This is a genomic window from Streptomyces sp. NPDC047049, from assembly GCF_040643995.1.
Lineage (GTDB): Bacteria > Actinomycetota > Actinomycetes > Streptomycetales > Streptomycetaceae > Streptomyces > Streptomyces mooreae.
The window spans coordinates 413,752-528,581 of the sequence record NZ_JBEYVM010000001.1 but is presented as its reverse complement, the minus strand read 5'-3'; the positions used below and the strand labels follow the sequence as shown (position 1 = coordinate 528,581).

At 69.5% G+C, this 114,830-nt stretch carries 101 protein-coding genes, 2 tRNA genes, 1 pseudogene and 1 riboswitch (2 of these 105 only partly in view); of the genes and pseudogenes, 46 read left to right on the top strand and 58 right to left on the bottom strand.

Annotation, left to right across the window (positions count from 1 at the left end; all coding sequences use genetic code 11):
- The 15 genes from ABZ851_RS02485 to asnB form a co-directional block, all read right to left on the bottom strand.
- Window positions 1-335, bottom strand: partial view of a LysE family translocator gene (locus tag ABZ851_RS02485; protein WP_361120978.1) — the 5' portion only. 271 nt of this gene lie to the left of the window's left edge; the window shows 335 of its 606 coding nt (coding positions 1-335); its start codon is at window positions 333-335; its stop codon lies off the left edge, out of view.
- A gap of 94 nt (window positions 336-429) precedes the next feature.
- Window positions 430-1,389 carry an ornithine carbamoyltransferase gene (locus tag ABZ851_RS02480; RefSeq protein ID WP_361120975.1) on the bottom strand — a complete coding sequence of 320 codons (960 nt, stop codon included), beginning with the start codon at window positions 1,387-1,389 and terminating at the stop codon, window positions 430-432.
- Between the two features lie 86 nt (window positions 1,390-1,475).
- Window positions 1,476-1,658: a (2Fe-2S)-binding protein gene (locus ABZ851_RS02475; RefSeq protein ID WP_361120972.1), complete on the bottom strand. Its 183-nt coding sequence runs from the start codon at window positions 1,656-1,658 to the stop codon at window positions 1,476-1,478.
- Window positions 1,655-3,019 (bottom strand): aminotransferase class III-fold pyridoxal phosphate-dependent enzyme, encoded by a 1,365-nt coding sequence (locus ABZ851_RS02470; RefSeq protein ID WP_361120969.1) that lies wholly within the window; start codon window positions 3,017-3,019, stop codon window positions 1,655-1,657. The genes ABZ851_RS02475 and ABZ851_RS02470 overlap by 4 nt, the downstream gene beginning before the upstream one ends.
- Window positions 3,007-4,011: a hypothetical protein gene (locus ABZ851_RS02465; RefSeq protein WP_361120966.1), complete on the bottom strand. Its 1,005-nt coding sequence runs from the start codon at window positions 4,009-4,011 to the stop codon at window positions 3,007-3,009. Before ABZ851_RS02465 ends, ABZ851_RS02470 begins: the two co-directional genes overlap by 13 nt.
- Window positions 3,995-4,831, bottom strand: a complete 837-nt coding sequence (locus tag ABZ851_RS02460; RefSeq protein ID WP_361120963.1) for a hypothetical protein — start codon at window positions 4,829-4,831, stop codon at window positions 3,995-3,997. The genes ABZ851_RS02465 and ABZ851_RS02460 overlap by 17 nt, the downstream gene beginning before the upstream one ends.
- Window positions 4,828-5,571 (bottom strand): alpha/beta hydrolase, encoded by a 744-nt coding sequence (locus tag ABZ851_RS02455; protein WP_361120960.1) that lies wholly within the window; start codon window positions 5,569-5,571, stop codon window positions 4,828-4,830. Before ABZ851_RS02455 ends, ABZ851_RS02460 begins: the two co-directional genes overlap by 4 nt.
- Entirely contained in the window at window positions 5,568-6,248 is a 681-nt protein-coding gene (locus ABZ851_RS02450; RefSeq protein WP_361120957.1) for a hypothetical protein, read from the bottom strand. The genes ABZ851_RS02455 and ABZ851_RS02450 overlap by 4 nt, the downstream gene beginning before the upstream one ends.
- On the bottom strand, window positions 6,248-6,925 hold the full coding sequence (locus ABZ851_RS02445) for a hypothetical protein (RefSeq protein ID WP_088798808.1): 678 nt from the start codon (window positions 6,923-6,925) through the stop codon (window positions 6,248-6,250). The genes ABZ851_RS02450 and ABZ851_RS02445 overlap by 1 nt, the downstream gene beginning before the upstream one ends.
- Window positions 6,926-6,994: 69 nt before the next feature.
- Window positions 6,995-8,110 (bottom strand): hypothetical protein, encoded by a 1,116-nt coding sequence (locus tag ABZ851_RS02440; protein ID WP_336047513.1) that lies wholly within the window; start codon window positions 8,108-8,110, stop codon window positions 6,995-6,997.
- A gap of 18 nt (window positions 8,111-8,128) precedes the next feature.
- Entirely contained in the window at window positions 8,129-9,166 is a 1,038-nt protein-coding gene (locus ABZ851_RS02435) for a diiron oxygenase (protein WP_361120953.1), read from the bottom strand.
- A gap of 121 nt (window positions 9,167-9,287) precedes the next feature.
- Window positions 9,288-9,578 (bottom strand): PqqD family protein, encoded by a 291-nt coding sequence (locus ABZ851_RS02430; protein WP_361120950.1) that lies wholly within the window; start codon window positions 9,576-9,578, stop codon window positions 9,288-9,290.
- Window positions 9,578-10,360 (bottom strand): nucleotidyltransferase domain-containing protein, encoded by a 783-nt coding sequence (locus ABZ851_RS02425; RefSeq protein ID WP_361120947.1) that lies wholly within the window; start codon window positions 10,358-10,360, stop codon window positions 9,578-9,580. Before ABZ851_RS02425 ends, ABZ851_RS02430 begins: the two co-directional genes overlap by 1 nt.
- A complete protein-coding gene (locus tag ABZ851_RS02420) occupies window positions 10,357-11,154 on the bottom strand; it encodes a CPBP family glutamic-type intramembrane protease (RefSeq protein ID WP_361120943.1) in 798 nt (265 codons plus the stop codon). The genes ABZ851_RS02425 and ABZ851_RS02420 overlap by 4 nt, the downstream gene beginning before the upstream one ends.
- Window positions 11,151-13,349, bottom strand: coding sequence for an asparagine synthase (glutamine-hydrolyzing) (gene asnB / locus ABZ851_RS02415; RefSeq protein WP_361120940.1), 2,199 nt, complete (start codon window positions 13,347-13,349; stop codon window positions 11,151-11,153). Before asnB ends, ABZ851_RS02420 begins: the two co-directional genes overlap by 4 nt.
- 805 nt (window positions 13,350-14,154) lie before the next feature.
- Between asnB and ABZ851_RS02410 the strand changes: the two genes are divergently transcribed.
- The 8 genes from ABZ851_RS02410 to ABZ851_RS02375 all read left to right on the top strand — a co-directional run bounded on the left by ABZ851_RS02410 (window position 14,155) and on the right by ABZ851_RS02375 (window position 22,556).
- Window positions 14,155-14,865: an HAD family phosphatase gene (locus tag ABZ851_RS02410; protein WP_361120937.1), complete on the top strand. Its 711-nt coding sequence runs from the start codon at window positions 14,155-14,157 to the stop codon at window positions 14,863-14,865.
- Between the two features lie 171 nt (window positions 14,866-15,036).
- Window positions 15,037-15,729, top strand: coding sequence for a 2OG-Fe dioxygenase family protein (locus ABZ851_RS02405; protein WP_361120934.1), 693 nt, complete (start codon window positions 15,037-15,039; stop codon window positions 15,727-15,729).
- A gap of 53 nt (window positions 15,730-15,782) precedes the next feature.
- Window positions 15,783-16,853: an iron-containing redox enzyme family protein gene (locus ABZ851_RS02400; RefSeq protein ID WP_361120931.1), complete on the top strand. Its 1,071-nt coding sequence runs from the start codon at window positions 15,783-15,785 to the stop codon at window positions 16,851-16,853.
- A 10-nt stretch (window positions 16,854-16,863) separates the two neighbouring features.
- The gene (gene dapF / locus ABZ851_RS02395) at window positions 16,864-17,817 is read left to right on the top strand and encodes a diaminopimelate epimerase (protein ID WP_361120928.1); all 954 of its coding nucleotides are present in this window, start codon (window positions 16,864-16,866) and stop codon (window positions 17,815-17,817) included.
- On the top strand, window positions 17,814-18,923 hold the full coding sequence (locus tag ABZ851_RS02390; protein ID WP_361120925.1) for a pyridoxal phosphate-dependent aminotransferase: 1,110 nt from the start codon (window positions 17,814-17,816) through the stop codon (window positions 18,921-18,923). The genes dapF and ABZ851_RS02390 overlap by 4 nt, the downstream gene beginning before the upstream one ends.
- A complete protein-coding gene (locus ABZ851_RS02385; protein ID WP_361120922.1) occupies window positions 18,920-19,681 on the top strand; it encodes a PIG-L deacetylase family protein in 762 nt (253 codons plus the stop codon). The genes ABZ851_RS02390 and ABZ851_RS02385 overlap by 4 nt, the downstream gene beginning before the upstream one ends.
- Before the next feature lie 41 nt (window positions 19,682-19,722).
- Window positions 19,723-21,030, top strand: a complete 1,308-nt coding sequence (locus ABZ851_RS02380; RefSeq protein WP_361120919.1) for an ATP-grasp domain-containing protein — start codon at window positions 19,723-19,725, stop codon at window positions 21,028-21,030.
- Window positions 21,027-22,556: an MFS transporter gene (locus tag ABZ851_RS02375; protein ID WP_361120916.1), complete on the top strand. Its 1,530-nt coding sequence runs from the start codon at window positions 21,027-21,029 to the stop codon at window positions 22,554-22,556. Before ABZ851_RS02380 ends, ABZ851_RS02375 begins: the two co-directional genes overlap by 4 nt.
- A gap of 8 nt (window positions 22,557-22,564) precedes the next feature.
- Here ABZ851_RS02375 and ABZ851_RS02370 read toward each other — a convergent pair whose 3' ends face one another.
- Together ABZ851_RS02370 and ABZ851_RS02365 are read right to left on the bottom strand one after the other, a co-directional pair.
- The gene (locus tag ABZ851_RS02370) at window positions 22,565-24,706 is read right to left on the bottom strand and encodes an N-6 DNA methylase (protein ID WP_361120913.1); all 2,142 of its coding nucleotides are present in this window, start codon (window positions 24,704-24,706) and stop codon (window positions 22,565-22,567) included.
- 130 nt (window positions 24,707-24,836) lie between these two features.
- Window positions 24,837-25,496 carry a hypothetical protein gene (locus ABZ851_RS02365; RefSeq protein WP_361120910.1) on the bottom strand — a complete coding sequence of 220 codons (660 nt, stop codon included), beginning with the start codon at window positions 25,494-25,496 and terminating at the stop codon, window positions 24,837-24,839.
- A gap of 639 nt (window positions 25,497-26,135) precedes the next feature.
- On the opposite strand from ABZ851_RS02365, the gene ABZ851_RS02360 reads away from it, so the two are divergent.
- Window positions 26,136-26,708, top strand: coding sequence for a Uma2 family endonuclease (locus tag ABZ851_RS02360; protein WP_361120907.1), 573 nt, complete (start codon window positions 26,136-26,138; stop codon window positions 26,706-26,708).
- Between the two features lie 287 nt (window positions 26,709-26,995).
- Here ABZ851_RS02360 and ABZ851_RS02355 read toward each other — a convergent pair.
- A tRNA-Ala gene (locus ABZ851_RS02355) sits at window positions 26,996-27,068 on the bottom strand.
- Window positions 27,069-27,195: 127 nt separating this feature from the next.
- On the opposite strand from ABZ851_RS02355, the gene ABZ851_RS02350 reads away from it, so the two are divergent.
- Window positions 27,196-27,744, top strand: coding sequence for a DNA-binding protein (locus ABZ851_RS02350; protein ID WP_086718572.1), 549 nt, complete (start codon window positions 27,196-27,198; stop codon window positions 27,742-27,744).
- 48 nt (window positions 27,745-27,792) lie between these two features.
- Window positions 27,793-29,295 (top strand): protein kinase, encoded by a 1,503-nt coding sequence (locus tag ABZ851_RS02345; protein ID WP_361120904.1) that lies wholly within the window; start codon window positions 27,793-27,795, stop codon window positions 29,293-29,295.
- A gap of 53 nt (window positions 29,296-29,348) precedes the next feature.
- On the opposite strand, the gene ABZ851_RS02340 is transcribed toward ABZ851_RS02345, so the two are convergent.
- From ABZ851_RS02340 to dnaA, 11 genes are all read right to left on the bottom strand, one after another.
- The gene (locus ABZ851_RS02340) at window positions 29,349-30,851 is read right to left on the bottom strand and encodes a hypothetical protein (RefSeq protein ID WP_361120901.1); all 1,503 of its coding nucleotides are present in this window, start codon (window positions 30,849-30,851) and stop codon (window positions 29,349-29,351) included.
- Window positions 30,852-31,374: 523 nt separating this feature from the next.
- Window positions 31,375-31,509, bottom strand: a complete 135-nt coding sequence (locus ABZ851_RS02335) for a DLW-39 family protein (protein WP_003958712.1) — start codon at window positions 31,507-31,509, stop codon at window positions 31,375-31,377.
- Window positions 31,510-31,699: 190 nt separating this feature from the next.
- A tRNA-Ile gene (locus tag ABZ851_RS02330) sits at window positions 31,700-31,773 on the bottom strand.
- Between the two features lie 88 nt (window positions 31,774-31,861).
- Window positions 31,862-32,542: a DUF3566 domain-containing protein gene (locus tag ABZ851_RS02325; RefSeq protein WP_361120898.1), complete on the bottom strand. Its 681-nt coding sequence runs from the start codon at window positions 32,540-32,542 to the stop codon at window positions 31,862-31,864.
- 15 nt (window positions 32,543-32,557) lie between these two features.
- Window positions 32,558-35,182, bottom strand: coding sequence for a DNA gyrase subunit A (gyrA, locus tag ABZ851_RS02320; protein WP_361120895.1), 2,625 nt, complete (start codon window positions 35,180-35,182; stop codon window positions 32,558-32,560).
- A gap of 50 nt (window positions 35,183-35,232) precedes the next feature.
- On the bottom strand, window positions 35,233-37,287 hold the full coding sequence (gene gyrB, locus ABZ851_RS02315) for a DNA topoisomerase (ATP-hydrolyzing) subunit B (protein ID WP_093492227.1): 2,055 nt from the start codon (window positions 37,285-37,287) through the stop codon (window positions 35,233-35,235).
- A 298-nt stretch (window positions 37,288-37,585) separates the two neighbouring features.
- Window positions 37,586-38,122, bottom strand: a complete 537-nt coding sequence (locus ABZ851_RS02310) for a DciA family protein (RefSeq protein WP_361120892.1) — start codon at window positions 38,120-38,122, stop codon at window positions 37,586-37,588.
- The gene (gene recF / locus ABZ851_RS02305; RefSeq protein WP_361120889.1) at window positions 38,119-39,291 is read right to left on the bottom strand and encodes a DNA replication/repair protein RecF; all 1,173 of its coding nucleotides are present in this window, start codon (window positions 39,289-39,291) and stop codon (window positions 38,119-38,121) included. Before recF ends, ABZ851_RS02310 begins: the two co-directional genes overlap by 4 nt.
- A 68-nt stretch (window positions 39,292-39,359) precedes the next feature.
- On the bottom strand, window positions 39,360-40,238 hold the full coding sequence (gene gnd, locus ABZ851_RS02300; RefSeq protein WP_361120886.1) for a phosphogluconate dehydrogenase (NAD(+)-dependent, decarboxylating): 879 nt from the start codon (window positions 40,236-40,238) through the stop codon (window positions 39,360-39,362).
- 181 nt (window positions 40,239-40,419) lie between these two features.
- Window positions 40,420-41,550 (bottom strand): DNA polymerase III subunit beta, encoded by a 1,131-nt coding sequence (gene dnaN, locus ABZ851_RS02295; protein ID WP_088798837.1) that lies wholly within the window; start codon window positions 41,548-41,550, stop codon window positions 40,420-40,422.
- 1,002 nt (window positions 41,551-42,552) lie between these two features.
- Window positions 42,553-44,502: a chromosomal replication initiator protein DnaA gene (gene dnaA, locus ABZ851_RS02290; protein WP_361120882.1), complete on the bottom strand. Its 1,950-nt coding sequence runs from the start codon at window positions 44,500-44,502 to the stop codon at window positions 42,553-42,555.
- A gap of 379 nt (window positions 44,503-44,881) precedes the next feature.
- Between dnaA and rpmH the strand changes: the two genes are divergently transcribed.
- The 9 genes from rpmH to ABZ851_RS02245 all read left to right on the top strand — a co-directional run bounded on the left by rpmH (window position 44,882) and on the right by ABZ851_RS02245 (window position 51,741).
- On the top strand, window positions 44,882-45,019 hold the full coding sequence (gene rpmH, locus ABZ851_RS02285) for a 50S ribosomal protein L34 (RefSeq protein WP_003949374.1): 138 nt from the start codon (window positions 44,882-44,884) through the stop codon (window positions 45,017-45,019).
- A gap of 24 nt (window positions 45,020-45,043) precedes the next feature.
- Window positions 45,044-45,502, top strand: coding sequence for a ribonuclease P protein component (rnpA, locus tag ABZ851_RS02280; protein WP_361120879.1), 459 nt, complete (start codon window positions 45,044-45,046; stop codon window positions 45,500-45,502).
- On the top strand, window positions 45,499-45,816 hold the full coding sequence (yidD, locus tag ABZ851_RS02275) for a membrane protein insertion efficiency factor YidD (RefSeq protein WP_006604423.1): 318 nt from the start codon (window positions 45,499-45,501) through the stop codon (window positions 45,814-45,816). The genes rnpA and yidD overlap by 4 nt, the downstream gene beginning before the upstream one ends.
- A 3-nt stretch (window positions 45,817-45,819) precedes the next feature.
- On the top strand, window positions 45,820-46,962 hold the full coding sequence (gene yidC, locus ABZ851_RS02270; protein WP_361120876.1) for a membrane protein insertase YidC: 1,143 nt from the start codon (window positions 45,820-45,822) through the stop codon (window positions 46,960-46,962).
- Between the two features lie 14 nt (window positions 46,963-46,976).
- The gene (locus tag ABZ851_RS02265) at window positions 46,977-47,483 is read left to right on the top strand and encodes a R3H domain-containing nucleic acid-binding protein (protein ID WP_361120873.1); all 507 of its coding nucleotides are present in this window, start codon (window positions 46,977-46,979) and stop codon (window positions 47,481-47,483) included.
- Between the two features lie 136 nt (window positions 47,484-47,619).
- The gene (rsmG, locus tag ABZ851_RS02260) at window positions 47,620-48,345 is read left to right on the top strand and encodes a 16S rRNA (guanine(527)-N(7))-methyltransferase RsmG (RefSeq protein WP_088798842.1); all 726 of its coding nucleotides are present in this window, start codon (window positions 47,620-47,622) and stop codon (window positions 48,343-48,345) included.
- Window positions 48,346-48,650: 305 nt separating this feature from the next.
- On the top strand, window positions 48,651-49,721 hold the full coding sequence (locus tag ABZ851_RS02255) for an AAA family ATPase (RefSeq protein WP_336047841.1): 1,071 nt from the start codon (window positions 48,651-48,653) through the stop codon (window positions 49,719-49,721).
- Window positions 49,718-50,815, top strand: coding sequence for a ParB/RepB/Spo0J family partition protein (locus tag ABZ851_RS02250; protein ID WP_361120869.1), 1,098 nt, complete (start codon window positions 49,718-49,720; stop codon window positions 50,813-50,815). The genes ABZ851_RS02255 and ABZ851_RS02250 overlap by 4 nt, the downstream gene beginning before the upstream one ends.
- 308 nt (window positions 50,816-51,123) lie before the next feature.
- On the top strand, window positions 51,124-51,741 hold the full coding sequence (locus tag ABZ851_RS02245; protein WP_088798845.1) for a GNAT family N-acetyltransferase: 618 nt from the start codon (window positions 51,124-51,126) through the stop codon (window positions 51,739-51,741).
- Between the two features lie 83 nt (window positions 51,742-51,824).
- On the opposite strand, the gene trxA is transcribed toward ABZ851_RS02245, so the two are convergent.
- The 8 genes from trxA to ABZ851_RS02205 form a co-directional block, all read right to left on the bottom strand.
- The gene (gene trxA / locus ABZ851_RS02240; RefSeq protein WP_030615259.1) at window positions 51,825-52,151 is read right to left on the bottom strand and encodes a thioredoxin; all 327 of its coding nucleotides are present in this window, start codon (window positions 52,149-52,151) and stop codon (window positions 51,825-51,827) included.
- Between the two features lie 48 nt (window positions 52,152-52,199).
- Entirely contained in the window at window positions 52,200-53,171 is a 972-nt protein-coding gene (trxB, locus tag ABZ851_RS02235; RefSeq protein WP_336047542.1) for a thioredoxin-disulfide reductase, read from the bottom strand.
- A gap of 114 nt (window positions 53,172-53,285) precedes the next feature.
- Complete coding sequence (locus tag ABZ851_RS02230; RefSeq protein WP_361121785.1) at window positions 53,286-54,221, bottom strand: zf-HC2 domain-containing protein; 936 nt, start codon at window positions 54,219-54,221, stop codon at window positions 53,286-53,288.
- A 5-nt stretch (window positions 54,222-54,226) separates the two neighbouring features.
- On the bottom strand, window positions 54,227-54,910 hold the full coding sequence (sigM, locus tag ABZ851_RS02225) for an RNA polymerase sigma factor SigM (RefSeq protein ID WP_361120864.1): 684 nt from the start codon (window positions 54,908-54,910) through the stop codon (window positions 54,227-54,229).
- A 337-nt stretch (window positions 54,911-55,247) separates the two neighbouring features.
- Entirely contained in the window at window positions 55,248-55,514 is a 267-nt protein-coding gene (locus ABZ851_RS02220; RefSeq protein ID WP_361120861.1) for a hypothetical protein, read from the bottom strand.
- A gap of 270 nt (window positions 55,515-55,784) precedes the next feature.
- Window positions 55,785-57,497 (bottom strand): serine/threonine protein kinase, encoded by a 1,713-nt coding sequence (locus tag ABZ851_RS02215; RefSeq protein WP_361121782.1) that lies wholly within the window; start codon window positions 57,495-57,497, stop codon window positions 55,785-55,787.
- A gap of 107 nt (window positions 57,498-57,604) precedes the next feature.
- The gene (murJ, locus tag ABZ851_RS02210; RefSeq protein WP_361120858.1) at window positions 57,605-59,839 is read right to left on the bottom strand and encodes a murein biosynthesis integral membrane protein MurJ; all 2,235 of its coding nucleotides are present in this window, start codon (window positions 59,837-59,839) and stop codon (window positions 57,605-57,607) included.
- 46 nt (window positions 59,840-59,885) lie between these two features.
- A complete protein-coding gene (locus tag ABZ851_RS02205) occupies window positions 59,886-62,123 on the bottom strand; it encodes a DUF6049 family protein (RefSeq protein WP_361121779.1) in 2,238 nt (745 codons plus the stop codon).
- Window positions 62,124-62,414: 291 nt separating this feature from the next.
- Between ABZ851_RS02205 and ABZ851_RS02200 the strand changes: the two genes are divergently transcribed.
- Window positions 62,415-63,890, top strand: coding sequence for a CCA tRNA nucleotidyltransferase (locus ABZ851_RS02200; protein ID WP_361120855.1), 1,476 nt, complete (start codon window positions 62,415-62,417; stop codon window positions 63,888-63,890).
- A gap of 106 nt (window positions 63,891-63,996) precedes the next feature.
- On the opposite strand, the gene ABZ851_RS02195 is transcribed toward ABZ851_RS02200, so the two are convergent.
- The 4 genes from ABZ851_RS02195 to ABZ851_RS02180 form a co-directional block, all read right to left on the bottom strand.
- Window positions 63,997-64,581 carry a hypothetical protein gene (locus ABZ851_RS02195; protein WP_361120853.1) on the bottom strand — a complete coding sequence of 195 codons (585 nt, stop codon included), beginning with the start codon at window positions 64,579-64,581 and terminating at the stop codon, window positions 63,997-63,999.
- A gap of 112 nt (window positions 64,582-64,693) precedes the next feature.
- Window positions 64,694-65,953, bottom strand: a complete 1,260-nt coding sequence (locus ABZ851_RS02190) for an MFS transporter (protein WP_361120850.1) — start codon at window positions 65,951-65,953, stop codon at window positions 64,694-64,696.
- 78 nt (window positions 65,954-66,031) lie between these two features.
- A complete protein-coding gene (locus ABZ851_RS02185) occupies window positions 66,032-67,114 on the bottom strand; it encodes an inositol-3-phosphate synthase (protein WP_361120847.1) in 1,083 nt (360 codons plus the stop codon).
- Between the two features lie 46 nt (window positions 67,115-67,160).
- On the bottom strand, window positions 67,161-67,838 hold the full coding sequence (locus tag ABZ851_RS02180; RefSeq protein ID WP_336047550.1) for a PadR family transcriptional regulator: 678 nt from the start codon (window positions 67,836-67,838) through the stop codon (window positions 67,161-67,163).
- A 361-nt stretch (window positions 67,839-68,199) separates the two neighbouring features.
- Here ABZ851_RS02180 and ABZ851_RS02175 point away from each other — a divergent pair, with 361 nt between their 5' ends.
- Window positions 68,200-70,860 (top strand): transglycosylase domain-containing protein, encoded by a 2,661-nt coding sequence (locus tag ABZ851_RS02175; RefSeq protein ID WP_361120844.1) that lies wholly within the window; start codon window positions 68,200-68,202, stop codon window positions 70,858-70,860.
- A gap of 121 nt (window positions 70,861-70,981) precedes the next feature.
- Window positions 70,982-72,463 (top strand): glycosyltransferase 87 family protein, encoded by a 1,482-nt coding sequence (locus ABZ851_RS02170; RefSeq protein WP_361120841.1) that lies wholly within the window; start codon window positions 70,982-70,984, stop codon window positions 72,461-72,463.
- Between the two features lie 99 nt (window positions 72,464-72,562).
- On the opposite strand, the gene ABZ851_RS02165 is transcribed toward ABZ851_RS02170, so the two are convergent.
- The 3 genes from ABZ851_RS02165 to ABZ851_RS02155 all read right to left on the bottom strand — a co-directional run bounded on the left by ABZ851_RS02165 (window position 72,563) and on the right by ABZ851_RS02155 (window position 75,217).
- On the bottom strand, window positions 72,563-73,594 hold the full coding sequence (locus tag ABZ851_RS02165; RefSeq protein ID WP_088798856.1) for an alanine racemase: 1,032 nt from the start codon (window positions 73,592-73,594) through the stop codon (window positions 72,563-72,565).
- Window positions 73,595-73,658: 64 nt separating this feature from the next.
- The gene (locus ABZ851_RS02160; RefSeq protein WP_361120838.1) at window positions 73,659-74,777 is read right to left on the bottom strand and encodes a peptidoglycan bridge formation glycyltransferase FemA/FemB family protein; all 1,119 of its coding nucleotides are present in this window, start codon (window positions 74,775-74,777) and stop codon (window positions 73,659-73,661) included.
- 122 nt (window positions 74,778-74,899) lie between these two features.
- Entirely contained in the window at window positions 74,900-75,217 is a 318-nt protein-coding gene (locus tag ABZ851_RS02155) for a hypothetical protein (protein WP_088798858.1), read from the bottom strand.
- 228 nt (window positions 75,218-75,445) lie between these two features.
- Here ABZ851_RS02155 and rpsF point away from each other — a divergent pair, with 228 nt between their 5' ends.
- The 4 genes from rpsF (at window position 75,446) to rplI (ending at window position 77,222) form a co-directional block, all read left to right on the top strand.
- On the top strand, window positions 75,446-75,736 hold the full coding sequence (gene rpsF / locus ABZ851_RS02150; RefSeq protein ID WP_006604399.1) for a 30S ribosomal protein S6: 291 nt from the start codon (window positions 75,446-75,448) through the stop codon (window positions 75,734-75,736).
- 82 nt (window positions 75,737-75,818) lie between these two features.
- Window positions 75,819-76,409 (top strand): single-stranded DNA-binding protein, encoded by a 591-nt coding sequence (locus ABZ851_RS02145; RefSeq protein ID WP_088798859.1) that lies wholly within the window; start codon window positions 75,819-75,821, stop codon window positions 76,407-76,409.
- Between the two features lie 111 nt (window positions 76,410-76,520).
- Window positions 76,521-76,757, top strand: coding sequence for a 30S ribosomal protein S18 (rpsR, locus tag ABZ851_RS02140; protein WP_003978893.1), 237 nt, complete (start codon window positions 76,521-76,523; stop codon window positions 76,755-76,757).
- A gap of 18 nt (window positions 76,758-76,775) precedes the next feature.
- The gene (rplI, locus tag ABZ851_RS02135; protein ID WP_088798860.1) at window positions 76,776-77,222 is read left to right on the top strand and encodes a 50S ribosomal protein L9; all 447 of its coding nucleotides are present in this window, start codon (window positions 76,776-76,778) and stop codon (window positions 77,220-77,222) included.
- Window positions 77,223-77,305: 83 nt separating this feature from the next.
- On the opposite strand, the gene ABZ851_RS02130 is transcribed toward rplI, so the two are convergent.
- Both ABZ851_RS02130 and ABZ851_RS02125 read right to left on the bottom strand, forming a co-directional pair.
- Window positions 77,306-78,130, bottom strand: coding sequence for a trypsin-like serine protease (locus tag ABZ851_RS02130; RefSeq protein WP_361120832.1), 825 nt, complete (start codon window positions 78,128-78,130; stop codon window positions 77,306-77,308).
- Window positions 78,131-78,219: 89 nt separating this feature from the next.
- Complete coding sequence (locus tag ABZ851_RS02125; protein WP_361120829.1) at window positions 78,220-79,557, bottom strand: MATE family efflux transporter; 1,338 nt, start codon at window positions 79,555-79,557, stop codon at window positions 78,220-78,222.
- A 476-nt stretch (window positions 79,558-80,033) separates the two neighbouring features.
- Here ABZ851_RS02125 and dnaB point away from each other — a divergent pair, with 476 nt between their 5' ends.
- On the top strand, window positions 80,034-81,491 hold the full coding sequence (dnaB, locus tag ABZ851_RS02120; RefSeq protein WP_206739846.1) for a replicative DNA helicase: 1,458 nt from the start codon (window positions 80,034-80,036) through the stop codon (window positions 81,489-81,491).
- A 55-nt stretch (window positions 81,492-81,546) separates the two neighbouring features.
- Here dnaB and ABZ851_RS02115 read toward each other — a convergent pair whose 3' ends face one another.
- A complete protein-coding gene (locus tag ABZ851_RS02115; protein WP_361120827.1) occupies window positions 81,547-82,512 on the bottom strand; it encodes an NADP-dependent oxidoreductase in 966 nt (321 codons plus the stop codon).
- 145 nt (window positions 82,513-82,657) lie between these two features.
- Here ABZ851_RS02115 and ABZ851_RS02110 point away from each other — a divergent pair, with 145 nt between their 5' ends.
- The 5 genes and pseudogenes from ABZ851_RS02110 to ABZ851_RS02090 all read left to right on the top strand — a co-directional run bounded on the left by ABZ851_RS02110 (window position 82,658) and on the right by ABZ851_RS02090 (window position 87,823).
- A complete protein-coding gene (locus ABZ851_RS02110; RefSeq protein ID WP_361120824.1) occupies window positions 82,658-83,632 on the top strand; it encodes a helix-turn-helix domain-containing protein in 975 nt (324 codons plus the stop codon).
- 244 nt (window positions 83,633-83,876) lie between these two features.
- Window positions 83,877-85,325 carry a serine hydrolase domain-containing protein gene (locus tag ABZ851_RS02105; RefSeq protein WP_361120822.1) on the top strand — a complete coding sequence of 483 codons (1,449 nt, stop codon included), beginning with the start codon at window positions 83,877-83,879 and terminating at the stop codon, window positions 85,323-85,325.
- A 92-nt stretch (window positions 85,326-85,417) separates the two neighbouring features.
- Window positions 85,418-86,563, top strand: coding sequence for an aminotransferase class V-fold PLP-dependent enzyme (locus tag ABZ851_RS02100; RefSeq protein ID WP_361120819.1), 1,146 nt, complete (start codon window positions 85,418-85,420; stop codon window positions 86,561-86,563).
- 504 nt (window positions 86,564-87,067) lie between these two features.
- Window positions 87,068-87,247: pseudogene (locus ABZ851_RS02095) on the top strand (helix-turn-helix domain-containing protein); the annotation flags it as partial.
- 18 nt (window positions 87,248-87,265) lie between these two features.
- The gene (locus ABZ851_RS02090) at window positions 87,266-87,823 is read left to right on the top strand and encodes a TetR/AcrR family transcriptional regulator (protein WP_361121776.1); all 558 of its coding nucleotides are present in this window, start codon (window positions 87,266-87,268) and stop codon (window positions 87,821-87,823) included.
- A 33-nt stretch (window positions 87,824-87,856) separates the two neighbouring features.
- On the opposite strand, the gene ABZ851_RS02085 is transcribed toward ABZ851_RS02090, so the two are convergent.
- Both ABZ851_RS02085 and ABZ851_RS02080 read right to left on the bottom strand, forming a co-directional pair.
- On the bottom strand, window positions 87,857-88,309 hold the full coding sequence (locus ABZ851_RS02085; protein ID WP_361120816.1) for a GNAT family N-acetyltransferase: 453 nt from the start codon (window positions 88,307-88,309) through the stop codon (window positions 87,857-87,859).
- Window positions 88,310-88,449: 140 nt separating this feature from the next.
- Window positions 88,450-88,980 (bottom strand): MarR family transcriptional regulator, encoded by a 531-nt coding sequence (locus tag ABZ851_RS02080; protein ID WP_361120813.1) that lies wholly within the window; start codon window positions 88,978-88,980, stop codon window positions 88,450-88,452.
- Between the two features lie 145 nt (window positions 88,981-89,125).
- Between ABZ851_RS02080 and ABZ851_RS02075 the strand changes: the two genes are divergently transcribed.
- The 5 genes from ABZ851_RS02075 to ABZ851_RS02055 all read left to right on the top strand — a co-directional run bounded on the left by ABZ851_RS02075 (window position 89,126) and on the right by ABZ851_RS02055 (window position 95,413).
- Window positions 89,126-90,346 (top strand): MFS transporter, encoded by a 1,221-nt coding sequence (locus tag ABZ851_RS02075; RefSeq protein ID WP_361120810.1) that lies wholly within the window; start codon window positions 89,126-89,128, stop codon window positions 90,344-90,346.
- A gap of 151 nt (window positions 90,347-90,497) precedes the next feature.
- The gene (locus ABZ851_RS02070) at window positions 90,498-90,944 is read left to right on the top strand and encodes a heme-binding protein (protein ID WP_361120807.1); all 447 of its coding nucleotides are present in this window, start codon (window positions 90,498-90,500) and stop codon (window positions 90,942-90,944) included.
- Window positions 90,945-91,259: 315 nt separating this feature from the next.
- Window positions 91,260-91,895, top strand: a complete 636-nt coding sequence (locus ABZ851_RS02065) for an HAD-IB family phosphatase (protein WP_336047569.1) — start codon at window positions 91,260-91,262, stop codon at window positions 91,893-91,895.
- A gap of 451 nt (window positions 91,896-92,346) precedes the next feature.
- Window positions 92,347-94,425 carry a globin domain-containing protein gene (locus ABZ851_RS02060; RefSeq protein WP_361120802.1) on the top strand — a complete coding sequence of 693 codons (2,079 nt, stop codon included), beginning with the start codon at window positions 92,347-92,349 and terminating at the stop codon, window positions 94,423-94,425.
- Between the two features lie 49 nt (window positions 94,426-94,474).
- The gene (locus tag ABZ851_RS02055) at window positions 94,475-95,413 is read left to right on the top strand and encodes a pyridoxamine 5'-phosphate oxidase family protein (RefSeq protein WP_361120801.1); all 939 of its coding nucleotides are present in this window, start codon (window positions 94,475-94,477) and stop codon (window positions 95,411-95,413) included.
- A 37-nt stretch (window positions 95,414-95,450) separates the two neighbouring features.
- On the opposite strand, the gene ABZ851_RS02050 is transcribed toward ABZ851_RS02055, so the two are convergent.
- From ABZ851_RS02050 to ABZ851_RS02030, 5 genes are all read right to left on the bottom strand, one after another.
- Complete coding sequence (locus ABZ851_RS02050) at window positions 95,451-95,930, bottom strand: NUDIX hydrolase (protein ID WP_088798878.1); 480 nt, start codon at window positions 95,928-95,930, stop codon at window positions 95,451-95,453.
- 48 nt (window positions 95,931-95,978) lie between these two features.
- Window positions 95,979-96,875 (bottom strand): LysR family transcriptional regulator, encoded by an 897-nt coding sequence (locus ABZ851_RS02045; RefSeq protein WP_361120797.1) that lies wholly within the window; start codon window positions 96,873-96,875, stop codon window positions 95,979-95,981.
- 307 nt (window positions 96,876-97,182) lie between these two features.
- Window positions 97,183-98,310 carry a cystathionine gamma-lyase gene (locus tag ABZ851_RS02040; protein WP_361120795.1) on the bottom strand — a complete coding sequence of 376 codons (1,128 nt, stop codon included), beginning with the start codon at window positions 98,308-98,310 and terminating at the stop codon, window positions 97,183-97,185.
- A complete protein-coding gene (locus ABZ851_RS02035; protein WP_361120792.1) occupies window positions 98,307-98,945 on the bottom strand; it encodes a low molecular weight protein-tyrosine-phosphatase in 639 nt (212 codons plus the stop codon). The genes ABZ851_RS02040 and ABZ851_RS02035 overlap by 4 nt, the downstream gene beginning before the upstream one ends.
- A 3-nt stretch (window positions 98,946-98,948) precedes the next feature.
- Complete coding sequence (locus ABZ851_RS02030) at window positions 98,949-99,326, bottom strand: phage holin family protein (protein WP_361120789.1); 378 nt, start codon at window positions 99,324-99,326, stop codon at window positions 98,949-98,951.
- 48 nt (window positions 99,327-99,374) lie between these two features.
- Between ABZ851_RS02030 and ABZ851_RS02025 the strand changes: the two genes are divergently transcribed.
- From ABZ851_RS02025 to ABZ851_RS02015, 3 genes are all read left to right on the top strand, one after another.
- Window positions 99,375-99,692, top strand: coding sequence for a cupin domain-containing protein (locus ABZ851_RS02025; protein WP_311622940.1), 318 nt, complete (start codon window positions 99,375-99,377; stop codon window positions 99,690-99,692).
- 222 nt (window positions 99,693-99,914) lie between these two features.
- Entirely contained in the window at window positions 99,915-100,139 is a 225-nt protein-coding gene (locus ABZ851_RS02020; RefSeq protein WP_129295284.1) for a DUF5326 family protein, read from the top strand.
- Window positions 100,140-100,881: 742 nt separating this feature from the next.
- A complete protein-coding gene (locus ABZ851_RS02015; protein WP_328385666.1) occupies window positions 100,882-101,304 on the top strand; it encodes an SsgA family sporulation/cell division regulator in 423 nt (140 codons plus the stop codon).
- A 202-nt stretch (window positions 101,305-101,506) separates the two neighbouring features.
- On the opposite strand, the gene ABZ851_RS02010 is transcribed toward ABZ851_RS02015, so the two are convergent.
- Window positions 101,507-102,913 (bottom strand): YibE/F family protein, encoded by a 1,407-nt coding sequence (locus tag ABZ851_RS02010; protein WP_361120783.1) that lies wholly within the window; start codon window positions 102,911-102,913, stop codon window positions 101,507-101,509.
- Window positions 102,914-102,982: 69 nt separating this feature from the next.
- Window positions 102,983-103,139, top strand: a riboswitch (TPP riboswitch).
- Here ABZ851_RS02010 and thiC point away from each other — a divergent pair.
- A complete protein-coding gene (gene thiC, locus ABZ851_RS02005) occupies window positions 103,133-104,917 on the top strand; it encodes a phosphomethylpyrimidine synthase ThiC (RefSeq protein ID WP_361120780.1) in 1,785 nt (594 codons plus the stop codon). Its footprint overlaps the riboswitch before it by 7 nt.
- A 175-nt stretch (window positions 104,918-105,092) precedes the next feature.
- Here the strand turns inward: thiC and ABZ851_RS02000 are convergent, their stop codons facing one another.
- The 3 genes from ABZ851_RS02000 to ABZ851_RS01990 all read right to left on the bottom strand — a co-directional run bounded on the left by ABZ851_RS02000 (window position 105,093) and on the right by ABZ851_RS01990 (window position 108,686).
- Window positions 105,093-105,977 (bottom strand): hypothetical protein, encoded by an 885-nt coding sequence (locus ABZ851_RS02000; protein WP_361120777.1) that lies wholly within the window; start codon window positions 105,975-105,977, stop codon window positions 105,093-105,095.
- A gap of 229 nt (window positions 105,978-106,206) precedes the next feature.
- Window positions 106,207-107,334, bottom strand: a complete 1,128-nt coding sequence (locus ABZ851_RS01995; protein ID WP_361121773.1) for a metallophosphoesterase — start codon at window positions 107,332-107,334, stop codon at window positions 106,207-106,209.
- Between the two features lie 251 nt (window positions 107,335-107,585).
- Window positions 107,586-108,686: a LacI family DNA-binding transcriptional regulator gene (locus tag ABZ851_RS01990; RefSeq protein WP_088798889.1), complete on the bottom strand. Its 1,101-nt coding sequence runs from the start codon at window positions 108,684-108,686 to the stop codon at window positions 107,586-107,588.
- A 406-nt stretch (window positions 108,687-109,092) separates the two neighbouring features.
- Between ABZ851_RS01990 and hisC the strand changes: the two genes are divergently transcribed.
- The 4 genes from hisC to cydD all read left to right on the top strand — a co-directional run.
- Window positions 109,093-110,172, top strand: a complete 1,080-nt coding sequence (hisC, locus tag ABZ851_RS01985) for a histidinol-phosphate transaminase (RefSeq protein WP_361120774.1) — start codon at window positions 109,093-109,095, stop codon at window positions 110,170-110,172.
- A 326-nt stretch (window positions 110,173-110,498) separates the two neighbouring features.
- Window positions 110,499-112,007 (top strand): cytochrome ubiquinol oxidase subunit I, encoded by a 1,509-nt coding sequence (locus ABZ851_RS01980; RefSeq protein ID WP_311622931.1) that lies wholly within the window; start codon window positions 110,499-110,501, stop codon window positions 112,005-112,007.
- Window positions 112,008-112,016: 9 nt separating this feature from the next.
- A complete protein-coding gene (cydB, locus tag ABZ851_RS01975) occupies window positions 112,017-113,018 on the top strand; it encodes a cytochrome d ubiquinol oxidase subunit II (protein WP_361120769.1) in 1,002 nt (333 codons plus the stop codon).
- A 39-nt stretch (window positions 113,019-113,057) separates the two neighbouring features.
- Window positions 113,058-114,830 carry the beginning of a thiol reductant ABC exporter subunit CydD gene (gene cydD, locus ABZ851_RS01970; RefSeq protein WP_361120766.1) on the top strand. 1,998 nt of this gene lie beyond the right edge of the window, so the window shows 1,773 of its 3,771 coding nt (coding positions 1-1,773); the start codon lies at window positions 113,058-113,060; its stop codon lies beyond the right edge, outside the window.

Here is a 114,830-nt window from a genome sequence, read left to right as displayed (position 1 = left end):
ACCGCCCCTTGACGCCAGTTCAGCTGGGTGGGGGTGTCCACGTCGCCGAGCGGTCTGCGGGCCGAGGCGATGGCGCGGATGCCCAGGAAGACCAGGTAGGCGGCTCCGGCGATCTTGATGGCGGTGAAGAGGGCGGGCGAGGCGGCCAGCACGGCCGAGAGCCCCGCCACCGACGCCACCGCCCAGGCGACCAGCCCGGTGCACACCCCCGCGGCGGTCTGCACGGCGGCCCTGGCACCGCCGTGCAGTGCGTTTCTGATGACCACCAGAGTGTCCGCGCCGGGGGACACGACGATCAGTCCGGCCACGGCGATGTATCCGATGAAGTTGGTCATCCGGGAGGTTCTTCCTGTTCTCTGTGCTCACGTGCGGTGGTACTCGGGGCGGCCGGCGCCGGGTGGCGGGCGCCGGCCGGGTGGCGGGCGCCGGTCAGAGCCGGTCCGCCAGCCATTCCAGCGTGGACATGGCGCTGGTGAGCTTCATCCGGGCCTGCCCCCAGGCCACGGACCGGTCGCCGTCGAGCACGCTGCCGGCCACCTCCTCGCCGCGGTGGGCGGGCAGGTCGTGCAGGAAACGCGCCTGCGGCCAGCGGTCCATCAGGGCCTCGTCGACGTAGAACGGCAGGAACTTCTCCCGCCAGTCGGCGTCCGGCTTGGCGGTTCCCGTGGTCTGCCAGCGGGTGGTGTAGACGAAGTCGGCCTCGTCGGGGAGTTCACCGGTCGAGTGCACCTGGGTGAGCGTGGTGCCGTGCTGGGCCGCCCGCTTGGCCGCGGACTCCAGGGCCGCGGCCGGCAGACCGTACCCCTCGGGGGTGGCGAAGGTGACGTGGCAGCCGGAGAAGTGGGCGATGCCCTGCGCGAGGGCGGTGGCGGTGTTGTTGCCCTCGCCGAGGTAGACGATGCGCGCGCCGTCCACCCCGCCCCGGCACATGCTGATCGTCGCCAGGTCGCAGATCCCCTGCGTCGGGTGCTCCTCCGCCGCCATCGCGTTGACCACCGGGATGCCGCCGTGCCGGGAGATCTCACGCAGCTCGTCCAGCGGGCCGGCCGTCCTGGCGACCAGCAGGTCCAGCATGCTGCCCAGGATGCGGCCGGTGTCGGTGATCGACTCGCCGGTGTTGGTCTGCAGGTCGTTCGGGCCGAAGGTGACCGGGGAGGCGCCCAGGCGGAGGGCGGCGGTGGTGAACGCCGTACGGGTGCGGGTGGAGGTCTTGGTGAAGAGGATGCCCGCCACCCGGCCGCTCAGCGGGCTGCGGTGCGCGCCGATGTCCCGGTAGAAGTCGGCACCGCGGCGGACCAGTTGGTGCACATCGTCCCGGGACAGCTCGCCCAGGGAGAACACGCCCTGTTCCGGGGTCACGGGCGGCAGTCCCGTCATGAGTTCAGTCATCGGTGCTCTTCCTTCGGAGGGTGGTGTCCGGCGGGACCGGGGGTGCCCCGGTGAAGCGGTGCGGGGCGCGGGCTGCGGGGCGCGGGTCAGGGCGCGGCGTACGCCAGAAGTTCCTCGACGTCCTCGGCGCAGTCGCCGCAGCCGGTGTTGGCCGAGGTCTCCTCGCGCACGGCCGCCAGGTCGCGGCAGCCCCGGCCGGCCGCGGCGAGGATCTCGCTCTCCCTGACATGGGCGCACATGCAGATCAGGGGGTCGGCGTCGTCGGTCATGGCGTGCCGTTCCCCGGGCCGTCAGCGGTCTCCCGGTCCAGCGCGGCGAAGGCCAGATCCAGGATCTCGGCGAGCAGGTCGAGCTCGGCCTCGCCGGTCACCAGCGGCGGGTGGATGTTGAGGACGTCCGGTGCCATCCCGGTCGAGGCCACGAGCAGGCCGCAGTCGGGGTGGACGTGAGCGCCCAGCTCCCGGATGCGGGCGGCGTGGTGGCCGCTCAGCACGATCCGCGCGGTGGCTCCCATGGCATCGGTCCGGCTGATGAGCCGGGGGTGCCGGTCCGCGAGCTGCCGCAGCCGGGTGCGCAGACCGTCCTCCAGGGCCAGGACGTCCTTGTCCACGTCCTTCCACGCCTCCCAGCGGTCCAGCACGGTCTCCGTCACGGCGAGCGCGTGCGGGATCCCGACGAAGGTGGAGGAGTGGCTGCCCGGCGGGTAGTGCTCGGGGTCGGCCAGCGGTTCGCGGGCCCATACGGCGCTCAGCGCGGCCGCGCCGTTGGTGAGCGCCTTGCTCGTCACGATGACGTCCGGCCGGACGCCCGCGCGCTGGAATCCCCAGCGGGGGCCGACCCGGTGCATGCCCGTGAAGATCTCGTCGGCGATGATCACGGCGCCCTGGGCACGGGCGTGGTCGACGGCCGCGCGCAGCAGCGCGGGGTCGGGCATCACCATGCCGCCCACGTTCTGCACGGATTCGAAGACGAAGGCGGAGACCTTGCGGCCGTGGTGGCGGCCGCCGACCCCGCTGAGCTCCGAGCCCCAGCGGGCCACGGCCTGCGTGCAGCCGCCGGAGCAGCCGCCGGCGGGCCCGGCGTGCGGGCAGCGCAGGCAGTCGGGGCTGGGCAGCCGTACGACCTCCAGGCCCCAGGCGGCGAGCAGTTCGCGGTAGCGCGGGCTGCTGCTGAGCATGCTGGTCACCCCGGAGCGGCCGTGGAAGGCGCCCTCGAAGACCACGACCGTGCCGGGCCCGTTGTTGCTGAAGGCGATGCGCAGCGCGGTCTCCATGCCCTGGGCGCCGCCCAGGTCCAGCTCGACCCGGCCCGGCGCCCCGACGGCCTCGGAGCACAGCCGCTCGATGCGCTCCAGGACGCTCAGGCGCAGCTCCGACTCGCAGAACGACGGGAGGGCCGGCAGCTCCATGCAGCGGTTCAGCGCCTCGCGCAGCAGCTCGTTGTCGTATCCCCAGGAGAGGGTTCCGTTGGCAGCCTCGGCGTCCAGATACCGCCGTCCGTCGGCCGCTGTGAGGAAACAGCCCTGGCCGCCGACGAAACGGGGGACCTGCGCGGAGCGGTAGATCAGGTTGCCCGCGCCCGCGAAGGGCGGTATCTGCGTGCGCTGCGCGCCGGTGTTCACGACAGGCACCGTTCGGCCTCCTTCGCGGTCGGGTTCTCGCCGGGTGCGGCGGGCTCCCAGGCGGCTGCCGACGACGTGGGCAGCAGGGGTGCCACGCCCGGTTCGTTGCAGTCGATCCAGCCGGTGACCACCGACAGCACGTCCCAGCGGGCGCTGCCGTACGGGAGCGGGGTGCGGGCCAGCTCCGCCAGCCAGGCGCCGATGTGCTCGGGGGCGGCGGCGGTCGTGGCGAGTTCGGCCCAGGCGTCGGTGCCGCGCTCCAGGCGGCGCAGCGACAGGGCCAGGTCCAGGTCGTGCTGCGGGATGGCGGCCTCCAGCTGGGGCAGCAGGTCGTGCGCGGGGCCGCTGCCGGGCTCGGGCGGCTGCCCGGGGCCATCACAGGTCAGCGCCTCGCGGCACCACTGCCAGCCGGTCTGGTAGGAGAACAGCTGCAGCTCGCGGACGACGTCGGCCGGGTCGTCCGCGGTGTGCATGAAGTTGAACAGGCCGTTCACCCGCCCGATGCGGGTCCGCAGATCGCGGCCGCGCGCGGCCTCGGGGTCCGCGCTGCCCTTGGCTGCCGTCAGCCGGACGCTGGCGGGCATCCACGCGGGGCGCCGGGCGTCGCCGAGCAGCACCAGGAGGGAGGGGCCCGAGCCGAGCAGGTGGTCGACGACCGCGATGCGCTGCTGCGAGGCGGCGTTGAACTGGTAGCGCCACAACTCCCGGGTCAGCAGCGGATCGAAGCGCACCGGGGTCGCCGCCAGCGGGAACCAGCCCTCCTCGTACAGCACGTCCAGGAGCTGCCGGCAGCGCCGCCCGGCGACCGCGTCGGGCTTGAGCGCGACGAACGTCACGCCCCGGGAGCGTTCCAGCGCCCCCATCGCGGCGAAGGAGTCCAGTCCCTCGCGGGCGTAGGTGTCGTAGCGGTACAGCTCGCGCTTGTCGGGGTCGGCCGTCAGCGCGTCGAGCGCGTCGGCCGCGACCGCCGAGCGGCAGACCGCGTCAGTCGTCAGTGTCATCGAGTCTCTTTCCTCCGAGCGGGGTGACCTCCCCGTCGACCAGCACCACCCGGCTGCCGTCGGCGTGGCGTGCGCCGTCCACGGCCAGGCGCCCGGCGGCGAAGGCGCGCACCGTCCACTCCAGGCAGGGGCGGTCGCTCCGTTGTTTCTGGAGCAGTTCCTGCTGCCAGGCGTCCTCGGCGGTGGGGCGGCGGTCGCCGACCGGCACCGGGGGCCCCGTGCACAGCACGGCGCCGCCGTCGTGGGTCCCGTCGACGAGGAAGCAGGACGTCCGGGTCGCGCGGTGGCCCCGGCTCATGGCGAGCCGGACCGGGTCCTTGCCGGTCAGCGCCCGGCTGCCGTCGTCCGCCAGCACGCTCAGGTCGCCCGGATGCTGGTTGATCATCCGGTGGGCGTAGCGGTCCAGCAGCGCCCCCTCGATCCAGCGGTGGTAGGCCAGGACCACCAGGTCCAGCGGGCCGTTGTCCGCCTCCCAGCCCGCCATACGGGAGTTGAGCCCGTCGTGCCAGGAGCGGGCCCGTTCGCGGTAGCGGTGCAGGGCGTCCGGGCCGTCGGCGGCCGCCTGCGACGCCGAGCCGCAGTGCGCGTCGAAGTCGCCGGTCCACGCCTCCACGCCGGCCTCACGCGCCACGTCCAGCGCCGCGACCCGCGTTCCGTGGGAGGCGACCAGGCAGACCTGGAAGCGGTCCGGCGCGGTGTGCTGCAGCGACAGCAGCGTGCGCAGGTTCCCGCCGGTCGCCGAGGCCAGCACGCCGATCCGCAGCGGGCGTCCGGGCCCGGACGGGCCGAGCACCCGCGCCCGGCGCGCCGCCCCGGTCATGACGCGCTCCCCTCGGCGGCCGCCGGGTCACCGGCCAGCAGCGCCAGTACCGCGGCGCAGCCGTCCCGTTCCGGGTTGACCAGGTGCATGTGGCGGGCGCCGGGAACGGTGTGGTGGTCCACGGCGAGTCCGCCGTCCCGCCACCCCTTGAGCTGATACTCCGTCAGCTCGCTGGGTACCGCCTGGTCACAGGCCGCCTCGACGACGGTCAGCGACGCCAGGTCGGCCCGCGAGGGCCGGGGGGTCGCCTCGTCGGCGGTGCCGCCGGCCGCCAGGTGTCCGGCGAGGAAGTGGCCGACGGCCGGCCCGCCGGTCCCGGTCGCGAGGGTGTGCGCCAGGTCCACGACGGGTGCCAGCAGCACCGCGCGCCGCCCGGCGCCCCGCCCGGCGACGGCGGACAGCGCCAGGTGCGCCCCGGCGGAGTGCCCTACCAGCGTGGCGTCCCGCCAGGGCGCACCGGCGGCGTCCAGCCGCTCCAGCGCCCGGGCGGCGTCCTCGGCGGCCGCCGGCCACTGTCCGCCGTCCCAGGCCGGGCGGTACTCCACCGCGGCGGTGGCGCACCCGCGCCGCACCAGCGCCACGGCCAGCGGCTCCAGGTCGCGGGCGATGCGGTCGTGCCGCCAGAACCCGCCGTGGAAGATCACGGCCGCGCCGCTGACCGGCCCCCGCACGGGGGTGTACAGGTCGATCCGCTGCCACGGCGAGTCGCCGTAGCGCAGCACGCCTTCCTGGACGGTCACAGGACGCCCATCGCCCGCAGGCGCCCGGCCCAGTGCTCGAACCGCTCGTCGGACATGCGGACCTCGCGGCGCCGCTGTGCGCTCTCCTCGGCGGCGCCCAGCCGGTACCACACCTGGCCGTCGGACCGGCGGATCATGAAGGCCCGGTCCTTGCGCGCGGGGCTCTGGATCATCAGCGAGATCGTCTCGGGCTCGGTGATGGTGGTGTGCAGCTGCTCGTGGTCGAGCGTGATGCAGCGGCCCTCGGGCTCCTCACGCACGAAGTACGGCCAGAAGCGGTTGACGTCGGCCGTCTCGTCCAGCGGCTGGTCGGTGGCGTAGAGGGTGTGCCGGTAGGCGCCGCGCAGGATGTAGGCGGTGAAGCTGTAACGGTGGTTGTGCACCCGCTCGTACTGGTCGGTGTTGGCCAGCCGCAGCCTGATGCGCAGGCCCTTCTCCTGGTCGTCCCAGAGGACGATCTTGTCGTCCAGGGCGTGGCACTCACACTTCTCGCGGAGCTCCGGGGTGCGCCGGACCCGCTCGACGAGGGTGCCCAGCAGCTCGGGGTCGTCACCGAGGCGGCGGGCGATCCGCTCGGTGACCTCGGCGGCGGACTCGATGTCGTCCCAGCGCACCGTCGGCAGGGATTCCATCAGGGAGACCGCGGCCTGGGTGCGGTCGGCCGTCGCGCTGGTCATCACAGGACCTCCATTCCCCGCAGCCGGGCGGTGAGTTCGTCGTAGTACGCCTTGCTGATGCGCTTGCTGCCCTTGCGGGCGGCCTTCTCCTTGTCCTCGCCGAAGCGCCACCACACCCGGCCGGTCTCCCGCTCGGTGATCAGCGAGCGCTCCTTCTCCGCGGGGCCGCGCAGGAAGAGGGAGACGGTGTTGGGGGTGGTGTAGGTGGTGTGGATCTCGGAGTGGTGCAGCGTGTAGCAGTTGCCGGCGACCTCGTTGGTCACGAACCGGGGGATCACCCGCAGGTCGGAGTCCTGGGCGTCGAAGTCGTCCTGGGCGTCCTCCGGGATCCCCTCGGGGCGGCCCACCAGCTGGTGGCGGACGTGGCGGTAGTGGCCGCGCAGGATGAGGGAGGTGAAGGTGAAACGGTGGTCGTGCGGGCGGTCCCGGTGGTCCTCGGTGGAGACGTGCACCCGGATACGGAATCCGCGGTCCAGTGCGTCGTAGACCACCAGCTTGTCCAGCAGCCGGTGGTGTTCGCACTTGTCGAAAAGATCCTCCTCCTCACGGGCGCGCTCCAGCAGATGCGTCATGGTCTGCTTGTCCTCGGCGAGGGCCGTGAGGATCTCGTGGGTCTGGGCCCGCGCCTTGTGCAGGTCCGACCAGTCGACGGTCAGCCGGTCCAGTTCATCAAGCATCGCTTTCTCCTGTGTTCGCCGTGAGGGTGCTGTGCCGAGGGAGCGCCGGCGCCCGGCCTGGCAGGGCGCTCACTGCTGCGCGGACAGGGCCGCGGGCCGCAGCCCCGGCCCCTCCGCCTGGGTTCCGAAGGCGCGGTGCGCCGTACCGCCGACCAGCTGCCACAGCGGATCGGCGGTCACTCCCTGCCCCTGGGCGTTGCGGGTCTGCCGGGCCAGGGGCTGCGAGCCGGCCGCGACGATGCCGCCGTCCTGGTACCAGAGCCCGTTGTCGTCGGTCTGGTGCAGGGCCTGCCCGCCGATCCGCGCGGAGTCGCAGCGGTCGGTCATCAGCATGGTGTTGGCGTGGCCCATCAGCTCGGCGGCACGGGCGGCGATGGCCAGGTCGACGTGCTCGCCGTCGAAGTTGATGCAGGCCGCGATCCGTCCGGCGGCCGCCTCGTTCATGATCGCGGCGGGCACCGGGCCGGCGATCTGGTCCATGTCGGCCAGCGTCCAGTTCGGCAGGTCGTACGCGGCCAGGGTGCTCTCCCGCCTGGCCCGCGCGGCCGAGGTGCGGAAGGCGTGCTTGATGTTCAACGGCATGTCGTTGAACAGGTGGTCGGTGATCACCCGGGCACCGCTGCCCGTCCACTCGCTCTGCCAGGCGAGGTCGACGATGTCCCGGACGAGCTCGGCGCCGGCGGCGGGGTCGTGCCGGGTGAAGTGCCCCAGCGCGGGCCGCACCCCGTGGGCCAGCAGCTGCGGGACGATCCAGTCGAGCCGCGGGTGCCGGTCGTCGAGGTTGTCGTACAGGCCCGAGGCGGTGGTGAACGCGTCGGGCGACATCACGGTGTAGACCAGCCCGAGGTCGCCGAGCCTGGCCAGGCGCTCCCACTCGTGGCGGGTGGGGGCCCAGACGGTCGCCTCGGGGGTGCCGCCGTGGCTGGCGAGCAGCGGCCCCTCCAGCGCGATGCCGGGGATGTGCGGCAGCTTGCCGTTGCGGCGCAGGTCGGCGTACCGCTGCATGAACCACTCGAATTTCTCGAGTGCGGACCGGTGGAGATAGAGCGTGGGGATGCACACCACGCCTTCCTCAGCCGATCTGCGGTCGAGCAGTTCGAGATCCAACTGGGAGAACTCCGAGAAGTCCACCTCGCCGAAACCGTGGCAGTGCACCTCGACCGGGAGGGCTGGCGTCTCATTCATGGGCTGTGCATCTCTCTTTCATTTCCTGATCCCGTGGACGTGCAGTTCCTCGCGCGCTCGCGCGTCGTCGAATGCGCCGAGGGACTCGAAGTAGCGCACGGTCTGCCGGGACATGGCGGCAAGGTGCTGGCTGAGGATCTCCGGCGTGTAGGTCTCCGCCACGACGCGGTGCGCGTCGTCCTCGCCCAGCCCGTAGCGGATCAGTTCCTCCCGGATCGCGGGCAGGTCCGGGTGGAGGAACGTCGTGATGAGCCGGGGCACCAGCCGTGCCGCGGCACGCCGCTCCGCCGGCGAGAGCTGGCCCCACATTTGCCGCAGGAACATGGCGAAGTACGCGTGGTGGCGCCCCTCGTCACCGGCGTGGTCGCGTACGGTCCCGGAGACCGCGGCCACCACCTCGGAGGTGTCGGGGATCTCGGCCAGGCTCGCGGAGATCAGGGTCTCCGACACCACCACGAAAAGGATCTCGGCCAGCGCGCCGTCCGCGGGCGGGAGTTCGTCGAGGAGCCGGTGGAGCCGGTCCAGGAAGAACGGCTGCCGCGGCAGCCGCGGCGCGATCCGGGTCCGCTGCTCCACCTGTCGCGCCAGGTCGATGGAGAACAGCGTGTGGTACGCCTCGTCGCAGTAGATCTTGTACGCGTCGAACCGCATCTCGTCCGGGAGTTCCACGCCGACGGTGCCCTGCGCGATGGACAGCACCGTCCGGTTGACCACCAGGGACTCCAGCCGTGCCGTGAAGTCCAGGTAGCGGTAGAGGTGTTGGACCAGTAATTCCTCGTGGACCGCCGCGGGCAGCTCCTTCACCAGCGGGTGCTGGGTGACGGGGACGAGATCCGGCGGGAAGTAGTGGCGGCCGGACTCGTCCTCGCCGAGGGTCCGGCGCGGTGACTGCCGCACGGCGGCGCGCTCGTGCCAGTTGCGGAACGGGCTGCGGTAGTCACCGGGAGCGGAGGCCGGCTCGGGGGCGTCGGCGGCGGCCACCCGGTGCAGCAGCAGCTGCTTGGGGCACTGGGTCAGCGCCGCACAGCCCACGAACATGCCCGCGGTTCCACACATAGGAGATCTCCCTTCGCCACTACGGTCCGGACCTACGCACACCCGGCACGGCACCGGGCCCGCCGCTGCGCCACGGGCAGCGGACGGTGGCCCGGGGCCGGGCCCGCCGGACCGAGGACGGTCACGGCGCGGTCGCTTCCACCACGCCGCTGCCGGCGAGGTCGGCGAGCAGTTCGCCGATGTCCTCGGCGGCCACCTGCACGGAGACGTCGTACTCGGCGGCCAGCTGCTCGGCGATGCCCTGGACGGTGGTCGAGCCGTCGACCCGCTTGAACACGAACGTCCCGATCTCGTCGAGCTCGACGGCATGCGGGCCGTTGGCGACGATGAGCTTGCCGCGGAACTTGCGCATCCGGGCGGACATGCTGCGCCGCGGCACCGCTTCGGGACCGAAGGGATGAGGTGCTGCCATCAGATCTCGACCTCCAGGGACAGGTCCTTGCAGAACTCGACGGTCCGGCGCACCCAGTCCTCGGGGCGCTGCGGATCGAAGTCGGCCATGGTCTCCAGGGCCCAGTACCGCTCGAAGGGCAAGGCGTCGAGACGGGCGTCCTGCACCCGGCGGGCGCGCCACTTGGGCGTGTGGGTGCCGTAGACGCCATGGCTGTCCAGGAGGGCGTCGGTGGCCTGCTGGAAGGCGACCTTGGCGGCCAGCACGGCGCTGTGGGTGTCCCCGGTCTCCAGCATGCCCAGCGCCTGCTCGACCTTGCCGTCCGCCTCGGACAGCGAGCGGGTCGAAACGAAGGCCCGGTAGGCGGAGTCGTGCAGCTGCTCCGCGCGCCGCTTGAGCCAGTCCGCGCCGGTCAGTGCCACGCCGCCGGACAGGCGCTCCAGGAACAGCTCCTCGTTCGAGGTGAGGATGCGCAGCGAGGATTCATCGGAGTCGAAGGCGTCCCAGGTGACCTTCTCCAGCATCTGGCCGACCTGGGCGTCGGTCCAGTACGTGACCTCGTACCGCCGGCCGCCGTCGGTGAAGTCCACCGAGGTGACGGTGTCCGGGGTGAGCGGCACCGCCACCGTCCGGGCGCCGGGCATCCGGCAGGGGGCGTCGGTGAGGACGTAGAGGTCGAAGTCGCTCGCGGCGTGTGCCCAGCCCCGGGTGACCGAGCCGACCACCACGACGGCGACCGGGTCGTCGGGGGCCAGGCCCTTGCGCCTCAGTGCGTCCAGGCACCCGTCCAAGTCCGGTTTCACGACCAGCTCCTGTCCTCGTTCTCGCGCTGTAGTTCGATGACGATCTGGGGGATGTTGTTGACGAGGTGAGCGAGCAGGGCCGGATAGACCGACTGCGAGGCCAGGGTCAGGGCGAGCAGCGCCACGGCCCCGGCGATCTCCACCGCCGTGGAGCGGACCGTGCCGCGCCGGTTGGCGCCCGGCTGGATGTGGTGCTGCGCCACGAAGGCCGTCGCCGCCAGCAGGCCCAGCAGCGCCGGGTCCGCCACCATCAAGACGGGGGCGCGGAACAGGATCTCCTCCCCGACGGCGCCCACCGCGCCCGCGAAGGCGCGGGCGCTGCCGTGGGAGCGCGGGGTGGGCCCCAGCACGAAGGCGAGCTCGCCGGTGAACAGCCCGGCCGGGCGCAGACCGCTCAGCACGACCAGCCCGGCGCCGACGGCGAGCGCCACGGCGAACCACCACCACTCGGCGGACCGGGTGAGCCACTGGGGCGCCGTGCACGCGGTGAGCACCAGCGCGCCCAGCGGAGCCACCAGACCGGCCAGCGTCTCCGCCCAGATGCTCGCGCCGCTGCGCCCGCCCCGCGGCACCCGCCACGGCAGGCCCATCAGCACGGCTTCGGCCACCAGCAGGACGGCCACCACCCGCAGGGGGGCCGAGCCCACGGTCCACAGCCCAACGGCAAAGGCCGCCACCGTGGCGGCGGCCATCAGTTGCCGGGGCTCGGGCCGCCAGCCGACCGGTGCGAAGGTGGCGGCGGACCGGCGTTGCCGGCTCTCGTCGTGCACCGCCCGGCCGGCAGCCGTGGTCATGGCGCCGCCTCCGCGGCCACCACGATCCCCAGGTCGATGGCGTCGGCGAGCTCTTCGTGCACGGTCTCCAGGCTGTGTCCGAGCCCGTCCAGGACCTCGCCGATCGTGCGCTCGCCGTCCAGCGCCCGCAGCACGGCGGGCCACTCGGGCAGCTCGTCCTCGTCGAGGACGTACTCGATCTCGCCGTCGATGGTCAGGTACCACACCGACGGCTCGGCCGGGTCCTTGAGCAGCAGCAAGTTGTCCGCGACCGCCGCACGGGTCCGCGGGTCGACGGGGGGCCGCCGGACGACCTCCGCCTCGATCTTCTCCGCGTCGGTGTCCCAGTCGTTCACCGGGACCGACTGCGGCACGGGCGCCTTGGCGACCTGGACGTGCGGGGCGGGCAGCGAGGCCGCCATCTGCTCCAGAAGGCCGAGGTTGACCGCCGAGAGCAGGAACTCCACGTGTCCGGAGGAGGGGTTGGCCCGCAGCTGCCGCAGCGTGGCCCGCAGGTTGTCCGCGTCCAGGAACTCCCGGGCGCCGGGTCCGCTCAGCGCCTCCTCCAGCAGCCGGCCGCCGTCCTGGGCGAGCATGGCGCCGAAGGCGCGGTAGGTGTGCCGGACGCCTTCCCCGTAGAAGAAGGGGCCCTTGGGGCGGTGCACCAGCTCGTCGGGCAGGTGGCCGACCAGGGACCGCCGCAGAATCTGCTTGTCCCAGATCAGGCTGGGGCGCAGCGCCCCGGGGACCGCGGCCACCAGCTCGATGAGGCGGTGGTCCAGGAACGGCACCCGGGCCTCGATGCCGTTGCCGGCCGCCGACCGGTCCTCGTGCCAGCAGTTGTACTGCTGCACATCGCGGTACTTCCAGCGGAACAGCGCCTCGTACGGCTCGTGGGCCGGGCGCCCGGCGGCTTCGCGCAGCACCGAGGACTTGACCAGCGGCAGGCCGGGGACGTCCCACCAGGCACCCAGTTCGGGGCTGCGGTACTGGTCCCGGCGGACCGCCATACGGTCCAGGTTGTCCAGGAAATCGGGCCATTCACCGCCGCCCGCGATGCCCTTGGAGTAACCGCCGTTGAATTCATCGGCCCCGCCGCCCAGAAGCATGGCTTTGATATGCGGCGTCCGGTCGCGGACGTAGCGATACATCTCGTGCTTGTAGAACGCCTCGGGACCGGCCAGCGGCGTCTGCATCAGCCACAGGAACCGCTTCCACTCCTCCACACCGGGGACGGAATCGGTGCGGAAAAGGATCTGATGATTCGTCAGCCCGAGGATTCCGGCCGTACGGTGCCCCCACTCGGAGTCGCCATTGGCGAGGGTGGAGCCGTTCAGCGCGGTGAAGGTCTGGGGCTTGCCGGAGGCCAGTGCGGCCACCGCGGCGGAGTCGATACCGCCGCTGAGGAAAAGGCCGATCTCGACGTCCGCCATCTCGCAGTCGGCCACCGCGGAGGACAGCAGCTCGCCGTAGCGGCGCACCAGCTCTTCCTCGGACGCGCCGTCGGCGGGGTCGAACTCGGGGAACGACCAGTAGCGGTGGGTCGAGCGCTCGCCGGAGCGCAGGTCGAAGGAGACCACACAGCCGGCCGGGGCGAGCTCGACGCCCTTGAACCACGAGTGGGCCGGGCTCTCGTCGAAAGCCGGGGCACGCGTCATGGCCTGGTCGCGCAGCGCGCGCTCCCAGTCCAGCTCACGGGGGCAGTCGGGGTCCTCGAAGAGCGCCTTGACCTCCGAGCCGAAGACGACCCGCTCGGCGTTCTGGTGGTAGAAGACCGGCTTGATGCCGAAGCGGTCACGGGCCAGCAGCAGCCGGCCTCGCGTGCGGTCGTAGAGCGCGAGGGAGAACATCCCGCGCACCTCGTCCAGGAAGCGCAGCCCGTCGCGGCGGTAGAGGTGGAGCAGCACCTCGCAGTCCGAGCGGGTCCGCAGCCGCGTGCCGCTCGGGAGCGTGGCGGCCAGCTCCTCGTGGTTGTAGATCTCGCCATTGGCGATCAGGACCAGGTCGTCGTCCTCGGTCCGCAGCGGCTGGTCACCGCCGGCCACATCCACCAGCGACAACCGTACGAAGCCGAATCCGAGCGGGCCCGAACGGTAGTAGGCCTCACCGTCGGGTCCCCGGTGGGCTATGGCCTGAACCATTCGCTGGAGCTGGGAGTCCGCGGCGCCGGTCAGCGCTCTTCCGTCCACGCGAGCGATTCCGCTCAGACCACACATCGTTACCTCGCTCGATTCATGTGCTGATTCCTCCGCCACAAGGCGGAAACGCCGCGCGAAGCGGCGCAACTCCCACGGAAGTGAAGGAGAAGGACGGTCGTCACCGGGGAAGGGGCCGCACCTCAAGGCACAACCTTGAGGTGCGGCGCCTTTGCGGTTCAGACCGCCGTGGTTCAGACCACGGAGCCCAGAACGGTGCCCTGGTTGACCTTCTTGGCCTCCGGCTTGGTGTACTTACGCATGGTGATTCACCCCCCTACTGGATCTTGCGGATATCCCCCCGGGATCCAGTGATCCCGAATTGCCCTTGCGGACCAACGCGGTGCCCGAAAGCACCACGCCTTTTGCCCTTACGGACTCAAGTCCCCCCGGACAACATCAGTTTTGAAAACCGGCTGGATTCCCGACTTCCGGCGTTTGCCTAATCAGAACAGCGGATCTTGCTGAGATATGTCAATCGCCAGGGATTGTGACGCACGCCACACAGCATTTCTTTCCCAAAACCGGATACTCTGGCTTGAGTTAGCGACATCAACTGCCCGGAGTTCATTGCGGCTTCATGCCCGCAGACAGGGCGGTGAGTGTCCCCAACGGCCGCGCGCACGGCCTCCGTTCGCGCGTCCCGATGCCGGGGACCGCTGCACGGGGGGATCCACTGGGAGGCCGTGATTCCGCTTTTCCATGGGAATCACTGATTCCACTTTCCCCATGCTGCGAGTGGTGGCTTGATTTCGGCCATCACCGGCTGTCCCATGCTCGAAAACTGGTATAGCGCCACCCCAGGCCGGCACCACATGGAGGAATTTTGGCCAGCACCCAGGCTCGTTCGGCCGTTTTTCCGCTGCCCACCGATCTCGAAGCCATCGTATTCGACTGCGACGGCCTTCTTTTGGACACCGAAACCTGCTGGTCGCGGGCGGAAAGCGCGCTCTTTCGCGCGCACGGGCGCGAATTCGGCCTGGCCGAAAAGCAGCTTGTCATCGGCAAGACGGTGGAGGGCGTCGGCGAGGTGATGGCCGATTACTTCGGGCGTCCCGGCGAAGGTGCGCTGCTCTCCGCCGAGCTGCTGGAGGGCGTGCGCCGGGAGCTGGCCGACGGAGTGGCCGCGCTGCCCGGAGCCGCTGACCTGGTCCGGGCCTGTGCCGAACGGCTGCCCGTCGCCGTCGCGAGCAACAGCCCCCGGTCGCTGCTGGACACCGCGCTGGGGAGCTCCGGCCTGGCCGATCTGCTGCCACTGTCGTTCGCGGCCGACGAGGTGGCGGCTCCCAAACCCGCGCCCGACCTGTACCTCACCGCCTGCCGGGCGCTCGGCGCCGACCCCGGCTCCTGCGTCGCCTTCGAGGACTCCAACACGGGCATCCGCGCGGCCCGCGCCGCGGGGCTCCACCTGGTCACCGTGCCCTCGCTGGCCGGCCAGGAGCTGGACCACGACTGGCTGCTGGGCTCCCTGGCCGACCCCGAACTCCAGGCGTGGTCCCGTGCCCTGCGGCCGGCGCGCGCCCACGCCGCCGACTGACCGCCCCCGGGCCGTCCTGACCACCCGTCACCAACCGTCCGCCCCCGCAGAGAAGCGCTGTCCGGACGCATCCAGCCGGGCAGTGCTCGTCCACCCACACCGAGCACAGCCCACGCACACCGAGTACGGACCACCCACAAGGACTCCCTCCTCCTCACAAAGGAGCACTCCATGCCGATCGGCACCCAGGGATTCACCGTCTTCGATCTGCCCGCCGTCCCCACGGAACTCCTGGACAGCTACGACGACCTTCCGGTCGACGACTACATGGGCAACGGCACGCGCTTCAAACGCTTCTCGCAGTACCGGCTGTCCCCCGGCGAGGGCGACGCCTGGAACTTCGCGCTGCTGCCGCACCGGGACTACACGGCGTACAAGAAGTTCAACAAGGCCGCCGGCGGCATTCGCCGGACCTACGAACCCATCGAGGCCGACTTCACCGGACTGATCTCCCGGGGAATCGACGGCATCGGCCTCGACCGCGGCGAGGACTGGCAGATCAATGTGCACCAGAACCGCACCCGGGCCGAGGCCGGGCGCCCCGGGCCGCTGACGCCCGAGGGCGTGCACCACGACGGCCACGAATTCGTGATGATCGCCGTACTGCGCCGGAAGAACGTGGGCGGTGGCGAGACCCGGCTGTGGAAGCCCGGCGCCGACGAGCCCTTCTGGACCGGGACGCTCCAGGCGGGCCAGGCCGTACTCCTCGACGACAAGGCCATCGCCCACGACGTGACCGACGTCGTGGCGGACGGCGACGGGCCCGGACACCGGGACATCGTGATCGTCGCCTTCTCGCGCTGGCAGCACAAGTGGTACGGCGACGAGCACGACTCCTCCGCCCTGTCCGAGGACGCCGGCTGAGCCCGGCCGCCACTTCCCCACCGCCCACACCGAGAAGATTGTGCTGATTCCGCATGTCTGAAGACTGGAAAACCCGGCTCGCCGAGGGTCCGCTCTCCGCGGTGCGCGCCCTGGAGTCCTGTACCGCCGGCGAACTGACCCTGCTGACCGAGAACTACGCCTTCCGCGGCGCACTGGCCGCCGCCTGCAAGGAGCTCACCGAGCGCGCCTACGCCGGCAAGGACCGCACCGCGCTCGCCGAAATGCACGAACTGCTCGCCCTCATCTACGACCGGGACTTCTCCGGCGTGGTCATCGGCGAGGTCGACCACGAACGCGCGCCCCTGCTGCGCGATGTGGCCGCGATCCTGGAAGCGGCCATGCTGGGCGAGGAAACCGCCCGTATCGACGAGGAGACCGTCACCGGCTACCCCCGGTCCGGCACGGAGTACGTCCGCTGGCTGAAGAACCTCGTCAACGACCACCCGGCCGGCCGGCACCCGCTCTACCACGAGCACATCGAGCAGCGGGGCACCCGGGAGGACCTGCGGCTGCTGCTCGCCCAGGAGACCAGCCTCGACCCGCGCTTCGACGACATCCTCGCCTCGATGCAGATGGGCCGCACCGGTGGCGAGAAGATGGAGATAGCCGCCAACTACTGGGACGAGATGGGCAACGGCGACGCCGAGCTGGTCCACACCAGCCTCTTCTCCCAGGCCCTGGAGTCCATCGGCGCCGACCCGGCCTTCATCCGGGACAGCTTCATGCTGGAGGCCGGAATCTGCGGAAACCTCTCCGCCTGCCTCGGTCTCGCCCGCCGGCACTACTACAAGGCCGTGGGCTACTTCGGCGTGACGGAGTACCTGGCGCCCCGCCGCTTCCGCTGCGTGGTCGACACCTGGCGCAGACTCGGCCTGCACGAAGTCGGCATCACCTACCACGACCTGCACATCGGCATCGACGCCGGCCACGCCTCCGGCTGGTTCAAGAACGTCGTGGCACCGCTGGTGGACGGCGACCCCCTGATCGGCCGGGACATCGCCCTCGGCGCCATGATCAGGCTCAACACCTCACAGGACTACCTCGACGAACTGCTGCGGCGCATGCGGGGCCGGTCCCCCGTCGCCGTCGGCGCGCAGGCCTGAGGGGGAGGACGTGCCGCACCCCTTGCCGCCCCCTCGCCACGGCATGGCCGACGGCCATGACTTCGTGAAGTACGAGGCCCTGGGCAACGACTACCTGGTGATCCCTCCGGCCGCCGGCCAGGTGGCGCCGACACCGGAGAACATCCGGCTGATCTGCGACCGCCACTACGGTCCCGGCGCCGACGGAGTGCTCTACGGCCCGCTCCCCGAAGAACACGGATTCGGGCTGCGCACCTTCAACTCCGACGGCACCGAGTGCGAGAAGAGCGGCAACGGGCTGCGCATCTTCGGCCGTTACCTCCGCGACCACGGCTGGACCGGGGAGCCGGAGTTCACCGTCCGCACCCTGGCCGGACCGGTCACCGTGCAGCTGGTGGACCCGGCCCCCGGCCCGGACGCACCGAACGCCGCCTCCCCGGTCGGCGGCCACCCCGGGGACGGGGCACCCGTCCGCGTCTCCATGGGGCAGGCGTCCCTGGACAGCGAGCTGATCGGTGCCACCGGTCCGCGCCGGGAGATGCTGCGCGAAACCCTGCCCGCGGCGGCGCGCGAATGGACGGCCACCTGTGTCTTCCTGGGCAACCCGCACTGCGTCCTCCCGCTGGACGGCACCGAGGTCACCGAGGAGCTGGCCCGGCGCCTGGGCCCCGAGCTCGCCGGCCACGCACGCTTCCCCGGACGCATCAACGTCCAGCTCATGGAGGTGCGCGCCGCCGACCGCATCCGCATCGAGGCCTATGAACGGGGCGCCGGCTACACGCTCGCCTCGGGCAGCAGCGCCTGTGCGGCGGCCGTCGCCGCCCACGCCCTCGGGCTGACCGGCCCCGAGGTCACCGTCGAAATGCCCGGCGGGCACCTCGCCGTCGGCATCTCCGAGGCCGGCGAGGTCACCCTGACCGGCCCGGTCCGGCCCGTCGTGGCCGGCCGGTGGGCCCCGGCATTCCGCGGGCGGCTGGCCTCATGACCGAGATCACCATGCGCCAGTGGTACTTCGACGAGGCCCACGGCCACTACGACATCGACCTCGGCGACAGCTATGTGGGCGGCAGCCGCCTGTCCGACCACCCCCTGCCCGCCGACTGCCTCCTGGACTACGGCAACAACCGGGGCACCGCCCCGCTGCGCCACCTCGTGGCCGGCCTCTACGGCCGCGATCCGTCCCACATAGGCATCACCCACGGCGGGCAGGAAGCCCTCTACCTCCTCTACCGCACCCTGCTGTCCGCGGGCGACCACGCCGTGATCTTCACCCCCGGCTGGCAGCAGGCGGAGCCGGTGCTGTCCCGGGCCGGGTGCCGGGTGGACGCCGTCGGCACCACCGCCGACGGCCGCCCGGACATCGCCGCGGCGCTGCGCAGGATCGGCCCCCGCACGAGGGCCGTGGTGCTCAACTCGCCGTGCAATCCGACCGGCCGGAAGGTCACCGCCGACGGCATCAAGGAACTGGCCGAGGCGCTGCGCGGGCACGGCGGTCATCTGATCCTCGACGAGGAGTACGTCGCCGACCTCGGCACCGACTCCTGGGTCGGGGCGTACGAGAACGCCGTCTCCGTCTCCAGCGTCTCCAAGGTCTACGGGGTCCCGGGCCTGCGCGTCGGCTGGATGTGCGGCCCGCCCGAGGTCGTGGACGCGGCCATGCAGTACAAGCACTTCACCACCGTCACCAACTCGGTGGTCCTGGAAGAGCTGGCCACCGGGATCCTGGAACGCCGCGAGGAGCACGTGCGGCGCTACCGGCAGCTGATCACCGACGGCCTGCGGACGCTGGAGCGCTGGGCCGCCCGGCACCGCGGCACGCTGCGGATGTGGCAGCCGGAGGGCACCCCGTACGCCTGGCTGCACACCCCTGGTCTGCCGTCCTCGCTGGAGTTCTGCCGCGAGGTCCTGCGCCGGGAGCGGGTGCTGCTGATGCCGGCCGAGGTGTTCGGCACCGAGCACGGCCTCCGCCTCACCTTCGCCCGGGAGCCGGACGTCCTGGCCGAGGGCCTGCGGCGGATCGACGCCGTACTGGCCGGCCACCCCACCGCCGCCGGGAGCGGCACCCACGCCGAGAGCAGGGAGCAACGATGACGGCACGGCTCAAGGAGATGCCCACCGACTGGTCGCGCGGACTGGCGCTGGTGGCACACCCCGACGACATCGAGTACGCCATGGGACCGGCGGTGATCACCTGGACCGACAGCGGCAAGGAGATCGCCTACGTCCTGGCCAGCCGCGGCGAGGCGGGCATCGACGGCTGCGACCCGGAGACGGCCAGGCCGCTGCGGGAACGGGAACAGCGCGCGAGCTCGGCGGTCGCCGGGGTGACCTCGGTGGACTTCCTGGACCACCCGGACGGGCTGATCACCGACTCCCTGGCGCTGCGCCGGGAGTTCGCCACCGCCATCCGCCGCCACCGGCCGGACATGGTGCTCACGGTCAACCACCACGAGCACTGGCGCGGCGTCTCCTGGAACACCTCGGACCACCGGGTCGTCGGCCGGGCCGCACTGGACGCCGTCGTCGACGCCGGCAACCGCTATGTCTTCACCGAGGACGGCCTCGACCCCTGGGAAGGCGTGCGGTGGATGGGCGTCGCCGGCTCCCCGTACCCCACGCACGCCGTGGACGTCGCGGGCGCCGAGGACCGTGCCGTCGAGGCGGTGCTCCAGCACCGGGCCTACCTGGAAGCGCTCACCGACGAGGACCCGGAGAGCTACGCCCGGGGATTCCTGCGGCTCAACATGTCCCGGGCCGGCGCCCTCTTCGGCGACCGCGACGCGGTCGCGTTCCAGCTCTTCGAGCGCGACGCCTACCGCGTCAAGGACGGCGTCACCCACTACCGCTGACCGCCCGCGCCCTCCGCCCCCTCAGCCCCACCGGGAATGGCATGCACCTGGCCTTCGTCGACTCCAACCCCCCTGCCCTGCAGGCCATCAGGCTGGCCAAGAACGCGGGACACCGGGTCACCTATCTGCAGTCCGCACACACCCAGTACCCGCTCACCGACGCCAACCTGGCCCTGGTCTCGTCGGTGGACCACTTGGTCGACGGGCTGGTCACCACCGACCACGACGTGGTGACCGCGGCGCTGGCCGAGTGCCACGCCGCACACCCCATCGACTTCGTCACCACGCAGCACGAGATGTCCGCCGAGGCGGTGGCGGCGGCCTGCCGCGCCCTGGGGCTGCGGGGCACCGCACCGGAGGCGGTGCTCACCGCCCGGCGCAAGGACCGCACCCGGGCGGCGCTGCGGGCCGCGGGCCTGGCCTCGGCCCACTTCGCGACCGCCACCGACGAGGAGGCGGCCCTGGCGGCGGCGGAGCGGATCGGCTACCCCGTGGTGTTCAAGCCACCGTCCGGGGCGGCCGGGCTGCTCGCCTGTGTCGTCCATGACGTGGCCCAGGCGAAGTCGGCCTGGCAGCGGCTGCAGCGCGGCCTCGACGCGGTTCCCGAGGACTGGCGCGGCCAGTTCCGGCGCGGCGTCCTCATCGAGGAGTTCCTGGTGGGGGAGCTGGTGTCGGTGGAGATCGGCGCCCGCGACGGCCGGTTCTTCCCGCTGTGCATCAGCGGCCGCTACCGCTGGGCGGGCGACGGGGTCACCGCCCTGGGGTCCTTCATCCCGGCCGGCCTGGAGGCGCAGCAGGCCACCGCGTGCTGGGAGTACGCCCGCCGGGTCTGCCGGGCGATCGGTGCCGACATCGGCGTCTTCCACCTGGAGATCATGGTCACCCCACGGGGGCCCGTCCTGGTCGAGTTCAACCCCCGGGTCATGGGCGGCGGCCTGCCCGCCGCCTACCGCCACGCCACCGGGCAGGAGGTCTACGCCGCGCTGCTGGACATCCTCGCCGGGGCCGACGACGTCGCCGCGCCACCCTTCAGGGCCGGCTGCACCGCGGTCCGCGTCGTCCTCCCCCGCGAGGCCGGCCGGCTCGGCCCCGACGCGACCCTGGCGCTCCTGGACGGGCACCCCCGCGTCAAGGAGGTGATCGGCTTCGGCGAGTACCGCACCGGCCCCGGCAGCGACGTGGCCCGGGGCCAGGCGCTGGCCCGGTTCATCGTCCAGGACACCGACCCGACGGCCGTCGAGCGGACCTCCGAGGACCTGCTGAGCCGGCTGGAGCCCCTGCTCGGCGTCCCCCTGATGACCGGCAGCTACCACCCCGGCGGCCCGGAGCACCCGGGGAGCGCGGCGTGAGCCGCCCCGGAGGGCCCGGCACCGCCGACCCGCAGCGGACGGCACAGCGCCCGGCCGCGCCGCCCGGCCGCCGTGCCCTCGTCCTCGCCCTGATGATGGCGATGGCGCTGGCGGCGCTGGACAGCGCGGTGGTGGCCACGGCCGTTCCGCGGATCGTCGCCGACCTCGGCGGGTTCTCGTACTTCTCCTGGCTCTTCTCCGGCTATCTGCTCGCCGGCACGGTGTCCCTGCCGGTTTACGGCAAGCTCAGCGACACCCTGGGGCGCAAGCCGGTCCTGCTGTTCGGCATCACCCTTTTCCTGGCGGGCTCCGCGCTGTGCGCGGCCTCCTGGAACATGGCCGCGCTGATCGTCTTCCGCATCGTCCAGGGTTTCGGCGGAGGCGCGATCCAGAGCACCGTCCAGACCCTCGCCGCCGACCTGTACCCCCTGGAGAAACGCCCGCGCATCCAGGCCGCCATCTCCTCGGTGTGGGCCGGCTCCGCCGTTCTCGGCCCCGCCGTCGGCGGCCTGATCACAGCCTGGTCCGACTGGCGCCTCATCTTCCTGCTCAACGTCCCGGTCGGTCTGGTCTCGCTCGTCCTGCTGGCCCGCCGCCTGAGCGAGCCGCCCCGCAAGCGCGCCGCCGGGCGCCTGCGTGCCGACTGGGCCGGCGCACTGGCCCTCTTCCTCACCGGCTGCGCCCTGCTGACCGCCATCGTCCAGGGCGGACACGCCTGGCCCTGGCTCTCCGCGCCGTCCCTCGCCCTCTTCGGCACCGGCGCCGCCCTGCTGGCCGTGACGGTCGTGGTGGAGCGGCGCGCGGCCGACCCGGTCCTCCCGGGCTGGGTGTGGCGCCGCCGCACCATCGCCGCCGCCAATCTGGCCATGGGGGCGCTCGGCGTGATGACCATCGCCCCGACCGTCTTCCTCCCCACGTACGCCCAGTCCGTGCTCGGGCTCGATCCCCTGCGGGCGGGCTTCGTGCTGGCCGTCATGTCGGTGGCCTGGCCGGTCTCGGCGGCCTTCAGCCAGCACGTCTACCGGCGCATCGGGTTCCGCCAGTCGGCGATGACCGGCATGGCGGTCGCCTGCCCCGTCCTGCTGGCCTTCCCGGTCCTCTCCGGCACCCACAGCCGCTGGTACCCCGCCCTCATCTCGCTGGCCCTCGGTGCCTGCCTCGGCATCACCCAGCTGCCCCTGCTCGTCGGGGTCCAGTCGACGGTGCCCGTCTCCGAACGCGGCACGGCGACGGCCTCGCTCCTCTTCTGCCGCCAGCTCGGCTCCAGCATCGGCGCCGCCGTCTTCGGCGCCCTGGCCAACGCGATCCTCAACTCCCGTCTGCAGCAGACCCCTTCCGCCCTCCCGTCCACCGGGGGCAGCCCCCTCGATGCGGTCTCCTCCGCCACCTCCGGCGCCGCCACGGGACCCCTGCGCGACGCCCTCGCCACCGCGGTCGACTGGGTCTACGTCGGCGCCGCGGCGGCCGCGGCCCTCGCCGTCCTCGCACTCCTCCTGGCCCCGCGCCGCTTCCCGGTGCTCGACTGAGGGCGGGGTTACGGATCCACGTCCGAAGTGGACACCTCTTGCCGAGCCGCAGGAAGCGCAACCCGGCCGCACATGAGCAGATCCGCCAGTTCCGCACGGTAGACGTCGAGCGCCGCGATGAGTTCGGTGTGTGTGTGACGCTGCTCGTCCAGGGTGTTCAGCAGCCGTCCGATCTCCCGCTGCTCGGCCGGCGAGGGCAGCAGGACGGGCAGGTCGTACAGATCCTTCGAGGAGACCGACACCACAGCGGTGCCCCTGGCCCGCCGAATGATCCAGTTCTGTGCCTCGGGGCGTTCCAGGAAGCCGAGGAGGTAGTCGGCGTACGAGGGGTCACAGGGGCGGATCCGTACGAGGTGGGTGCCGAAGAGCCAGCCTTCCTCAGCTTCCGTCACCAGAGCACAGCGCCCCAGAGTGCCGGTTCGTGTCATCACCAGGTCTCCGGCCCGGAGTCGATAACGCGTCAGCGTTTCCGCCTCGTCCTGCGGAACCCACGTGACGCCGTCGTGCACGATCCGGTGCCCGCGCACGGCCGCAGGACGAACCATGGGAACTCCACGCACGGTGTCGTCCGCTCTGTCCCGCCGTGATCCACCCGGGCCGACCGTGATGTCCGCCAGCTCGCCGAGACGCATCTGATGCCGGGCGGGCGGGAGGTTCTCCCCTGGCTCGGTCCGGGACCATGCTTCCCGCCATGGGGCCCGGAACCGTTCCAGTTCGTCGCTCAGCCCCTGCAGCCGCGCTGCCGCGGACTCCAGCCGCTCCATGCGCAGAGCAAGGACGCGCTCGGGGACGTGTGGGTCCGCAAGCGTGTGTTCCGGAACCGTCAGGGAGCGGGGGGTGAGGGCGTAGTCCCGGTCCCGAAGCTCATCGAGCCCGAGGGCACGGCTGGGGACCGCAACGGCACCGGGCGGAACCGGTTCGGTTCGCTCCGCTCCGCGATGCCATGCGGCGTACACGTCGGCGATCGCGGCTGTGTCACTTTCTGACAGAGCACGCAAGGCCTGCCCGGCCATACTGCCCAGCGCCGAGCCGTCGATGAAGAAGACTTCCCCGCGCCGGAGCTCCGGCCGTGTCAAGATCCAGATGTTGACGGGGATCCCCGTGGTGGAGAACAACTGAGCGGGCAGCGCCACTACGCATTCCACGGCTCCGTCCTCAATCATCGCCTCACGGATCCGCCGTTCCTGGCCGCCTCGGAACCCGGCACCCTCCGGCATCACCACCGCGGCCCGCCCGCCCGGAGCCAGCCGGTCCACCACATGCTGCAGCCAGGCGAAGTCACCGCGCGAGCCCGGGGAGCCATAACGCCAGGTCCGCTGTCCCTCAGGGGTGGACAGTCGCTGTGCGAAGGGCGGGTTGGTCACGATCCAATCGACGCCACTCGGCCCCGGGGATTCCCCGCCCGGCCCCTCAATCTCCATCCCCAGCCGAAAGACTGCGTCTTCCGCGCCATGGAGGGCGAGATTCATCGAGGCGAGATGCAGAGCGTCGCTGCTGGGCGTCGTACCCGTTACTCGGGGCCGGGCCTCGGATGCGGACAGCTCGGCCAGAACCGCCGTCAGCGCTTCCCCGGCACGGCAGAAAGGATCGTGCAGACGGCGTGGCCGGGGAGCGGCGACAGCCAGCATGCGTGCCATGGTGCGCGCCACGGACTTCGGCGTGAAGAACTCTCCCCCTGCGCGCCGCCCGAACTCGCTCCGGTAGCGGTCCACCAGCAAGTCGAATACGGCCGCGCACTCGGCCCGTGTCCCCGGCCCCTGTCGTCCGAAGACCTCGGCCAGGGCCGCCACCTGCTCGTGGCCTGCGAGGTCGCGGTCGAGCACGGCACGCACAGCGGTCCGCAGAGATGTTGCCGAAGCACGGTCCGCAGGGCTGGTTCCCCATACACGGACCAGTGCCAGCAGCAACAGCATGAGCTCGGCCGGTGCCAACTGCCCACGGAATCTGTCCGCTTCCGCCAGCAATCTGTGAACGAACTCCTGTGCGCTGAACTCGCCACCGTCCAGCCCCGCCCGGAACCGGTCGCCGAAGGTCGTGCCCGCCAGCTCTCCGTCCCGCCGTACATTCGCGGGTACGGTCCGCCGGTCGAGCCAGACAGCGACGTCATCCGCCCGGAAGACGTCGGTGCCCGAGTCCCCGGACGCCGGCACCGGTTCAGGAAAATCAGGGTGCCGCCGTTCCCAGTTGGTCACAGCGGGACGTTTGACACCCGCGAGGCGCGCGATGTCGGCACGGGTCACCATCAGTCGCCCGAGGTCCGTCACAAGATCATCCTCCAGATCAGAAGCGCGCCGGCCGGGTGCCGTCGAGCGTGGCGCGGCGGCCGGCAAGGACCTCGGGGAAGCGGTCCATCGTCTTGGCCTCGATCGCCAGCTCCGGGCTGATGTAGCCGATCATGCGGTAGATCTTGGCGTGGTCCGCAGCAAGATCGCGATGATGTACGGGTTCGTGGTGCATGATCCGGTTTCGCAGGAGAACCAGCGAGGACAAACCGTCGTAGAGCCCCTTTCGCGGCTGGTCCAGGCAGGGGAACGCCTGGTGCAGGAGGGGCACCCACAGGCCTCGGTCGTAGCCACGGCTCAGCAGGGAGACCCAGAAGCCGAACGACAGCTCCGCCACGATGCTGTCGGGCGTGGGGGCCGCCTTTCTGCGCTTGCACTTCCGTCCGGCTTCCGTGACGAGGCGCTTGGCCTGCGAGTCCAGGGGAGCCGCTGCCCACCAATCCGGTCGGGCGTACTTCCGCATCAGCTGATCGTGAAGAGCGTTGCGCAGGGCCAGCTCCAGACAGTGCAGCGGACCGTACAGAGCGCTGCAGACCTCAACGTTCCACCAGTACAGACGGACAGCGTTCAGCGACTTGCCCTGTGCTGCCACGACGTACCTGCTCATCCGCGGCAGGGAAAGGGTACGGACCAGCCATTCCGGCAGCCTCTCGATCATGGACTTCCCCCCTCTGAACACGGCCCTGCCTGCGCAAGCCGTTACACGAAGTGTTGGCGGTGGTACCGTGACGAGGAAAGCCCCGGGCCCGCCTCTGCTGAGCACGCCACCCGGGGCACGGCTTTCCGAACCCCTGGCAGCAGGTAACTGCCAGGGGTTTCGCCTTTCCCCCTGTTTGCGGCGTCGTGATGACCGTAGTGGAATACGCATCGAGGCAGCAAGCGCAGTGCAGTGCGCAAGTTTTTGTTAATAGCCGCGGGGCCGGACGTGAAACAGGCGGAACCCCGGGCCGACCACCGGTGATCCCTTCGGTCGGCGTACTCAACTTGGGGTGCGGGGCGCTGCGAGGCGCACGTCCCCGGCAACCAGGACGACCGACCCGGCAACTGGGCATCGACCGCGTCCACGCAGGTGAGAGGGGGTAAGCGAGAGGCGAGGAGCAGTGCTCACGCCCCTCACCGACCGACGCCGGAGCCGTCTTGACACGCTGAGCCGCCAGGGCCTCTCGCCCCTGACGATGCGCTACATGCCACTCGCCGAGGAGCGGCAGCAACTACGCTGACGCCAGGTACGTGGCCCGTGTCCGTGATCCGGGATCAAGGCCCCTGATCGCTCCCTACGCAGCGCTTGGAGGAAGCCGTGCCCGCCGAACTCCCCGACTGGATGATCCCGCCCAGGCCCAGCGGCTGGGAAGCCGACGACCTCGACCACCTCCCCCAAGCACCGCGGCACACCGAACTGATCGACGGAGCCTTGATCTTCATGATGTCGCCGCAGCGGTCCTGGCACTCCCGCCTCGTGGAGAACATGACGTTCGCTCTGCGCCAGGCTGCTCCTGCGGGGTTCGAGGTCGAGCGGGAGATGACCGTCCGTCTCGACAACAAGAGCCGTCCCGAGCCCGACATCCTGGTTACCACCGCCGCATACGATCCCGACCGCACCTGGTACGCACCCGACGACGTTGCTCTCGTCATCGAGGTCGTCTCGGAGGAATCAGCCGACCGCGACCGGTCCCTCAAGCCCTTCAAGTACGCCCAGGCCAAGATCACAAACTTCTGGCGCATCGAGGACGAGGCCGGCGCCCCCGCCGTCCACACCTACGAACTCGACATCATGACCAGCACCTATGTACCCACCGGCATCCACCGAAACCGCCTCAGGGCCTCCGCCCCGTTCCCCCTCGACATCGGCCTCACCGCCCTCGTGCCCTGACGGGAGCACCCGGCGGAGTCGAGCAACGAGGCAGGGCCGGACCAGGCGGAACAGTCATCTGAAGCAGTCCGATAGCGGTGCCGTCAGCGGGGTTGAAAGACGGTCAGCCTCCCGCGGCGCGGTCAGCGGCCGCCTCCTTCACCTTGATGCCCGGCCCCCCGAAGCCCTGTGCCCACGAGCAGCCGCAGGCGTTCGTCAGCACCGCCGCATTGACACGCCAGCACGTCAGCCGGGACAAAAACACCCCCTCCGACCGCGTTTCCGCAGGTCGGAGGGGGTGCAAAGAGTGGAGCCTAGGGGAGTCGAACCCCTGACATCTGCCATGCAAAGACAGCGCTCTACCAACTGAGCTAAGGCCCCTTCGCGCACCAGGGTACCTGGTGTCCGACCGCTTTCCCGACCGGGTATCGCCGCACACCGTCGCTCTCCGTAGGATGCTTCGCGAGATTCGCGGCAGCGAAGCGACCGGGGAGACAGGGGAGACGGTATGGACACAGCACAGCAGGAAGCCACCGCGCGGGCCCGGGAACTCCAGCGCAGTTGGTACGGGGAGCCGCTGGGAGCGCTGTTCCGTCGTCTCATCGACGATCTCGGCCTCAACCAGGCCCGGCTCGCCGCGGTGCTCGGCCTGTCGGCACCGATGCTCTCGCAGCTGATGAGCGGGCAGCGCGCGAAGATAGGCAACCCGGCCGTGGTGCAGCGGGTGCAGGCGCTGCAGGATCTGGCCGGCCAGGTCGCCGACGGCAGCGTCAGCGCCGCCGAGGCCACCGACCGCATGGAAGAAATCAAGAAGACGGCGGGGGGTTCGGTGCTCAACAACACCGCCCAGCAGACGTCGTCGACGGGGGCGACCACGGTCCGGCGCGTGGTGCGGGAGATCCAGTCCCTGCTGCGGTCGGTCTCCGACGCCGGGGACATCATCGATGCTGCGAACACCCTCGCCCCCGCTCACCCCGAACTGGCAGAGTTCCTCCGGGTCTACGGTGCCGGTCGTACCGCGGACGCGGTCGCCCACTACGAGGCGCACCAGAGCTAGGGCGCCAGCCACTGGGGACGTTGCGAGTTCAGAAGCGGACGGGGCGCGATGGGTGAGGTCTTCGCCGGTCGGTACGAGCTGATCGACCCGATCGGACGGGGTGGGGTGGGCGCGGTCTGGCGCGCCTGGGACGCCCGGCGCCGCCGCTACGTTGCCGCCAAGGTGTTGCAGCAAAGCGACGCGCACACCCTGCTGCGCTTCGTCCGCGAACAGGCCCTGCGGATCGACCATCCGCATGTGCTGGCCCCGGCGAGCTGGGCCGCGGACGACGACAAGGTGCTGTTCACCATGGACCTGGTGAACGGCGGCTCGCTGGCGCACTTGATCGGGGATTACGGCCCGCTGCCGCCGCGGTTCGTCTGCCTGCTCCTGGACCAGCTGCTGGCCGGGCTGGCCGCGGTGCACGCGGAGGGAGTGGTGCACCGTGACATCAAGCCGGCGAACGTCCTTCTGGAGGCCACCGGCACCGGCCGCCCGCATCTGCGGCTGTCGGACTTCGGCATCGCGATGCGCAAGGGTGAGCCGCGGCTGACCGAGGCCAACCTCGTGGTCGGGACGCCCGGATACTTCGCCCCGGAGCAACTGCAGGGCGCCGAACCGGACTTCCCCGCCGACCTGTTCGCGGTCGGCCTGGTCGCGCTCTATCTGATCACCGGCACCAAGCCGGACGCCGACGCCCTGGGCCGGCACTTCGGCCGGCACGGCATCCCGAACGCGCCCGAGGGGGTGCCGGAGCCGCTGTGGCAGGTGCTGGCGTCCCTGGTGCACCCCGACCCGGAATCCCGGTTCAGGACGGCCACGGGAGCGCGTAAGGCGGTCCTCTCGACGGCGGAGCTGCTGCCCGACGCGACGCTCGAGGACGAGGTCGTCGAGGTCTTCGACCACATCGGCCCGCTCCCGGCCGGCTTCGGGGCCAACGGGCCGCTGCGGACCGGGGAGGCCGACGGTCCCGCGACGGCCGGTGCCACCGCGGGCACCACGGCCGCCGCGCAGGTGTCCATGTCGGACACCGGAAGCTTCCATATCGCCCCGCCGGAGCCGAGCACCCCGCAGACTCCGGCACCGGCACCGACGCCGACTCCGCTGCCGGGCGGCCCGCCCACGGGGCACGGCGAGAGGCCCACCGGCTTCGGTGAGACGCCCATGGGGCACGGGGAGACGTCCACCGGGCACGGCATGACGTCCACCGGCCAGAGCACTGCGCCCACCGGGCACGGCGGTCCTGCCACCGGCCACGGCGCCCCGGCCGGCCAGGGCGCGCCGGCCGGCCCCGGCACGGCCTCCGGCGGGCTGCCCCTGACGCCGCCCCCGGCGCCCGCGTACCGGCCCACGGCCGCCGTCCACCACGAACACGCCGCGACCCGCCCCTATACGGCGGGACCGCACCCGGTCCCCGGCCGGCCCCCGGCCGGTACCCCCGTCGCCGGGCCGGCCACCCTGCCTCCCGTCCCGTACCGGAAACCGGGACCGCCCCCGAAGGTCGCGATCCCGGTGCTGGTCGTGGCGCTGCTGTGCATCGCGGTCGGCGTGTGGGCCCTGGTGGCCGCCTGAGGCCACGCCGCGGGCCGGCGGGCCCCGGGGCCCGCCGGCCCCTGAAACCGCCGCTACCAGCCCTGTGGAGGCCCGAACTGCGCATTCTGCTGCGCCTGTTGGGTCGACTGTGTCGGCTGTCCCGGTGGTGACGGCTGTGACGACTGTCCCGGCTGACCCGGCTGACCCGGCTGACCCGGCAGTGCGGGCGGCTGCCCGCCCGTGCCACCAGGGCCGCCCGGCCCGCCGGGACCCGCCGCGCCACCAGGGCCGACCGCCGCGGCCGGTGCACCGGCCGTCGACCGCCGCGCCACCAGCGTCCACGCGCCCATTCCCAGCAGCAGCACCACCCCCGTGCCGATCCCGGTGTAGGCCACCGTCATCAGGGTGCCGCTCTTCGCCGCCTGCTGTGCGGTCTGGCCCTTCCGCGCCGACTCACGGTCCCCGGACGTGACGGAGAAGGTGTCGGTCGGCTCCGCGTAGCCGGGCCCGGCCTTGGCGGCGCCGCGGACATCCACCCGGAGCGTGAGTTCCGCACCCTTGGGGAAGAACCGCGCGGCGTCGGGGTGCAGGCTGACCTCGAGGTAGTACCAGCCGGCGAACCGCATCGCGCTGACCGGGGCGACCGGCTGGAAGCGGTTGCCGTACGCCACCGGCGCGGTGAACTCCTTCGCGGCCACCGGCTTCCCGGTGTACGCGACGAAGGAGAGATCGTCGACCGCACCACGCGCCGGGTTGTAGACCCCCAGCCCGAGCATCCGGGCGAGGAAACCGGAGGAGCCGGCGGGCGCGTTCGGCAGCTCCGCGCTCAGGTTGAGCCGCTGTCCCCAGTCCACCGGCACGCGGTAGAAGCGGGTCTCGCCCGGCCTGATCCGGTCCTTCCACACCCCGGAGTCGACCGAGCCCGCGTCGTTGAAGCCGGTGCCTCCCTTGGCGCTGCGCTTGGTGGTGTCCGTGCGCGGGGCGGGCGTGACGGTGCTCCAACTGCCCTGGCCCGGCCGGGCGGGCGTGGTGCCCTTGAGCGGCGGCTCGTCGAGGTAGTCCAGTTCGAGCGGCCAGGCGTCGGAGCCGGACTTCGCCGAACCCTCCCGGGTGATCACCAGGTAGTACGGGCCGGCCTTCTGACACCCCGTGCGGTCAGCTCCGATACGACGGGTGGCGTAGCCGGCGACCGGATAGGCCATCCCGCCGCCGTGGAACGACGGACGGGCGCCCGTGTCGCAGGTCGTGCCGTCGCTGTCCTGGACATTGACGGTCAGTTTGTCGCCGTAGTCCGCGACCTTGGTCCCGGGCCGGGGCGCCGCGACGGCCGAGAAGTAGGCGCTGGTCCTGTCGTCCAGGGTGACGGCGTAGTACTTCTGCTCACCGCGCTTGATGGAGTCGGTGTGCAGTCCGGGCTTGAGCTGCGGGGCATCCGCGGTACTGGTGCTGCCCTGGGTCGCCGTGGCGCCGTCCCCCGTCCGGTAACCCGGGACGGTCTCGGCCGAGGCCACCCCCACCGCCCCCGGCAGGATCACCACCACGGCGAGCGCCGCCAGTACGGCTATGCCCCTGTTCGTCGTGCGCCCCGTCACCACGCCCCACCCCTCATCGGATCGGAATTCCCGGCGCCGGCCCGCGGCTTCCTGCAGACCCGTCCACAGCCGCCGCGAGACCGGCCGGCAGCAGCACGCCCACACGCCGACCGCGACGGCCACCACACGTCCTGTGAGTCATCTTCCACCGCCGCCCCGCGTGCCGTACGCCGAGGCCGGGGAATCGTCCCGGCAGCATCGGTCCGGCCGTGACCGCACCGACGCGACGCCCTGCTCCTGCTTCAGCGGATGTTCCACGTGAAACATCCGCGCCCTCGGCCACCACGTGGCGCCCCACCCCGACATTCTTTGCTTCTGCAAGCAAATGATGTGCTTTAGCGAATCCAAGGGGAGTGCCGTCCCGCTCCGACAACGACATCCAGCCACCTCGCGGCAGCCACCGCCCCCCACCGCAGAACGCCCCGCACGCCCCGCACGCCCCACCAGCCCCAGAACGCACGAAACCCCGATCACCCAGGGGCAATCGGGGCTCGTACGAACCTGTGGTGCTGTGCTGTGGGGGGTCTCAGACACCCGAACCTGCGGGCACGGAGTCGGTCGCCTCCGTCCACAGATCCTGCTCGGCGCGATCCGCCTGGATCTGGCGGTACACGAGGAGCCCGCCGATGGCGGCCAGTGCGACCAGGAGAAGCTTCTTCACCGCGCGACCTCGTCTTTCGTTGACGTAGGGGACCTATGTCGGCCGATGATACACACCGGCCGATACCGATTGGTTACCTAGCCCGCGGTCCGCAACACCTCGTCCGAGGCCGCTGCCGCGAGCCAACTTCCGCCTCCGTACAACGAATCGGCCCGGCCGGGGAGTTCCCCGGCCGGGCCGATCGGTGCGGTGCGGCTACCAGGACTTGAACCTGGGGCCTCTTCCTTATCAGGGAAGCGCTCTAACCGTCTGAGCTATAGCCGCGCGCTCGCTGCAACGAAAGATTAGCGCACTTCAGAGGCGTTCCCAAAATCGGTTCCGGGAGCCCCCCGAACGCCCTCCCGTGCGGGGGTCACTCATCCTCGGCGAGGGTGAGCTCCACCCCGCCGACGAAGCCCGCCGACAGGTTGTAGATGAAGGCCCCGAGCGTGCCCAGCGCGGTCGCCAGCACCACGTCGATCACCGCGATGACCGAGGTGAACAGCACCACCCGCGGCAGCGACAGGAACGACTGCAGATCGAAGCCGGCGCCGTCACCGGAGCCGGTGGCCTCGCTGATCGTCCCGCCGACCGCGGAGAAGACGCCCATCGCGTTCATGACCATCCACAGCACGGCGGCCGCCACGACCGTGCAGATGCCCAGCGCGATGGAGAGCAGGAAGCTGACCTTCATGACCGACCACGGATCGGCGCGGGCCACCCGCAGCCGGGCCTTGCGGGTGCGCGGGACCGTGCCGGCGCCCGTGCGCGGGCGGCGCACCTGTCCGCCGCCGCCCTGCCCACCGCCGGTGGGGTACGCCTGAGGCGGCTGGTACGGCTGCTGGGAGCCGCCCTCGGGGGCGCGCCCCTTGGGCTGCGGTTGCGGCTGACGGGTATCGGTCACGGGTCCCCCCTGGTGTGAGCCCTCGTCTCGGGGGCCGGTGTCAGAAACGGCAGAGCCACGGGCGCTGTCCTCCGTCACGGTTGCGGGTCCGGACGGGGAGTCCTTCTCCGCTCCCGATCCACCCGCCGCAGCGCCCGTGGCTCCACTCACGACCTACTCCTCGTGCTACTCCGCCGGGGGCTGCTCGCCCTCGGCCTCCGTGGGCACGGTCTCCTCCGCCGCGTCGGCCTCGTCGGGCGTCTCGCCCCCGTCGACCTCTTCGGCTTCACGACCGGCCTCGGCGTTCCATGCGATGCCGACGACGGCATCACGCTTGCCCAGGTTGATCAGTTGGACGCCCATGGTGTCACGGCCGGTCTCCCGGACTCCGCTGACCCGCGTACGGATCACGCCACCGCCGAGCGTCACCGCAAGGATCTCGTCACTCTCCTCGACGACCAGCGCTCCGACCAGCGAACCCCGGTCCTCCACGATCTTGGCGGCCTTGATCCCCAGGCCGCCGCGGCCCTGGACGCGGTACTCGTCGACCGCGGTGCGCTTGGCGTAGCCGCCGTCCGTGGCGGTGAAGACGAACGTACCCGCGCGGACCACGTTCATCGAGAGCAGTTCGTCGTCCTCGCGGAAGCTCATGCCCTTCACACCGGAGGTGGCCCGGCCCATCGGGCGCAGCGCCTCGTCCGTCGCGGTGAACCGGATCGACTGGGCCTTCTTGCTGATCAGCAGCAGGTCGTCGTTCTCCGAGACCAGCTCGGCGCCGATCAGCTCGTCGTCCGTGCCGTCCTCCTGCTCGCGCAGGTTGATCGCGATGACACCGCCGGAACGCGGCGAGTCGTAGTCCTTGAGCGGCGTCTTCTTCACCAGGCCGGCCTTGGTGGCGAGCACCAGGTACGGCATGGCCTCGTAGTCGCGGATCGCCAGGATCTGCGCGATCTGCTCGTCCGGCTGGAAGGCGAGCAGGTTGGCCACATGCTGCCCCCGGGCGTCGCGTCCCGCGTCGGGGAGTTCGTACGCCTTGGCGCGGTAGACCCGGCCCTTGTTCGTGAAGAACAGCAGCCAGTGGTGGGTGGTGGAGACAAAGAAGTGGTCGACGATGTCGTCTTCCTTGAGCTTCGTGCCCCGCACGCCCTTGCCGCCGCGCTTCTGCGAGCGGTAGTCGTCGGTCTTCGTCCGCTTCACATAGCCGCCACGGGTGATCGTGACGACGATGTCCTCCTCGGCGATCAGGTCCTCGATGGACATGTCGCCCTCGAAGGGCACCAGCTTGGAGCGCCGGTCGTCGCCGAACTTGTCGACGATCGCGGCCAGTTCCTCGCTGATGATCTGGCGCTGCCGCTCCGGGGAGGCCAGGATCGCGTTGTACTCGTTGATCTTGCGCTGCAGCTCGTCGTGCTCGGCGGTGATCTTCTGGCGCTCCAGGGCGGCCAGCCGGCGCAGCTGCATCTCCAGGATCGCGTTCGCCTGGATCTCGTCGATGGTCAGCAGGCCCATCAGGCCCTCGCGCGCCACCTCGACCGTCTCACTGCGCCGGATCAGCGCGATGACCTCGTCGATCGCGTCCAGCGCCTTGAGCAGACCGCGCAGGATGTGCGCCCGCTCCTCGGCCTTGCGCAGCCGGAACTTCGTCCGCCGGACGATGACCTCGATCTGGTGCGTGACCCAGTTGCGGATGAACGCGTCCAGCGAGAGCGTGCGCGGCACCCCGTCGACCAGCGCCAGCATGTTCGCGCCGAAGTTGGTCTGCAGATCGGTGTGCTTGTAGAGGTTGTTGAGGACGACCTTGGCGACCGCGTCCCGCTTGAGGACGATGACCAGGCGCTGGCCCGTACGCGAGGAGGTCTCGTCGCGGACGTCCGCGATGCCGCCGATCTTGCCGTCCTTCACCAGGTCGGCGATCTTCTGCGCGAGGTTGTCCGGGTTGACCTGGTAGGGCAGCTCGGTGACCACCAGGCACTGGCGGTTCTGGATCTCCTCGACCGCCACCACGGCACGCATGGTGATCGAGCCGCGGCCCGTGCGGTAGGCCTCCTCGATGCCCTTGCGGCCCACGACCAGTGCGCCGGTGGGGAAGTCGGGGCCCTTGATGCGCTCGATCAGCGCGTCCAGCAGCTCCTCGCTGGAGGCCTCGGGGTGCTCCAGCGCCCACTGGGCACCGGCCGCGACCTCGCGCAGGTTGTGCGGCGGGATGTTCGTCGCCATGCCGACCGCGATACCGGCCGAGCCGTTGATCAGCAGGTTGGGGAAGCGCGCCGGCAGGACCGTCGGCTCCTGGTTACGGCCGTCGTAGTTGTCCTGGAAGTCGACGGTCTCCTCGTCGATGTCCCGGAGCATCTCCATGGACAGCGACTTCATCTTGCACTCGGTGTACCGCATGGCCGCGGCCGGGTCGTTGCCCGGGGAGCCGAAGTTGCCGTTGGAGTCCACCAGCGGCATCCGCATCGACCACGGCTGCGCCAGACGCACCAGGGCGTCATAGATCGAGGAGTCGCCGTGCGGGTGGTACGTACCCATGACGTCGCCCACGACGCGGGCGCACTTGTAGAAGCCCTTCTCGGGGCGGTAGCCGCCGTCGTACATCGCGTACAGCACGCGGCGGTGCACCGGCTTGAGGCCGTCCCGCACATCGGGCAGCGCACGCGAGACGATGACGGACATCGCATAGTCGAGGTAGGAGCGCTGCATCTCCGTCTCGAGCCCGACGGGCTCGACACGCATTCCGACGCCTTCGATGGCGGCGGGCGCGCCCTCGGCGGTCACGCCGTCCGGGGTCACAGGGGGGTTCTCGTCGGCCATGGTGGTTCAAAGTCCTTTCGAGCTGCGGCTGTTGTTCGGGCCGACAGGGCTCAGATGTCGAGGAAGCGGACGTCCTTGGCGTTGCGCTGGATGAACGAGCGGCGCGCCTCGACGTCCTCGCCCATCAGCACGGAGAACAGGTCGTCCGCACGGGCCGCGTCGTCCAGCGAGACCTGACCGAGGACCCGGTGGTCGGTGTCCATGGTCGTGATCCGCAGCTCCTCGGCGTTCATCTCGCCGAGACCCTTGAACCGCTGGATCGAGTCCTCGCGGATCCGCTTGCCGTTCTGCTTGCCGATCTCGATCAGCGCGTCCCGCTCCGCGTCGGAGTAGGCGTACTCGAAGTCGTCCCGGCCCCACTTGATCTTGTACAGCGGCGGGCGGGAGAGGTAGACGTGCCCTGCCTCGACCAGCGGCCGCATGAAGCGGAAGAGGAAGGTGAGCAGCAGGGTGTTGATGTGCTGACCGTCGACGTCGGCGTCCGCCATCAGGATGATCTTGTGATAGCGGAGCTTGTCGATGTCGAAGTCCTCGTGCACGCCCGTGCCGAACGCCGAGATCAGCGCCTGGACCTCGTTGTTCTGCAGGATCTTGTCGACCCTGGCCTTCTCGACGTTGAGGATCTTGCCTCGGATCGGCAGGATCGCCTGGTACTCCGGGTTACGGCCGGACTTGGCCGAGCCACCGGCGGAGTCACCCTCGACGATGAAGATCTCGCACTTCTCGGGATCGTTGGACTGGCAGTCGCTCAGCTTGCCCGGCAGCGAAGCCGTCTCCAGCAGGCCCTTGCGGCGGGTCAGATCGCGCGCCTTGCGGGCGGCCACCCGCGCGGTCGCGGCCTGGATGCCCTTGCGGATGATGTCCGCGGCCTCGTTGGGGTTGCGGTCCAGCCAGTCGTTGAGGTGTTCGTGGACCACCTTCTGGACGAAGGTCTTTACCTCGGTGTTGCCCAGCTTGGTCTTGGTCTGGCCCTCGAACTGCGGCTCGGCGAGCTTGACCGAGATGATCGCCGTCAGACCCTCGCGGATGTCCTCACCCGTGAGGTTGTCGTCCTTCTCGCGCAGCAGCTTCTTGTCGCGCGCATAACGGTTGATCAGGCCCGTCAGCGCGGCGCGGAAGCCCTCTTCGTGGGTGCCGCCCTCGTGGGTGTGGATGATGTTCGCGAAGCTGTAGACACCCTCGCTGTACTGGGTGTTCCACTGCATCGCCAGCTCGACCGACAGCTGGCGCTCCTTGTCCTCGGCGTCCACCGAGATCACCGTCGGGTGCACCAGCTCGCCCTTGCGCGAGTTGAGGTACGTCACGAAGTCGACGATGCCGCCCTCGTAGTGGTACCGCACCGAGAGCGGCTTGCCCTCCTCGTCCACGTGGTCCGGGCGCTCGTCGGTCAGCGCGATCGTCAGACCCTTGTTGAGGAACGCCATCTCCTGGAAGCGCCGCGACAGCGTCTCGAAGCTGTACGTGGTCGTCTCGAAGATGTCGCCGTCGGCCCAGAACGTCACCGAGGTGCCGGAGTCGTCGGTCGGCTCGTGCTTGGCCAGCGGCGCGGTCGGGACGCCGAGCTTGTACTCCTGCGTCCAGCGGTAGCCGTCCGTGCGGACCTCGACCGCCACTCGCTGCGACAGCGCGTTCACGACGGAGACACCCACGCCGTGCAGACCACCGGAGACCGCGTAGCCGCCGCCGCCGAACTTGCCGCCGGCGTGCAGCACCGTCATCACGACCTCGACGGCCGGCTTGTTCTCCGACGGCACGATGCCGACCGGGATACCGCGGCCGTTGTCGACGACGCGGACACCGCCGTCGGCCAGGATCGTGACCTCGATGGTGTCGGCGTGCCCCGCCAGCGCCTCGTCGACGGAGTTGTCGACGACCTCCTGCACGAGGTGGTGCAGACCGCGCTCACCCGTCGAGCCGATGTACATGCCAGGGCGCTTACGGACCGCGTCCAGGCCTTCGAGGACGGTGATCGCACTGGCGTCGTACGACTTCTCCACCGCGGAGTCGCCCATGGCGCCGGCAGGAACCCCCTCTTCAGTAGAAGCCGTGTTGTTCTCGTTGAGGTCGCCGGAGTCGGCCACGAAGCGCCCTTTCTGGCACAGCACGAGCCCTTCCGCGCCTGCGGGGATCACCCCTGGAAAGACAGGCGGGCGGGGCTGCGTCGTTCGACATGTTCCGCGAGTGGGCGGAATTGGCACCAGTCTACCGGTAGCGCCGACACTCATGGGGGTTTGCAGGTACCTGAGTCGTCATGTGCCGCCCTGAACTGGCGTCCGCCGACTCCCCATATTCGAGAAGGGGCCCCAGGACGCTCACACGGGCACTCAGCGCTTCGGACTGTCAACCGGCGGCTACCGTGAGCGGAGTCTCATCCGCCTCACCCGTAGAGGGCGGTCACAGGGGTCAGCCGTAGGTGTCGCCGGGGCCCTTGCTGCCCGGCGCCCGCAGCGATCCGTACCGGCGCGCGGGGCCCCCGGGACCGAGCACCTTGATGACCTTTACGGTGCCGTGGCCCAGGTCCTCGTTGAGGCGGGCCACCAGCGTCGGGGCCAGCAGCCGCAGCTGCGTCGCCCAGGCCGTCGAATCGCACTGGACGGTCAGGACCCGGGCGTCCTCGTCGTACTTCTGCGGCTCACAGTGCTGCGCCACCTCGGGCCCGACCAGCTGCGGCCAGCGCCCCATCACCCCGCCGACCGCGGCCGGGGTCTCCCAGCCGCGTTCCGTGATCAGCCGGTTGATCGCCGCACCGAGCGGCAGCGGGTCGCGGCCGTCCGCCCGCGCGCCGGAGCGCAGCCCCCCGCGCCGGGCCTGCTTCTTCTGCTGCGCGGCCGCGCCCCGCGCCCGCGCCTGCTCCTTGGCGGCGACCAGCGCCTGCCGGGCCAGATCCACACCGGAGAGCTCTGGGGAAGGCTGGGGCGGGCCGGGCTCCTCCTCGCTCACGGGGTCACCTTCTCCGCGGTGCCGCCGGACACCGCATAGCGCGCCCCGGCCAGCGCGCCCGGCACGTCGTCGTCCACCGCGGCCGTCACCAGCACCTGCTCGCCCGGGGCCACCAGCTCCGCCAGCCGCTCGCGGCGCCGTGCGTCCAGCTCGGCGAAGACGTCGTCGAGCACCAGCACCGGCTCATTGCCCTCGGCCCGCAGCAGGTCGTACGAGGCCAGCCGCAGCGCCAGCGCGTACGACCAGGACTCGCCGTGGCTGGCGTACCCCTTCGCCGGGAGCTGCCCCAGCTTGAGCACCAGATCGTCGCGGTGCGGCCCGACCAGCGTCACCCCGCGCTCGATCTCTCCCTTGCGGGCCTCGCCGAGCGCCGCCAGCAGCACGCCGTACAGCTCCTCGCGGGTCCCGGTGGCGGCCATCGCCTCGCCCGCCGAGCCGCGGTACTCCAGCGCCAGCGGCCCGCCGCCCGGCGCCAGCTGTTCATAGGCCTTGTCCGCGAGCGGCTGCAGCGCGGCGATCAGATCGAGCCGCTGCGCCAGCAGCTCGGCGCCCGCGCGGGCCAGATGCTGGTCCCACACGTCCAGCGTCGACAGATCCGCCCCCACGCTCGAATCCGCTCGCGCGGGAGGTGCCCCCCGCCGCCCGCCGTGCCTGCGTGCCAGCGCCGCGGTCTTCAACAGGGTGTTGCGCTGCTTGAGGACGCGGTCGTAGTCCGAGCGCACCCCGGCCATCCGCGGCGACCGCGCGGTGATCAGCTCGTCCAGGAACCGCCGCCGCTCGCCCGGATCGCCCTTGACCAGCGCCAGGTCCTCCGGCGCGAACAGCACCGTCCGGACGATCCCCAGCACATCCCGCGGCCTGACCTGGGACGACCTGTTGATCCTGGCGCGGTTGGCCTTGCCCGGGTTGAGCTCCAGCTCGACCAGCTGCTGCCGCTCGCCCTGGACGACCGCGGCCCGGACGACCGCCCGCTCGGCGCCCATCCGCACCAGCGGGGCGTCCGAGGAGACCCGGTGGCTGCCGAGCGTCGCCAGATAGCCGACCGCTTCGACCAGATTGGTCTTGCCCTGGCCGTTGGGGCCCACGAAAGCCGTGACGCCCGGGTCGAGCGGAACCTCGACCCGGGCGTACGAGCGGAAGTCGGCGAGGGACAGATGCGTGATGTGCATGACGGGACGCCGACCTCCCCCGGCGGTTGCCACCGGTTACTGCGGTGGTTACTGCTTCTTGCTGCTTGCTACTTCTTGTTCTCGACCGCGTGGCCACCGAACTGATTGCGCAGCGCGGCGATCATCTTCATCTGCGGGGAGTCGTCCTGGCGGGAGGCGAAGCGCGCGAAGAGCGAGGCCGTGATCGCGGGCAGCGGCACGGCGTTGTCGATCGCGGCCTCGACCGTCCAGCGGCCCTCACCGGAGTCGGCGGCGAAGCCGCGCAGCTTCTCCAGGTGCTCGTCGTCGTCGAGGGCGTTGACGGCCAGGTCGAGCAGCCAGGAGCGGATGACCGTCCCCTCCTGCCACGAGCGGAAGATCTCGCGCACGTCCGTGACGGAGTCGACCTTCTCCAGCAGCTCCCAGCCCTCGGCGAAGGCCTGCATCATGGCGTACTCGATGCCGTTGTGGACCATCTTCGCGAAGTGGCCGGCGCCGACCTTGCCGGCGTGCACCGAGCCGAACTCGCCCTCGGGCTTGAGGGCATCGAAGATCGGCTGCACCTTGGCGACATCGTCCTTGTCGCCGCCGTACATCAGCGCATAGCCGTTCTCCAGGCCCCAGACGCCGCCGGAGACACCGCAGTCGACGAAGCCGATGCCCTTGGCCTTCAGCTCCTCGGCGTGCTTCTCGTCGTCGGTCCAGCGGGAGTTACCGCCGTCCACGACGATGTCGCCCGGCGACAGCAGCTCGGCCAGCTCGTCGATCGTGGACTGGGTGGCGGCACCGGCCGGCACCATGACCCAGACCACCCGCGGCCCCTTGAGCTTGTCCACCAGCCCCTGAAGGCTGTTGACATCCGCCACGTCGGGGTTGCGGTCGTATCCGATGACGGTGTGGCCGGCGCGGCGAATGCGCTCGCGCATATTGCCGCCCATCTTGCCGAGACCGACGAGACCGAGCTCCATCAGAGACCCTCTTTGCACGTAGTCGTTGCTGTTCGTACCCGGGTCCGAGCCTACGCCCGCAGGTCCGTGCACACCTGTGGGCTCAGCCGCTCATCAGGGGCCCTTCAGCCGGTCGCCGCACGGCGCGCGGCCGGGGCGCCGTCCGGTGTCCGCCGGACAGCTCACCCCTGCGCTCCGGCCGTCAGCCCGAGAGCCGCACCGGCATGATCAGGTACTTGTACGCGTCGTCCGCCTCGGCATCCTTGGCCGGCCGGCCGCTCAGCAGCGCGGGCTTGGTCGAGGTCGTGAAGGACAGCTGCGCCACCGGGGAGTCGATGGCCGACAGGCCCTCCAGGAGGAAGCCCGGGTTGAAGGCGATCGAGATGTCGTCGCCCTCCAGGTCGGCGTCCACCCGCTCCACAGCCTGTGCATCGTCGCTGGAGCCGGCCTCCAGGATCAGCACGCCCTGCTCGAAGCTCAGCCGGACCGGGGTGTTCCGCTCGGCCACCAGCGCCACACGCTTGACGGCCTCGACGAACGGGGCGGTCTCGATTACGGCGACCGAATTGAACTCGGTCGGGAAGAGAGTGCGGTACTTCGGCAGGTCGCCTTCCAGCAGACGCGTCGTCGTCCGCCGCCCGGCGCCCTCGAAACCGATCAGGCCCTCGCCCTGGCCGGAGCCGGACAGCGCGAGCGTGACGGTGTCGCCGCTGCTCAGGGACTTGGCGGTGTCCAGCAGCGTCTTGGCGGGGACCAGCGCGACCGCGGAGGCGTCCGGGCTCTCCGGCTTCCACAGGAACTCGCGCACCGCGAAGCGGTAGCGGTCGGTGGAGGCCAGGGTGACGGTGTCGCCCTCGATCTCGATCCGTACGCCGGTGAGCACCGGAAGGGTGTCGTCACGGCCGGCGGCGATGGCGACCTGGGCGGCGGCCGCGGCGAAGACCTCACCGGGGACGGTGCCGGTGGCGGTGGGCATCGTCGGCAGGGACGGGTACTCCTCCACAGGCAGTGTGTGGAGGGTGAAGCGCGAGGAGCCGCAGACGACGGTCACCCGTACACCGTCGGTGGAAATCTCCACCGGGCGGTTGGGGAGCGCACGGCAGATGTCGGCGAGCAGCCGGCCGGAGACGAGGACCGTGCCCTCCTCTTCCACCTCTGCTTCCACCGAGACCCGTGCGGAGACCTCGTAGTCGAAGCCGGAGAGGCTCAGCGCGCCTTCCTCCGCCTTCAGCAGCAGGCCCGCGAGGACGGGCACCGGCGGACGGGCCGGGAGGCTCTTGGCCGCCCAGGCCACTGCCTCCGCGAGTACATCGCGCTCCACCCGGATCTTCACCGGAAACCGCCTCCTGCTGTTGCTGGCTCTCGCCCTGCTGGCCTTCGTCGTCGGCTGGGTTGCCGGAGACCAGTCTGACGCACGCCACCGACAGTCGGTGCGGCTCGGGGTCAAGTCGGCTCGACCGGTGCCGGACGCCCGGCGGCCAACTTGTGCACAGGCCCCGTTTCCGAACGAGTTCCCCGGTAGATATCCGTGGTCGTAGTAGTAGGGGCTGTGGAAACCGTGGACAACTGCTTTTGCGCAGGTCAACGCGGATTTTTTGTCCACTGCCCCTGTGGGTGGCGGTCGTGGAAAAGCCGGTGGCTCTGTGGACCGCCGGAAGTTCTGCACACCCGATGCACAGGGGGCAGGTACTTCTCCCCAGCGCCATCCCCAGCTTTACCCCCGTTCCCCACAGCCCAATCCCTCACCTCGGTGTGACCGCTTTCACTCGGCCCGGTGAGGGCGGGTGTTGTGTTGCCGAACAGTGGACAGCGATGTGGAGAAGCCGGTGATCGTTGGGGACAACAGCGGCTTGCCTGTGGGCGGGCGGTGGACAAGACGCGGCCTCCCCTGTGGACGAATCCGCTGTCCACACCCTGTGGAGGAAGGTTGGCCACAAATCCACACGCGGCTGACCTCCTCCGATGCCCCGTCAGAACACCGGCCTGTGGATCCCACAGGGATAACTTTCCCCTCCCCAGGATGTGGACGGAAGATTCTTGCCCAATCTGTGGAGAGAAGCCGTGACCGGCCGCGGAATCGAACACAGCAGGCGCGCTCCACAGGTTTGGGACGACGGCGGGGCGGATCGAAGGAAGGGCCACAGGGGTCCGGGAGCCGGGCCGGGAGCGTCTTCGGACGGCCTCGGGAGCGGCGAGTGACGCGTTCAGGGCACTCGGCCTGTGGGGAGGCGCGGGCTTCGCCGCACGGCCGGCCCCGTACGACGAAGGGCGCTGCCGGAACGGATCCGGAGCGCCCTGGGACGTCCTGCGGTGGCCGGTGGCAGCGTGGCCGCCCTCAGCCGTTCTTGATGCGGTTGGTCAGCTCGGTGACCTGGTTGTAGATCGAGCGCCGCTCGGCCATCAGCGCGCGGATCTTGCGGTCGGCGTGCATCACGGTCGTATGGTCCCGGCCGCCGAACTGCGCGCCGATCTTCGGCAGGGAGAGATCCGTCAGCTCGCGGCACAGATACATGGCGATCTGGCGGGCGGTCACCAGCACCCGGCTGCGTGACGAGCCGCACAGGTCGTCGATGGTCAGCCCGAAGTAGTCGGCCGTCGAAGCCATGATCGCGGTCGCGGTGATCTCCGGCGCGGCGTCCTCGCCACCGGGGATCAGGTCCTTCAGCACGATCTCGGTCAGCCCCAGGTCCACCGGCTGCCGGTTGAGCGAGGCGAACGCGGTGACCCGGATGAGCGCGCCCTCCAGCTCACGGATGTTGCGCGAGATCCGGGACGCGATGAACTCCAGCACCTCCGGCGGTGCGTTCAGCTGCTCCTGGACCGCCTTCTTGCGGAGGATCGCGATCCGGGTCTCCAGCTCGGGCGGCTGGACGTCGGTGATCAGACCCCATTCGAAGCGGTTGCGCAGCCGGTCCTCCAGGGTGACCAGCTGCTTGGGCGGCCGGTCGCTGGAGAGCACGATCTGCTTGTTCGCGTTGTGCAGCGTATTGAAGGTGTGGAAGAACTCCTCCTGCGTCGACTCCTTGCTCGCCAGGAACTGGATGTCGTCGACCAGCAGGATGTCCATGTCGCGGTAGCGCTTGCGGAACGCGTCCGCCTTGCCGTCGCGGATGGAGTTGATGAACTCGTTGGTGAACTCCTCCGAGCTCACGTACCGCACCCGGGTGCCGGGGTACAGGCTCCGCGCGTAGTGCCCGATGGCATGCAGCAGATGGGTCTTGCCGAGACCGGACTCCCCGTAGATGAACAGCGGGTTGTACGCCTTGGCCGGCGCCTCGGCGACGGCGACCGCGGCGGCGTGCGCAAAGCGGTTCGAGGCACCGATGACGAAGGTGTCGAAGAGGTACTTCGGGTTCAGCCGCGCGGTCGGCTCACCGGGGCCGGTCGCCGGTGCGGGCTGCGCGGCGAGCGGGCTGGGCGCACCGCTGGGCGCGGGAAGCACGGCGCCGGGGCCGGAGCCGGGAGCGCCCGAGCGGCCGTTGTGCCCGCCGGGCTGGTGCTCGGAGAGGTCGCGGCGCGGCTGGTCGTAAGGGGAGCGGACGTCGGAGTGCTGCGGCGGCCCGCTGCGGTCGGGTGCCTGCCCGCGGTAGTCGTTCTGCCGCTGCTGATGCTGCGATACATGGGACGAAGGGGAGGCGTAGGGGTCGCGCTCGGGGTAGCCGCCGAGGTGCTGCTGCCAGCCGTAGTCATCGCGCGGGCCGGGGCCGCCGGCCATACCGGAGGAGTGCTGCGGCCAGCCGCCGGGCTCGTGCCGGGGCTGCTGGTAGTCCGGATAGGCGGGGCGCACGCCGGGCAGGTCCTCGCCCTGGTGCCCGTAGCCCTGCCGGTTGTCGTGACGGCTCTCGTGGCGGTTGTCGTGCCGTGCTTCGTAGCCGTCGTAGGCATCGTGTTGCTGCTGTGCCTGATGTGACGGCTGAGAGTGCGGGGTGTGCTGCTGAGGCGACGACGGGTGCTGGGGGGACGGGTGCTGCGGCGACTGGTGCGGGGGTGCGGGCGGCGCCGGGGGCTCCTCGGAGGAGTCGTCAACGGTGATCGCGATCCGGATCGGGCGGCCGCACTCATGGCTCAGAGCCTCCCCGATCAGCGGCGCCAGCCGGCCTTCCAGCACACCCTTGGCGAACTCATTGGGGACGGCGAGCAGCGCGGTGTCGGCAACCAGCGCCAGCGGCTGGGTGCGCTTGAGCCAGTCCTGGTCCTTGGGCTTGAGGCCGTCGGCCTCCGCGCGAAGGAGATGGTCGAGCACGCGCGGCCACACTGCGGCAAGATCGGCAGGTACATCAGCCACGGGGCACGCTCTCTCAGCAGTCCCACGAATGTGTGATTCTCAGGACGGGCGGGAAGGAATCGGAGTTCAGCCACGGTAGTCAGGGCGGGCCTGGGGATTCAAGTTGTTGTCCACAGGCTGTGCATAGTGTGTCCTGACAAGAGCCCGGTCGGGGCCGCCGAGGAGCCGGTTTGACCGGATGGCGTAGCCGCGCGTACCGTGACCAGGTCGAGTTGTCGATGGCTGCTGCCGCCTGCCTCCGATGGGCAAAGATCACGCTCGAGTGATCGTGTAGCGGTGCACTTAGGCGTTGCGAGCTACTCGTGGGCGCACGGTGACAGCCAGTCGACGCCCCACATCTGTCTCTCCTTGAGACAACAAGCATTCCTGGAGCCCCCGAGTGAGCAAGCGCACCTTCCAGCCGAACAACCGCCGCCGCGCGAAGACCCACGGCTTCCGTCTGCGCATGCGGACCCGCGCCGGCCGCGCGATTCTCGCGTCCCGCCGTGGCAAGGGTCGCGCCCGCCTGTCGGCCTGAGCAGCCTGAACCTAGGTCCATGACGTGCTGCCTACCGAGAATCGGCTGAGGCGGCGCGAGGACTTCGCGGCCGCGGTACGCCGGGGACGCAGGGCCGGGCGCCCGCTCCTTGTCGTTCATTTCCGCAGCGGTGCAACGGACCCGCACGGGCCGGGGGAGAGTGTTCCCCCGGCACGTGCGGGTTTCGTCGTGAGCAAGGCAGTGGGCAACGCCGTCGTGCGCAACAAGGTCCAGCGCAGGCTTCGGCATCTGATGCGCGACCGGCTGGACCGGCTGCCCGCCGGTAGCCTGGTTGTCGTACGGGCCCTGCCCTGTGCGGGTGATGCGGAACACGACCAACTGGCCCGCGACCTGGATGCCGCCCTTGAGCGGCTGCTGGGAGGGGTGCCGAAAGGCTGCCATCCCCCGGGGGCCGTGACCGGCGGCGGCTCCGCCGCGGGCCCCCGGAACCCCGGACGGGACCCGGGAGGGAGCGCACAGTGAAGTACCCGCTGCTGCTTTTGATCAAGATCTACCAGTGGACCATCAGCCCCTTGTTGGGACCGGTCTGCAAGTACTACCCGTCGTGCTCGCACTATGGCTACACGGCCATCGACCGGCACGGTGCGGTGAAAGGGACTGCGCTGACAGCCTGGCGCATCCTGCGATGCAATCCGTGGTCGCTCGGTGGCGTCGACCACGTCCCTCCCCGGAAGCGTCCGGTTTGGCATCAGCGGCTGAGGAGCCGCCTGGGCGGGCCCACCGTCCCTGAGCCTGTCGCCCAGCCCGAGACTCAGCCCAACGCCCAAGGAGCCTGATTCGTGGACACGATCCTCGGTCCCCTCTATATCGCTGTTTCCTGGATCATCGTCCAGTTCCACTCGTTCTACAGCCTCATCTTTGACAAGGACAGTGGCGCGGCGTGGGGTCTGTCCATCGTCTCGCTGGTGGTGCTGATCCGTATCTGCCTGATCCCGCTCTTCGTGAAGCAGATCAAATCGACGCGGAACATGCAGGCGCTCCAGCCGAAGATGAAGGCGATCCAGGAGCGCTACAAGAACGACAAGCAGCGCCAGTCCGAAGAGATGATGAAGCTCTACAAGGAGACGGGTACCAACCCGCTCTCGAGCTGTCTCCCGATTCTGGCCCAGTCGCCGTTCTTCATCTCGCTGTACCAGGTCCTGAGCCACATCGCGCAGAACAAGACGGTCGGCGTCATCGACCAGCCGCTGCTGGAGAGCGCGCAGAAAGCGCACATCTTCGGTGCGCCGCTGGCGGCGAAGTTCATGGACAGCGCGGAGAAGATCCAGAGCCTCGGTGCTTCCGTGGTCGACGTCCGCGTGGTCACGATCATCATGATCGTCCTGATGTCGGCGTCGCAGTTCTACACGCAGCGCCAGCTGATGACCAAGAACGTCGACCTCACGGTGAAGACGCCGTTCATGCAGCAGCAGAAGATGCTGATGTACGTCTTCCCCATCATGTTCGCCGTCTTCGGCATCAACTTCCCCGTCGGTGTTCTCGTCTACTGGCTGACCACCAACGTGTGGACCATGGGCCAGCAGATGTTCGTCATCCGTCGTAACCCGACCCCGGGCAGCAAGGCCTTCGCGGAGCGCCAGGAGCGGCTGCGTGCCGCCGGCAAGATCGTCGAGGACCCGGCCGTCGTCGAGGCGAAGCAGGCCGCCGAGGAGGCGCGCCAGAACCGCCAGCAGCCCAAGCGCCAGACGAAGTCCCAGCGGCAGACCGGCGGCGCCGCACCGGCCGGCGGTGCGCAGAGCCGTACGCGTGCCGGATCCGCTTCGGGTGGTACGGGCGCCGGACAGGGTGCTGCGAAGAAGCAGTCGCTGGAGAAGAAGGACGCGCAGGAGGGCAAGGAGAAGGGCGGCGCCTCCGGGTCCCGCACCACCAAGTCCGGCCAGCGCAAGGGCCAGCAGCGCCCCAAGCACCCGTCCAAGAAGTAAGAAGGAGTCCTTTCGTGACGGACACGACCCCTGCCACCAAGGGCACCGACACCCTGACCCGCCTGGAGCAGGAAGGCGAGATCGCGGCCGACTACCTCGAGGGTCTGCTGGACATCGCCGACCTCGACGGTGACATCGACATGGATGTCGAGGCCGACCGTGCCGCTGTGTCGATCATCAGTGACTCGACCAGCCGTGACCTGCAGAAGCTGGTGGGCCGCGACGGTGAGGTGCTGGAGGCTCTGCAGGAGCTGACCCGGCTGGCCGTGCACCGTGAAACCGGTGACCGCAGCCGTCTGATGCTGGACATCGCCGGCTTCCGGGCGCGTAAGCGCGAGGAGCTCGCGGAGATCGGTGCGAAGGCCGCGGAAGAGGTCAAGGGCACCGGTGAGCTGGTGAAGCTCGACCCCATGACGCCGTTCGAGCGCAAGGTCGTCCACGACGCGGTGGCGGCGGCCGGGCTCCGCAGCGAGTCCGAGGGCGAGGAGCCGCAGCGCCGAGTGGTTGTTCTCCCGGCCTGACCGCTCAGCGCTCCCGTTTTTCTTTGGCCCCGTCTGCTCGCAGGCGGGGCCAAAAGTTGTCAGCGTTCTGTGTTATCCCGGGGGGCGTAACCCGGGTTCCCGGCAGGAAAAGCAGTCCAGAGGAAGGGCGGTTCCCGTGACGGAGGCAGCAGCGGAGCTCCCTCCTGCGCCGAAGGCGGCGGAGGAGGTTTTCGGCGAGCGCTTTGCGGAGGCCGTGCGGTACGGCGAACTGCTCGCCGACGCCGGGGTGAAGCGTGGGCTCATCGGCCCGCGTGAGGTGCCGCGGTTGTGGGAGCGGCACCTGTTGAACTGCGCGGTGCTCTCCGAGGTCGTGCCCGAGGGCGTCTCGGTCTGCGATGTGGGCTCGGGGGCCGGGCTGCCCGGTATCCCGCTGGCTCTGGTGCGCCCGGATTTGAAGATCACGCTGCTGGAGCCGTTGCTGCGGCGTACGAACTTCCTTCAGGAAGTCGTCGAGCTGCTGGGGCTGGACCATGTCACGGTCGTGCGCGGGCGGGCCGAAGAGGTGATGGGAAAGCTGCCCCAGGTGCATGTGGTGACGGCGCGCGCCGTCGCCCCGCTCGACCGGCTGGCCGGCTGGGGGGTTCCGCTGCTGCGTCCTTACGGCGAGATGCTGGCGCTCAAGGGCGATGCCGCGGAGGAGGAGCTCAAGGGAGCCCGGGCGGCGCTGAGCAAGCTGGGCGTCGTGGAGACCTCGGTGGTGCACGTCGGCGAGGGCATCGTGGATCCGCCGTCGACCGTCGTACGGGTCGAGGTGGGCGAGAGTCCCGGCGGTGTGCGCTTTGCGGCCAAGCGGGCCAAGGCGGCTCGGGTGGGCCGGGCATCGAGGGGCCGTCGGCGCTGACGCCCTGGGGCCGGGTCGTCACCGACCGGCAGGGGCGCCAGCGGGTGCCGTTCGGTGCCGAGAGAAAACGGCAAAGGCCCTTAATGCCACCAAAACGACACAAGACGGAGTGTCGCGGCTGATTCAGGCGTGACGCTGGCATCGTGTTTCACGTGAAACGTCGTTCTCTACTGCAAGGGATCATCGACCGTGGTCGTGCGGCCGCCGCGCCCCGCGACCGTAGACCCACAAGGGTCAGCGAAGTATCCACAGAAGTGGATTCGTCCACAGGAGAACGGACCTCACTGGTTCGCGACACCGAAAGCATGGCAGGCTCTGAACATTGCGAGCCTGATGTCGAGGAGAGTGAATCCTTGCGGTCCGACGCCAACATCGCGGGACCGATGACCGATCCGGTCCCCGGTCCCCGTAGCGAGTCGTTCGGGGACGACGTTTCACGTGAAACGCCGCCCCCGATGGACGACACCCCGATCGGTCGTGCAGCTCAGCTGGCGGTGGAGGCACTTGGCCGCGCGGGTGAGGGGCTGCCCCGGCCTGAACAGACTCGGGTCATGGTGGTTGCCAACCAGAAGGGCGGGGTCGGCAAGACCACGACCACGGTGAACCTGGCGGCCTCCTTGGCTCTGCACGGTGCCCGGGTTCTGGTGATCGACCTCGACCCCCAGGGCAATGCGTCAACGGCGCTGGGCATCGACCACCACTCCGAAGTGCCCTCCATCTACGACGTACTCGTGGAGAGCAAGCCACTCTCCGATGTCGTACAGCCGGTCGTGGATGTGGAGGGCTTGTTCTGCGCGCCCGCCACGATCGATCTGGCCGGTGCGGAGATCGAGCTGGTCTCGCTGGTGGCCCGTGAGAGCCGTCTCGACCGGGCGATCAAGGCGTATGAACAGCCCCTGGACTACATCTTCATCGACTGCCCGCCCTCGCTCGGCCTGCTGACGGTCAACGCTCTGGTGGCCGGCGCCGAGGTACTGATCCCGATTCAGTGCGAGTATTACGCGCTGGAGGGGCTGGGCCAGCTGCTCCGGAACGTTGATCTGGTGCGGGGGCATCTCAACCCCGAGCTCCATGTCTCGACGATCCTGCTCACCATGTACGACGGCCGCACCCGGCTGGCCTCCCAGGTCGCCGATGAAGTGCGCAGTCACTTCGGCCACGAGGTGCTCCGTACCAGCATTCCCCGCTCGGTGCGCATCTCCGAGGCACCCAGCTATGGGCAGACGGTGCTCACCTATGACCCGGGATCCAGTGGCTCGCTTTCCTATCTCGAAGCAGCCCGAGAGATCGCGTTGCGTGGGGTCCCGCACACCGGGGGCCAGGGCCTCAGCGTCAACTATGAAGCACAGCACAGCATCTCGGAGGGGACTCAGTGAGCGAACGACGTAGAGGCCTGGGCCGTGGGCTCGGTGCGCTGATCCCCGCGGCACCGCAGAGCACGGACCATGCCGGGACTACGGGACAGGGAGCGGCGTCCTCGTCGTCCGCACCGGTCTTGGCCCCGGAACGAGGAGTGGCGGCCGCCAAGGTGACGTCGCTGCCGACGCACGGTGTTTCACGTGAAACGGAGACATCGGCAGGGTCGGAGGCATCGTCGGCCGGCGTGTCGGAAGTGGCAGGTGCACACTTCGCCGAGGTGCCACTGGACGCGATCAAGCCGAACCCGCGCCAGCCGCGTGAGGTCTTCGACGAGGACGCCCTTGCCGAGCTGGTCACCTCCATCAAGGAGGTGGGCCTGCTCCAGCCGGTGGTGGTCCGTCAGACGGGACCGGGGCGGTATGAGCTCATCATGGGTGAGCGCCGCTGGCGGGCGTGCCGTGAGGCCGGCCTGGAGAAGATTCCCGCGATCGTGCGGGCCACGGACGACGAGAAGCTGCTGCTCGATGCCCTTCTGGAGAACCTCCACCGGGCGCAGCTCAACCCGCTGGAAGAGGCAGCCGCTTACGACCAGCTGCTGAAGGACTTCAAGTGCACGCATGACGAGCTGGCCGACCGGATCGGGCGTTCGCGCCCACAGGTCTCCAACACGCTGCGGCTGCTGAAGCTCTCGCCGTCCGTGCAGAAGCGGCTCGCTGCGGGTGTGCTCTCCGCAGGACATGCCCGCGCCCTGCTGTCCGTGGAGGACTCGGAAGAGCAGGACCACCTCGCGCGACGCATCGTGGCAGAGGGACTGTCGGTCCGTTCCGTCGAGGAGATCGTCACGCTGATGGGGTCGACCCCCAAGAGCGCGAACAAGGCCAAGGGTCCCCGTGCGGGCACCCGGGTGTCTCCCGCGCTGACGGGTCTGGCCTCCCGGCTGTCCGATCGCTTCGAGACCCGGGTGAAGGTCGACCTGGGGCAGAAGAAGGGAAAGATCGTCGTCGAGTTCGCCTCGATGGATGATCTGGAGCGTATCCTCGGCACGCTCGCCCCTGGTGAGGGGCGGGTCCTGGGCCAGTCGCTGGCCGAGGAGAGCGACGACGAAGAGTGAGCTGATGCTCTCGGCTCCTGGGCGGGCCGTGTTCCGGAGTGCATACCGGAACACGGCCCGCCCTTTGCTCTCTTGCGGTATCCGTGCCCGTAAAGGGTGGATACGATGCGTTCGGGTATGGCACGCATCCATGTGGAGAGACCTCACACCGAGGAGAGGGCCATGCAATCGGTGAGCCGCACCGGACTGTTGGCAGCGGGGTTCGGCCTCGCAGCTGTCGGAGGATTCGTTGGTGGTCTGCTCAGAGAGCAGGCGGCGCTGACGGCGCTTCGTGGTGCGGCAGGCGAGGGAAGCGAGGACCTGGTTTCATGGGCCGTCGGCTCGTACCGCTCACGTTGGACAACCTTCCGGACCTTCCCAAGCGCTGCCGCTCCTGTGTCTTCTGGGAGCTCGACCCCGTCAGCGGCGAGGCCGCGGTAAAAGCGGGACGCCCGGAGCTGGAGAAGGAAGCCTGGATCTCGGCAGTACTGCTGGAGTGGGGGTCCTGCGGGCGGGTGGTCTATGTCGACGAGGTGCCCGTCGGGTTCGTGATGTATGCCCCGCCGGCGTATGTGCCGCGTTCCACGGCCTTCCCCACCAGCCCGGTCTCACCGGACGCGGTGCAGTTGCTGACGGCCTGGCTGATCCCTGGATACCAAGGTCAGGGGCTGGGACGCGTGATGGTCCAGACGGTCGCCAAGGACCTCATCCAGCGCGGCTTCAAAGCCATCGAAGCCTTTGGCGATGCCCGCTGGAGCGAGCCGGCGTGTGTGCTGCCCGCCCATCACCTCCTCGCGGTCGGCTTCAAGACCGTACGGCCCCATCCCCGCTTCCCTCGGCTGCGCCTCGAGCTGCGGACCACGCTCTCGTGGAAGGAAGATGTCGAACTGGCTCTCGACCGCTTGCTGGGAGCCGTGCAGAAGGAACCGGCCCTGCGACCGTTGTAGGGCGTGCGGTTTCCCGTGAAACAGAGAACGGGCCCGCCCCTTGGTGGGGCAGGCCCGTTTCCCGTGAAACGGAGTGGCGTGACTCAGGCGAGGTAGTCCGCCAGGTCGCGCTCGATCGCTGCCTTCGGCTTGGCACCGACGATGGTCTTCACGACCTCGCCGCCCTGGTAGACGTTCATGGTCGGGATCGACATGACGCCGTACTTGGCGGTGGTGGCCGGGTTCTCGTCGGTGTTCAGCTTGGCGATGACGATCTCGTCGTGCTCGGCGGCAATTGCCTCCAGGGACGGGGCGACCTGGCGGCACGGGCCGCACCAGGTGGCCCAGAAGTCCACAAGGACGGGCTTGTCGCTCTTGAGAACGACCTCTTCGAAGTTGTCGTCCGTGACGGTCACCGTGGCGCCGGCCATGGCAATCTCCTTACTGGGTGTGGGTGGTGGGAAAGCTGGGTGCGCGGATCAGACGGAGGCGGTCTTGTCCGGCTCGGGCGCCTCGCTGTCCGACAGCGCCGCGAGGAACCGCTCGGCGTCGAGGGCGGCGGAGCAGCCCGTACCGGCCGCGGTGATTGCCTGGCGGTAGGTGTGGTCGACGACATCGCCGGCACCGAAGACGCCCGTCAGGTTGGTCCGCGTGCTGGGCGCATCGACCTTGAGGTAGCCCTCGTCGTCGAGCTTCAGCTGCCCCTTGAACAGCTCGGTCCGCGGGTCGTGGCCGATCGCGATGAAGAGGCCGGTGACGGGGAGTTCGGAGGTCTCGCCGGTCTTACGGTTGCGCAGTGTCAGACCCGAGAGCTTGCTCTCACCGTGGATCTCGGCGACGTCGCTGTCCCACACAAACTTGATCTTCGGGTCCGCGAAGGCACGCTCCTGCATCGCCTTGCTGGCCCGCAGGGTGTCGCGGCGGTGGACGACCGTGACCGACTTGGCGAAGCGGGAGAGGAAGGTGGCCTCCTCCATCGCGGTGTCGCCGCCACCGATGACGGCGATGTCCTGGTCCTTGAAGAAGAACCCGTCGCAGGTGGCGCACCAGGAGACGCCACGGCCGGACAGCTCGTCCTCACGGGGAAGGCCGAGCTTGCGGTGCTGGGAGCCGGTGCTGACGATCACGGTCTTCGCCCGGTGCACGTTGCCGGCGGTGTCCGTGACGGTCTTGATCTCCTCGGAGAGGTCGACCGAGACGATGTCGTCCGGCACCAGCTCGGCGCCGAAGCGCTCCGCCTGGGCGCGCATGTTGTCCATCAGGTCCGGCCCCATGATGCCGTCGCGGAAACCGGGGAAGTTCTCCACGTCGGTGGTGTTCATCAGCGCGCCTCCGGCGGTGACGGCACCTTCGAAGACCAGCGGCTTCAGGGACGCGCGGGCGGTGTAGAGCGCTGCGGTGTAGCCCGCGGGCCCGGAGCCAATGATGATCACGTTGCGGACGTCGCTCACGGGTGTCTTCCTTGTCTCTGCCGACTGCTTGCTGGGGCTCTCGGAACTCTCACCCCACCCAACGGATCCTACGGGGCGAGCATTCCCGGAGTGTCACAGCGCACTGCTCGTCGTTCAGTCTCGCTGGTACGAGTGAGACAGCAGAATCTTTCCGGGAGCCGGTGGCGTGGCAGAGACGCAGGAGGAACTGATGACAAAGGCGGAGACGCGCTGTGCGTCGGCCGGATCCGGCAGCACCACGAGGTAGGCGTCCTTGCCCTGGTACCGGGTGTGGCTGGACGCAAGCGGTGCTTCCGTCCGCCCGGTGCCCAGACGCACACACGACGGAACGGTGTCGGCGCCGCCGCGCAGCGTCGACTCGGGAGCGGTGCGCGTGCCGATGTCCGGGGACTTGTGCGAGCCCTTTGACGCCAGCAGGTCGTGTACATGCGAACCAAGGGTGGCGGCGGTCAGGCCTGCTGCCTCTGTGGTTTTCTCGGGGGCGGCGGTGGCCCGGCCATGGTGGCCGGCCTGGGAGCTGTCGACAGCGGCGTTCTGGATGAGCAGGCCGCCGAAGCTGAAGACCGCCGCGGCAGCTGCGGTGCTGAGCAGAATACGGGGCCAGCGTCGCGAACGAGGCGAACGGCCGCCGGGCGACTGGCGGCCTGGCCCAAAGGACCCCCGGGCACGCCCGGCAGGCCGGGTGGACGCTCCGACACGGTGGGGAGGCTCATTGTCGGTTTCACGTGAAACCATGACGGAGGTGGTGGCTGTTTCACGTGAAACATGAGCCGCGGCGGCAGGCGTGCTGGCGTCCAGCAGTGCCTCGGCGGCAAGGGCGGCATCGATACGGCCGGCCACGTCGGCCGGCATACGTGTCGGGCCGGGAAGGGTGCCGAGCAGTGCCCGGATCTCTTCCAACGACGCATAGACGTCATCACACAACGGGCAGCCGGCGAGATGATGGCGCACATCTGCGCTGCGAGAAGGGGACAGCAGCCCGTCCGTGAGGTCAGAGAGCTCGGAGACTTCCGGGTGCTCACCTGTGGGGTGCTCATCCGTGCCGGTCATCGACGTCACGCTCGCCCACCTCCGCCCTTCACGGCACCTGTGTCGTTCGGTCCTGCCGTCGGTGGGACGGATGTCCCCTGCGCCCGGTTCCTTCCCCCGCTCGTGGGTTTGCTATCCCCGCTGTCGGCGCGCAGATGGGTGACCATGGGGAGGAGCCGAGCGCGGCCTCGTGCACAGCGGCTTTTCACCGTGCCGGTGGGGATGTCGAGGATCGCCGCGGCTTCCGCGACGGGGTAGCCCTGCATATCGACGAGGACGAGCGCCGCACGCTGTTCCTCGGGGAGCGTGCGCAGAGCACTGAGCAGCTCACGGTGCAGGTCCTGGCGCTCGGCGGGTGCCGCGGCGGATTCCTGGGGTTCGAGAAGCTGCTCCAGCCGCTCGGTCTCGGCAACGGGCGAGGTACGCCGCGAAGCGGCCTTACGCGCCCGGTCCAGGCAGGCGTTGACCGTGATGCGGTGCAGCCAGGTCGTCACGGCGGACTGCCCGCGGAAGGTGTGAGCCGCGCGATAAGCGGAGACCAGGGCGTCCTGCACGGCGTCGGCAGCCTCTTCGCGATCACCGAGGGTGCGCAGTGCCACCGCCCAGAGCCGGTCGCGGTGGCGGCGGACTATCTCCCCGAAGGCATCGGGGTCGCCAGCGACATGGCGAGCGATGAGGTCTTGATCACTAGAATCCTCTAGCAGGCCCATCCATACCCCCTCCCCTGGCGCCGACTCCGAAAATCTTGTCCCCTGTAAGACAGCGGCGTAAAGATCGCTAACCTAGTGCTACTTTGTGTAAGCACCCTTTGACTTAAAGCAACAATGTGTCACTGTTCATCGTAGGCAGGTGTGCGGAGAACCACTAGGGAGCCTATCGCCCCGCAGGCGAGTGACCTTCTTGCCCGAGAACGCTAAAGGATGCGTTGCTGCTTCTGCTTCTCAGGGGAGTTCTGCTCAGGTAGTGCGCCGCGAAAGGCCAGAATCGCCCGGGGGGGGGGCACGATGGCTCGCTCATTCGTCGGCGCGCCATCGTGCCGGGTGGGGGCTAGTTGCGCCCCTCGGTGTCCTGGGCGACGACGAAGTACTTGCCGCAGTTACCGCCGAACCTCCACGTTCCGCGGCCGGTCCACGCGCCGTAAATCGTCTTTCCGTTGCTGCAGTCGGTGACGGCGCGAGCCTGACCGCTCTTGACGGTGCAGCTCGCGCTCCACGTGGCGACCGTCTGCTTCCAGTTGCGACAGCTGTAGTTGCCCCCGGCGGCGGACGCAGGGGTGGCGGTGGCGATCCCGCCGACGAGGAACAAAGTGGCCACGGATGCCGTTGCGGCTTGGCGCCACCCAGTGTGCTTGAGCAAAGTATCCCCCTGATGCCCTGTCGGGTGACTGTTTGATCACTGCGGCACTTGAGTAAGTGCGCATGATCATCTTAGCCCACATGTCAAAGTTTGGGTTGGGGGTGACGTCATGGTGGGGCAGGATCAGGCTGTCTGCCGCACGATGTCGCCCCGCCGACCCGAAGGTTGGCGGGGCGTTCTCAATCTCGTATTTCCGGGTTCCCGGTGCGCTGAGTTGATGCTGGTGAGTCAGCTGAAGATTTTCACTTCTGAAATGCCGCCGCGGAAACCATCCGATGTTCCATCAGAGGAAAGTTTCGTAATGTGGACCAGGATGTAGCGAGACTTTACCGACTGGTCGAGCTTCACATCCAACTTGTCGCCGGTTTTTCCCAGCTTGGAAAGGCGTTGCGAGAAATCGCCGAGCGACGTCGGATTCGCTGCGGAGGGTGCTGCTGCGCGGACTTCTACGGTCTGGCCTGGCCGATACATGGTGGCCTGTATCCCGGAGATGTCCTTGGCGCTCCCGAGGTCAATGATGATTCCGCTGCCGTCTGCGCGCGGCGACAGGTTTCCGAAGTTGGCCCAGCCCAAGAACCGTCCTGTCACCCAGGCAGTACTCGGATTGCCGTCCGTGACATTGTGAGCTTGATCCTCCGAGAAGGGCTTGGCCAGGGGCGAGAACTCTGTGGCGCCCTTGACCGGGAGAGCCTTTCCGGTGTGCTTCTTCGGACCATCGGCCGGCTGCGAGTTGGCCGGATCGTCCCGGTCCTCCTCGCGCTTCAACAGGGTGTCCGCCAGCTGCCAGCTTCCCAGCCCCAGCGCCGCGATCAGCAGCGCGGAGACGGACCACTTCAGCGCCCGGCCGGTGCGGCTCTGCAGCGGAGGCGGCGGAGAAGCGACCGGCTGGGTCGCATGGCTCGCCTGAGCAGGGCGAGCCGACGGCTGCCGGTAGTTGCCCTGCTGGTATCCCGTGCGCTGATACGGCGGAGGCGTGGCGAAGGCGGTCTCCGGAGGCCGGATACGCGGCATGGCCGCCACGGCCTTGGCCAGCTCCTCAGGGGTGGTGCACGGCTGCTCCTGGCGGGAAGCCGTGGCTCCATCGTTGATCAACGCGCGCATGGCGAGTTCGGACAGCCCGCGGTGCACACCGGCGCGCACCTGGTCGGGTGCGATCAGCCCGACGCCCTTGGGCAGGCCGGTGAGGCCGTGGGCGTCGTTCTCGTACGGCCAGCGCTGGGTCAGCGCGGAGTAGAGCAGCGCCCCGATCGCCTCGGTGTCCGTGCGCTGCGGGTGCTCGCAGGTGATACCGCGCAGCGCCGCCATGACGGCCAGTCCACGGATGCGGTACTGCCCGGACTCCGTGCGCAGCACCGAGCCGGGGGTGATCCGCAGATGGGACAGGCCCTCGCGGTGCGCGGCGGCCATGGCCTGGGAGACCTGGCTGACGAGCTGGTACGCGTCGTGCGGCTCCAGCGGTCCGTTGGCGAGCACCGTGGTGAGCTCGGTGGCGTCCGGCAGCCACTCATGGACCACGTAGACGAGGTCGTTCTCCTCGACGGCGTCCAGGACCTGGACGAACCGGGGGTCACCCAGCAGCGCCGAGGAACGGGCGGCGGACAGCACCGGCCGGGCCCGGGGGTGGTCGGCCGGCAGGATGTGCACGCCGACGGCGCGGCGCAGCTTCTCGTCGACCGCACGCCAGCTGCTGAATCCGTCCAGACGGGTGACGCACTCCTCGAGGCGGTAGCGTCTGGCAAGCTTGTGGCCGCTGTGCAGTTCCGGTGGCTGGGCTTCGATCGCCGCGGCACGCTCCTCGTCGGTGCCCTCGGCGTCCTTTTCCCTGCCGGATACCTTCTCGGCCTTAGCACCGTCGTCCGTGGCCTTACCCGCCTTGGCGGTCAGCGGTTCCTCACCGCTCGTGTCAGCCACGTCGACGGCAGCCGTGCTCCGTTCCGCCACCGTCGTTCCTGCCTCCCCATCCGTTGCAGGCTCAATGAGCCAAGACAATTGTGCCCACAGTCCGCCACTATGCACGACACACGGTGGCAGTCGATGGTTGTGCTCAATCAACGCCCAAGCTTCGACCGGACCATGCCGACCAGGGCGTTCAGTTCCTCGATGCGCATTTTGCGTGCAGCCACGTAGAACACGGCCAGAAGTGCGGCGGCACCGGCGATCAGAGCGGCCAGCGACCCGAGGACACCGGTGCCCAGCGCCTGCATGATCCCGTACACCGCGGCGCCCGAGATGATCGTGGCCGGGATGCTGGCGCCCGCCAGCCGTGCATAGGTCCGCACGACATGAGCGGTGTCGAGATCACCGTCCATACGCTTGCTCAGCCGGCGCCAGGCCACACCCACGCCGATGATGTACGCCAGGCCGTAGGAGGCCGCCATGCCGACCACGGCCCAGCGGGCGGGCAGGACCAGGAAGCACAGGCCGGAGGCCGCGGCGTTGACGGCCGCGACGATCACCGTGTTGTAGAAGGGCGTGCGGGTGTCCTCGTACGCATAGAAAGCGCGCAGGACGACGTACTGCACCGAGAACGGGATCAGCCCCACACCGAAGGCCATCAGCATGTAGCCCATCGGGACGCCGGCGCCGGACGAGCCGTAGACCAGCGTGCACAGCGGGACGCCGAGGGAGAGGAAGCCGAACGAGATCGGCACGATCGCGACGGCGGAGGTGCGCAGGCCCTGCGACATGTCGTCCCGGACGGCGCCGGTGTCACCGTCGTGTGCGGACCGTGCCAGCCGCGGCAGCAGCGCCGCCATGACGGAGACGGTGATGATCGCCTGCGGCATGTTCCAGATCAGCTGTGCGCTGGCGTACGAGATGAAGCCGGTGCCCGGGTGCCCCTGGTCGTTGGCGGTGTTGCCGGCCCAGGTGGAGAGCTGGGTGACGACGAGGACGCCCGCCTGGTTGGCGAGCACGAACAGCACGGTCCACTTGGCGAGCTTGGCGGCCTTGCCCAGGCCATGGCCGCGCCAGTCGAAGCGCAGCCGGAGCTTGAATTCGGCGTCGCGCAGGTAAGGGATCATCGCCAGTGCCTGGACGACGAGCCCGAGGAGGGTGCCGATTCCCAGGAGCCGGATGCCCTCGTCGGGGATGGTGGTGACGCCGATGTGCGAGGTCTTCGCCGTGCCGTAGACCCAGATGAACAGGCCGAAGGTCGCGATCATGACGATGTTGTTGAGGACGGGGGTCCACATCATCGCGCCGAAGCGGCCGCGGGCGTTGAGGATCTGTCCCATGACGACGTGCAGACCCATGAAGAAGATCGTGGGTACGCAGTAGCGGGTGAACGCGACGGCGACTTCGTTGGCCGCCGGGTCACGGGAGATGTCGAAGGAAACCAGTTTCACCAGCAGCGGCGCCGCCACGACCGCCAGGACCGTGAGCACGCCGAGTACCACGATGACCAGCGTCAGCAGCCGGTTCGCGTAGGCCTCGCCGCCGTCCTCGTCCTCCTTCATCGCGCGCACCAGCTGCGGGACGAAGACGGAGTTGAGACCGCCGCCGATGGTCAGGATGAAGATCATCGTCGGGAGCTGGTAGGCGACCTGCCAGGAGTCACCGAGCACCGCACCGCCGAGGGCCGCGACGATCAGTGCCGAGCGGACGAAGCCGGTGAGACGCGACACCATCGTGCCGGCGGCCATCAACGCGCTGGACTTGAACAGGCCGGAGGCGCGGCCGCCGGAGGGCTTGCCGGCCGCCGCCACGGGCGCCGGCTCCGGTGCGGCCTGCTGTGGCACGGCCTCCGGTCCGGGTCCCGCGGGCGCCGAGGGGCCGGCCGTCGCGGGAGCGGGGTGCTGGGGCTCGTAGGACTGCTGGTCCCGGTAGAGATGGGCGAAGGCGTCGGGCTCCGGACGCTCGTCGGCGGCCTGGGTGATCAGGTCGTCCACACCCACGAACTGCGTCGTCGCCGCGGCATCGCCGTACGGCAGATTCCGGGTCGGGCCCTGCGGCTCGGGCGGCGGGGGCGTGGCCCACAGCTGCGGGTCGGGCGGGTGGCTGCCCGCGGCAGGCTGCTGGTAGAGCGGATGCGCGGGCTGCCCGGGCGGCGGCGGAGGGTGCGCGGCGCGGTCGTAGAGCGCCTCGGTCACCGGATCCTGGGCCGTCGGGTCCTGGGCGCGGTGCGGGTCGTTGCGGTAGGCGTCCTGGACATAGGGGTCCTGGGCGTACGGATCCTGGGCGTACGGGTCCTGTTCCGCGGGCGGCGGGGGCGTCGGAGGCACCGGTCCCGTGGGGTCGCCGTTGGCGCCCCGGCCCCGGTCACCGTCGTACGGCGCATTCATCGCTGCCCCACCTCATCCGTCGCCGGCCATCCGGCCCCGCCATCTATCAACGGTCCACCTTCTCACCTGAGCCGGACGGGTCGGAGCTTTCCGATCCGGTGTCCGGCGTGGGGTCACTCGGCTGCTGCGGCTCGTCGCCATCGGTGCCGCCGTTGTCGCCGTCCGTGCCGGCGCCGTCATCGGGCTCGTCACCGTCGGACCCGTCCTCGGCCCGCCGGGCGGCCGCCCGCTTGCGCTGGAGGTAGATCCGCACACCGGCGAGGACGAGCAGCAGCACGCCGCCCGCGATGACGAGCATCACCGTTGCGGTGATCTCCGTGACGTTCACCTGGAACATCATCGGCTCACCGTAGGGCTTCCCGTCCGCCGTGTAGAGCTGGGCGGTCACCCATGCCCGGCCATTGGCGTTCGCCGTGGTGTCGAACTTGAACGACTGGCTGTGCCCGCCGTCCACCGTGATCTGCTGCGACTTCCCCGCGTCCAGACGGTTGGGCTGGGACGAGGACAGCTTCAGCGTCATGTCCTTGACGCCCTGGACCAGGTTGTTCTGCACCGTCACCGGAATCGTGGCGCTGCGCCCGGAGAGCGTCGCCCCCGACTTCTGGATCAGGCGGACCTTCTTGGTCAGGCCGTCGAGGTAGCTGCGTACGGAGTGCCGGTACGTGGTGGCGCCGGTGGCATCGCCCCGCCACTCCGTCGACATCTCCCGCATCATCGCGTTGCCGAACGGGGTCACCACGCGCTCCGGCTGCGCCAGGATCACCTGGAAGTCGTCCAGGGCGGACTGGGTGCCCTGGACCTGCCGGAAGGCGTTGACGGGGAGTTCCTGCCGACGCAGCGAGGACGGGTAGGCGGCGCCACTCGGCACATGGCGGGTGGCCGCGCGGTCGGGCTTGGCCTTGGCCGCGCCGCCGAGGTTCAGCGACTGGGTCCAGCTGCCGGACTCGTCCAGGCTCCGCAGTGCGCCGGCCATGGCGTGGGCCTGGCTGACCGACGGCATGCGCTGCGGCGCGACGACGATGCTGCGCTGCCGGCCCGGGTCCTCAAGGCTGATCATCTGGGTCTGTGCGAGGAACTCCTGGACCGCGTGGGCGGAGTTTCCGGCCTTCGACATATCGCCCTCGAACGCCCGTGAGAGCTGCGCGTCCGCCACGACGGCGGTATTGCCGCCGCCGATGGGGCGGGCCGCCGTAGGGGTGTAGGACAGCCTGTCGGCGTCCCGCAGGCTGTCGCTGCGAGTGATCACGTTGTGCGCGCCGGCCGAGGTCGCGACATCCACGATGGACGAGTCGATCGCGCCGTCGACGGGCCAGGCGAAGTCCGTGCGCGGCTTGACGCCGAGGATCGTGTCCACGGTCTTGTCGGCGAGGTCGGTGGCCGGGCCGAGGTGACCGAGCGCGCTGGGCACGCTCTTGCCGTGGTGAGCGAGCGAGGCCAGATCGGGATCGGCAAAGGGCAGCGCGACGACCTGGTGCGACTTGACCGCTTCTTCGAGGTCGTGCAGCCATTGCTTGGCGACCGCCTGGTTCTTGCCCATGGGGCCGTCCGGGCCGTTCACCCGGTACGACTTGGTCATGGCGTCGACCGTCGCGAGGAGGTCGGGATCGATGACGAAGGTCACCGGGAGGTTCTTGCCGAGCGCGACCATCTGCTGCAGGCGGCCTCCGGGCGCGAGCTCGGCAGCGAGGTCGTCGTTGCGGAAGACCGGCGTCTGCTGGGCATCGGCGTCGGTCTCGGCGGTGAGGTGGGTGCGGGAGATCAGCGGCCACATGTAGGTGAGCTGCGTCTTCTTCCCGTTTCCGGCCGTCTGCCAGGGCAGGAACGTCCGGTCGAAGCCGAGGACCTGCCCGGAGGGTGTGGACGGGGTGCGTCCTGACAAAGAGATGCCGAGCTGGTACACACCGTTATCGCCGAGGTTGAGGTCCTTGGCCGGCACGCTGAGGCTGAAGGAACGGCTGACGCCGGGTTCCAGCTTGCCGATCTTCTCGGTGTGCCCCTTGATCTCCTCACCGTCCGTGCCCGGCAGATAGCCGGTACGGCGGGAAGCGTTCTCGATGGAGCTACGGCCACCGAGCGCGGATCCACGGTGCATTCCGACATGCGCATCCGTGATCGTGCTGCGGCCGTCATTGGTCAGCGTGCCGGAGACGGTGACCGTGTCGCTCTTGGAGGGAGCGGACGGGGACATCGAGTCGATGGTGACGTCGACCGTGCGGGAGCCGGTCGGGGCCGCCTGGGCGGAGGAAGCGTGCGGAACCTGGAGCAGCCCCACGAGAAGGAGCATCCCAGTGAGCAGTGTCACGGTCCTTCGCAGCCATCGACCACGCGGCCGTTCAGTCCGCTGGAACCCTGCCGCCTCGGCCACGCGCTCGCCCGTCCCTCGTCGTCGTCAGTGGTCGTTCGGAATGTGCGTCCACGAATGGTAACGAGGCGCGCAGCGACGGCGTGCCAGGGACTGCTCCACATGATCTCGATGCAGAGGCCGTGTGCCCAGCCGGTTCCCTTGATCGGGTCCCAGCCTGTCCCCTTTATTACGTGACGCTTTGCACTGCGCGGCCACGTACCCTGTTTTGTTGTGCCGAACGCCAACAATGACCTCCCCGCCCCGACCGCCGAGCGGACCCCGCTGTCGACGAACGCGCTGAACCATGTGCAGCGGCGCGCTGTGAGCGAGCTGCTGAGGGTGTCCCCCGTCGCGGATGATCTGGCCCGTCGCTTCCAGGAGGCCGGGTTCACACTTGCCCTGGTCGGCGGCTCGGTCCGGGATGCGCTGCTCGGCCGGCTCGGCAATGACCTCGACTTCACCACCGATGCCCGCCCCGAGGACGTTCTGAAGATCGTCCGGCCGTGGGCGGATGCGGTCTGGGAGGTCGGCATCGCCTTCGGGACGGTCGGCTGCAAGAAGGAATCGTTCGACATCGAGGTCACGACCTACCGGTCCGAGGCGTACGACCGCACCTCCCGCAAGCCCGAGGTGTCGTACGGCGACTCCATCGAGCAGGACCTGGTGCGTCGGGACTTCACGGTGAACGCCATGGCGGTGCTGCTGCCGCAGAAGGAGTTTGTCGACCCGCACGACGGTCTGGAGGACCTGGCCGCGCGTGTGCTGCGCACGCCGGGGACGCCCGAGGAGTCCTTCTCCGATGACCCGCTGCGGATGATGCGCGCGGCCCGCTTCGCCGCTCAGCTGGACTTCGCGGTGGCCCCGGAGGTCGTCGCCGCGATGAAGGCGATGTCGGACCGCATCGAGATCGTCTCCGCGGAGCGCGTACGGGACGAGCTGAACAAGCTGATCCTGTCGGCACACCCCCGCGAGGGCTTGCGGCTGCTCGTCGAGACGGGCCTGGCCGACCAGGTCCTGCCCGAGCTGCCCGCGCTGCGGCTGGAAAGTGACGAGCATCACCGTCACAAGGACGTCTACGAGCACTCGCTGACGGTCCTGGAGCAGGCGATCGACCTCGAGGAGGACGGCCCCGATCTTGTGCTGCGGCTGGCGGCCCTCCTGCACGACATCGGCAAGCCCAGGACGCGGCGCTTCGAGAAGGACGGTCGGGTCTCCTTCCACCACCACGAGGTGGTGGGCGCGAAGATGACCAAGAAGCGGATGACCGCACTGAAGTACTCCAACGACATGGTCAAGGACGTCTCGCGTCTGGTGGAGCTGCATCTGCGGTTCCACGGTTACGGAACGGGCGAGTGGACGGACTCCGCCGTCCGGCGGTACGTGCGCGACGCCGGTCCGCAGCTGAAGCGGCTTCACAAGCTGACCCGCTCGGACTGCACCACTCGCAACAAGCGCAAGGCCGGTGCCCTGTCGCGCGCCTACGACGGGCTTGAGGAGCGCATTGCCCGGCTGCAGGAGCTGGAAGAGCTGGAGGCGATTCGCCCGGACCTGGACGGCAACGAGATCATGCAGATCCTGGGCATCCGCCCGGGGCCCGAGGTCGGCAAGGCCTACAAGCAGATGCTGGAGCTCCGGCTGGAGCGCGGGCCGATGGAGCGGGACGAGGCGATCGCCGCGCTGAAGGAGTGGTGGGCCACCCAGGGCTGACGTTTCACGTGAAACGGGGGGGCGAGCCTTACGTTTCACGTGAAACATGGGGCGGTGTTTCACGTGAAACACCGCCCCATGACGCATCCCAGGTGCTTGCCGTGCGCTACTTCGCCGAGGTCAGGCAGAGCACCATGTGGGTGTCGGATCCCCTGCGTCGGTGCACATTCTTGGTGTAAGCGGACTGATTTGCCGGGCACACGGACGGGTCCGAGGTGTCATCGTGCACCGCGGTCACCTTGTACTGGGCCTCCGAGGTGCCGCAATCCACCACCGAAAGGCCATCGTCGAGCGAACTGCTGGACTTCGTCACGCAGTCGCCGACCTCGGCGCTGCTCGCGTCGTCCATGCTGCTGATCCAGGCGACTGCGAGGAAGACCAGACCGAGGACGACTCCGATGCCCCTCAGGATCGACTTGGGGGAACGGCGCTTGGCGGGCTGCGGCGGTGGTACGGGTGCACCGCCTTGCATGAAGGGTTGCTGGGGCGGCGCGGGGTATCCAGGCTGAGGCTGTCCGTACGGAGCCTGTGGCTGCTGGGGGTAGGCGTATCCGCCCTGGGGCTGGCCGTAGGGGGCCTGGGGTGCCGGCGGTGCCTGCGGATACGGGTTCTGTCCGTAGGGCTGTTGCCCGTATGGCTGTGCGTACGGTGCCTGGCCGTATGGCTGCTGTTCCTGAGGTGGCGTCGTCATGGATCTCCCCCGATATTGATGTGTACAGGCTGCTGTAGGACGTCCGTAAGGTATCCGGTCCGGAGGTCTTGCCGCAGAGCCGTGATCATCTCGGGGTGTGACGGATGTGTGCTCAGCTGCGTACGACGCGGACCAACGCCGCGGTGACCACCGCGTAGAGGACGGTCACCACGCCGAGCAGTGCGATGGAGCGTCCGTCCGGCGGCAGCATGAGGGCGGCGACCGCGGCGGCGCCGACGAAGGCGGCATTGAAGAGAACGTCGTAAATGGCGAAGATCCGGCCGCGGAAGCCGTCGTCGACCGTCGACTGGACGATGGTGTCGGTGGCGATCTTGGTCCCTTGGGTGCCGAGGCCGAGCAGGAACGCGGCGGCCAGCATCGGACCCGGCAGGAAGAACAGTCCGAGAGACGGCAGCAGCACGGCGCCCATCGCGGCACAGCAGGCGATCCAGCCGAACGCGGTGAGCCGCGCTACGGCCCAGGGCGTGATCACAGCGGCCGCGAAGAAGCCCGCCCCTGACACCCCGACGGTGATCCCGAGCAGGGCCAAGCCCTCCGCTTCGGTGCGGGACCAGGAGTACCGGCACAGCATCAGCACCGTGACCGTCAGGGCTCCGTAACAGAAACGGATCAGGGTCATCGCGGTCAGCGCCCGTGCCGGCGCGCGCCGCTCGGCAAGATGGCGCAGCCCGTCCGAAAGTCCCCGCAGGGTGCTCAACAGGGCCTCGCGCAGGTGGGGCTGGAGGTGTGCGGCATCGGGGCCGAGCAATTGCGGTGCCATGCGCAGGGCGGTGAGAGCCGAGCAGAGGTAGAGAGAGGCGGCGAGCAGCACGACGTACGCGTCCACATCCGAGCCGGCCAGCCGGAGGGCGAACGCGAGCCCGCCGCCGGCGGTGGCGGCGAGCGTTCCGGCCGTGGGAGCCAGGGAGTTGGCCATGACCAGCTGCTCTTCACCGTCGACCACACGCGGCAGCGCGGCCGAGAGCCCCGCCAGGACGAAGCGGTTGACGGCGGTCACGAACAGGGCCGAGGCGTAGAAGAGCCAGTCGGGGGCTTGTGACGCGATCAGCGCCGCCGTCGCCATCGCCAGCACCGTGCGCAGCAGATTGCCGTACAGCAGGACCTGACGCCGCCGCCAGCGGTCGAGCAGTACCCCGGTGAACGGCCCGAGGAGGGAGTAGGGGAGCAGCAGGATCGCCATGGCGGAGGCGATGGCGGCGGGGGAGGTCTGCTTCTCGGGCGAGAAGACGACGAAGGCGGCGAGCGCGACCTGGAACACCCCGTCGGCCGCCTGGGAAAGGAGCCGTGCGGCAAGGAGCGAACGGAAGTCGCGTAGCCGGAGTAATACGCGGAGGTCGCGCACAGCATGCATGAGGCACAGCCTCACACAGCCCGCAGGCCCCCGGGTGGAATACCCGGGGGCCTGCACAGGCGAGGTGCTTTGGGCGTCTCAGCGCTCGACTTCGCCGTTGATGAACTTCTCGACGTTCTCCCGTGCCTCGTCGTCGAAGTACTGCACCGGCGGGGACTTCATGAAGTACGAGGAAGCGGAGAGGATCGGGCCGCCGACGCCCCGGTCCTTGGCGATCTTGGCGGCGCGCAGGGCGTCGATGATGACACCCGCGGAGTTCGGGGAGTCCCAGACCTCGAGCTTGTACTCCAGGTTCAGCGGGACATCACCGAAGGCGCGGCCCTCGAGGCGGACGTAGGCCCACTTGCGGTCGTCCAGCCAGGCCACGTAGTCCGAGGGGCCGATGTGGACGTTGTCCTCGCCCAGTTCACGGTCCCGGATCTGGGAGGTGACGGCCTGGGTCTTGGAGATCTTCTTGGACTCCAGGCGCTCGCGCTCGAGCATGTTCTTGAAGTCCATGTTGCCGCCGACGTTCAGCTGCATCGTGCGGTCCAGGATGACGCCCCGGTCCTCGAAGAGCTTGGCCATCACGCGGTGCGTGATCGTGGCGCCGACCTGCGACTTGATGTCGTCACCGACGATCGGGACACCGGCGTCGGTGAACTTGTCCGCCCACTCCTTGGTGCCGGCGATGAAGACCGGGAGGGCGTTGACGAACGCGACCTTGGCGTCGATGGCACACTGGGCGTAGTACTTCGCGGCGTCCTCGGAGCCGACCGGGAGGTAGCAGACCAGTACGTCGACCTGCTTGTCCTTGAGGACCTGGACGACGTCGACCGGGGCCTCGGCGGACTCCTCGATGGTCTGGCGGTAGTACTTGCCCAGGCCGTCGTGGGTGTGGCCGCGCTGGACCGTCACGCCCGCGTTGGGCACGTCGCAGATCTTGATGGTGTTGTTCTCGCTGGCGCCGATGGCATCCGCGAGGTCGAGCCCGACCTTCTTGGCGTCGACGTCAAAGGCCGCCACGAACTCGATGTCACGCACGTGGTAGTCGCCGAACTGCACGTGCATGAGGCCGGGCACGCGGCTCTTCGGGTCGGCGTCCTTGTAGTACTCGACGCCCTGTACCAGCGAGGCGGCGCAGTTGCCCACGCCGACGATGGCTACGCGAACCGAACCCATTCCGGTTGCTCCCTGTGTTCTCGATGAGGATCTGCACAGCAGAGCCTCATGTGGTGGTGTCATCGGACGGATCCGGCCGGGAAGCACCCCGGTGCCGGGGCAGGCCGCCCGTATCGCCTGACTGGTTCTTCCGGTCCTGTGCCGGACCTGGTGCGCGCTGGTCACGTCCGGCGCGCTCACTCTCGATGAGCTCGTTCAGCCAACGGACTTCGCGCTCCACGGATTCCATGCCGTGCCGCTGCAACTCGAGGGTGTAGTCGTCCAGCCGCTCGCGGGACCTGGCCAGGGAGGTGCGCATCTTCTCGAGGCGCTCCTCCAGCCGGCTGCGGCGGCCTTCCAGCACCCGCATCCTTACGTCCCGAGATGTCTGGCCGAAGAATGCGAAGCGGACGCCGAAGTGCTCGTCCTCCCATGCGTCCGGTCCGGAGTGGGCGAGCAGCTCCTCGAAGTGTTCTTTGCCCGCTGGGGTCAATCGGTAGACGATCTTGGCCCGGCGCCCTGTCAGCGCCGCGGCCGGAACGCCCTCCGCAGCGCCCTCCGTCTCCTCGATGAGCCAGCCGCTCGCGACCAGCGCCTTGAGGCAGGGGTAGAGGGTGCCGTAGCTGAACGCGCGGAAGACCCCGAGCGAGGTGTTGAGCCGTTTCCGCAGCTCATAGCCGTGCATCGGGGACTCGCGGAGCAGGCCGAGGACGGCGAACTCGAGGATGCCGGAACGTCTGCTCATCCTCCGCCTCCCTGGTCCTGTGCGTTCCTTATGTCGTGCTGATGTATCGACTCGATACATCCAGACGATAGAGCGGTCCCCCGGGCTGAACAAGCGGGGGGACGGTGAACGGCATCACATCACCGAATCGTTCTCATCAACCTGACTGATTTGGAGTGAATTTCAACACTGGGCAGGTTTTGGCCGTGCGTAGTCTGTGCGGCATGCAGACTGCCGGGAACCGTGGGCCGATATCTGGCGTCCCCATCCTCGGTGTAGTGCGGCTCGCGCCTCAGGAGCGAGCTGTGCATCGGGGGGACCTGAAGACAATTGCCGCCTTCAGGCGACGAGATAGCGCGCCTGCCCGAGGAGTATTCGTTCCATGAGCGAGCACCGTCGCAAACCGCCACAGCCGCAGAGTGGCGGACGTGCCGCGGCCCGACGCGCCGCACAGCAGCCACCGGGGCGCCGTGCCGCCTCTCCGCGTGGCTCCGCTGCCGATCCTGCCTCTCACTCCGCGCCGACCGGTCATGAGCCGGGGCAAGGAGGGCGCGCCGAAGCCCGCAGAGCTGCCCAGCGCGGCGGCCGCCGGCGGGTGACTGATGCCTCCGCGGCGGCTGCCGGTGGCGGCGCCGGGGGCCGCCGCGGCGGAGGCCGGCGCGGCGGCGGGGGCGATGGCCCCGACGGCGGCCGCGGACGCGGCAGTGGGAAGCCCGCGAAGAAGCGTCTGATCGACTACCCGCGTGCCAACCGTGTCGGGTGGCGGCGCTTCGTTCCCTCCTGGAAACAGGTCGCCACCCTGTGCGTCGGTTTCATAGGGCTGATCGTGGGTGCCTCCGGCGTCGCGCTGGCCCTGGTGCAGGTTCCTGACGAGAGCCTGGCAGCCAAGTCGCAGAACAATGTCTACCTCTGGGCCAATGGCAAGGTCATGGCGCGCGACGGTGAGACGAACCGGCAGAACGTCACGATCACCGAGATTCCGTCGGCGATGCAGAATGCGGCGATCGCCGCGGAGAACGCCTCGTTCCGGACGGACTCGGGCGTCGACCCGATGGGCATCGCGCGTGCGGTGTTCAACATGGCCAAGGGCGGCGAGACCCAGGGCGGCTCGACCATCACCCAGCAGTACGTGAAGAACGCGATGCTGAGTCAGCAGCAGACACTTGACCGCAAGTTCAAGGAACTGTTCATCGCGATCAAGGTCGGCTGGTCGAAGAACAAGGACGAGATCCTTCAGGGGTACCTGAACACCAGCTACTACGGTCGCGGGGCCTACGGAATCCAGGCAGCGGCTCAGGCGTACTACGGAGTGGACGCCGCCAAGCTCAACGCGAACCAGAGCGCCTTCCTGGCCACCGTGCTCAAGGGCGCGGACCTGTATGACCCCGCGGGCGGCACCAGCCCGGGAGCCACGCGGGCGGCAAACACCGCGCGTGCCAAGGCCCGGTGGTCCTGGATCCTCGACCGCGAGGTCGAGAACCACCTCCTGTCGAAGACGCAGCGGGACAAGTACCGCGGTCATTTCCCCACGCCACACCTGCCGAAGCCGGTGGCCAGCAAGAGCGGCCAGGTCGGCTACATGATGGACACCGCGAAGAAGTACGTGCTGAAGCACGCGGGTCTCAGCGAGGCCCAGTTCGACAAGGGCGGCTACACGATCCGGACGACCTTCGACGCGAAGAAGACCAATGCGCTCGAGCGCGCGGTCAAGAAGGTCGACAAGCACTACATCGACCCCAAGAAGCGCGCCAAGGACAAATACGTCCAGTTCGGCGGGGCCTCCGTGGTGCCGGGAGACGGCAAGATCGTCGCCCTGTACGGCGGTGAGGGCTACGACAAGGGGCACTTCAGCAACAACGCCGACACCTTCGGCGTGCCGGTCGGCTCGACCTGGAAGCCGTTCGTGCTCGCCGCGGGGATGAAGTACGGAACGGCCAGGAGTGGCGGGCCGATCTCACCGGACAGCCGTTACAACGGCGATGACCACCTCAAGGTGAAGGACGCCAACGGCCACTTCGTGACGAAGCGGGATAACTCGCCCTTCTATCAGGAGAACGAGAGTAACCACCCCTGGGGCTACATCCCCTTGACCAAGGCGATGGAACAGTCCGTGAACACCCCCTTCGTACAGCTCGGCATGGACGTCGGGATGAAGAGGGTCCGGGACATGGCGCAGGCTGCGGGCATCGCACCGGCCAGCTTCGACAAGAATCTGAACCCGTCCTTCGCGCTGGGCACCTCCACTCCGAGCGCGATTCGTATGGCCGATGCCTATGCGACCTTCGCCCAGTCGGGGCAGAAGGTGGAGCCGTATTCGGTGACCAAGGTGACGTTCGAGGGTGAAGACCTGCCGGGCTTCGACAAGCCCAAGCAGGAGACGGCGATGAGTTCCAACATCGCCAACAACGTGACCAAGGTGCTGCAGAACGTCATCCAGAACGGCACGGGAAACCTGGCCAAGCGGCTGGACATGCCGGCAGCGGGCAAGACCGGCACCACCGACGAGAACAAGTCGGCCTGGTTCGTCGGCTACACCAGGCAGCTTTCGACGGCCATCTCCATGTTCCGTGAGGACGCACAGAATCCGCGTCAGCTGTCCATGAACGGCGTCGGTGGCTTCGACTCGATCCACGGTGGGGCACTGCCCACCGAGGTGTGGACCGAGTACATGTTGCAGGCGATGAAGGGCGTCCCGTCGGTGCCGTTCCCGGCTGCTACGCCCATCGGGCGACGGGTGGACGAGGCCGGGATGCCCACTCCGACGCCGACGCCCACGCCGTCGGACACGCCCTCGCAGACTCCGTCGGGGACTCCCAGTGACTCCGCTTCGCCGTCGGACAGTCCCAGCCCGAGCCCGACGGATACCTGTTCTCCGTGGGACATCAACTGCAAGAACAGCGGCGGAGCCGGTAACGGCGGGGCCAACGGCGGAGGACCGGGCGGAACGGGTGGACCGGGCGGTGACACCGGAGGCACGAGTCCGACACCTGACCCGACGGACGCGAACGGTGGTGGAGGCCTCTTCGGCGGCCCCAGCGGCTGACCGACCGTTTCACGTGAAACGCTGTTTCACGTGAAACGTGGAGCCATAAAGCCCCCGCACGGCTCACGCCGGGTGGGGGCTTTGCCGTCTTCTGCACAGGGTCGTACGGCAGGATGGGGCCATGACGAGCGTGCGACGGGACGAGCCGGTACGGCCGACGAGGCGGGATGAGGTGGCGGCGGCCGGCAGCGAGCTGATCGGCGGACCGATCGGCCGGCGCGCACTGCTCGGGACCAGTCGGCTGACGCCGGTACGAGTCATCGCGCTCGTCGCCATCGGCATGTTCGCGCTGGGCATGGTGCAGAAGCTGCCCTGCTACAACGGGGGCTGGTTCTTCGGCGCCACGAGCCAGTACGTCCACGCCTGCTACTCCGATATCCCCCATCTCTATGCGGGGCGGGGCTTCGCGGACGGGCTGCTCCCGTATTTCGACCGGTTGCCCGGCGACATGGAGTACCTCGAGTACCCCGTGCTCACCGGAGCCTTCATGGAGATCGCCTCCTGGATGACCCCGCACGGCGGGGGTATCCAGTACCGCGAACAGGTCTACTGGCTGGTCAATGCCGGCATGCTGATGGTCTGCGCCGCTGTCGTCGCGGTGTGCGTGACCCGCACCCACCGGCAACGCCCCTGGGACGGTCTCCTGGTCGCCCTGGCGCCGGCTGCTGCCCTCACCGCGACCATCAACTGGGATCTGCTGGCGATCGCCCTGACCGCCGCAGGGATGCTGATGTGGTCACGCAGCCGCCCGCTCGCGGCCGGTGTCCTCATCGGGCTGGCCACCGCAGCGAAGCTGTATCCGGTGCTGTTGCTCGGCCCGCTGCTGGTGCTGTGCTGGCGTGCGGGAGCCTGGCGTGCGTACGGGCGGGCGGTGGCCGGCGCCGCCGCATCCTGGCTGGTGGTGAACCTGCCGGTGATGATCACGCATGATGATGCGGGATTCCACATCCGGGAGGGCTGGGCAAAGTTCTACACGTTCAGCCAGGAGCGGCCCATCGACTTCGGTTCGCTCTGGCTCCTGATCTCGCAGCGGACCGGTAACCCGCTGGAGAACGCCAATACCTATGCCACGCTGCTGATGATCCTGGGCTGTGGCGCCATCGGTCTGCTGACCCTGTATGCGCCGCGCCGGCCACGCTTCGCACAGCTGGCGTTCCTTGTCGTCGCGCTGTTCATCCTCACCAACAAGGTCTACTCGCCGCAGTACGTCCTGTGGCTGACCCCGCTCGCCGTGCTGGCCCGGCCGCGCTGGCGGGACTTCCTGATCTGGCAGGCCTGCGAGGTCATGTACTTCCTGGGGATCTGGACGTACCTCGCCTACACCGGCAACGAAGACAAGCACCAAGGCCTGCCGCTCGAGGGCTACCAGCTGGCCATCGTGCTGCACCTCCTGGGAACCCTCTACCTGTGTGCCGTGGTCGTCCGGGACATTCTGCTGCCGGAGCGCGATGTGGTCCGCAGGGACGGGGACGACGATCCGTCGGGCGGCGTCCTGGACCGCAGCCCCGATGTGTTCGTGCTCGGCCGGACCCACCACCGTCCCCGGCACGCGGTGCAGTTCGAGGGGGCTCCACAGGTGAGCTGGGGCGCCGTAAGGGAGTAAGGCCGCCGGGCCGTCCACGCACCGGGCCCGGTGCCGCAGAGAAGGTCTGCGGCACCGGGCCCTTGGCGTGTGTTGCGGTCCGAGCCGGGCGCTACCGGATCAGCGGTCCACAAGGCGGTCGAACTGCGTGGTGGTGTGCCGCAGATGAGCCACCAGTTCCTCCCCGACCTGCGGCTGCGGTGCGTCGCCCGGCACGAACAGGATCGACACCTGCATGTGCGGCGGCTCCGCGAACCAGCGCTGCTTCCCGGCCCACACATACGGCGCGAGATTGCGGTTGACGGTGGCCAGGCCGGCCCGGGCCACGCCCTTGGCACGCGGCATCACGCCGTGCAGCGCCTTGGGTGACTCCAGGCCGACGCCGTGCGAGGTGCCGCCGGCCACCACGACCAGGTAGCCGTCGGAGGCCGCCTTCTGCTGGCGGTAGCCAAAGCGCTCGCCCTTGGCGACCTTGGTGACATCGAGCACCGAGCCGCGGTACTCGGTGGCCTCGTGGTCGCCGAGCCACAGCCGCGTTCCGATCCGCGCGCGGAACCGTGTCTGGGGGAACTGCTGCTGGAGACGGGCGAGTTCATCGGCCTTGAGGTGGCTGACGAACATGGTGTGCAGCGGGAGGCGGGCATTGCGGAGCCGGTCCATCCAGCCGATGACCTCCTCGACCGCGTCGGAACCGTCGGCACGGTCCAGCGGGAGGTGCAACGCGAAGCCCTCGAGCCGGATGTCCTCGATGGCCGCGGCAAGCTTCGGCAGATCCTCCGGCTTGACGCCATGGCGCTTCATGCTGCTCATGACCTCGATGACGACCCGGGCGCCGACCAGGCCGCCCACGCCCTCGACCGAGGAGACCGACCGGATCGCCCGGTCGGGCAGCGGCACCGGCTCCTCACCGTGGCGGAACGGGGTCAGGACGAGCAGGTCGCCGCTGAAGAAGTCCTTGATACGGGCCGCTTCGTAGGTCGTGCCGACCGCGAGGATGTCGGCGCCCAGGCGGGTCGCCTCGTCGGCGAGACGCTCATGGCCGAAGCCGTAACCGTTGCCTTTGCAGACCGGGACCAGCCCGGGGAACTGCTGGAGAACGCTCTGCTGATGCGCCCGCCAGCGCGCGGTGTCGACGTAGAGAGTGAGCGCCATGGCCGGGCCCGGAACCTTTCTCGTGGCTGGGGTGTGTCAGGAGTACGGACGGTGCGGTGAAGCGTCAGCGGCGCGACATATACATGTCGAGCGCCTTGTGCAGCAGCTTGTTGAGCGGGAAGTCCCACTCGCCGAGGTACTCCGCTGCCTGCCCACCCGTGCCGACCTTGAACTGGATCAGACCGAAGAGATGGTCGTTCTCGTCCAGCGAGTCACTGATGCCGCGGAGGTCGTAGACCGAAGCGCCGAGCGCGTAGGAGTCCTGGAGCATCTTCCACTGCATCGCGTTCGAGGGCCGGACCTCGCGCTTGTGGTTGGCGGAGGCGCCGTAGGAGTACCAGACGTGGCCCCCGACGATCAGCATCGTGGCCGCTGCGACGTTCTCGCCCTCGTGGCGGGCGAAGTAGAGCCGCATGCGGTTGGGGTCCTCGGAGTTGAGGGCCGTCCACATGCGCTGGAAGTAGCCCAGCGGCCGCGGGCGGAAGTGGTCACGCTCCGCGGTGATCTCGTAGAGCCGCTGCCATTCGGCCAGCTCCTCGTAGCTGCCCTGGACGACCTCGACGCCGGCCTTTTCGGCCTTCTTGATGTTGCGGCGCCACAGCTGGTTGAAGCCCTTGTGGACGTCCTCCAGCGAGCGGTTGGCCAGCGGCACCTGGAAGACATAACGCGGCTGCACGTCGCCGAAGCCGGCGCCGCCGTCCTCGCCCTGCTGCCAGCCCATGCGCCGCAGCCGGTCGGCGACCTCGAAGGCGCGGGGCTCGATGTGGGTGGCCTCGACGTCCCGCAGCCGCTTGACGTCCGGGTTCTGGATACCGGACTTGATCGCGGCGGAGTCCCAGCGGCGGATGATCACCGGCGGGCCCATCTTCACGGAGAAGGCGCCCTTCTGCTTGAGGTGGCTGAGCATCGGCTGCAGCCAGTCCTCGAGGTTCGGTGAGAACCAGTTGATGACCGGGCCCTCGGGGAGATAGGCCAGATAGCGCTTGATCTTGGGCAGCTGGCGGTAGAGCACCAGCCCCGCGCCGACCAGCGCGCCGCTCGCGTCGAACCAGCCCAGACTCTCCGAACGCCATTCGGCCTTGACGTCCGCCCAGGCAGGAACCTGCATGTGGCTGGCCGCGGGCAGACTCTGGATATATGCCAGATGCTGCTCTCGGCTGATGGTCCTCAGGGTCAGGCTCATGCGGGGCGCTCCTCGGCAGGTGTGTCCCCTTGGTGGGGCTCCGGCTCTCGCGCCGAAGCCTACTGTGACCGCGGAGCGCCCCGTCTGGGCCATACGGGGCGGAGCCCCGTATGCCGTATCGGCTAGCCGATCACGCCGCCGAAGAGGCCGCCGTGCGCCAGCCCGAGGTAGAAGCCGACGGCCGCCGCCCCGAGGCCGATGATCAACAGGAAGCGTTCGCCCGTCGTCGACGAGATGAACTGTCCCCACAGGCCGGTGCCGATTCCGATCAGGCCGACCCAGGAGCTGACCAGGTGCAGGCTGGGAGAGAGCGTGGTGAAGATGGCGATCGCGCCGAGGACCACGGTCACGATGGCGATGGTGTTCTCGACGGGATGCTCCTTGCCGTCGCTGTTGAGAAGCGAGAGCAGACTGCGCTGGGTCCGTGCTGCCTGTGCCATGCGGCACCTCCGATGACAGGGCGGCGCACTGTAACGCCGCTCACACCCGTTGTGTTCCAGATTGAGGGGTGGAGCGGGCGGATTTCAACCGGAAGGCTTCAGGCAGGTACTGTGTACGGTCTGCGCCTATGTCTGTCCGGATGACCGGGCGGGCTCGGTGCGGAACGCATACGACCCTCCTGCCACGGAACGACCGTGGCCGCTGAGTCCAAAGGAGGTGGGTTCTACATGCGTCACTACGAGGTGATGGTCATCCTCGACCCCGATCTCGAGGAGCGCGCTGTCTCCCCGCTGATCGAGAACTTCCTCTCCGTCGTCCGTGAGGGCAACGGAAAGGTCGAGAAGGTCGACACCTGGGGCCGTCGTCGTCTCTCTTACGAGATCAAGAAGAAGCCCGAGGGCATCTACTCGGTCATCGACCTGCAGGCCGAGCCTGCGGTCGTCAAGGAGCTCGACCGTCAGATGAACCTGAACGAGTCGGTCCTCCGGACCAAGGTCCTTCGTCCCGAGACCCACTGAGCGCGCAAGCGTCCAGCGGTAACCGGGTCCGAGTAGCAGCAACACCAGCAGCCAGCAGCACACCCGCCGAGAGGTTCCCCTAATGGCAGGCGAGACCGTCATCACGGTCGTCGGCAATCTTGTCGACGACCCCGAGCTGCGCTTCACCCCGTCCGGTGCGGCGGTCGCGAAGTTCCGCGTCGCGTCCACTCCCCGCACGTTCGACCGTCAGACCAATGAGTGGAAGGACGGCGAGAGCCTGTTCCTGACCTGCTCGGTGTGGCGTCAGGCGGCGGAGAACGTCGCCGAGTCCCTGACGCGGGGTACCCGCGTGGTCGTCCAGGGCCGCCTCAAGCAGCGGTCGTACGAGGACCGCGAGGGCGTGAAGCGCACGGTCTACGAGCTCGACGTCGAGGAAGTCGGCGCGAGCCTGAAGAACGCCACGGCCAAGATCACCAAGACCAGTGGTCGCGGTGGCCAGGGCGGCGGCGGCTTCGGCGGCGGTCAGCAGGGCGGTGGCCAGGGTGGCGGCGGCTGGGGCGGCGGCCCCGGCGGCGGCCAGCAGGGTGGCGGCGGTGCTCCCGCCGACGACCCGTGGGCGACCAACGGCCCGGCCGGCGGCGGTCAGCAGGGTGGCGGCGGTGGCTGGGGCGGTAGCTCCGGCGGTGGCTACTCGGACGAGCCGCCCTTCTAGGTCCGTACAGCCGGTCCGACTCCGCGCTGTTTCACGTGAAACAGCGCCGTGAGGCGGCCAGGGACCTTGAGGGCGTCAGCACAAACTTCTTGAACTCATTGGAGAGAGACAATGGCGAAGCCGCCTGCTCGCAAGCCTAAGAAGAAGGTTTGCGTGTTCTGCAAGGAGAAGATCTCCTACGTCGACTACAAGGACACGAACCTGCTGCGGAAGTTCATCTCCGACCGCGGCAAGATCCGTGCCCGCCGGGTCACCGGCAACTGCACTCAGCACCAGCGTGACGTCGCCACGGCCGTGAAGAACAGCCGTGAGATGGCGCTGCTGCCCTACACGTCCACCGCGCGATAAGGGAAGGGTGACCGAATCATGAAGATCATCCTCACCCACGAGGTCTCCGGCCTCGGCACCGCCGGCGACGTCGTTGACGTCCGCGACGGGTACGCCCGTAACTACCTGGTCCCGCGTGGTTTCGCGATCCGCTGGACCAAGGGTGGCGAGAAGGACGTCGAGCAGATCCGCCGCGGTCGCAAGATCCGCGAGATCGCCACGATCGAGCAGGCCAACGAGATCAAGGGCCGGCTCGAGGGCGTCAACGTGAAGCTGGCCGTTCGCGCCGGCGACGCGGGCCGCCTGTTCGGCTCCGTCACCCCGGCCGATGTCGCCTCGGCGATCAAGGCCGCCGGTGGTCCGGACGTCGACAAGCGTCGTGTCGAGCTCGGCTCGCCGATCAAGACCCTGGGCGCCCACCAGATCTCCGTGCGTCTGCACGCCGAGGTCGTGGCGAAGCTCGGCGTCGAGGTCGTCGCCGCGTAGTTTCCGCACCACGCCGAAGGGCCGCATCCCGTCACCAACGGGGTGCGGCCCTTCGCCGTGTCCGGGGCGCCGGCAGCCGGCGGTCAGTCCTCGTTCTGAGCGCGCCGGTAGAGCTCGGCGACATCGTCGTCGAAGTATGCGGCGTAGGAGACATCGTCTTCGTCGCCACCGCCTTCGTGGCCGCCGAGAACACCGATGACCGTGCCGGTATGGCTCTTGGGGTCGTAGTCGGCCAGCCAGGGACTGCCGCTCGTCCCGCCCTCGAAGTCGGTGCACTGGATGCGCATCTGGGTGTCGCTGTACTTCGTGGTGCGGTTCTGGCAGGAGATCGGGGTGTCCCGGCTGGTCGGATAGCCGGTGATCTTGACCTCGTTGTCGAAGCCACGGTCGATGCCGAGGGTGTTGCCGCCCAGGACGTCCTGGATCTGCTTGCCGTTCTTCTTGTCGAGCACAAGGAAGGCGACATCGAGATCCTCGTCCTGCGACTTGACCCAGCGGTCGTCGACGATCACCTTCTTGACCTTCCAGAGGCCGGTGGGCTCATCGCGGTCGCGGTAGTCGGGGGCGAAGACGAGATCGTCCACCGTTGTCCCGGCGTCCGCGTCAAAGGCGCAGTGCGCCGCGGTGATGAGCATGTTCCGGCCCGGGCTCTGCACCACGCTCGCCGTACAGAAGTGGTCTCCGGAGTCGTCCTTCTCGAAAACCACGCCGACTCGGGCGTTCTGCTCGGTGCGGCGTGGAGTGTAGGCATTGCCGTCCTCGGCCGGGGCCGTCGCGGCGGGATCCTGATCCTGGGGATCTTGGTCGGCCTCGCCGGACTTGCCGAAGCTGCTGTGACCGCTGACACGGCTGCTGCTCCTGTCGCCCTCCCCGTCCGAGGCGTAGCCCACCACAACAGCAGCCACCATGACGACGAGCGTCAGGGGCACCACGGACCTACCGGCAAGCGAGCGCACACGGTCATTATTGACATGCACTACGTGTTACGGGAGATGGTTCAGCGCGAGGCTCCTGTCACAATCCACCGGCCCGAGCGGGTACGCAGCCACAGAGTCAGCATGCGGACGGTCATCATCAGCGCCATGGCCCACCACAGCGCCACGAGTCCGCCGCCCAGAGCGGGTACGGCCAGCGCGGCCGGAGCGAACAGCGCCAGAGTCACCACCATGGCCCAGGCGAGATACGGGCCGTCCCCCGCGCCCATCAGGACGCCGTCGAGGATGAAGACGATGCCGGAGACCGGTTGTGTCACGGCCACGACCAGGAGCGTGCTCAGCAGCGGACCCTGCACGGCGGGGTCCGAGGTGAACAGGGGGATGAACGAGGGGCGGGCGAGCGCGACCAGCACACCGAGTACCAGTCCGGCCGCGATGCCCCACTGGACCATCCGGCGGCAGGCGGCGCGGGCGCCGTCGCGGTCCCCCGCACCGAGGTAGCGGCCTATGATGGCCTGCCCGGCGATGGCGATGGCGTCCAGCGCGAAGGCCAGCAGGGACCACAGCGTGAGCACGATCTGATGCGCGGCGACCTCGGCATCGCCGAGCCGGGCGGCAACGGCGGTGGCGATCATCAGCACAGCGCGCAGCGAGAGCGTACGGACCAGCAGCGGGACCCCTGCCTGGGCCGAGGCGCGGATGCCCACGGCGTCGGGGCGCAGCGAGGCGCCGTGCCGCCGGGCACCGCGGATGACCACGGTGAGGTAGACCGCGGCCATGCCGCACTGGGCGATGACCGTGCCCCAGGCGGAGCCCGCGATGCCGAGCCCGGCGCCGTAGACCAGGCAGACGTTGAGCGCGGCGTTGACGGAGAAGCCGCCGATGGCGACGTAGAGCGGGGTCCGGGTGTCCTGGAGCCCGCGGAGCACGCCGGTGGCGGCCAGCACGACGAGCATCGCGGGGATGCCGAGGGCGCTGATGCGCAGGTACGCCGTCGCGTACGGGGCAGCGGTGGCGGAGGCTCCGAAGGCCTCCACGAGCCACGGGGCCGTGGGCAGGACGGCCACGATGACGGCGGCGCCGAGCAGCAGGGCGAGCCAGATGCCGTCCATGCCCTGGCGTATGGCGGCGGGAAGATCGCCGGCACCCACCCTGCGGGCGACCGCCGCGGTGGTCGCGTAGGCGAGGAAGACGAAGACGGAGACAGCGGTGGTGAGCAGGGCGGCGGCGACGCCCAGGCCGGCGAGCTGGGGAGTGCCGAGGTGGCCGATGACGGCGCTGTCGACCATGACGAAGAGAGGTTCCGCGACCAGTGAGCCGAAGGCGGGCAGGGCGAGGGCGATGATCTCGCGGTCATGGCGACGGTCGGTGCGCCGCGGTGTCGCGGGAGCCTGGGTCATGCGCCCAAGGTAATCGTCCACAGGTAAGAGATGCAAACCTATTGCAGTCCTTACTTTCCGCTGTGAGGAGTTGCCTTCCCTGTGCCGTTTGTCGTGATCTTGAGCCGTGTGGGGAAGTTTTTCTTCCCCACAGCCTATGGATGAGAAAACTGCAGGTCAGCAGGGTGTGGGCGGGGTGATTGTGTGCTTGTCCACAGAAGTTTCCCCCGTGCCGTGCACAGGATCCGGGGACTTCTCCACAGCTGTAGGCCAGTCATCCACATGGCCTGTGGATAACCAGATTGGCGGACGGTGCCCACGGGCCTACCGTGGTCCGGCACCCGCCGCCTGTTCCGGCTTGAGAAATCGTCCGAACTCGACGCGCCGTAACCGGAGTCGGGCGTCTCGATTGTCAGAGCTGTGCCGTAAGAAAGAACAGCACAGCAAGGTCCGCGCCGCGGACGGGAGGAGGTGCCGGGGTGAGCATTCCCGAGCCCATGGAAGACCCCTGGGCGGACTCCGGTCCCAGCGACCTGCTGCCGGCCGCCCGCTCCCGGCGGGGCGAGGGCAAGGGACGCGGCCGCGGCGACCGCCAGGAACGCGACGACGACGGCGGCTCCTGGGCAGGCGGTTTCGAGCGCGTCCCCCCACAGGACCTGGATGCCGAGCAGTCCGTGCTCGGCGGCATGCTGCTGTCCAAGGACGCGATCGCGGATGTCGTCGAGGTCCTCAAGGGTGAGGACTTCTACCGCCCCGCCCATGAGCTGGTCTACCAGGCGATCCTCGACCTGTACGCCAAGGGCGAGCCCGCCGACCCGATCACCATCGCCGCGGAGCTGACCAAGCGCGGCGAGATCGCGCGGGTCGGCGGTGCCTCGTATCTGCACACGCTCGTCCAGTCCGTACCGACCGCCGCGAACGCCGAGTACTACGCCGAGATCGTCCATGAGCGTGCGGTGCTGCGCCGGCTGGTCGAGGCCGGCACCCGTATCACGCAGATGGGATACGCCGCGGACGGCGACGTCGACGAGATCGTCAACAGCGCCCAGGCGGAGATCTACGCCGTTACCGAGCAGCGGACCAGTGAGGACTACCTTCCGCTCGGCGACATCATGGAGGGCGCTCTCGACGAGATCGAGGCGATCGGTTCGCGCCAGGGCCAGATGACGGGCGTGCCGACGGGCTTCACCGACCTGGATTCCCTGACGAACGGCCTGCACCCCGGCCAGATGATCGTGATCGCGGCCCGTCCCGCCATGGGTAAGTCGACCCTGGCGCTGGACTTCGCGCGGGCCTGCTCGATCAAGAGCAACCTGCCGAGTGTGATCTTCTCGCTGGAAATGGGACGCAACGAGATCGCGATGCGTCTGCTGTCCGCCGAGGCACGGGTCGCGCTGCACCACATGCGCTCCGGCAGCATGACGGACGAGGACTGGACACGGCTGGCGCGTCGGATGCCGGATGTCTCCGCCGCGCCGCTGTACATCGACGATTCGCCGAACCTGTCGATGATGGAGATCCGCGCCAAGTGCCGCCGGCTCAAGCAGCGCAACGAACTGAAGCTGGTGGTCATCGACTACCTCCAGCTGATGCAGTCCGGCGGCTCGAAGCGCGCCGAGAGCCGCCAGCAGGAGGTCTCGGACATGTCCCGGAACCTCAAGCTGCTGGCGAAGGAGCTGGAGCTTCCGGTGATCGCGCTCTCGCAGCTGAACCGTGGTCCCGAGCAGCGCACGGACAAGAAGCCGATGGTCTCCGACCTGCGTGAATCCGGTTCGATCGAGCAGGACGCCGACATGGTCATCCTGCTGCACCGCGAGGACGCCTACGAGAAGGAGTCCCCGCGGGCCGGCGAGGCCGACCTGATCGTGGCGAAGCACCGTAACGGCCCCACGGCGACGATCACGGTCGCGTTCCAGGGGCACTACTCACGCTTCGTGGACATGGCGCAGACGTGAGGGCCGCGTGCGCGGCGCCGCACGGCACATGACGGATGCCAACGGCTGACCGCCGTCAGGGCGCGACGGACAGGACGATCTTTCCGGTGGTGCGGCCGGTCTCGCCGAGGGTGTGCGCCTGTGCGGCCTCCTCGAGAGGCAGCACGGTGTCGACGTTGACCTGCAACTTTCCGCTGCTCACCAGGTCGGCGACGGCGCGCAGTCCGGCCTGGTCGGGCTCGACGAGCAGGAACCCCGCGCGGATCCCTGCCTCGCGTGCCTGCGCGGCCGGGAAGGAGTCGTCCAGCGGCAGGATCGACACCAGCGTGCCGCCGGGGCGCAGGGTGCGCAGCGAGCGGGCGCCGTAGTCGCCGCCGATGGTGTCGAGCACGACGTCGATGTCGCGCACCGTCTCCGCGAAGTCCTGCCGGGTGTAGTCGACGAGTTCATCGGCGCCCAGGCCGCGCAGGAAGTCGTGCTTGGCCTGCCGGGCGGTGCCGATGACGTATGCGCCGCGGGACTTGGCGATCTGCACCGCCAGGTGGCCGACGCCGCCCGCCGCGGCGTGGACCAGCACCCGCGCGCCGGGCTGGACGTCCGCGGTGTCGACCAGGGCCTGCCAGGCAGTCAGCGACGCCAGCGGGAGAGCGGCGCCCTGGAGGTGATCCAGGCTCGCCGGGAGGGGGGCGAAGTGGCGCGCCGGGGCGGTGACGTACTCCGCGTAGGCCCCGGCGGGGTGCGGGAAACGGGGCATGCCGAAGACCTTGTCGCCCGGCGTGAACACGGTCACGCCGAGCCCGACCGCCTCGACCACGCCGGAGACATCGAAGCCCAGGGTGAAGGGGGTCTTGGCGCCGCTGAGGAATTGGCCCTGGGCGCGGCTCTTCCAGTCGGTCGGGTTGACGCCCGTGGCGTGCACCCGGACCAGGATCTCCGTCGGGCCGGGTACCGGACGGTCGGTGGTGATCATCTTGAGGACGTCGGGGCCACCGGCGGTGTCCTGGCTGACGGCACGCATCTGCGGGGTCCGGGTCTCGGACATGGGGGTCTCCTTGGTACTGCTGCCTACGGCGATGACGGGCGTTCCGCGCCGCTGGGCGGCCGCGTTTCCCGGGGTGCTGCCAGCTTTGCGCGGCGGGCGTGGCCCCGGCGGTGTCCAGATGGCCAACGTTTGAAAGAATCGGGTCATGCATCGCGTCGGTGTGGTCGCCCTGGACGGTGTCGTCCCCTTCGAACTCGGGATCCCCGCGCGGATCTTCGGCGCCGCGCACAGCGCCGACGGCAAGCCCCTCTACTCCGTGGTCACCTGCAGTCCGGACGGACGCCCGGTCAGCGCGCAGGCCGACTACGACATCGCGGTCGCCGAGGACGCCTCCGTGCTCGCGAGCGTGGACACGGTCGTCATCCCGCCGTCCCACGCGCTGGGCTCGATCGTCGAGGACGGCCGGCTGCCCGACGAACTGCGCAAGGTGCTGGAGCACGTACGGCCCGGCACCCGGATGGTGGCGATCTGTACCGGTGCGTTCGTGCTGGCCGCCGCCGGGTTGCTCGATCACCGGCCGGCCACCACACACTGGCGGGAGGCCGCACAGCTGCAACGCCTGTTCACGACGGTCCGTGTCGACCCCAATGTGCTCTTCGTCGATGACGGCGATGTCCTCACTTCTGCCGGTGCCGCCGCCGGTGTGGACCTGTGTGTGCATCTCGTGCGCCGTGACCACGGCAGTGCCGTCGCCAACGAAGTGGCCCGTTTGTGTGTGGTGCCGCCCTGGCGGGACGGCGGTCAGGCCCAGTTCATCCGGCTGCCCGTCCCCGGCCCCTCGGCGGGCGGTACCGCGGCCACCCGCGCATGGGCTCTGGAACGTCTTGGCGAGCCGCTCACGCTGAACGCCCTCGCCTCGCACGCCCGGGTCAGCGTGCGCACCCTCACCCGGCGGTTCCGTGACGAGGTCGGTATGAGCCCAGGTCAGTGGCTCGCCGTGCAGCGTGTCGAACGCGCCCGGCATCTGCTGGAGACCACGGACTGGTCCATCGACCTCGTCGCCCATCACGCGGGCTTCGGCACCGGCACTTCCCTGCGTCAGCATCTGCACGGTGCGGTGGGGGTGTCACCGCAGGCGTACCGGCGGACGTTCCGGAACGCGGCGGAGCTGACTGCCTGACCGCCTGATCGCCTGAGGACGTGCTGGGTGACGGTGGTTGACGTGTGAGGCCGGCTGACGGGTGAGGCCGGTCGGCCGACGGGACCGGTCGAGGGGAGGGGCCGGTTGGGGGCGGGCCGCGTACCGTGCGGCGGCTCCCCGAGGAGGAGCGGATTGAACTGGGTGCGCTGGCCGGGGCGGCAGCGCTGCGGTGATGCGGCGAGGATGGGGCCCGGCCGAACTGGATCCGCTGTTGAGGAGCGCCATGACCATCGGAGAGTCCCCGCAGTTCCACGAGCCGGGGGCGGCGGGCCCGCTGTCGCGGGTGGCCGTTGCTCCCGAGGAGTTCGCGGAGTTGCTGCCCCGGACGCGGCGGACATTGCTGCACCGGCTGGCGGTCGGGCAGACCGAGGGGCGGGCTCCCTCCATGACGGCTGCGGTCGTCCGCGGCGGGCGGACGGTGTGGACGGCCGGCCGGGGCTCGGTGGACGGGGAGGCGCCGCACGGAGAGGTGCAGTACCGGATCGGTTCGCTGACCAAGACCTTTGTCGCCGTGCTGGTCATGCGGTTGCGGGACGAGGGGCTGCTGAGCCTGGAGGACCCGGTCGGCAGGCATCTGGACGGGACTCCGGTGCCGGACGCGACGATCGCTCAACTGCTCGTGCATAGTTCGGGACTGGCGGCCGAGGCGCGGGGGCCATGGTGGGAACGGACCACGGGAGCCCTGCGGCCCGAGCCGGCCGACCTCTTCGGTGAGCGGCCGCACCGGCTCCCCGCCGGACGGCGCCACCATTACTCCAACCCCGGCTACGCACTGCTCGGCGCACTGGTCGAACGGCTGCGAGGCGGAATCCCGTGGGGCGAGGTGCTGCGGAACGAGGTGCTGGAGCCGCTGAACATGGGACGCACGACGCTGGGGCCGGAGCGTCCGCACGCGAGCGGCTGGGCAGTCCATCCGTGGGCCGACGCCGTGCTGCCGGAGCCGGCTGAGGACACCGGTTTGATGGGCCCCGCGGGGCAGTTGTGGTCCACTGCCGAGGACCTGTGCCGGTGGGCGGCGTTTCTGCTGCGGGGCGACGAGCGGGTGCTCGGTGCGGCGAGCCTGGACGAGATGCGGAGGCCGGCCGTACCGCCGGAGGGGAACGCGTGGGACGCGGGGTATGGACTGGGCCTTCAGCTCGTACGGCGCGAAGGACGGTTGCTGGCCGGGCATGTCGGTTCGATGCCCGGCTTTCTGGCGGCGTTGTGGACCGATGCTGAGGAAGACGTTGCCGCGGTCGTGCTCGCCAACTGCACCTCCGGCCCGGCGGTTGCGGCCCTCGCCGCCGATCTCGTCGGTGCCGTGAGCGAACTGGAGCCCCGGATCCCCGAGCCCTGGCGCCCGATGCCCGGACCGCTGGATCCGGACCTGCTGGCGCTGACCGGGTCCTGGTACTGGGGCGCGAACCCGCACCTCCTGCGGCTGCGGGACGGGGGCGGGCTGGAGCTCACGCCGCTGTCCGGGACAGGACGGCTCTCACGGTTCCGGGCCGAGGAGGACGGCACATGGACGGGGCTGGACGGCTATTACGCGGGCGAGACGCTCCGCGTGGTGCGGGAGCGGGACGGCTCGGTGAGCCATCTAGATCTCGCGACCTTCGTGTTCACCCGCGGACCGTACGAGCCGTCGGACGCGGTGCCCGGTGGGGTGGATCCGCAGGGCTGGAGGGTGTGAGGGCTGTTCGGCAAGGGTCCGGGAAGCGGACGTACAGTCGAACCAGATGTCAGGAGCCGCGCCGAGTCGGCTCGCTACCGCTGGAAGGCCCTGTGACTGCCGTGTCTGACCCGACCGCGAACTCCGCCGCCCCGGATCTGCTCGACCTGCCGCCGCTCACCGCTGCTCACTTCGCGCGGATCGAGGACAAGGTCGCCGCCCTGATGCACACTCGCTGCGATGTGGTGGCGATGCAGGGCGAGGCGCTGCTGCCCCTGGAGTCCTGTATCCGCTCGGCAGTGCGACCCGGCAGCACCGCGCTCAACATCATCACCGGACCCTACGGCGAGACGTTCGGCGGCTGGCTGCGCTCCTGCGGAGCCGAGGTGGTCACCGTCACCGCGCCGTTCACGGGTGCGGTCGACCCGCGGCAGGTGGCGGAAGCGTTGCGGGAGCACCCCGAGATCGACTTCGTGAGCCTGGTGCACGCGGAGGCGGCCACCGGCAACACCAACCCTGTCGCGCAGCTCGGCGGGGTGGTGCGGGAGCACGGCGCGCTGCTGATGCTGGACGCGGTGGCGTCGGTGGGTGCCGAGCCGCTGCTTACCGATGAATGGGGCGTGGACCTGTGTGTGATCGGTGGGCAGAAGGCGATGGCAGGCCCTGCCGGGGTGTCGGCGGTCTCGGTCAGTGCCCGTGCGTGGGAGCGGATCGCCGCCAATGAGCAGGCTCCACGGCGCTCGTACCTCTCGCTGCTGGACTGGAAGGAGCGCTGGATCGACGGTGGACGCACGGCACTGCCGCACGCCCCGGCGCAACTGGAGATGCTTGCGCTGGAGCAGGCCGTGGACCGTCTGCACACCGAGGGCCTGGACGCCGTCATCACGCGGCACCGGGCGGCGGCCGCGGCGACCAGGGCCGGTGTGCGGGCGCTGGGCGGTCTCGCTCCCTACGTCGTCCGTGACGAGGACGCGGCGCCGGCCGCCACGACGCTGCGTGCGCCTGAGGGCGTGGACGCCCGGGAGATCGTGACTGCCGCGCTTGCGGTGAATGCGGCGGTACCGGTGCAGGCAGCGGCGGGTGCGCTGGCCAAGGAGATGATCCGGGTGAACCACTATGGCCGCGCGGCTGACCGGGCGGTGGTCATGGATTCGCTGGCGGCACTGGCGGGCGGACTGCGGGCGCTGGGTGCGTCCGTGGATGCCGAGGACGCGGCGCAGGCGGCTGCCGCCGCGTGGGACGCAGTGGCTGCACACTGAGGCGAGTCTGCGCCCAGCCGTAGGGCACGTGGTCGTGGTGGGGTCGTGTTTCACGTGAAACGCGACCCCACACGTGTATCTGGAAGCGGCGTCGTTTCACGTGAAACACCCAGGCCCGGGGGAGCACGCCCCGAGGCTTCAGGGTTCCTCAAACTCCTTTTTTCTTCGGGTAGTTGAGCGCTCGCGGCGGAGGAAGCCGAGAGGCGTTGTTCTCCTGGACCCGGCATCGGCGGCATCGCGGCCGGCGGTTATCCGGTCTGGCGCCTGTCAGGAGCAGCCCGGTGGCGGGCCCGAGGCTCCGGGGGCAGGCTGGACGCACGGAGACGCCGGCAGGGCCGCCCACTGTCCGCGCAGACGTCGACCGCGGTTCCGTTCCTCCGGCCGCCGCGCCGCTGAGACCCTGAACGATCTTGCTGGAACCCTCTTATAGAATCGGAACGAGCGACCCGTTTGGAAAGGCGGAACGCGCGCACCGGGTGGAGACGTTTCTCAGGAGGTCCGGCGGTGATCCAGAGTGGCGTCACGCGCCCCCGTGCGGATGCGCGGCGCAACAGGGCACTCGTACTCCAGGCGGCTCGATTCGCTTTCGAGGAACAGGGGTTGGGGGTACCACTCGGGGAGATCGCGCGCCGTGCGGGTGTCGGCGCGGGAACCGTCTACCGCCATTTCCCTTCCAAGGAAGCCCTGTTCAGGGCGACGATCGTGGAGCGGATCGAGCTTTTCACCGACACCGCAAGGGACTTGGCCGAGGCACCGGACCCTGGTGCGGTGTTCTTTCGCTTCGTTTCCTCCGTGGTGCGGCTCGCTTCACGGAACAAGGCGTTGTGTGACGCACTGGAAGCCGCCGGCGCGGGCCGTTTCGAACCGTCGCCGGGGGTCGGTCAGGACTTCGACGATGCGCTGGAGGTCCTGCTCGGGAGAGCCCAAGAGGCAGGCGCCGTACGGCGGGACGTCGGCATAGCGGATCTCAGGGCCCTGCTGGTGGGCTGTCTTTCCATGGAGCGGGCCCGGGCGGCAACCGGCGCTGAGCCGGGGGAGCAGGGCCGGATGACGGCACTGATGTGCGATGTACTGCGGCCGGCGTACGCCGTAACGGCCGTAACGAAACTCCCGGGTGGGCCCGTGAATCGTAACGAAGCGCGGTGTGGGGTGTGCGGCGCGGCGATCGCGGCGGCGCACACGGGTCGGCCCCCGCGCTACTGCGGTGGCGCCTGTCGGCAGAAGGCATACCGGACACGGGGCCGCACCCGGCAGGCCTGATCAGAGGAGGCCGCGCATCGGCAGCAGCACCGCTCAGAGCTGGAGCTTGAAGCCCAGGTGGGAGGCCTCGAAGCCGAGGCGCTCATAGAAGCGGTGGGCGTCGACGCGGGTCGCGTCCGAGGTCAGCTGGACCATCTGACAGCCGAGCGTGCGGGATTCCGCGACCGCCCACTCGATGAGCTGGGTGCCGAGGCCGCTGCCGCGCTCGTCGCTGTGGACTCGTACCCCCTCGATGATCGCGCGGGTGGCGCCGCGGCGGGACAGGCCGGGGATGACCGTGAGCTGAAGCGCGCCGACCGTTCGCCCCTCGCGGACCGCGACGATCTGGTGCTGGTGCGGGTCGGCAGCCAGCGCCTCGAACGCGGCGCGGTAGGGAGCCAGGTCGTCCGGCGATTCGCGGGCGGCGCCCAGGGGGTCGTCGGCGAGCATCGCGATGATGGCGGGCAGATCGGCCTCGGTCGCGCGGCGTATCTCGATATCGCTCATGGGCGTGACCTTATGCCGTGCGGTCGAGGGGGCGGGAGGCAGGCAGCCGCGCCCCCTCCAGCCGTCGGCCCGTCAGACCCGTCGGTCCGTCGGCCTCGGCCCTCCGGGGCTCTGGGCGTCACCCCAGCAGGCTTTCGGCGTCACTCCTGTGGTGCGAGCGTTTCGACGGCGGTGACCAGCGGTGCCAATTCGGGTCGCTGTGCGGCGTCCTGGAGGGCTTCACGCAGTGCGCCGTCATGGGTGGGCCGGGCCTCCACCAGGAGCGCGAGGCCGTCGGGCGTCACATTGGTGTAGATGCCGCGCCGGTCGTCCGGGCACAGGTAGCGCGAGAGCAGTCCCCGCTCCTCGAGCCGCGTGACCAGGCGGGTCGTGGCGCTCTGGCTGAGGACGACGGAGTCCGCGACCTGGTGCATCCGCAGATGGCCGCCAGGGCCGTCGTGCTGCTCGCTGAGCACGTTGAGGACCGAGAACTCACGGACGCTGAGGCCGTGCGTCTGCAGGGCGCGCTCGATGTGGGACTCGATGCGGCTGTGCAGCGCGGAGAGCGCGCACCAGCCCTGCGCCAGTCCAGGGGTCGGCGCCGGCGGGCAGCCGGGATCGGCCGGTGCTGCCGACTGCGGTGTCTCCATCGCCTCCTGCTGCTCCTGTATCTCGCGCGTCTGCTGCGTCATCGACGACCTCCTCAAGGGCGCGCCTCATGGGCGCACCACCCCAGGATAGGGCACCGGCGAAATATAAGGCGCTTGCAATTAATCGCGTCTGCAATTATTGTCTACGCTTGTAAGGGACGGACGCAACCATCTGAAGGGATCCGTCATGCCTCTCGCACTCCTGGCTCTCGCCATCGGTGCCTTTGGGATCGGAACGACCGAGTTCGCGGTCATGGGCCTGCTGCCCGACATGGCGGCAGGTTTTGGCGTCTCCATCCCCCTCGCCGGATACGCGACCACGGTCTATGCGCTCGGCGTGGTCATCGGAGCGCCCCTGATGACCGCCGTCGGCACGCGCTTCACCCGCAAGCAGATGCTGATGCTGCTGATGGGCCTGTTCATCGTGGGCAACCTGCTCACGGCCACCGCGCCCAACTTCGGGATCATGCTCGCCGGGCGGATCGTGGCCGCGTTCACGCACGGAGCGTTCTTCGGCATGGGCGCGCTCGTCGCCGCCGACCTCGTCGCGCCCGAGAAGCGGGCCACCGCCATATCGCTGATGTTCAGCGGCCTGACCATCGCCAACGTCGTGGGCGTACCGGCCGGCACCATGCTCAGCCAGCAGTTCGACTGGCGCACCACCTTCTACGCCATCACCGTGCTCGGTGTGCTCGGCCTGCTGGGCATCGCCAAGCTGGTCCCGGCGCAGGAGGCGAAGGCGGCCTCTCCGCTGGGCAGCGAAATCGCGGTGTTCCGCAACCCGCAGGTCGGTCTCGCGATGCTGATGACGGTCCTGGGTTTCGGCGGTGTCTTCGCGGCCGTCACCTACCTCGCCTCGATGATGACCGAGGTCACCGGCTTCGCGCCGTCCTCCGTGATCTGGCTGACGGCCGTCTTCGGCCTCGGCATGGTCGGCGGGAACCTGGTCTCCGGTCGCTTCACCGACCGCGCCATGATGCCGATGCTGTTCGTGTCCATGACCGGTCTGGCACTGTCGCTGGCCGCTTTCAACTTCACCGCGCACGACAAGACCGCCGCCATCGTCACCATCGCGCTGATCGGCATCTTCGGCTTCGCCACTGTTCCGCCGCTGCAGAAGCGGGTGATGGACCAAGCGGCCTCGGCGCCCACCCTCGCCTCGGCCGGCAATATCGCGGCCTTCAACTTCGGCAACGCGCTGGCCGCCTGGCTCGGCGGGATCGTCATCTCGGCCGGCCTCGGCTACACCGCGCCCAACTGGGTCGGTGCGCTGATGACCGTCGCGGCGCTGGGCGTGGCGATATTGGCCACCGCGCTGGAGCGGCGTCAGGCAGGCCGTGGCCGCGTGGTGGCCGCCGACGGAGCCGACGCGACCGCCGACGAGCCCGTGGCGGCGGCGCACGGCTGACAAATGCCGCCGTACCGCACCTCCGAATCAACGGCGCACGGCCATCACCGGACCAACGAGCCCCCCAGCGCGACACACACCCTCAGCGCGGCACTCATCCCCAGTACCACCACGCATCCCCAGCACACCATGCACCGAAGGAAGAGTCCTCATGAGCACCACCACCTCTGTCACGCCCACCCCCACCGTCCGTCCGCTCACCACACGCGAGGCCGAGGGCATCATCGACGCTGCCGTTCGTGCCGCCGAAGGCATCGGGGTGCGGGGCAGCGTCAGCGTCCTGGATGCGGGCGGTCATCTGCTCGGCTTCCGGCGGGACGACGCGGCCGTGCTGATCTCGGGGGAGACCAGCACCCGCAAGGCGTACACGGCACTGCAGTTGGACGCCCCGACCGCTGATCTGGTCGAGCTCGTACGGCCCGACGGACTCTTCCACACCCTGCCCACGGCGCTGGACCGGCCGCTGCTCTTCCTCGCGGGCGGTGTGCCGCTCCACCGGGACGGCCGGCTGATCGGCGCGCTCGGCTTCGGCGGCGGTGCCCCCGAGCAGGACCACCGGATCGTCACCGAGGCGACAGCGGAGGCCGATCTCGCCTGACGGTCCTCCTCTCGTGGCCGGGGCGCGCGTCTGGGGCCCGGCGGGCGGGCCGGCTGAGCTGCTGCATGGCTCCCACGGTGGCGCCGCGTGCCCCGCAGTACATCTGCCGCCGGGAGTATCCGCACGTACGCGGGCTTGAGTACGCCCCGCGACGTACGGCGCCGGACACGGCTCGCCCCCGGCCCCCGATCGTACGGTTCCGGTCGCTTCCCGGTCCGGTCGGCCGTGCGGCCCCGGCCGCAATGCCCTTCCCCCGGACTCTCGCTCTCGCCAGCCGCCCTCGCGCCTCCTAGGAGGTCCCCTAGGCTCCGGGGCATGAGCAAGCTGCATCTGTTCGACATGGACGGGACTCTGCTGCATGGGTCCGCGGCCGCCGTGGAGATCTCCCGGCAGCTCGGGCTGGACCGGGAGATCGCCGAGCTGGAACGCGGATTTATCGCGGGTGAACTGACTCCCCTGCAGTTCGCGCAGCGGGCATGTGACCTCTGGGCCGCCGAGTTGACCGAACTCACGGTGGCCGCGGCCTTTGACGGCTCCCCCTGGCTGACCGGAATCCGGGAAGTCTGGGCGGATATCCGGGCGCGCGGCGAACGGTGCGCGGTGATTTCTCTCTCGCCGGGCTTCTTCGTCGAACGGCTGCTGGCCTGGGGCGCCGATACGGCACACGGTTCCCGCTGGCCCGCGTTGCCGATCCGCGCGGCGGTGGAGCCGGCCGGCATCCTCTCGCCGGCGGCGAAGGTACGGATTGCCGATGAACTCTGCGTGCAGTACGGCCTGACCCGGGCCGACTGCGTGGCATACGGCGACTCCATGTCGGACACCGAACTCTTCGCCGCAGTTCCGCAGTCCGTGGCCGTGAATGCGGATCACCATGTCAGTGAGCTGGCTTCATATGCGTACGCAGGCGGTGATCTGCGGGAGGCATACGAACTGGTGCGTACTGGCCGGTAATTCCGAGCCGCTCCGACGGATTCGTCCACTGTGTACGCGGAAAACGCCGTCTGTGGGGAGGATCACTGTTATCGGAAGGGCCGCGTGGAGTGTTCCAAGATCGGGGCTTGTGGTTTCAACTGCTGCCGGTATGGTCGAGTCCGACTTGGCGGAGGCATGGATTCCAGCGGTGCGCGAAGGGCGAGCTCAAAGCTCGTCAGCCTAGCGGCGAAGCGGCCCTCGGCACCCGGACTTCCGACTATTTGTCCGATGTGGTGAGCGGGGATGGCATGCTGCTGACGCGGCATCTGCTCCGCATTGTCGCAAGAGAGTGAGATATGTCCGCTTTGGAGGGTGTTGCCGGAGTCGCTTGAGTCGATGAAGAATTCCGGGGCAGGACGGGGGAATTCCGCGCAGTTCCGTTCCACGGAAGTGCGAAGACAACCGAAAGACGTTCGAGGCGAGGCAGACCATGGACGCTCCGACCACCACGTCGGCCGATAGTGGCTCTTCCGGCGGGAGCAGTGGCGATTGGGGTTGGTTCACTCCACCGGCGAAGAAGTCCTCCGGAGAACAGCAGGAACGGCAAAACAGCCAGGACCGGCAGCAGAACCAGGACGCACCGGCAGAACCGGGCGACCGGAGTGAACACCCCGACCACGGCGACCGCAGAGACCACCATGAGTGGAACGAGAGAGATGAACGGAACGACCGGGAACAGATACCCAGTCGGCCGGTCAATCCGATCCGGCCGGTAGGCACTGCCGCCGCGCGCGAGCGGGAGACGGAGCCGTCGCAGGAACCCTCGCCGCGGCACGAAGCGGACCGGCCGTCCGCGGCAGCCGGCTACCCCGAGCAGCCCTTCGCGGCCGGCTACCCCGAGCAGCCCTTCCCTGCCGGCTACCCCGAGCAGCCCTTCGCGGCCGGCTACCCCGAGCAGCCCTTCCCTGCCGGCTACCCCGAGCAGCCCTTCGCGGCCTCCTATCCCGAGCAGCCCTTCGCGGCCTCCTATCCCGAGCAGTCCACCGCAGTTCCAGGAGCCACCACGGCTCCGGGAAACACCGCGGTTTCAGGAAGCGGCTCAGTTTCAGGAAACACCGCGCCGGCTCCCGCCCCGCCACGCCGTGAGGCCGAGCCCGCCTGGCGCGGTGAGCCACCCATGGACCGCCAGTCGGTCCGGGATCGCGAACCCGCCCGGGGCCGGGAACCCGAGCCCGTACACGAAACGGCGCGCGCCACGGGAGCGCCCGCGGGAGCCCCCACCGGTGGCGTGCCCGCCACGGCACCGGCCGCCCAGCACCAGGCCCCCGCCGCTCCCGCTGCCTTCACCCCCACGACGCGACCCGCGGCCCCTGCCCCGGCGCCCTCTCTCGACGCCCTGCAGGCCTCGGCCTCGTCCGCCACGCCCGCCTCCCCCGACGCGCTGCTCATCCGTCGCACCATGGCGGAAATCGAGCCCGTGGCCGACAAGGTCACCTCGTACTTCTACGCGCTGCTCTTCGTCCAGTACCCCGATCTGCGGGCGCTGTTCCCCGCGTCGATGGACACCCAGCGCGACCGGCTCTTCAAGGCGCTGCTCACCGCCGCCCAGCATGTCGACGACGCCGAGGTGCTCACCGCCTACCTGGCGAACCTCGGGCGCGGCCACCGCAAGTACGGCACCCAGCCCGACCACTACCCGGCCGTCGGCGAATGCCTGCTCAACGCGCTCGCACGCTATGCGACGTCCAGTTGGGGGCCCGAGACGCAGGCCGCGTGGGTGCGGGCCTACACCGCGATCTCGCAGATCATGATCGATGCGGCGGCCGAGAACGAGGCCGTGGCGCCTGCCTGGTGGCAGGCCGAGGTCGTCTCGCACGAGCTGCGGACGCCCGATATCGCAGTGGTACTGGTCCGTCCGGACCAGCCCTACCCGTTCCTCGCGGGGCAGTACGCGAGTGTGGAAACCCCCTGGTGGCCACGGGTCTGGCGGCACTACTCCTTCGCTTCCGCACCGCGCTCCGACGGCCTGCTCTCCTTCCACGTCAAGGCGGTCCCGGCGGGCTGGGTCTCCAACGCCATGGTCCACCGCGCCCGCCCCGGCGATGTCATCCGGCTCGGCGCTCCCGGCGGCTCGATGACCGTCGACCACAGCAAGCGCAGCGGCCTGCTGTGCGTCGGCGGCGGCACCGGTATCGCCCCCATCAAGGCGCTGGTCGAGGATGTCGCGGAACACGGTGTCCGGCGCCCCGTCGAGGTCTTCTACGGCGCCCGCAGCGACCACGACCTCTACGACCTCGACACCATGCTGCAGCTGGAGCAGACCCATCCGTGGCTCTCCGTGCGCCCGGTCGTCGCCAGCGGACCAGCGGCCCGCGGCGGAACGAGCAGCGAGAGGGGCCAACTGCCCGATGCGGTCCGGCAATACGGTCCTTTCCGGGAATACGACGCCTATCTTTCCGGGCCGCCAGGGTTGATTCGCAGCGGTGTGGACGCTTTGGTGGGGGTCGGCATCCCGACCGAGCGCATCCGGCACGACTCCGTGGAAGAGCTGGTCCCGGCGGGAGATTGAGGTCTTGGCAGCACAGGTCGAATTCGGTCCGACAGGGGAGGGGTGGGGCATGCCACGGCAAGAGCGCCCCGGGAGCGACGGCGAGCATCTGGTGCAGCAGCGGCTCGGTACGACCAAGCGGGCCGACCGTTTCTACGGTGAACAGGTCCTGGACCATCTCAATGTCCGTATGCAGGAGTTCGTGGCCCGGCAGGAGATGTTCTTCCTGTCCACGGCCGACCGGCACGGCGAGTGCGATGCCACGTTCCGGGCCGGGCCGCCTGGGTTCATCCAGGTGCTCGATGCCCGGACGCTGGCATACCCGGAATACCGCGGCAACGGTGTCATGGCGTCCGTCGGCAACATCTCGGAGAATCCGCGCCTGGGAATCTTGATGGTCGACTTCACCCGTGACCGCATCGGATTGCACGTCAACGGCCGGGCACGCGTCGTCATGGACGAGGACATGCGGCTGCAGCACCCCGGTCTGCCGGTCGACCCGGTTCCCGGCCGGCGTGCCCAACTGTGGGTGACCGTCGAGGTCGAAGAGGCGTACATCCACTGCGCCAAGCACATTCCGCATCTGCAGAAGGTCCCGGCGCAGCAGCGCGGAGCGCGAGCCTGGGGCACCGATGACGCCAAGCGCAAGGGCGGCGACTTCTTCGGCGCGGCGGCGGAGGCAGATCAGCGGCCGCCCTTCCGGTGCGCCGAGCGCGGGAACGAGCACCTTCGGGGCGGACTGCACGAGGACACCGATGACGCGGTGTACCAGGCGGCGGCCCCGGCGTACGGAAGCGATCCGGTGCCCGGGGACAGCGCGCCCGCTGCCGCACGGGTCGGTCCCGCGTACCCGGGCGCGCCCCGTGATCCGGGCCGGGACGACTTCGTGGAGGAGCTGAACGCGGAGTTCCTCGACCGGGTCGAGCGGGTGCTCGCCCGTGCCCAGCCCCGTCGGTCCGCGGAGGACGATCCGGGGTTCCGCGGGTGGTTCGACCGGCGCGACGGCTGAGACAGCCCGCCGCACGGGCGGTGGTGCGGGATACCGCTCAGCCCAGGTCGGGGGCGTGCATCGCCCGCACGCCCTCGATGTTGCCGTCGAGGTAGTGCCGCAGTGACAGCGGCACGACCTCGACGGAGGCGATGCCGACACGGGTGAAGGGCACCCGCACGATCTCGTACTCCCCGCAGGGTTCCTCGACCTCGGGGCCGTGCCGGCGGGAGACGTCCATCGAGTCGAGCCGGCAGACGAAGAAGTGCTGGACCTTCACGCCGTCCACCCCGCCGTCGCTGAAGTGCTCGACGGTGTCGACGAAGACCGGCACCACGTCCTTGATCTTTGCGCCCAGCTCTTCGTCCAGTTCGCGGTGGAGGGCGTCGATCACGGTGGCGTCCTCGGGCTCCACGCCACCGCCCGGAGTGATCCAGTACGGGGCCCGGCCCGGCTTGGTGCGCTTGATCAGAACCAGGTCCGCGCCGTCGAGCAGGATCGCGCGGGCGGTGCGTTTGACGACTGGCCGTACGTTCATAGGGGACAGATGCCGCAGTCACGGCCCGGTGAAACCCACGCCCCTCGGTCACCAGTCGACAGCGGTGCGCAGCAGCCACTCATGCGCCCGGGCTATGTGCGGCAGGCCGAGCGTCCCGGTCCGTACGGTCAAGAAGTACGTCCGCAGCGGGGGCACCGGCGGGTCGAGCAGGGCCACGACCTCGCCGCTGTCCAGTGCGTCGGCGCACAGGTAGCGCGGCAGCACCGCGAGCCCCACACCGGCCGTCACGCAGGACAGCACCGCCCGGAGGTCCGCGGCGATCACGGCGGCGGAGGCGGCGGGCTTGGCGTCGAAGACCGCAGACCAGTAACGGGCGATCAGTGGCAGGCTCTCGTGGACCTCGACGAGCGGCACGGGGTCCAGCACGCGGACTCCCCCGGCCTGCAGCGCGGCGCTCCCGCCCAGCTCGGCCGCCCACCGCGGCGCCGCGATCAGCACATGCTCCTCGTCGCAGAGCGGGGTGGCGGTGAGCAGCCCGCCGCGCGGTCGGGTGGTGGTGACGGCCAGATCGTGGTGGCCGGCCGCCAGGCCGGTCAGCAGTTCCTCCGCGGGGCCGAAGGCGGTCCGTATGGACAGCCCCTGAGCGATCAGCGGGGTGAGTGCCGGGAGTGCGCGCTCGGCAAGGAACTCCGGCGGCCCCGCCAGATGGAGAGTGCGGGTGACGGAGTCACGGTCCAGGCCGGCCTCTGTGATCTCGGTGAGCGCGTCCAGGTGCGGTGCCACTTTGTGGGCGAGTTCCTCGCCGATGGTAGTGGGGGTGACGCCACGGGCGCAGCGGAGGAAGAGAGGGCGGCCCAACTGGCGTTCCAGGGACCGGATCTGGCTGGTCACCGCGGGCTGGGAGAGGCCGAGTAATGCCGCGGCGCGAGTGAAGGAGCCGGCTCGGTGCACGGTGACGAAGGTGCGCAGCAGAGCCAGATCCATCGCGTACCTCCTGCGCCTCTCGGAAGCCTGGTCGCGGGCCAACTATAAATTTGTCGATAGGGCTGTGTCGCTAGCGTGATTGGACAATGACGCTCAGTCAACTAGCCTTGTTCGAGCGGTTCGTTTCACGTGGAACATTTGGTTTCACGTGAAACGCGTGGACTCGGGGCCATGGGAACCGCAGGCCGGCAGGGTGACGAGGGGGGATACCCTGCCGGCCTACTTCATGCCGCTTCCATGCCTCGGGCCGGGGCGTGCCCTGCCTGTTCGACTCGTTCCGCGGCTTGGGGTCACACCGGCCGTCCGGTCAGTTCTGTGCAGCCGCTCCCAGCGCCCGGATGACATCCGCGACCAGATCCTCCGGCTCCTCGATGCCGACCGAGAAGCGGATGAAGCCCTCCGGCACGGCATCGCCGCCCCAGCGGGCCCGTCGCTCGGCGCTGGATCGTACGCCTCCAAAACTTGTCGCATCGTCCACCAGGGTCAGCGCGGCCAGGAACCGCTCCGCGTGGGCCTTGTCGGGCAGGACGAAGGACACCACGGAGCCGAAGCGGCCCGGGCGCATCTGCCGGGCGGCGAGCTCGTGGGACGGATCGGAGGGGAGGCCGGGGTGGCGCAGGCCGGTGACCTCGGGGCGGTCGGCCAGCGCCGTGGCCAGTGCCAGGGCACCCTCCGACTGCTGGCGGACGCGCAGCGCGAGGGTGGCCAGCGAACGATGTGCGAGCCAGCTCTCCATCGGACCGGGGATCGCGCCCACCGTCTTGCGCCAGAGTCGTACGGAATCGGCCAGCGCGGCATCGCGGGTGCTGGCGTACCCCAGCAGGACGTCGCCGTGACCGGTCAGTGCCTTGGTGCCGCTGGCGACCGAGAAGTCCGCGCCGAGGCCGAGCGGCCGTTGGCCGAGCGGGGTGGCGAGGGTGTTGTCGACGGCCACCAGCGCACCGCGCCGGTGTGCTTCGTCAGCCAGCCGCCGGATGTCGCAGACATCGAGGCCGGGGTTGGAGGGCGTTTCGATCCACAGCAGCCGGGCGCCGTCCAGCGCGTCGAGCTGTGCGTCGTGTGCGGTCGGAGCGGTACGGACCTCGATTCCGTAGCTCTCCAGGCGCGTGCGGACCGCGGGCAGCAGTTGGTATCCGTCGCTGGGGAGCACCACGGCGTCGCCGGAGCTCAGCTGGGAGAAGAGGACCGCGGTGATCGCTGCCATCCCGGAGGCGAAGGCGACGGTATGGGTGCTTTCGTCCGGTGACTCGAGCTCGCCGATGGCCTGTTCCAGACGGGTCCAGGTCGGGTTGGCGTCGCGGCCGTAGGCGTACGGGCCGACGGCATCGCCGGGGAGGTGATAGTGCGCCGCGAACACCGGCCCCGGGAGCGTGGGCTCATGGGCCTCGGGCTCGGGAAGCCCGGCGCGTACGGCGCGGGTGCCGTCGCCGGTCATGCGCTCTCCTTTTGCTGCGGAGGATGCGGCCCCCGCGTCCGGGGTCGGCCGGGGTCGTACCCGCGAGCCGGAGCGGTGACCGCCGTACGGGACATGATCGCGGCCCGTACCGCCACCAGCAGGCCCTCGCTCGCCGCCTCGATCATCTCCAGGCACTCCTCGAAACCGGCGAGACCGCCGTAGTACGGATCGGGCACGTCGAGGCCGTCGGCGGTGGCGAGGCCGTTGATGGTGCCGAGGCCGGGCGGCGGTCCCATGACGGTGTCCGCCGCCGCGTCCGGCCCGTACGAGCGGAGCAGGTGGATCTTTGCGGCGTCCTGCGCGGTCGGGGCCAGGGCGCGCAGCTCGCGCAGGTGGCCGGAGTCGAACGCGATGACCAGGTCGAGGTCGTCGAACCAGGAGGTGTGGAATTGGCGGGCAGCGTGGACGTGTTCATAACCGCCCGCGCGCAGCACGGAGTCCGTGCGCGGGTCGGCCCCCTCGCCCTCGTGCCAGCCGCCGGTCCCCGCGCTGTCGACCTCGACCAGGCCGTCGAGGCCGTCTTCCGCGAGCCGGGCGCGGAAGACGGCCTCCGCCATCGGCGACCGGCAGATGTTGCCGGTGCAGACGAAGCAGATACGGAAGGGGGCGGTCAAGGATCAGTCCTCGTCGGGAAGGACCACATGCATCGCCCAGGCGACGATGGAGATGATCACGCCGCCGAGCAGGGCCGTCCAGAAGCCGTCCACATGGAAGGCGAGGTCGGCCTTGCCGGCGAGCCAGGAGGTCAGCAGCAGCATCAGCGCATTCACGACCAGCGTGATCAGGCCTAGCGTGAGGATGAACAGCGGGAAGGACAGCAGCTTCACCACGGGCTTGACCAGGAAATTGACCAGCCCGAAGATCAGCGCGACCAGGATCAGAGTGAGTATCTTGCGGCCGGTGTTCTCACCGGTGAGCGTGATGTCCTTGAGCAGCCAGATGGCCACGGCAAGCGCCGCGGCATTGGCGATCGTCTTGACCAGAAAATGCTTCATGGTGAGATCGTCGCAGACGAGTCTGAATCATCAGAGGGGACGATCGGCATGAAGGCATTCAGACTGGATGAACTGGAAGCGGAACGGGCCGCGAACGACGGCGCGTATCTGCAGTTCCTCCGGGAACGCAACATGTCGGTCGGGCTGTACGCACTGGACGCCGGCAGCATCGATCCACAGCAGCCGCACGCCCAGGACGAGGTGTATCTCGTGGTCAGCGGCCGGGCGGCGATCACCGTCGGGGCGGAGACCCAGCCGGTGGCCCGGGGCAGCGTGGTCTACGTGCCGGCCGGGGTGCCCCACAAGTTCCATCACATCAGCGAGGATCTCCGGGTGATGGTGGTCTTCTCTCCTCCCGAGAGCTAAGGGCCCGGCCCCGGAACCCGTAGGGGAAGGGTCAGGGAAGGGCCAGGGCCGCGAAGCCCCCACGGCCGCGGTACGCGTCCTAGCATCGTTGGTGCAGGGGAACCCGAAGGTGTGAGGCAACGGGCCGCACGCGGACGGCATCACCGCTGCAGCAACGGCACAGCCGACGGATGGCGCGGTACGGACAGCGACAGCGCGACAGACAGAAAGCAGGGCAGAGCAGTGGCTGGTAAGGGGATATTCGCAGGACTTCCGTGGTGGGTCACCTGGGTCGTGGTGCCCGTCGTTCTGATCGTCGTCTTCGGCGGACTGATCACCACCGCGCTCGGCTTCCTGATCGGTGTGCTGTTCAAGGTCCTCATAGCGGCAGCCCTGATCGCCGGAGTCATCTACCTCGTCCGCAGGGCCAGCGGCTCGTCCTCGTCCTCGTCGAAGAGCGACTGGTAATCGGCAGGCCGCCCGTCCGCCGGCGCCCGCGCCCCGCTGTGAGCGGACTCGGGTGTGCGGTATTGCCATCGTGAACAGCGAATCCGCCTGATGCCCTTGCGGGCGCCCGGCCCGGAGCCGGGCGCCCGCAAGAAGCTCGCCAGGCATGCGAAGGCGGGCCGTGGCGCGCCCGGGCCGGCCCGCCGTCTACTTCGCCGTCCCACCGGGAGGGTGATGTCGGGACGCCGGCGGTCGCTCACCGCGGCTACGGCCGCCGGTGAAATCGTGAACGGGCTTCCGTGCCACCACACCCGGACACGCGATCGGGCAATATCTGCTCGCACGGTTTGACGAGGTATCAAGCGGGGAGCGGTCGGCATGCCATGCCGTCCAGTAGATATCGCCCTTTCCGTGCGATCTGCGGACGAATTGCTGCACTCTGCGGATACGGTGCGTGGTAATCATCGGGCTTTCACGCATCGGGAATATGTCCTGGGCGCGGCGCGTGGGGCCTTCCCCGCCCAGGTGGAGGAGGTCGGCCCGGTGTCGGAGGGGCCCCCGCCCGCGGACGAACTGCGTCGATTGCAGTCCGTTACGGGCCGACTACGAAAAATGACGGAGGCGGCACTAACGACACTCGCCTTCTCTGTCAGTATCTGAAAACTCACTCCTTGTGATCTGCTTGCGCGTGGCAGACGATGGCGCCAATAGGGCCACGGGGATGTTTCCCGGCCATCTCCGATCAAGTGCGGGGCAGTGGTTGATGACCGACACAGTTCAGGCAGAAGTGATCATGAGCTTCGTCGTTTCGGAGGAGCTCGCGTTCCGGATTCCGGTGGAGCTGGACTTCGCCAGCGCCGATCCGTACGCCGTCCGCCTCACCTTCGATCTGCCCGGCGATGCGCCCGTGACCTGGGCGTTCGGTCGAGAGCTGCTGCTGGACGGGCTGAGCCGGCCGTCCGGTGAGGGGGATGTGCGTATCGAGCCGGCCTCCCCCGCGCACCTCAGTGATGTCTTCATCAGCCTTCAAGTCGGCGCCGAACGCGCGCTGTTCCGGGTCAGCGCGGCGCCACTGGTCGCCTTCCTCGACCGTACGGACCGGCTCGTACCTCTGGGCAAGGAAGAGGTCTGCGACACCCTGGAGGCCGTGCTGGACCAGATCCTCACGGAGGCACCGGCCGGCTGACCCCGCCCCGGTCGCCCCGTCCACGCCGACGCCCTACGGGTGCGCCGGGCCACCCGCGTACCCGGCGCCTCCCCTAGCCGTACCGCCCGTCCGTGCCGCCTGCCTGCCATCGTCCTCCAGCCGTCGGCCCGTCAGCCCGTCCGCATCCGCACCTCTCGCGGCACCGGCCCGAGGAGGGGGCGGAAGCCGTCCCTGCGTCCCCTCACCGCTTACGGCGCCTGCCGCGTCCCCCGCGACGGCTCGTGCGGCTCTCCGTGGCGCACTTCGGCATGCCGGCACCCACCACGGCCCCGGAATCCGCCCCGGATTGCCGGACGACTCCGGGCCCGCCGTCGCCGCCCGGTGTGCCCGGCCCCTTCCGGTCCGCCGAGACCACCAGTGCCGCCAGCAACGTCGTCAGCGGCACTGCGGCAACCAGCCCGATGCTGCCCACGAGCGTGCGGATGACCTCCTCGGCGACCACTTCGCTCGTGGCAACCGTGCCGACACTGCTCTGTGCGATCGAGAACAGCAAAAGCAAGGGCAGTGCGGCGCCCGCGTAGGCCAGCACAAGGGTGTTGACGACGGACGCGATGTGGTCCCGGCCGATCCGCATGGCGGCGCCGTAGAGCTTGCGCCAGCCGGCCGACGGGTCGGCCTCCCTGAGCTCCCAGACCGCGGCGGTCTGCGTCACCGTCACGTCGTCGAGCACACCCAGCGACCCGATGATGATCCCGGCGAGCAGCAGGCCGCGGATCTCGATGTCGGGGTACAGGCCGTGCACCAGCCCCGTCGTATCGTCCGTATTGCCGGTCAGCAGCGCCCAGTTGATGAACACCGACCCGAGCAGTCCGATCAGCAGCAGCGAGGCGAGCGTGCCGAGTACGGCCACCGACGTACGGGCCGTCAGGCCATGGCACAGATACAGCGCGATCAGCATGATCGCGCTTCCCCCGACCACTGCCACCACCAGCGGGTTGGAACCCTGCAGGATCGCCGGGAGGATGAACAGCGTCAGGACCACAAAGCTGGCCGCCAGCGCCACCAGCGCCAGTACGCCACGCAGTCGGCCGACGATCACCACCGCGCATGCGAAGAGGGCGGCCAGTACCCACATCGGGACAGTCCGGTCGACATCGCTGACCGCATACTGCAGATCCTTCGGCGCCTTGGGGGAGTACGCCACCACCACCTCCTGGCCGGTGGTGTAGTGCCGCAGGGCGTCCGGCGTCACCACCGCCTGGAAGGTGCGTCCGGCGTTCTCTCCCGTGGTGACCTTGATCGTCGCCTGCTGACACGGCTTGCCCTTGGTCCCTCCCCCGGCCGGTGGCTGTCCTGTAGAGGAGGGGGGCTGGGGCTGCTGCTCGGCATGGACGTCCGCGCAGTTCACCTCCGCCACTTTGATGACTCGGGCCTGCTCCGTGGGCTGGTCGAAGCCGACGCCGGACGGCTTGTGGGGAGGTGCGCCGCCCGGCCAGAGCACGACCAGACCGACGGCCACCGCGGCGGCAAAGGGGATCAGTACTGCCGCGATGACCTTGCGCAGATGCCGGGAGACGGGCGCGGCAGGGCCATGGCCGTGCGCGTGTGAGTGCACGGCGGCAGGGTGGCGGGACTCGTGTGGGCTCACCACCCGATCATTGCAAGAACTCGGGGCCCCCTGTTCACTCCGGCGCATCGGCCGCTACCGTGGTGCCACCTTTGCAATCGCGGGAGCTCGGAGCACCGGGCTGAGAGGGCGCTGACCTTCGTCCCGGCGGCGTTTCACGTGAAACGCCCAGGGACGAATGCCGCTGCGTCGACCGCTGAACCTGTTACCGGGTAATGCCGGCGTAGGGAGTTGGGTCTCATGACTCTGCAGGATGCACGCACGCCCGAAAACGGAAACGGTGCCGGCGGCAGCAGTGAGCCGCAGATCGGCTGGCACAAGGGCTATGTCTCCGGATCGCGCCCCGATCTTCGGGTCCCGGTCCGGCGGGTGCACCTCACCAACGGCAACGACGTGACGCTCTACGACACGTCAGGGCCGTACACTGATCCCCATATCGATACCGACGTCCGTCGTGGTCTGGCGCCGCTGCGGGAGAACTGGATCATCGCCCGCGGCGACACCGAGGAGTACGCGGGGCGTCCCCTGCGGCCCGAGGACGACGGCCTCAAGCACACCTCGCCGCGCGGCGGGCTCAAGAACCTCGACGCTGTCTTCCCGGGCCGCCCCCGCCAGCCGCGCCGCGGCCGTGACGGCGCCGCGGTCACCCAGCTCGCCTACGCGCAGCGCGGCGAGATCACCGCGGAGATGGAGTATGTCGCCCTCCGCGAGAACGTCACCCCCGAGTTCGTCCGCGACGAGATTGCGGCCGGACGCGCGGTCCTGCCGTCGAACATCAACCACCCGGAGATCGAGCCGATGATCATCGGCAAGAACTTCCTGGTGAAGGTGAACGCCAACATCGGCAATTCGGCGGTCACTTCCTCCATCGAGGAGGAGGTGGAGAAGATGACCTGGGCGACTCGCTGGGGCGCCGATACGGTCATGGACCTCTCCACCGGGCGCAATATCCACACCACCCGGGAATGGGTGCTGCGCAACTCCCCCGTCCCCATCGGCACCGTGCCCCTCTACCAGGCACTGGAGAAGGTCGACGGCAAGGCCGAGGAGCTGACCTGGGAGATCTACAAGGACACCGTCATCGAGCAGGCCGAACAGGGCGTCGACTACATGACGGTGCACGCCGGTGTGCTGCTCCGTTACGTGCCCCTGACGGCCCGCCGTAAGACCGGCATCGTCTCGCGAGGCGGCTCGATCATGGCGGCCTGGTGCCTGGCGCACCACAAGGAGTCGTTCCTCTACACGCACTTCGAGGAGCTCTGCGAGATCCTTGCCTCGTACGACGTCACCTACTCGCTCGGTGACGGCCTGCGGCCCGGGTCCATCGCGGACGCCAACGACGAGGCGCAGTTCGCGGAGCTGCGGACGCTCGGTGAGCTGAACACCATCGCCAAGCGGCACGGCGTGCAGACGATGATCGAGGGCCCGGGACACGTCCCGATGCACAAGATCAAGGAGAACATCGACCTCCAGCAGGAGATCTGCGAGGAGGCCCCGTTCTACACACTCGGCCCGCTGACCACCGATATCGCCCCCGCCTACGACCACATCACCTCCGGTATCGGAGCGGCGATGATCGCGTGGTGGGGCACCGCCATGCTCTGCTACGTCACGCCCAAGGAGCATCTGGGCCTCCCGGACCGCGACGACGTCAAGACCGGCGTCATCACGTACAAGATCGCGGCTCATGCGGCAGACCTGGCCAAGGGGCACCCGGGCGCCCAGGAATGGGATGACGCGCTCTCCGATGCCCGCTTCGAGTTCCGCTGGGAGGACCAGTTCAACCTGGCCCTCGACCCGGACACGGCCCGCGCCTTCCACGACGAAACGCTGCCCGCCGAGCCGGCGAAGACGGCCCACTTCTGCTCGATGTGCGGCCCGAAGTTCTGCTCGATGAAGATCAGCCAGGACATCCGCCGTGAACACGGGGGTGACCTGGCGATCGACCCCGAGGCCGGAATGGCCGAGAAGTCGAAGGAGTTCGCGGCCGCGGGCAACCGCGTGTATCTGCCACTCGCGGAGTAGCCCGCCTTCGGACGGCGTTCCTTCGGGCCTCGCTGCTTCGGACGCCCGGACGCCGCTCCTTCGGCCGCCTCTGGAAGAAGGCCCCCACCGAAAGGCGGGGGCCTTCCGCCTGCCCACGGTGCGGCGATGCCCGTCCTCCGGTGCCCCTCAGGGCGCCGGGCCGCCGCCCCGGGCCCTAATCCGTCCGGTGCTCCGGTCCCCCGTAATCCGGGCTGGTGAAGTCCGGGCTGGAGTAGCGCGGGCGGGAACCCGAAGAGCCGCTGTCGGGGCTGGTGAACTCGGGGCGGGTGTAGCCGAGGGTGGGGATCCGGCTTTCGGGCGGTGGAGTGCGGCGCGGGACATAGCGGACCGGGTCGTCGTCCGGAGTGGCCGTGGGGTCGGCCAGGGCCTCACGGAGAAAGGGCAGCACACCGCGCTCCAGGAGGGCGCGGCGCCACTCCTCACGGGCGTCGTCCAGCACCTCGCCCAGTTCGCCGGCTCTGGCGACCTGGGGGGACGAGCCGTTGCGCACCGCGGTGACGAGGAGTCCGGCCATCGCGACCAGGGTCCCCGCGGCGGTCAGTGCCGCGAAGATCCAGCCGACGTTGATCAGTGGCTGCGCCAAGGACTTGTCGGTGCTGATGGCGCGCAGCACATAACCGAGGAGGAGGAAGAGCACCGCGGCGATGCCGGCGAGGACGGGCGCGAGGACGGCGACCATGGCGGTGAGCCCGGCGCCGGCGGTTTCGGCCTCGCCCGGGGCCATGGCGGTGGCCGGTCCCGGTCTCCCGTCGGCCGCCAGGCTCTGCTCCCCGTCGCCCGCCGCGACGGGGGAGGACGCGGGTGTCGGTGTGCGCCACTCGGTGCGGAGCTGTACATAGCGTTGGTATTCGGCCGTGGCGCACGCGGCGATGGCGGTGGTCGCGCTGAGCGCCATCGTGCGCAACTGCTCGTTGTTGAGGTGATTTCCCGTGGCGGCGGTGAAGTCGTCCGGGCGGTATGCGGCGGTACGCAGCGCCTCATCAAGGATCCGCGCGAATTCCGCGCGGTCCTCGTTCAGCAGGTGCGGAGCGCTGTTCATGTGGATCCCCCGATGCTCCGTAGGGCCGTACGGCCGGCGTTGGCCGGGCAGTGGGCGGAAACGGAGGAGAGCCTGCTACGGATAGTCCGATGGTAGAGCGACTGCGGCGCGGGGTGACAGAGAGTTTACGGAATTTGAGTAATGCCACGACCGGATTCCGCCCGTGCCGACCCCTGCGGTGTGCCGTCCGCCCGCCGTCCGCTCTTCCGTACGCCTGCCCCGATAACGTTCAGCCGGCCAGCGGAAGTTGAACGACCAAAAGCTTTCCGGCCATGGTGATACCGCCGTCCATGGCGATGGCCAGACCGTCCGCGTAGACATGCGGACCGTCGACCGCCACGCTTTCGCTCTCGCCCTCCTCGGTGCCGACCTCGCCCAGCAGATAGGGGATCGGGCTGTGGCCGTGTACGACGCGGTCGCCGCCATAGGCATCGAGGAGTTCGCGTACGGCGTCCGAGCCGTCCTCGTCGCGGAAGGCGAAGCGTTTGGTGAACTTGCGGAACAGATCCCAGACTTCGTCCGCGTCGCTGCGGGTGAGCACGTCGTGGACGGTGTCGTTGACGGCCTCGATGGAGTCGCCGTATTCGAGGTAGGCAGTGGTGTCGGAGTGCACGAGCAGATGCCCGTCCTCCTCCATCACGGCGTCCAGGCGGGCCATCCACTGGAGGTGGTGGTCCTCCAGACGGTCCATATCGGTCTTCTGGCCGCCGTTGAGGAGCCAGGCCGCCTGGAAGGAGGCGGTGCCCGCGCCGGACTGTACGGGGGTGTCGCCGAACCGCTTGGCCCCCAGCAGCAGGAGTTCGTGGTTGCCCATCAGGGCCTTGCAGTAGCCGCCGGCCGCCGCGGCCTCTGCTGAGAGCTGCATGACGAGGTCGATGACGCCGATGCCGTCCGGGCCGCGGTCGGTGAAGTCGCCGAGGAACCAGAGCCGGGCATTGCCGGCCGCCCAGTTGCCGTCGGCGTCGATCAGGCCCTCGGCGGCAAGCGCCTCGCGCAGCTCGTCGTAGTAGCCGTGCACATCACCGACGACATACAGGGGCCCCATGCCCTCGGGCGCGTCGGGGTCCTGGGCCGGTTCGGGCACCGGGACGACGGCGGGGTGGTCGATGAGGGTGTCCGTGCGCCCGGGCTCGATGACCGGGAGGTCACGCGCGGTCGGCGTGTACTCCTCGGGCAGCTCGGCGGGCGGCGCGGCAGGCGGCACCACGGGGGGTGCGGCGGGAGGCGCGGCCGGGGTGCCGGCGGGCAGGTGGAGCGGCGGGCCGGCAGGCGGCACGGGGGACCCGGCGGACGTGCCGGAGGGAACTCCTGGCGGCGGAACAGACGCCGGAGTTTCTCCCGCCATGGTCCACACCATGGGTCCCTGACTGGCCCCCTGAGTCATCGACCCCTCCACCGTCGCGCCGCCGTGCACCTCTCGGACCTTTGCCTGGTCGACGGCGGTCCGCGGTGTCGTGCGCCCATCATAGGAATGCCGATCGCGGGTTGTGACGCACCCGGGGGTGATCAATCCGCCGAAGCCCGGCATTCGCAGCGGATTTATCCCGGGATCGCCCTGTTTTTTCCTCGTAGAAGTGATCACACCGTCGCTCGTATGTGGGAGCACGCTCAGTCGCCGGTGGGCCCTCGCGGCGGGCTGATGGTCGTTCTCGGGGGGCGCCGCTGCGACGAGGCCCGGACGATCAGATCGGTCGGTATCACCTGTTCGACGGGCCGGCCGTTGTCGAGCCCTTCGATGGCGTCGATGAGGATCTGTACGACGGCGGTGCCGATGCGGCGCGGTTTGAGGGACAGCGTGGTGACGGGCGGTTCGGTGGCGGCATAGAGGGTGGACTCGCTGCAGCAGACCAGCAGCAGGTCCTCCGGCACTCTCAGGCCGTAGCGCCGGGCGGCGGCGAGCAGGTCCGTGCCGTTGGGGTCGAAGAGCCCGTAGACGGCGTCCGGGCGGTCCGGGCGGGCCAGCAGCCGGTCGGCGGCGACGGCCCCGGCGCACGGGTCGTGTGCCGGGTAGGACTCGTACACCGGGTCCTGGCCGACCCGCTCGCACCAGTGCAGATAGGCGGTGGTCGACAGGCGGGTGTAGGTGTCGGTGGTGTTGCCCGTGAGCAGGCCGATGCGACGGGCGCCGGCGTCGGCGAGATGGTCGAGCAGACCGAGGACGGCCGCCTCGTGATCGTTGTCGACCCAGCCGGTGACGGGCAGCGTGCCGCCCGGGCGGCCGTCGGAGACGACGGGGATGCCGTGCCGGACGAGCTCGGTGACGACGGGGTCGCCGTCGGCGGGGTCGATGACGACGGTGCCGTCCAGGGCGACGTTGGACCACACGTCGTGTCGGGAGGTCGCGGGGAGGATGACCAGCGCATAGCCCCGGGCCAGGGCCGCGGAGGTGGCCGCTCTGGCCATCTCGGCGAAGTACGCGAACTCGGTGAAGGTGAAAGGTTCGTCCCCGTACGTGGTCACGGTCAGGCCGAGGAGCCCCGACTTGCCCGTACGGAGGGTGCGGGCGGCTGCGGACGGGCGGTAACCCAGCCGGTCGGCCACCTCGCGGACATGGCTACGGGTGGCGTCCGGAAGCCGGCCCTTGCCGTTGAGCGCGTCGGAGACAGTCGTGATCGACACCCCGGCTGCGGCGGCCACGTCCCGGATGCCCGCCCGCCCCAGCCGGCGACCGGTCGACCGGCTCACCTGATGCTTCCCTGCTGCTGTCATGGCGAGCCGATAGTAGGGCTCATTAGGGCCATTCGCGGGGCTTGGGTGAGGGCTGTGGAGAGGCACGTTTCTGCACGGCTAGAAGCGCTCAATTATCATGAAAGAAAAGGGAGTTGGCGCAATGGGTGATCATTTCGTGGGAGGGATGGCGCGTTTGCCTGTCGATCGGTTCGGGTCCCGAAGTGGCCTCAAGTCACCTTGACGGGGGACGCGCGCCACGGAGTGAGCCACCGGCGCACGTCGAACCGGACGGCGCCCCCTGGAGGCTCCGCGCGGGGCTTCCCCGGTGCCGGACCGAGGCGTGTGGGCGGGCCGGGCGACGGGCCGGGGGCTGCCGCCGAACGGGTCAATCCTCATAAGGTGTGCAGTATTGGAGAAGAGGCAGGACGGTCGAGGAGGACCTGCGGTGAGCGAGAAGACCCCGAAGCTGCGTGCTGCGCTGGACGGCATCCCCACCTACAAGCCGGGCCGGCCGGCGGCGGCCGGCGGCCCCGTCACGTACAAGCTGTCCTCCAACGAGAACCCCTATCCGCCGCTGCCGGGTGTCCTGGAGAGCGCGGTGACCGCCGCCGGCGCCTTCAACCGTTACCCGGACATGGCCTGCACGGGCCTGATGGCGGAGCTGTCCGAGCGGTTCTCGGTGCCCCTGGAGCACCTGGCGACCGGCACCGGATCGGTCGGGGTGGCCCAGCAGCTGGTCCAGTCGACGGCCGGGCCCGGCGATGAAGTGATCTACGCCTGGCGGTCGTTCGAGGCCTACCCGATCGTCACCCAGGTCTCCGGCGCCACGTCCGTGCAGGTCCCGCTGACCTCCGGTGAGGTGCACGACCTGGACGCCATGCTCGCCGCGGTCACCGACCGGACTCGGTTGATCTTTGTCTGCAACCCCAACAACCCCACCGGCACCGTTGTCCGCCGTGCGGAGCTGGAGTCCTTCCTGGACCGGGTGCCGAGTGATGTGCTGGTGGTGCTGGACGAGGCGTACTGCGAGTTCGTGCGCGATCCCCAGGTGCCGGACGGCATCGAGCTCTACCGCGACCGGCCCAATGTGTGTGTGCTGCGCACCTTCTCCAAGGCGTACGGCCTGGCGGGCCTGCGGGTCGGCTTCGCGGTGGCCCATGAGCCGGTGGCCGCGGCGCTGCGCAAGACGGCGGTGCCGTTCGGGGTGAGCCAGCTGGCGCAGGAGGCGGCGGTGGCGTCGCTGCGCAGCGAGGCGGCGCTGCTGGAGCGGGTCGACGCCCTGGTGGCCGAGCGGGCGCGGGTGGTGGACGGTCTGCTGGGGCAGGGCTGGACGGTCCCCGAATCGCAGGCGAACTTCGTCTGGCTGCGGCTGGGGGACCGGACGACCGACTTCGCGGCGGCCTGCGAGCGGGCCGGTGTGGTCGTGCGGCCGTTCCCCGGCGAGGGCGTACGGGTGACGATCGGCGAGGGCCCGGCGATGGACCTGTTCCTGCAGGCCGCGGAGGAGTTCCGCAAGGCGCTGTAACCCGTCGTCGGACGGGTGTGCCGAGGCCGTGGGTCCGCTGACCCGCGGCCTTCTGCATGAGGCGCGCTTTCTCGCCGCTGCGGACGGGCGCCGGGGTGCGCCGCCCACGGGCGGGACGGACCGGCATCGTGGCAGGTGAAGGGCGTGGTGGCGCCCGACGGTCGGGCGTGACCGCGGTCACGTACCCCCCGGCAGAAATGGCCGAGACCCATAGGAGATAATTGCTTGTGAATGTGAACGCGTTCACAAGCGCGTCCCGTATGGGCCACTTTATGTGGCGCATACAGGGCATTGCCGTAGTGCAACGGCGACGTAAGGAGCACGGCATGGAACTGGCGTTGGCGCCAGAGACTCTGGCGCGATGGCAATTCGGCATCACCACCGTCTACCACTTCCTGTTCGTCCCCCTGACGATCTCCCTCGCCGCTCTGGTGGCCGGACTCGAGACCGCATGGGTACGCACGGGCAAGGAGAAGTACCTCAAGGCCACCAAGTTCTGGGGCAAGCTGTTTCTGATCAATATCGCGATGGGTGTCGTCACCGGCATCGTCCAGGAGTTCCAGTTCGGGATGAACTGGTCCGCCTACTCGCGGTTCGTCGGGGACGTCTTCGGCGCCCCGCTGGCCTTCGAGGCACTCATCGCGTTCTTCTTCGAGTCGACCTTCATCGGCCTGTGGATCTTCGGCTGGGACAAGCTGCCGAAGAAGATCCACTGCTTCTGCATGTGGATGGTCTCGATCGGCACGCTCCTGTCGGCGTACTTCATCCTCGCGGCGAACTCCTGGATGCAGCACCCGGTCGGCTACAAGTACAACGCCGCGAACGGCCGTGCCGAGCTGACGGACTTCTGGAAGGTGCTGACCCAGGACACCACCCTGGTCGTCGCCTTCCACACGCTGACCGCGGCCTTCCTCACCGGCGCCGCGTTCATGGTCGGTATCGCCGCCTTCCACCTGATGCGCAAAAAGCACATCAAGGTCATGCGGACGTCGCTGCGACTCGGGCTGATCACGCTGGTCATCTCGGGCATCCTCACCGCGGTCAGTGGTGACTCGCTCGGCAAGGTCATGTTCAAGCAGCAGCCGATGAAGATGGCCGCGGCCGAGGCGCTGTGGGACAAGGAACAGCCCGCGCCGTTCTCGGTCTTCGCCTACGGCGATGTCGACAAGGGGCACAACACGGTCGCCATCGAGATACCCGGCCTGCTGTCCTTCCTCGCGCACAACGACTTCAGCTCGCCGGTCCCCGGCATCAACGACGTCAACAAGTCCGAGCAGCAGAAGTTCGGGCCCGGCGACTACCGGCCCAACATCCCGGTTGCCTACTGGGGCTTCCGCTGGATGATCGGCTTCGGTATGTCGTCCTTCGCCATCGGGCTCGCCGGGCTCTGGCTCACCCGTAAGAAGTTCTGGCTGGCTCCGGGGCTGCGGACGGGGGACGAGGAGCCACCGCACCTCGCGCTCACCAAGAACAAGGTGCTCGGTGCCCGGCTGAGCAAGTGGTACTGGTCGCTCGCCTTCGTCACCCTCGGCTTCCCGCTCATCGCGAACTCGTGGGGCTGGATCTTCACCGAGATGGGCCGCCAGCCCTGGGTCGTCTACGGCGTGCTGCGCACCTCGGACGCGGTGTCCCCGGGCGTCTCGCAGGGCGAGGTGCTGACCTCGATGATCGTCTTCACCGCGCTCTACGCGATCCTCGCCGTGGTCGAGGTCAAGCTGCTGGTGAAGTACATCAAGGCCGGACCACAGGAGCTCACCGACTCCGACCTCAACCCGCCCACCAAGATCGGCGGCGACAGCACGGACGCCGACCGGCCGATGGCCTTCTCGTACTAGGAGGCGACTGTGCAACTCCACGACGTCTGGTTCGTCCTTATCGCCGTCCTCTGGACCGGGTACTTCTTCCTCGAAGGGTTCGACTTCGGGATCGGTATCCACACCAAGCTCCTCGCCCGCGACCGGCGGGAGAAGCGCGTACTGATCAACACCATCGGTCCGGTCTGGGACGGCAACGAGGTCTGGCTGATCAGCGCGGCCGGTGCGACCTTCGCCGCCTTCCCCGACTGGTACGCCACCCTCTTCTCCGGCTTCTATCTGCCGCTGTTGCTGATCCTGGTGTGCCTGATCGTCCGCGGGGTCGCCTTCGAATACCGTCACAAGCGGACCGAGGAGCACTGGCAGCGGAACTGGGAAAACGCGATCTTCTGGGCCTCGCTGCTGCCCGCGGTGCTCTGGGGCGTCCTGTTCGGCAACCTCGTGCACGGCGTCAAGATCGACGCTCACAAGGAGTACGTAGGGAGCGTTCTCGACCTGCTGAACCCGTACGCGATTCTGGGCGGGCTGGTCACGCTGACGCTGTTCACCTTCCACGGTGCGGTGTTCGCCTCGCTCAAGACGACGGGCGACATCCGGGAGCGGGCACGCAGGACGGCGGCCGTCCTCGGGGTGCTCACCCTGGTGCCGGTGGTCGGCTTCCTCGGCTGGACCCAGGCAGACAAGGGCGACGGCGCCAGCCTGATCGTCCTGATCGTCGCGGTGGTCGCGCTGGTCGCGGCGCTGGGGGCCAACAAGCTCGGGCGTGAGGGCTGGGCGTTCGCCTTTTCCGGCATCACGGTCGTGGCCGTGGTCGCGATGCTGTTCCTGACGCTCTTCCCGAACGTCATGCCCTCGACGCTGAACGAAAGCTGGAGCCTCACGGTCAGCAATGCCTCGTCCAGCCCCTACACCCTGAAGATCATCACGTGGTGCGCGGGTTTCGCCACACCGCTGGTGATGCTCTACCAAGGGTGGACGTACTGGGTGTTCCGCAAGCGCATCGGTACCCAGCACATCGCCGATGCCCACTAGCTGAGCGGCCGCCCTCGCGGGGCGGCCCCAGCAGGACGGATGTTTCACGTGAAACCGGTCGACCCGCGTCTGCTCCGCTACGCCCACGCCACCCGCGGCTTCCTCGTCGCGGTGGTGGTGCTCGGGCTTGCCGGAGCGGGCCTGGTCATCGGCCAGGCGATGCTGATCGCCGAGATCGTCGTCGGGGCCTTCCAGCACCACCTCGGTACCGGCGCCCTGGCCACCCCGCTGGCGCTGCTCGCCGCGGTCTCCGTCGGGCGCGGTCTGGTCTCCTGGCTCACCGAGCTGGCCGCGCACCGCGCCGGCGCGGCGGTCAAGTCCGAGCTGCGGATGCGGCTGATCGAGCGGGCGGCGCGGCTGGGGCCCGGCGCGGTGACCGGGCGCACGGACGGTGGCACGCCGGCCCCGGCTCCGTACGGTTCCGGGGCGGCCGACGCGGGCACGCCCGACGCGGGCACGCCCGACGGCACCGGCCCCCTGGAAATGCGAACCGGCGAACTCACCACCCTCGCCACCCGCGGCATCGACGCACTGGACGACTACTTCGCCCGCTATCTGCCGCAGTTGGGGCTGGCGGTCGTCGTCCCGCTCGCCGTGCTGGCCCGGATCGTCACCGGCGACTGGATCTCGGCGCTCACCATCGTCCTCACCCTCCCGCTGATCCCGCTCTTCATGATCCTGATCGGCTGGGCCACCCAGGCGCGGATGGACCGCCAGTGGCGGCTGCTCGCCCGGCTGTCGGGCCACTTCCTCGATGTCGTCGAGGGCCTGCCGACCCTCAAGGTCTTCGGCCGGGCCAAGGCCCAGGCCGCCTCCATCCGGGCCATCACCGGCGCATACCGCCGGGCGACGATGCGCACCCTGCGGATCGCTTTTCTCTCCTCCTTCGCGCTCGAACTCCTCGCCACCATCTCCGTCGCGCTGGTCGCGGTCGGCATCGGTATGCGGCTGGTACACGGTGAACTCGACCTCTACACCGGCCTGATGGTGCTGGTGCTGGCACCCGAGGCGTATCTGCCGCTGCGGCAGGTCGGCGCGCAGTACCACGCCGCGGCCGAGGGGCTTTCGGCGGCGGAGGAGATCTTCGCGGTGCTGGAGACTCCGCTGCGCACGGCCGGCACCGCACCCGCGCCCGAGGGCACCGCGCTGACCGTGGAAGAGCTGGTGGTCCGCCACCCCGGGCGGACCGCCGACTCGCTCCCGGCGACGTCGTTCGAGGTCCGGCCCGGCGAGACCGTCGCACTGGTCGGCCCCTCCGGCGCCGGCAAGTCCACCCTGCTGAGCGTGCTGCTCGGCTTCACCGCACCGTACGGGGGCCGGGCCCTCGTCGACGGCCGGGACATCGCGTCGCTCTCCCCCGAGAGCTGGCGGCAGCGGATCGCCTGGGTGCCGCAGCACCCGCATCTGTTCGCGGGCACCATCGCCGAGAACGTACGGCTGGCGCGGCCGGATGCGGATGACGCCGCGGTGCGCAACGCCCTGGGCGAAGCGGGTGCGCTGGACTTCGTCGATGCGCTCCCGGACGGCATGGCGACCCGGCTCGGCGAGTCCGGTGCCGGGCTCTCGGCCGGCCAGCGCCAGCGGCTCGCGCTCGCCCGCGCCTTCCTCGCCGACCGCCCGATCCTGCTCCTGGACGAGCCCACCGCCAACCTCGACGGTGCGACCGAGGAAGCGATGGTGGCCGCGATCGGCAGGCTCGCCGTCGGCCGTACCGTTCTGCTCGTCGTCCACCGGCCGGCGTTGCTGGCGGTGGCGGACCGGGTGGTGCGGCTGCCGGGGGCGGTGGTGGAGGCGCCTTCGGATCGGCCGGTC

Bases quoted from the DNA above. Each gene is read 5' to 3' on its own strand.
- ABZ851_RS02015 (WP_328385666.1), top strand. From the start codon at position 100,882: ATGACCGACACAGTTCAGGCAGAAGTGATCATGAGCTTCGTCGTTTCG.
- ABZ851_RS02445 (WP_088798808.1), bottom strand. From the start codon at position 6,925: ATGCTTGATGAACTGGACCGGCTGACCGTCGACTGGTCGGACCTGCAC.
- ABZ851_RS02055 (WP_361120801.1), top strand. From the start codon at position 94,475: ATGCCACGGCAAGAGCGCCCCGGGAGCGACGGCGAGCATCTGGTGCAG.
- ABZ851_RS02145 (WP_088798859.1), top strand. From the start codon at position 75,819: ATGGCAGGCGAGACCGTCATCACGGTCGTCGGCAATCTTGTCGACGAC.
- ABZ851_RS02450 (WP_361120957.1), bottom strand. From the start codon at position 6,248: ATGACCAGCGCGACGGCCGACCGCACCCAGGCCGCGGTCTCCCTGATG.
- ABZ851_RS02045 (WP_361120797.1), bottom strand. From the start codon at position 96,875: ATGGATCTGGCTCTGCTGCGCACCTTCGTCACCGTGCACCGAGCCGGC.
- ABZ851_RS01980 (WP_311622931.1), top strand. From the start codon at position 110,499: ATGGAACTGGCGTTGGCGCCAGAGACTCTGGCGCGATGGCAATTCGGC.
- ABZ851_RS02230 (WP_361121785.1), bottom strand. From the start codon at position 54,221: ATGACCGGCACGGATGAGCACCCCACAGGTGAGCACCCGGAAGTCTCC.
- ABZ851_RS02040 (WP_361120795.1), bottom strand. From the start codon at position 98,310: ATGACCGGCGACGGCACCCGCGCCGTACGCGCCGGGCTTCCCGAGCCC.
- ABZ851_RS02000 (WP_361120777.1), bottom strand. From the start codon at position 105,977: ATGAACAGCGCTCCGCACCTGCTGAACGAGGACCGCGCGGAATTCGCG.
- dnaB (WP_206739846.1), top strand. From the start codon at position 80,034: ATGGAAGACCCCTGGGCGGACTCCGGTCCCAGCGACCTGCTGCCGGCC.
- ABZ851_RS02350 (WP_086718572.1), top strand. From the start codon at position 27,196: ATGGACACAGCACAGCAGGAAGCCACCGCGCGGGCCCGGGAACTCCAG.
- ABZ851_RS02105 (WP_361120822.1), top strand. From the start codon at position 83,877: ATGACCATCGGAGAGTCCCCGCAGTTCCACGAGCCGGGGGCGGCGGGC.
- murJ (WP_361120858.1), bottom strand. From the start codon at position 59,839: ATGAATGCGCCGTACGACGGTGACCGGGGCCGGGGCGCCAACGGCGAC.
- sigM (WP_361120864.1), bottom strand. From the start codon at position 54,910: ATGGGCCTGCTAGAGGATTCTAGTGATCAAGACCTCATCGCTCGCCAT.
- ABZ851_RS02380 (WP_361120919.1), top strand. From the start codon at position 19,723: ATGCACCTGGCCTTCGTCGACTCCAACCCCCCTGCCCTGCAGGCCATC.
- ABZ851_RS02080 (WP_361120813.1), bottom strand. From the start codon at position 88,980: ATGACGCAGCAGACGCGCGAGATACAGGAGCAGCAGGAGGCGATGGAG.
- ABZ851_RS02430 (WP_361120950.1), bottom strand. From the start codon at position 9,578: ATGGCAGCACCTCATCCCTTCGGTCCCGAAGCGGTGCCGCGGCGCAGC.
- ABZ851_RS02160 (WP_361120838.1), bottom strand. From the start codon at position 74,777: ATGAGCCTGACCCTGAGGACCATCAGCCGAGAGCAGCATCTGGCATAT.
- ABZ851_RS02075 (WP_361120810.1), top strand. From the start codon at position 89,126: ATGCCTCTCGCACTCCTGGCTCTCGCCATCGGTGCCTTTGGGATCGGA.
- ABZ851_RS02400 (WP_361120931.1), top strand. From the start codon at position 15,783: ATGTCTGAAGACTGGAAAACCCGGCTCGCCGAGGGTCCGCTCTCCGCG.
- ABZ851_RS02155 (WP_088798858.1), bottom strand. From the start codon at position 75,217: ATGGCACAGGCAGCACGGACCCAGCGCAGTCTGCTCTCGCTTCTCAAC.
- ABZ851_RS02165 (WP_088798856.1), bottom strand. From the start codon at position 73,594: ATGGCGCTCACTCTCTACGTCGACACCGCGCGCTGGCGGGCGCATCAG.
- ABZ851_RS02440 (WP_336047513.1), bottom strand. From the start codon at position 8,110: ATGAATGAGACGCCAGCCCTCCCGGTCGAGGTGCACTGCCACGGTTTC.
- gyrA (WP_361120895.1), bottom strand. From the start codon at position 35,182: ATGGCCGACGAGAACCCCCCTGTGACCCCGGACGGCGTGACCGCCGAG.
- ABZ851_RS02185 (WP_361120847.1), bottom strand. From the start codon at position 67,114: ATGGGTTCGGTTCGCGTAGCCATCGTCGGCGTGGGCAACTGCGCCGCC.
- rplI (WP_088798860.1), top strand. From the start codon at position 76,776: ATGAAGATCATCCTCACCCACGAGGTCTCCGGCCTCGGCACCGCCGGC.
- ABZ851_RS02245 (WP_088798845.1), top strand. From the start codon at position 51,124: ATGGGCCGTCGGCTCGTACCGCTCACGTTGGACAACCTTCCGGACCTT.
- ABZ851_RS02345 (WP_361120904.1), top strand. From the start codon at position 27,793: ATGGGTGAGGTCTTCGCCGGTCGGTACGAGCTGATCGACCCGATCGGA.
- ABZ851_RS02420 (WP_361120943.1), bottom strand. From the start codon at position 11,154: ATGACCACGGCTGCCGGCCGGGCGGTGCACGACGAGAGCCGGCAACGC.
- rpsF (WP_006604399.1), top strand. From the start codon at position 75,446: ATGCGTCACTACGAGGTGATGGTCATCCTCGACCCCGATCTCGAGGAG.
- ABZ851_RS02365 (WP_361120910.1), bottom strand. From the start codon at position 25,496: ATGATCGAGAGGCTGCCGGAATGGCTGGTCCGTACCCTTTCCCTGCCG.
- ABZ851_RS02405 (WP_361120934.1), top strand. From the start codon at position 15,037: ATGCCGATCGGCACCCAGGGATTCACCGTCTTCGATCTGCCCGCCGTC.
- ABZ851_RS02480 (WP_361120975.1), bottom strand. From the start codon at position 1,389: ATGACTGAACTCATGACGGGACTGCCGCCCGTGACCCCGGAACAGGGC.
- ABZ851_RS02110 (WP_361120824.1), top strand. From the start codon at position 82,658: ATGCATCGCGTCGGTGTGGTCGCCCTGGACGGTGTCGTCCCCTTCGAA.
- ABZ851_RS02195 (WP_361120853.1), bottom strand. From the start codon at position 64,581: ATGACGACGCCACCTCAGGAACAGCAGCCATACGGCCAGGCACCGTAC.
- ABZ851_RS02060 (WP_361120802.1), top strand. From the start codon at position 92,347: ATGGACGCTCCGACCACCACGTCGGCCGATAGTGGCTCTTCCGGCGGG.
- ABZ851_RS02385 (WP_361120922.1), top strand. From the start codon at position 18,920: ATGACGGCACGGCTCAAGGAGATGCCCACCGACTGGTCGCGCGGACTG.
- ABZ851_RS02475 (WP_361120972.1), bottom strand. From the start codon at position 1,658: ATGACCGACGACGCCGACCCCCTGATCTGCATGTGCGCCCATGTCAGG.
- ABZ851_RS02190 (WP_361120850.1), bottom strand. From the start codon at position 65,953: ATGCATGCTGTGCGCGACCTCCGCGTATTACTCCGGCTACGCGACTTC.
- ABZ851_RS02065 (WP_336047569.1), top strand. From the start codon at position 91,260: ATGAGCAAGCTGCATCTGTTCGACATGGACGGGACTCTGCTGCATGGG.
- ABZ851_RS02255 (WP_336047841.1), top strand. From the start codon at position 48,651: ATGGCAGGCTCTGAACATTGCGAGCCTGATGTCGAGGAGAGTGAATCC.
- gnd (WP_361120886.1), bottom strand. From the start codon at position 40,238: ATGGAGCTCGGTCTCGTCGGTCTCGGCAAGATGGGCGGCAATATGCGC.
- ABZ851_RS02175 (WP_361120844.1), top strand. From the start codon at position 68,200: ATGAGCGAGCACCGTCGCAAACCGCCACAGCCGCAGAGTGGCGGACGT.
- ABZ851_RS02025 (WP_311622940.1), top strand. From the start codon at position 99,375: ATGAAGGCATTCAGACTGGATGAACTGGAAGCGGAACGGGCCGCGAAC.
- trxA (WP_030615259.1), bottom strand. From the start codon at position 52,151: ATGGCCGGCGCCACGGTGACCGTCACGGACGACAACTTCGAAGAGGTC.
- ABZ851_RS02125 (WP_361120829.1), bottom strand. From the start codon at position 79,557: ATGACCCAGGCTCCCGCGACACCGCGGCGCACCGACCGTCGCCATGAC.
- ABZ851_RS01995 (WP_361121773.1), bottom strand. From the start codon at position 107,334: ATGGTGTGGACCATGGCGGGAGAAACTCCGGCGTCTGTTCCGCCGCCA.
- ABZ851_RS02390 (WP_361120925.1), top strand. From the start codon at position 17,814: ATGACCGAGATCACCATGCGCCAGTGGTACTTCGACGAGGCCCACGGC.
- ABZ851_RS02030 (WP_361120789.1), bottom strand. From the start codon at position 99,326: ATGAAGCATTTTCTGGTCAAGACGATCGCCAATGCCGCGGCGCTTGCC.
- asnB (WP_361120940.1), bottom strand. From the start codon at position 13,349: ATGTGTGGTCTGAGCGGAATCGCTCGCGTGGACGGAAGAGCGCTGACC.
- thiC (WP_361120780.1), top strand. From the start codon at position 103,133: ATGACTCTGCAGGATGCACGCACGCCCGAAAACGGAAACGGTGCCGGC.
- ABZ851_RS02460 (WP_361120963.1), bottom strand. From the start codon at position 4,831: ATGACCGGGGCGGCGCGCCGGGCGCGGGTGCTCGGCCCGTCCGGGCCC.
- ABZ851_RS02465 (WP_361120966.1), bottom strand. From the start codon at position 4,011: ATGACACTGACGACTGACGCGGTCTGCCGCTCGGCGGTCGCGGCCGAC.
- ABZ851_RS02180 (WP_336047550.1), bottom strand. From the start codon at position 67,838: ATGAGCAGACGTTCCGGCATCCTCGAGTTCGCCGTCCTCGGCCTGCTC.
- ABZ851_RS02115 (WP_361120827.1), bottom strand. From the start codon at position 82,512: ATGTCCGAGACCCGGACCCCGCAGATGCGTGCCGTCAGCCAGGACACC.
- ABZ851_RS02130 (WP_361120832.1), bottom strand. From the start codon at position 78,130: ATGGTGGCTGCTGTTGTGGTGGGCTACGCCTCGGACGGGGAGGGCGAC.
- ABZ851_RS02070 (WP_361120807.1), top strand. From the start codon at position 90,498: ATGAGCACCACCACCTCTGTCACGCCCACCCCCACCGTCCGTCCGCTC.
- recF (WP_361120889.1), bottom strand. From the start codon at position 39,291: ATGCACATCACGCATCTGTCCCTCGCCGACTTCCGCTCGTACGCCCGG.
- rpsR (WP_003978893.1), top strand. From the start codon at position 76,521: ATGGCGAAGCCGCCTGCTCGCAAGCCTAAGAAGAAGGTTTGCGTGTTC.
- ABZ851_RS02085 (WP_361120816.1), bottom strand. From the start codon at position 88,309: ATGAGCGATATCGAGATACGCCGCGCGACCGAGGCCGATCTGCCCGCC.
- ABZ851_RS02205 (WP_361121779.1), bottom strand. From the start codon at position 62,123: ATGCTCCTTCTCGTGGGGCTGCTCCAGGTTCCGCACGCTTCCTCCGCC.
- ABZ851_RS02170 (WP_361120841.1), top strand. From the start codon at position 70,982: ATGACGAGCGTGCGACGGGACGAGCCGGTACGGCCGACGAGGCGGGAT.
- ABZ851_RS02050 (WP_088798878.1), bottom strand. From the start codon at position 95,930: ATGAACGTACGGCCAGTCGTCAAACGCACCGCCCGCGCGATCCTGCTC.
- ABZ851_RS02435 (WP_361120953.1), bottom strand. From the start codon at position 9,166: ATGTGTGGAACCGCGGGCATGTTCGTGGGCTGTGCGGCGCTGACCCAG.
- ABZ851_RS01990 (WP_088798889.1), bottom strand. From the start codon at position 108,686: ATGACAGCAGCAGGGAAGCATCAGGTGAGCCGGTCGACCGGTCGCCGG.